At 70.4% G+C, this 111,637-nt stretch carries 117 protein-coding genes and 4 tRNA genes (2 of these 121 cut by a window edge); 22 read left to right on the plus strand and 99 right to left on the minus strand.

All coding sequences use genetic code 11. The features are described from left to right. A protein-coding gene (locus AB0D66_RS13415) for a methyltransferase domain-containing protein (protein ID WP_362301362.1) crosses the window boundary here: on the plus strand, positions 1-26 show its 3' end. It extends 1,171 nt beyond the left edge of the window; 26 of the gene's 1,197 nt are visible here — the last part of the coding sequence; the start codon falls outside the window, past its left edge; it ends in the stop codon at positions 24-26. A gap of 116 nt (positions 27-142) precedes the next feature. Here the strand turns inward: AB0D66_RS13415 and AB0D66_RS13420 are convergent, their stop codons facing one another. The 5 genes from AB0D66_RS13420 to tsaB all read right to left on the minus strand — a co-directional run bounded on the left by AB0D66_RS13420 (position 143) and on the right by tsaB (position 3,413). Next, positions 143-763, minus strand: coding sequence for a hypothetical protein (locus tag AB0D66_RS13420; RefSeq protein ID WP_362301365.1), 621 nt, complete (start codon positions 761-763; stop codon positions 143-145). A 65-nt stretch (positions 764-828) separates the two neighbouring features. Next, entirely contained in the window at positions 829-1,095 is a 267-nt protein-coding gene (locus AB0D66_RS13425) for a hypothetical protein (protein ID WP_362301368.1), read from the minus strand. After that, positions 1,092-2,234, minus strand: a complete 1,143-nt coding sequence (tsaD, locus tag AB0D66_RS13430) for a tRNA (adenosine(37)-N6)-threonylcarbamoyltransferase complex transferase subunit TsaD (RefSeq protein WP_362301371.1) — start codon at positions 2,232-2,234, stop codon at positions 1,092-1,094. The genes AB0D66_RS13425 and tsaD overlap by 4 nt, the downstream gene beginning before the upstream one ends. After that, complete coding sequence (gene rimI / locus AB0D66_RS13435) at positions 2,227-2,706, minus strand: ribosomal protein S18-alanine N-acetyltransferase (protein WP_362301586.1); 480 nt, start codon at positions 2,704-2,706, stop codon at positions 2,227-2,229. The genes tsaD and rimI overlap by 8 nt, the downstream gene beginning before the upstream one ends. 29 nt (positions 2,707-2,735) lie before the next feature. After that, positions 2,736-3,413 carry a tRNA (adenosine(37)-N6)-threonylcarbamoyltransferase complex dimerization subunit type 1 TsaB gene (tsaB, locus tag AB0D66_RS13440; RefSeq protein ID WP_362301374.1) on the minus strand — a complete coding sequence of 226 codons (678 nt, stop codon included), beginning with the start codon at positions 3,411-3,413 and terminating at the stop codon, positions 2,736-2,738. Positions 3,414-3,532: 119 nt separating this feature from the next. On the opposite strand from tsaB, the gene AB0D66_RS13445 reads away from it, so the two are divergent. Further along, complete coding sequence (locus tag AB0D66_RS13445) at positions 3,533-4,093, plus strand: hypothetical protein (RefSeq protein ID WP_362301377.1); 561 nt, start codon at positions 3,533-3,535, stop codon at positions 4,091-4,093. Positions 4,094-4,159: 66 nt separating this feature from the next. On the opposite strand, the gene AB0D66_RS13450 is transcribed toward AB0D66_RS13445, so the two are convergent. The 8 genes from AB0D66_RS13450 to AB0D66_RS13485 form a co-directional block, all read right to left on the minus strand. Continuing rightward, entirely contained in the window at positions 4,160-4,345 is a 186-nt protein-coding gene (locus AB0D66_RS13450) for a hypothetical protein (RefSeq protein ID WP_362301380.1), read from the minus strand. A 286-nt stretch (positions 4,346-4,631) separates the two neighbouring features. Continuing rightward, positions 4,632-5,099 (minus strand): tRNA (adenosine(37)-N6)-threonylcarbamoyltransferase complex ATPase subunit type 1 TsaE, encoded by a 468-nt coding sequence (gene tsaE / locus AB0D66_RS13455; RefSeq protein WP_362301589.1) that lies wholly within the window; start codon positions 5,097-5,099, stop codon positions 4,632-4,634. Positions 5,100-5,148: 49 nt separating this feature from the next. Further along, positions 5,149-6,339, minus strand: coding sequence for an alpha/beta hydrolase (locus AB0D66_RS13460; protein WP_362301383.1), 1,191 nt, complete (start codon positions 6,337-6,339; stop codon positions 5,149-5,151). Positions 6,340-6,359: 20 nt separating this feature from the next. Continuing rightward, positions 6,360-7,496, minus strand: a complete 1,137-nt coding sequence (gene alr / locus AB0D66_RS13465; RefSeq protein WP_362301386.1) for an alanine racemase — start codon at positions 7,494-7,496, stop codon at positions 6,360-6,362. A gap of 213 nt (positions 7,497-7,709) precedes the next feature. Beyond that, positions 7,710-9,101, minus strand: coding sequence for an NAD(P)H-hydrate dehydratase (locus tag AB0D66_RS13470; protein ID WP_362301389.1), 1,392 nt, complete (start codon positions 9,099-9,101; stop codon positions 7,710-7,712). 56 nt (positions 9,102-9,157) lie between these two features. Beyond that, positions 9,158-9,526 (minus strand): holo-ACP synthase, encoded by a 369-nt coding sequence (locus tag AB0D66_RS13475; protein WP_069921539.1) that lies wholly within the window; start codon positions 9,524-9,526, stop codon positions 9,158-9,160. A gap of 74 nt (positions 9,527-9,600) precedes the next feature. Beyond that, positions 9,601-11,448 carry a glutamine--fructose-6-phosphate transaminase (isomerizing) gene (gene glmS / locus AB0D66_RS13480; protein ID WP_362301393.1) on the minus strand — a complete coding sequence of 616 codons (1,848 nt, stop codon included), beginning with the start codon at positions 11,446-11,448 and terminating at the stop codon, positions 9,601-9,603. A gap of 111 nt (positions 11,449-11,559) precedes the next feature. Then, positions 11,560-12,327 carry a hypothetical protein gene (locus tag AB0D66_RS13485; RefSeq protein ID WP_362301396.1) on the minus strand — a complete coding sequence of 256 codons (768 nt, stop codon included), beginning with the start codon at positions 12,325-12,327 and terminating at the stop codon, positions 11,560-11,562. Positions 12,328-12,613: 286 nt separating this feature from the next. Here AB0D66_RS13485 and coaA point away from each other — a divergent pair, with 286 nt between their 5' ends. After that, a complete protein-coding gene (coaA, locus tag AB0D66_RS13490) occupies positions 12,614-13,591 on the plus strand; it encodes a type I pantothenate kinase (RefSeq protein ID WP_362301592.1) in 978 nt (325 codons plus the stop codon). A gap of 25 nt (positions 13,592-13,616) precedes the next feature. Then, a complete protein-coding gene (locus AB0D66_RS13495) occupies positions 13,617-14,579 on the plus strand; it encodes a DUF389 domain-containing protein (RefSeq protein ID WP_362301398.1) in 963 nt (320 codons plus the stop codon). A gap of 12 nt (positions 14,580-14,591) precedes the next feature. On the opposite strand, the gene glmM is transcribed toward AB0D66_RS13495, so the two are convergent. From glmM to rfbB, 45 genes are all read right to left on the minus strand, one after another. Then, positions 14,592-15,950, minus strand: a complete 1,359-nt coding sequence (gene glmM / locus AB0D66_RS13500) for a phosphoglucosamine mutase (protein WP_362301401.1) — start codon at positions 15,948-15,950, stop codon at positions 14,592-14,594. 136 nt (positions 15,951-16,086) lie between these two features. Beyond that, the gene (rpsI, locus tag AB0D66_RS13505) at positions 16,087-16,608 is read right to left on the minus strand and encodes a 30S ribosomal protein S9 (protein WP_361753958.1); all 522 of its coding nucleotides are present in this window, start codon (positions 16,606-16,608) and stop codon (positions 16,087-16,089) included. A gap of 42 nt (positions 16,609-16,650) precedes the next feature. Beyond that, a complete protein-coding gene (gene rplM / locus AB0D66_RS13510; RefSeq protein WP_136213237.1) occupies positions 16,651-17,094 on the minus strand; it encodes a 50S ribosomal protein L13 in 444 nt (147 codons plus the stop codon). Between the two features lie 232 nt (positions 17,095-17,326). Then, on the minus strand, positions 17,327-18,583 hold the full coding sequence (locus AB0D66_RS13515; protein ID WP_362301406.1) for a glycosyltransferase family 87 protein: 1,257 nt from the start codon (positions 18,581-18,583) through the stop codon (positions 17,327-17,329). 67 nt (positions 18,584-18,650) lie between these two features. Beyond that, positions 18,651-20,279, minus strand: coding sequence for an ATP-binding cassette domain-containing protein (locus tag AB0D66_RS13520; RefSeq protein WP_362301408.1), 1,629 nt, complete (start codon positions 20,277-20,279; stop codon positions 18,651-18,653). A 33-nt stretch (positions 20,280-20,312) separates the two neighbouring features. Then, positions 20,313-21,164 (minus strand): tRNA pseudouridine(38-40) synthase TruA, encoded by an 852-nt coding sequence (gene truA / locus AB0D66_RS13525; RefSeq protein ID WP_362301410.1) that lies wholly within the window; start codon positions 21,162-21,164, stop codon positions 20,313-20,315. A gap of 116 nt (positions 21,165-21,280) precedes the next feature. After that, positions 21,281-21,745 carry a 50S ribosomal protein L17 gene (rplQ, locus tag AB0D66_RS13530; RefSeq protein ID WP_069921530.1) on the minus strand — a complete coding sequence of 155 codons (465 nt, stop codon included), beginning with the start codon at positions 21,743-21,745 and terminating at the stop codon, positions 21,281-21,283. 104 nt (positions 21,746-21,849) lie between these two features. Further along, complete coding sequence (locus AB0D66_RS13535; RefSeq protein ID WP_008739666.1) at positions 21,850-22,872, minus strand: DNA-directed RNA polymerase subunit alpha; 1,023 nt, start codon at positions 22,870-22,872, stop codon at positions 21,850-21,852. A gap of 150 nt (positions 22,873-23,022) precedes the next feature. Next, complete coding sequence (gene rpsK / locus AB0D66_RS13540) at positions 23,023-23,427, minus strand: 30S ribosomal protein S11 (protein WP_003956432.1); 405 nt, start codon at positions 23,425-23,427, stop codon at positions 23,023-23,025. Between the two features lie 54 nt (positions 23,428-23,481). Next, the gene (rpsM, locus tag AB0D66_RS13545) at positions 23,482-23,862 is read right to left on the minus strand and encodes a 30S ribosomal protein S13 (protein ID WP_007265919.1); all 381 of its coding nucleotides are present in this window, start codon (positions 23,860-23,862) and stop codon (positions 23,482-23,484) included. Between the two features lie 198 nt (positions 23,863-24,060). Next, positions 24,061-24,174, minus strand: coding sequence for a 50S ribosomal protein L36 (rpmJ, locus tag AB0D66_RS13550; RefSeq protein WP_003956441.1), 114 nt, complete (start codon positions 24,172-24,174; stop codon positions 24,061-24,063). Positions 24,175-24,247: 73 nt separating this feature from the next. Then, positions 24,248-24,469, minus strand: coding sequence for a translation initiation factor IF-1 (gene infA / locus AB0D66_RS13555; protein WP_003956442.1), 222 nt, complete (start codon positions 24,467-24,469; stop codon positions 24,248-24,250). Between the two features lie 138 nt (positions 24,470-24,607). Then, positions 24,608-25,459 (minus strand): type I methionyl aminopeptidase, encoded by an 852-nt coding sequence (gene map, locus AB0D66_RS13560; RefSeq protein WP_069921528.1) that lies wholly within the window; start codon positions 25,457-25,459, stop codon positions 24,608-24,610. A 93-nt stretch (positions 25,460-25,552) separates the two neighbouring features. Then, the gene (locus tag AB0D66_RS13565) at positions 25,553-26,200 is read right to left on the minus strand and encodes an adenylate kinase (protein ID WP_362301417.1); all 648 of its coding nucleotides are present in this window, start codon (positions 26,198-26,200) and stop codon (positions 25,553-25,555) included. Further along, a complete protein-coding gene (secY, locus tag AB0D66_RS13570) occupies positions 26,200-27,513 on the minus strand; it encodes a preprotein translocase subunit SecY (protein ID WP_362301420.1) in 1,314 nt (437 codons plus the stop codon). The genes AB0D66_RS13565 and secY overlap by 1 nt, the downstream gene beginning before the upstream one ends. A gap of 187 nt (positions 27,514-27,700) precedes the next feature. Then, positions 27,701-28,156 carry a 50S ribosomal protein L15 gene (gene rplO / locus AB0D66_RS13575; RefSeq protein ID WP_053682613.1) on the minus strand — a complete coding sequence of 152 codons (456 nt, stop codon included), beginning with the start codon at positions 28,154-28,156 and terminating at the stop codon, positions 27,701-27,703. A 1-nt stretch (position 28,157) separates the two neighbouring features. Continuing rightward, positions 28,158-28,340, minus strand: coding sequence for a 50S ribosomal protein L30 (gene rpmD, locus AB0D66_RS13580; RefSeq protein WP_005313525.1), 183 nt, complete (start codon positions 28,338-28,340; stop codon positions 28,158-28,160). Beyond that, the gene (gene rpsE / locus AB0D66_RS13585) at positions 28,340-28,945 is read right to left on the minus strand and encodes a 30S ribosomal protein S5 (RefSeq protein ID WP_362055123.1); all 606 of its coding nucleotides are present in this window, start codon (positions 28,943-28,945) and stop codon (positions 28,340-28,342) included. Before rpsE ends, rpmD begins: the two co-directional genes overlap by 1 nt. Before the next feature lie 45 nt (positions 28,946-28,990). Further along, positions 28,991-29,374, minus strand: coding sequence for a 50S ribosomal protein L18 (rplR, locus tag AB0D66_RS13590; RefSeq protein ID WP_030026334.1), 384 nt, complete (start codon positions 29,372-29,374; stop codon positions 28,991-28,993). Positions 29,375-29,376: 2 nt separating this feature from the next. Then, positions 29,377-29,916: a 50S ribosomal protein L6 gene (gene rplF / locus AB0D66_RS13595; RefSeq protein ID WP_362301424.1), complete on the minus strand. Its 540-nt coding sequence runs from the start codon at positions 29,914-29,916 to the stop codon at positions 29,377-29,379. Positions 29,917-29,936: 20 nt separating this feature from the next. Further along, positions 29,937-30,335 carry a 30S ribosomal protein S8 gene (gene rpsH / locus AB0D66_RS13600; RefSeq protein ID WP_007265911.1) on the minus strand — a complete coding sequence of 133 codons (399 nt, stop codon included), beginning with the start codon at positions 30,333-30,335 and terminating at the stop codon, positions 29,937-29,939. Positions 30,336-30,557: 222 nt separating this feature from the next. Beyond that, entirely contained in the window at positions 30,558-30,743 is a 186-nt protein-coding gene (locus AB0D66_RS13605) for a type Z 30S ribosomal protein S14 (RefSeq protein WP_003956452.1), read from the minus strand. Between the two features lie 5 nt (positions 30,744-30,748). Further along, the gene (rplE, locus tag AB0D66_RS13610; protein WP_030154702.1) at positions 30,749-31,300 is read right to left on the minus strand and encodes a 50S ribosomal protein L5; all 552 of its coding nucleotides are present in this window, start codon (positions 31,298-31,300) and stop codon (positions 30,749-30,751) included. Next, positions 31,300-31,611 (minus strand): 50S ribosomal protein L24, encoded by a 312-nt coding sequence (gene rplX / locus AB0D66_RS13615; RefSeq protein WP_030008468.1) that lies wholly within the window; start codon positions 31,609-31,611, stop codon positions 31,300-31,302. The genes rplE and rplX overlap by 1 nt, the downstream gene beginning before the upstream one ends. A 2-nt stretch (positions 31,612-31,613) precedes the next feature. Next, entirely contained in the window at positions 31,614-31,982 is a 369-nt protein-coding gene (rplN, locus tag AB0D66_RS13620; RefSeq protein ID WP_008739701.1) for a 50S ribosomal protein L14, read from the minus strand. A 105-nt stretch (positions 31,983-32,087) separates the two neighbouring features. Beyond that, entirely contained in the window at positions 32,088-32,369 is a 282-nt protein-coding gene (rpsQ, locus tag AB0D66_RS13625) for a 30S ribosomal protein S17 (RefSeq protein WP_030008467.1), read from the minus strand. After that, positions 32,369-32,593 (minus strand): 50S ribosomal protein L29, encoded by a 225-nt coding sequence (gene rpmC, locus AB0D66_RS13630; RefSeq protein ID WP_008739703.1) that lies wholly within the window; start codon positions 32,591-32,593, stop codon positions 32,369-32,371. The genes rpsQ and rpmC overlap by 1 nt, the downstream gene beginning before the upstream one ends. Next, a complete protein-coding gene (gene rplP, locus AB0D66_RS13635) occupies positions 32,593-33,012 on the minus strand; it encodes a 50S ribosomal protein L16 (protein ID WP_008739704.1) in 420 nt (139 codons plus the stop codon). The genes rpmC and rplP overlap by 1 nt, the downstream gene beginning before the upstream one ends. 5 nt (positions 33,013-33,017) lie before the next feature. After that, positions 33,018-33,860 (minus strand): 30S ribosomal protein S3, encoded by an 843-nt coding sequence (rpsC, locus tag AB0D66_RS13640; RefSeq protein WP_008739710.1) that lies wholly within the window; start codon positions 33,858-33,860, stop codon positions 33,018-33,020. Next, positions 33,860-34,207: a 50S ribosomal protein L22 gene (gene rplV / locus AB0D66_RS13645; protein ID WP_037792011.1), complete on the minus strand. Its 348-nt coding sequence runs from the start codon at positions 34,205-34,207 to the stop codon at positions 33,860-33,862. The genes rpsC and rplV overlap by 1 nt, the downstream gene beginning before the upstream one ends. A gap of 43 nt (positions 34,208-34,250) precedes the next feature. Continuing rightward, positions 34,251-34,532 carry a 30S ribosomal protein S19 gene (gene rpsS, locus AB0D66_RS13650; protein WP_008739713.1) on the minus strand — a complete coding sequence of 94 codons (282 nt, stop codon included), beginning with the start codon at positions 34,530-34,532 and terminating at the stop codon, positions 34,251-34,253. A 12-nt stretch (positions 34,533-34,544) separates the two neighbouring features. Further along, positions 34,545-35,381, minus strand: coding sequence for a 50S ribosomal protein L2 (gene rplB, locus AB0D66_RS13655; protein ID WP_362301429.1), 837 nt, complete (start codon positions 35,379-35,381; stop codon positions 34,545-34,547). Positions 35,382-35,420: 39 nt separating this feature from the next. Further along, complete coding sequence (rplW, locus tag AB0D66_RS13660; RefSeq protein WP_037792012.1) at positions 35,421-35,744, minus strand: 50S ribosomal protein L23; 324 nt, start codon at positions 35,742-35,744, stop codon at positions 35,421-35,423. Further along, positions 35,744-36,394, minus strand: a complete 651-nt coding sequence (gene rplD / locus AB0D66_RS13665) for a 50S ribosomal protein L4 (protein WP_030008466.1) — start codon at positions 36,392-36,394, stop codon at positions 35,744-35,746. The genes rplW and rplD overlap by 1 nt, the downstream gene beginning before the upstream one ends. Positions 36,395-36,398: 4 nt before the next feature. Next, entirely contained in the window at positions 36,399-37,043 is a 645-nt protein-coding gene (gene rplC / locus AB0D66_RS13670; protein WP_069921521.1) for a 50S ribosomal protein L3, read from the minus strand. An 18-nt stretch (positions 37,044-37,061) separates the two neighbouring features. Continuing rightward, the gene (gene rpsJ, locus AB0D66_RS13675) at positions 37,062-37,370 is read right to left on the minus strand and encodes a 30S ribosomal protein S10 (protein WP_003948644.1); all 309 of its coding nucleotides are present in this window, start codon (positions 37,368-37,370) and stop codon (positions 37,062-37,064) included. A gap of 469 nt (positions 37,371-37,839) precedes the next feature. After that, on the minus strand, positions 37,840-38,961 hold the full coding sequence (locus tag AB0D66_RS13680) for a hypothetical protein (protein ID WP_362301434.1): 1,122 nt from the start codon (positions 38,959-38,961) through the stop codon (positions 37,840-37,842). Between the two features lie 99 nt (positions 38,962-39,060). Further along, positions 39,061-41,646, minus strand: a complete 2,586-nt coding sequence (locus AB0D66_RS13685; protein WP_362301437.1) for an N-acetylmuramoyl-L-alanine amidase — start codon at positions 41,644-41,646, stop codon at positions 39,061-39,063. 195 nt (positions 41,647-41,841) lie between these two features. Continuing rightward, complete coding sequence (locus AB0D66_RS13690; protein WP_362301440.1) at positions 41,842-43,674, minus strand: hypothetical protein; 1,833 nt, start codon at positions 43,672-43,674, stop codon at positions 41,842-41,844. A gap of 38 nt (positions 43,675-43,712) precedes the next feature. Then, entirely contained in the window at positions 43,713-44,615 is a 903-nt protein-coding gene (locus AB0D66_RS13695; protein ID WP_362301441.1) for a glycosyltransferase family 2 protein, read from the minus strand. Between the two features lie 6 nt (positions 44,616-44,621). Beyond that, complete coding sequence (locus tag AB0D66_RS13700) at positions 44,622-45,038, minus strand: DUF2304 domain-containing protein (RefSeq protein ID WP_362301443.1); 417 nt, start codon at positions 45,036-45,038, stop codon at positions 44,622-44,624. After that, entirely contained in the window at positions 45,035-45,724 is a 690-nt protein-coding gene (locus tag AB0D66_RS13705; protein ID WP_362301445.1) for a glycosyltransferase family 2 protein, read from the minus strand. Before AB0D66_RS13705 ends, AB0D66_RS13700 begins: the two co-directional genes overlap by 4 nt. A gap of 68 nt (positions 45,725-45,792) precedes the next feature. Further along, complete coding sequence (locus AB0D66_RS13710; RefSeq protein ID WP_362301448.1) at positions 45,793-47,124, minus strand: hypothetical protein; 1,332 nt, start codon at positions 47,122-47,124, stop codon at positions 45,793-45,795. Beyond that, positions 47,121-47,990, minus strand: a complete 870-nt coding sequence (gene rfbD / locus AB0D66_RS13715; RefSeq protein WP_362301596.1) for a dTDP-4-dehydrorhamnose reductase — start codon at positions 47,988-47,990, stop codon at positions 47,121-47,123. Before rfbD ends, AB0D66_RS13710 begins: the two co-directional genes overlap by 4 nt. Positions 47,991-48,037: 47 nt before the next feature. After that, positions 48,038-49,015: a dTDP-glucose 4,6-dehydratase gene (gene rfbB, locus AB0D66_RS13720; protein ID WP_362301451.1), complete on the minus strand. Its 978-nt coding sequence runs from the start codon at positions 49,013-49,015 to the stop codon at positions 48,038-48,040. 82 nt (positions 49,016-49,097) lie between these two features. Between rfbB and rfbA the strand changes: the two genes are divergently transcribed. Next, positions 49,098-49,973: a glucose-1-phosphate thymidylyltransferase RfbA gene (gene rfbA / locus AB0D66_RS13725; RefSeq protein WP_362301454.1), complete on the plus strand. Its 876-nt coding sequence runs from the start codon at positions 49,098-49,100 to the stop codon at positions 49,971-49,973. Further along, entirely contained in the window at positions 49,970-50,569 is a 600-nt protein-coding gene (rfbC, locus tag AB0D66_RS13730) for a dTDP-4-dehydrorhamnose 3,5-epimerase (protein ID WP_362301457.1), read from the plus strand. The genes rfbA and rfbC overlap by 4 nt, the downstream gene beginning before the upstream one ends. Positions 50,570-50,761: 192 nt before the next feature. Here the strand turns inward: rfbC and tuf are convergent, their stop codons facing one another. From tuf to rpsL, 4 genes are all read right to left on the minus strand, one after another. Further along, positions 50,762-51,955, minus strand: a complete 1,194-nt coding sequence (tuf, locus tag AB0D66_RS13735; RefSeq protein ID WP_362301459.1) for an elongation factor Tu — start codon at positions 51,953-51,955, stop codon at positions 50,762-50,764. A 149-nt stretch (positions 51,956-52,104) separates the two neighbouring features. Next, a complete protein-coding gene (gene fusA, locus AB0D66_RS13740) occupies positions 52,105-54,237 on the minus strand; it encodes an elongation factor G (RefSeq protein WP_362301462.1) in 2,133 nt (710 codons plus the stop codon). Between the two features lie 39 nt (positions 54,238-54,276). Continuing rightward, complete coding sequence (gene rpsG / locus AB0D66_RS13745; RefSeq protein ID WP_007265894.1) at positions 54,277-54,747, minus strand: 30S ribosomal protein S7; 471 nt, start codon at positions 54,745-54,747, stop codon at positions 54,277-54,279. A 2-nt stretch (positions 54,748-54,749) separates the two neighbouring features. Further along, positions 54,750-55,121, minus strand: a complete 372-nt coding sequence (gene rpsL, locus AB0D66_RS13750; protein ID WP_007265893.1) for a 30S ribosomal protein S12 — start codon at positions 55,119-55,121, stop codon at positions 54,750-54,752. 464 nt (positions 55,122-55,585) lie between these two features. Between rpsL and AB0D66_RS13755 the strand changes: the two genes are divergently transcribed. Further along, on the plus strand, positions 55,586-58,066 hold the full coding sequence (locus AB0D66_RS13755) for a YfhO family protein (RefSeq protein ID WP_362301465.1): 2,481 nt from the start codon (positions 55,586-55,588) through the stop codon (positions 58,064-58,066). Positions 58,067-58,177: 111 nt separating this feature from the next. On the opposite strand, the gene AB0D66_RS13760 is transcribed toward AB0D66_RS13755, so the two are convergent. The 11 genes from AB0D66_RS13760 to AB0D66_RS13810 all read right to left on the minus strand — a co-directional run bounded on the left by AB0D66_RS13760 (position 58,178) and on the right by AB0D66_RS13810 (position 72,414). Further along, a complete protein-coding gene (locus tag AB0D66_RS13760; protein ID WP_362301468.1) occupies positions 58,178-62,077 on the minus strand; it encodes a DNA-directed RNA polymerase subunit beta' in 3,900 nt (1,299 codons plus the stop codon). Between the two features lie 97 nt (positions 62,078-62,174). Beyond that, positions 62,175-65,657, minus strand: a complete 3,483-nt coding sequence (gene rpoB, locus AB0D66_RS13765) for a DNA-directed RNA polymerase subunit beta (RefSeq protein ID WP_362301471.1) — start codon at positions 65,655-65,657, stop codon at positions 62,175-62,177. 597 nt (positions 65,658-66,254) lie between these two features. Then, on the minus strand, positions 66,255-66,638 hold the full coding sequence (gene rplL, locus AB0D66_RS13770) for a 50S ribosomal protein L7/L12 (RefSeq protein ID WP_362301474.1): 384 nt from the start codon (positions 66,636-66,638) through the stop codon (positions 66,255-66,257). 110 nt (positions 66,639-66,748) lie between these two features. Next, complete coding sequence (gene rplJ, locus AB0D66_RS13775; RefSeq protein ID WP_355410197.1) at positions 66,749-67,279, minus strand: 50S ribosomal protein L10; 531 nt, start codon at positions 67,277-67,279, stop codon at positions 66,749-66,751. Positions 67,280-67,576: 297 nt separating this feature from the next. Then, positions 67,577-68,464, minus strand: a complete 888-nt coding sequence (locus AB0D66_RS13780; RefSeq protein ID WP_362301478.1) for a hypothetical protein — start codon at positions 68,462-68,464, stop codon at positions 67,577-67,579. A 49-nt stretch (positions 68,465-68,513) separates the two neighbouring features. Continuing rightward, on the minus strand, positions 68,514-69,380 hold the full coding sequence (locus AB0D66_RS13785) for an LppX_LprAFG lipoprotein (RefSeq protein ID WP_362301481.1): 867 nt from the start codon (positions 69,378-69,380) through the stop codon (positions 68,514-68,516). A gap of 157 nt (positions 69,381-69,537) precedes the next feature. Then, on the minus strand, positions 69,538-70,266 hold the full coding sequence (gene rplA / locus AB0D66_RS13790; RefSeq protein ID WP_327383773.1) for a 50S ribosomal protein L1: 729 nt from the start codon (positions 70,264-70,266) through the stop codon (positions 69,538-69,540). Between the two features lie 88 nt (positions 70,267-70,354). Continuing rightward, positions 70,355-70,789, minus strand: a complete 435-nt coding sequence (gene rplK, locus AB0D66_RS13795; RefSeq protein WP_069921505.1) for a 50S ribosomal protein L11 — start codon at positions 70,787-70,789, stop codon at positions 70,355-70,357. A 165-nt stretch (positions 70,790-70,954) separates the two neighbouring features. Next, on the minus strand, positions 70,955-71,869 hold the full coding sequence (nusG, locus tag AB0D66_RS13800; protein WP_362301486.1) for a transcription termination/antitermination protein NusG: 915 nt from the start codon (positions 71,867-71,869) through the stop codon (positions 70,955-70,957). 84 nt (positions 71,870-71,953) lie between these two features. After that, positions 71,954-72,235, minus strand: a complete 282-nt coding sequence (gene secE, locus AB0D66_RS13805; protein ID WP_030825982.1) for a preprotein translocase subunit SecE — start codon at positions 72,233-72,235, stop codon at positions 71,954-71,956. A gap of 106 nt (positions 72,236-72,341) precedes the next feature. Beyond that, positions 72,342-72,414 (minus strand) — tRNA-Trp (locus AB0D66_RS13810). Between the two features lie 204 nt (positions 72,415-72,618). Here AB0D66_RS13810 and AB0D66_RS13815 point away from each other — a divergent pair. After that, positions 72,619-73,845, plus strand: coding sequence for a pyridoxal phosphate-dependent aminotransferase (locus AB0D66_RS13815; RefSeq protein ID WP_362301490.1), 1,227 nt, complete (start codon positions 72,619-72,621; stop codon positions 73,843-73,845). Between the two features lie 180 nt (positions 73,846-74,025). Next, positions 74,026-75,045 carry an adenosine deaminase gene (locus tag AB0D66_RS13820; RefSeq protein WP_362301493.1) on the plus strand — a complete coding sequence of 340 codons (1,020 nt, stop codon included), beginning with the start codon at positions 74,026-74,028 and terminating at the stop codon, positions 75,043-75,045. Here AB0D66_RS13820 and AB0D66_RS13825 read toward each other — a convergent pair. The 10 genes from AB0D66_RS13825 to AB0D66_RS13870 all read right to left on the minus strand — a co-directional run bounded on the left by AB0D66_RS13825 (position 75,035) and on the right by AB0D66_RS13870 (position 81,364). Next, positions 75,035-75,451 (minus strand): hypothetical protein, encoded by a 417-nt coding sequence (locus tag AB0D66_RS13825; protein WP_362301496.1) that lies wholly within the window; start codon positions 75,449-75,451, stop codon positions 75,035-75,037. The genes AB0D66_RS13820 and AB0D66_RS13825 overlap by 11 nt on opposite strands. Before the next feature lie 16 nt (positions 75,452-75,467). Beyond that, complete coding sequence (locus AB0D66_RS13830) at positions 75,468-76,583, minus strand: UDP-N-acetylmuramate dehydrogenase (protein ID WP_362301599.1); 1,116 nt, start codon at positions 76,581-76,583, stop codon at positions 75,468-75,470. Beyond that, entirely contained in the window at positions 76,580-76,978 is a 399-nt protein-coding gene (locus AB0D66_RS13835) for a DUF3291 domain-containing protein (RefSeq protein WP_362301499.1), read from the minus strand. Before AB0D66_RS13835 ends, AB0D66_RS13830 begins: the two co-directional genes overlap by 4 nt. A gap of 97 nt (positions 76,979-77,075) precedes the next feature. Next, entirely contained in the window at positions 77,076-78,530 is a 1,455-nt protein-coding gene (locus tag AB0D66_RS13840; RefSeq protein ID WP_362301502.1) for a DHA2 family efflux MFS transporter permease subunit, read from the minus strand. Positions 78,531-78,607: 77 nt separating this feature from the next. Beyond that, positions 78,608-79,177, minus strand: a complete 570-nt coding sequence (locus AB0D66_RS13845) for a helix-turn-helix domain-containing protein (protein WP_362301505.1) — start codon at positions 79,175-79,177, stop codon at positions 78,608-78,610. Between the two features lie 699 nt (positions 79,178-79,876). Further along, on the minus strand, positions 79,877-80,305 hold the full coding sequence (locus AB0D66_RS13850; RefSeq protein ID WP_362301508.1) for a MaoC family dehydratase: 429 nt from the start codon (positions 80,303-80,305) through the stop codon (positions 79,877-79,879). A 1-nt stretch (position 80,306) separates the two neighbouring features. Further along, positions 80,307-80,759: a MaoC family dehydratase N-terminal domain-containing protein gene (locus AB0D66_RS13855; protein ID WP_215144055.1), complete on the minus strand. Its 453-nt coding sequence runs from the start codon at positions 80,757-80,759 to the stop codon at positions 80,307-80,309. A gap of 158 nt (positions 80,760-80,917) precedes the next feature. Continuing rightward, positions 80,918-81,082: a 50S ribosomal protein L33 gene (gene rpmG / locus AB0D66_RS13860; protein ID WP_003956487.1), complete on the minus strand. Its 165-nt coding sequence runs from the start codon at positions 81,080-81,082 to the stop codon at positions 80,918-80,920. 88 nt (positions 81,083-81,170) lie between these two features. Then, positions 81,171-81,243, minus strand: a tRNA-Met gene (locus AB0D66_RS13865). Between the two features lie 48 nt (positions 81,244-81,291). Beyond that, positions 81,292-81,364, minus strand: a tRNA-Thr gene (locus AB0D66_RS13870). A gap of 359 nt (positions 81,365-81,723) precedes the next feature. On the opposite strand from AB0D66_RS13870, the gene AB0D66_RS13875 reads away from it, so the two are divergent. Together AB0D66_RS13875 and AB0D66_RS13880 are read left to right on the plus strand one after the other, a co-directional pair. Next, positions 81,724-83,280, plus strand: a complete 1,557-nt coding sequence (locus tag AB0D66_RS13875; RefSeq protein ID WP_362301511.1) for an amidohydrolase family protein — start codon at positions 81,724-81,726, stop codon at positions 83,278-83,280. A gap of 53 nt (positions 83,281-83,333) precedes the next feature. Beyond that, positions 83,334-83,990 carry an SDR family oxidoreductase gene (locus tag AB0D66_RS13880; protein ID WP_362301514.1) on the plus strand — a complete coding sequence of 219 codons (657 nt, stop codon included), beginning with the start codon at positions 83,334-83,336 and terminating at the stop codon, positions 83,988-83,990. A 72-nt stretch (positions 83,991-84,062) separates the two neighbouring features. Here AB0D66_RS13880 and AB0D66_RS13885 read toward each other — a convergent pair whose 3' ends face one another. Both AB0D66_RS13885 and AB0D66_RS13890 read right to left on the minus strand, forming a co-directional pair. Further along, entirely contained in the window at positions 84,063-84,485 is a 423-nt protein-coding gene (locus AB0D66_RS13885) for a DUF3574 domain-containing protein (RefSeq protein WP_362301517.1), read from the minus strand. Positions 84,486-84,585: 100 nt separating this feature from the next. Continuing rightward, complete coding sequence (locus AB0D66_RS13890) at positions 84,586-84,795, minus strand: hypothetical protein (RefSeq protein WP_362301518.1); 210 nt, start codon at positions 84,793-84,795, stop codon at positions 84,586-84,588. A 297-nt stretch (positions 84,796-85,092) separates the two neighbouring features. Here AB0D66_RS13890 and AB0D66_RS13895 point away from each other — a divergent pair, with 297 nt between their 5' ends. Next, a complete protein-coding gene (locus tag AB0D66_RS13895; protein ID WP_362301520.1) occupies positions 85,093-85,842 on the plus strand; it encodes a hypothetical protein in 750 nt (249 codons plus the stop codon). A 242-nt stretch (positions 85,843-86,084) separates the two neighbouring features. On the opposite strand, the gene AB0D66_RS13900 is transcribed toward AB0D66_RS13895, so the two are convergent. Then, positions 86,085-86,166 (minus strand) — tRNA-Tyr (locus tag AB0D66_RS13900). A gap of 198 nt (positions 86,167-86,364) precedes the next feature. Here AB0D66_RS13900 and AB0D66_RS13905 point away from each other — a divergent pair. The 3 genes from AB0D66_RS13905 (at position 86,365) to AB0D66_RS13915 (ending at position 89,739) form a co-directional block, all read left to right on the plus strand. After that, entirely contained in the window at positions 86,365-86,853 is a 489-nt protein-coding gene (locus AB0D66_RS13905) for a YajQ family cyclic di-GMP-binding protein (protein ID WP_030009008.1), read from the plus strand. 204 nt (positions 86,854-87,057) lie between these two features. Further along, positions 87,058-88,494: a SulP family inorganic anion transporter gene (locus tag AB0D66_RS13910; protein ID WP_362301523.1), complete on the plus strand. Its 1,437-nt coding sequence runs from the start codon at positions 87,058-87,060 to the stop codon at positions 88,492-88,494. 9 nt (positions 88,495-88,503) lie between these two features. Next, positions 88,504-89,739 carry an APC family permease gene (locus tag AB0D66_RS13915; RefSeq protein ID WP_362301525.1) on the plus strand — a complete coding sequence of 412 codons (1,236 nt, stop codon included), beginning with the start codon at positions 88,504-88,506 and terminating at the stop codon, positions 89,737-89,739. On the opposite strand, the gene AB0D66_RS13920 is transcribed toward AB0D66_RS13915, so the two are convergent. From AB0D66_RS13920 to AB0D66_RS13980, 13 genes are all read right to left on the minus strand, one after another. Next, positions 89,723-90,247 carry an SMI1/KNR4 family protein gene (locus AB0D66_RS13920; RefSeq protein ID WP_362301528.1) on the minus strand — a complete coding sequence of 175 codons (525 nt, stop codon included), beginning with the start codon at positions 90,245-90,247 and terminating at the stop codon, positions 89,723-89,725. The two genes, AB0D66_RS13915 and AB0D66_RS13920, sit on opposite strands and share 17 nt — an antisense overlap. A gap of 66 nt (positions 90,248-90,313) precedes the next feature. Then, on the minus strand, positions 90,314-90,706 hold the full coding sequence (locus AB0D66_RS13925; RefSeq protein ID WP_362301531.1) for a YccF domain-containing protein: 393 nt from the start codon (positions 90,704-90,706) through the stop codon (positions 90,314-90,316). Next, complete coding sequence (gene htpX, locus AB0D66_RS13930; RefSeq protein ID WP_361754098.1) at positions 90,703-91,566, minus strand: zinc metalloprotease HtpX; 864 nt, start codon at positions 91,564-91,566, stop codon at positions 90,703-90,705. Before htpX ends, AB0D66_RS13925 begins: the two co-directional genes overlap by 4 nt. Before the next feature lie 254 nt (positions 91,567-91,820). Then, positions 91,821-93,368 (minus strand): NADH-quinone oxidoreductase subunit N, encoded by a 1,548-nt coding sequence (locus tag AB0D66_RS13935; RefSeq protein ID WP_362301535.1) that lies wholly within the window; start codon positions 93,366-93,368, stop codon positions 91,821-91,823. Then, positions 93,365-94,918 carry an NADH-quinone oxidoreductase subunit M gene (locus tag AB0D66_RS13940; RefSeq protein ID WP_361754104.1) on the minus strand — a complete coding sequence of 518 codons (1,554 nt, stop codon included), beginning with the start codon at positions 94,916-94,918 and terminating at the stop codon, positions 93,365-93,367. The genes AB0D66_RS13935 and AB0D66_RS13940 overlap by 4 nt, the downstream gene beginning before the upstream one ends. A gap of 38 nt (positions 94,919-94,956) precedes the next feature. Next, positions 94,957-96,957: an NADH-quinone oxidoreductase subunit L gene (locus tag AB0D66_RS13945; protein ID WP_362301538.1), complete on the minus strand. Its 2,001-nt coding sequence runs from the start codon at positions 96,955-96,957 to the stop codon at positions 94,957-94,959. Beyond that, on the minus strand, positions 96,954-97,301 hold the full coding sequence (nuoK, locus tag AB0D66_RS13950; RefSeq protein ID WP_069921485.1) for an NADH-quinone oxidoreductase subunit NuoK: 348 nt from the start codon (positions 97,299-97,301) through the stop codon (positions 96,954-96,956). The genes AB0D66_RS13945 and nuoK overlap by 4 nt, the downstream gene beginning before the upstream one ends. Continuing rightward, positions 97,301-97,891, minus strand: a complete 591-nt coding sequence (locus tag AB0D66_RS13955; RefSeq protein WP_362301543.1) for an NADH-quinone oxidoreductase subunit J — start codon at positions 97,889-97,891, stop codon at positions 97,301-97,303. The genes nuoK and AB0D66_RS13955 overlap by 1 nt, the downstream gene beginning before the upstream one ends. Continuing rightward, positions 97,888-98,496 carry an NADH-quinone oxidoreductase subunit I gene (locus tag AB0D66_RS13960; protein ID WP_362301545.1) on the minus strand — a complete coding sequence of 203 codons (609 nt, stop codon included), beginning with the start codon at positions 98,494-98,496 and terminating at the stop codon, positions 97,888-97,890. Before AB0D66_RS13960 ends, AB0D66_RS13955 begins: the two co-directional genes overlap by 4 nt. Then, the gene (locus AB0D66_RS13965) at positions 98,496-99,464 is read right to left on the minus strand and encodes a complex I subunit 1 family protein (protein ID WP_362301548.1); all 969 of its coding nucleotides are present in this window, start codon (positions 99,462-99,464) and stop codon (positions 98,496-98,498) included. The genes AB0D66_RS13960 and AB0D66_RS13965 overlap by 1 nt, the downstream gene beginning before the upstream one ends. Beyond that, positions 99,461-101,647 carry an NADH-quinone oxidoreductase subunit C gene (locus AB0D66_RS13970; RefSeq protein WP_362301550.1) on the minus strand — a complete coding sequence of 729 codons (2,187 nt, stop codon included), beginning with the start codon at positions 101,645-101,647 and terminating at the stop codon, positions 99,461-99,463. Before AB0D66_RS13970 ends, AB0D66_RS13965 begins: the two co-directional genes overlap by 4 nt. After that, positions 101,644-102,231 carry an NADH-quinone oxidoreductase subunit B family protein gene (locus tag AB0D66_RS13975; protein ID WP_362301553.1) on the minus strand — a complete coding sequence of 196 codons (588 nt, stop codon included), beginning with the start codon at positions 102,229-102,231 and terminating at the stop codon, positions 101,644-101,646. The genes AB0D66_RS13970 and AB0D66_RS13975 overlap by 4 nt, the downstream gene beginning before the upstream one ends. Continuing rightward, on the minus strand, positions 102,222-102,629 hold the full coding sequence (locus AB0D66_RS13980) for an NADH-quinone oxidoreductase subunit A (protein WP_069921479.1): 408 nt from the start codon (positions 102,627-102,629) through the stop codon (positions 102,222-102,224). The genes AB0D66_RS13975 and AB0D66_RS13980 overlap by 10 nt, the downstream gene beginning before the upstream one ends. Positions 102,630-102,776: 147 nt before the next feature. On the opposite strand from AB0D66_RS13980, the gene AB0D66_RS13985 reads away from it, so the two are divergent. The 7 genes from AB0D66_RS13985 to AB0D66_RS14015 form a co-directional block, all read left to right on the plus strand. After that, positions 102,777-103,952, plus strand: coding sequence for a sensor domain-containing protein (locus AB0D66_RS13985; protein WP_362301557.1), 1,176 nt, complete (start codon positions 102,777-102,779; stop codon positions 103,950-103,952). Positions 103,953-104,788: 836 nt separating this feature from the next. Then, the gene (locus AB0D66_RS13990) at positions 104,789-106,114 is read left to right on the plus strand and encodes a sensor domain-containing protein (protein WP_362301560.1); all 1,326 of its coding nucleotides are present in this window, start codon (positions 104,789-104,791) and stop codon (positions 106,112-106,114) included. A gap of 204 nt (positions 106,115-106,318) precedes the next feature. Next, positions 106,319-106,978 (plus strand): response regulator transcription factor, encoded by a 660-nt coding sequence (locus tag AB0D66_RS13995; protein ID WP_362301602.1) that lies wholly within the window; start codon positions 106,319-106,321, stop codon positions 106,976-106,978. A gap of 145 nt (positions 106,979-107,123) precedes the next feature. Then, on the plus strand, positions 107,124-109,070 hold the full coding sequence (locus AB0D66_RS14000; RefSeq protein WP_362301562.1) for a 2-oxoacid:acceptor oxidoreductase subunit alpha: 1,947 nt from the start codon (positions 107,124-107,126) through the stop codon (positions 109,068-109,070). Then, positions 109,063-110,130, plus strand: coding sequence for a 2-oxoacid:ferredoxin oxidoreductase subunit beta (locus AB0D66_RS14005; RefSeq protein ID WP_362301565.1), 1,068 nt, complete (start codon positions 109,063-109,065; stop codon positions 110,128-110,130). Before AB0D66_RS14000 ends, AB0D66_RS14005 begins: the two co-directional genes overlap by 8 nt. A 196-nt stretch (positions 110,131-110,326) precedes the next feature. Further along, on the plus strand, positions 110,327-111,271 hold the full coding sequence (gene rarD, locus AB0D66_RS14010; protein WP_362301567.1) for an EamA family transporter RarD: 945 nt from the start codon (positions 110,327-110,329) through the stop codon (positions 111,269-111,271). Positions 111,272-111,515: 244 nt separating this feature from the next. Continuing rightward, on the plus strand, positions 111,516-111,637 hold the beginning of the coding sequence (locus tag AB0D66_RS14015) for a M28 family metallopeptidase (RefSeq protein WP_362301570.1). Its footprint extends 1,195 nt past the window's final position; only the first 122 of its 1,317 coding nucleotides appear in the window; its start codon is at positions 111,516-111,518; its stop codon lies off the right edge, out of view.

Below are 111,637 nucleotides of genomic sequence, written 5' to 3' on the forward strand. Positions count from 1 at the left end.
CGCCTGCGGCGACGCCCGAGCGGTGAGGCGCGGCGGCGGGCCCGGCAAGGGCCCTGACGGCGTGAGTCACCCCGGCCGCCGACGAGCAGTCGGCGCCGCGGATCGGCAGAGCCGGGTGGCCCGCCCGCGCCCGGGTCCGGGGCTACGTCGCTCGGGCGCGGAAGGCCCGTACCGCCCAGCGGTGGTGGGCGGCGGCCTTTGCGAGGCCCAGCAGGCCGGTGACCCACAGGATCTGGCCGATGCCCATGAGGTACGCGATCTCGCCGTACGTCGTGCGCGCCGGGTCGGCCGAGGACGCGGCGGCGAAGGCCACCCACAGCCCGAACGCGCCCAGGGCGAACGAGGCGACCAGCCAGGTCAGGCTCAGCCCGGGGGCCCGGACCCGGGCGTCGGCGACCGGGTCCCGGTCCGACTCCACCCAGGCGTGCAGCAGTTGGCGCACCTGCCGGTCGCGCCGGGCTCCCCGGGCGCACCAGAACGCGGCCGGGACCAGCACGCCCGCGCCGAGGACGGCGAGGACGAGGCCGTGGACGTAGCCGAAGGGGTCGTGCTGCTCGAAGGCCATCCAGGCCATGGCGACGAAGCACCAGCCGAGGACGAAGACGGCCGCGACGGCCCACAGGCGCAGCAGCCGGCCCACGCCCAGGCTGCGGCGGCGCAGATCGCGCAGGAACCGTGCGCGGTCCTCCCGTACGGCGGCCTCGTCCAGCCAGTCGCGCAGGTGCGCGGGCGGCGGCGGGGGCGGCAGGTCACGGCGAGGCATGCGCATGACCATAGCCGCGCCGGGCGGCCCGGACCGGCCGCCGAGCCCGGTCCGGCAGGCAGTCCCTAGCCGGTCTCGACCGACTCGAAACGCCAGCGGTGCACGGCGCGCGTGATCAAGTCGGCGGCGGGCTCGGGCAGTTCGGGCAGGTCCGCCGAAATCCCCTCGGCCGCCTCCCACCAGGTGATCACCAGCACCCGGTCCTGCGGGGCCCGGAACACCTCGCGGCGCACCGGCTCCCGGGCGAGGACCTGGGCGCGGGCCCATTCCAGCAGCTCGTTGCCCCGGCCGTCGGCGGCCCGGGCCTCCCACATCAGCGCGACGGTGCTCATGAGTAGAGGTTGTCCTTGCTCAGCTCGTGCACGTGGTCGTGGTCATGCCCGTGGCCGTGTCCGTGCGCATGCCCGTGCCCGTGTCCCTGTCCCTGGGCACCCGGCACGTGCGGGTCCGTCACCGGCAGCGAGGAGTCCGCGGACAGGTCCCAGTCCGAGGGGGCCCGGTTCCGCTTGACCATCTCCGCGCCCAGCGCCGCCACCATGGCACCGTTGTCGGTGCACAGCTTGGGCCGCGGCACCCGCAGGACGATCCCCGCGTCGTCGCACCGCTCCTGCGCCAGCGAGCGCAGCCGCGAGTTGGCCGCCACCCCGCCGCCGATCATCAGGTGGTCGACGCCCTCGTCCTTGCAGGCCCGGATCGCCTTGCGCGTCAGCACGTCCACCACGGCTTCCTGGAAGGACGCCGCGACGTCGCGCACCGGCACCTCCTCGCCGGCGTGCCGCTTCGCCTCGATCCAGCGGGCGACGGCCGTCTTCAGGCCGGAGAAGGAGAAGTCGTACGGGGCGTCGCGCGGCCCGGTCAGCCCGCGCGGGAAGTTGATCGCCTTCGGGTCGCCCTCGCGCGCGAGCCGGTCGATGACCGGACCGCCGGGGAAGCCCAGCTGGAGCACGCGGGCGATCTTGTCGAAGGCCTCGCCGGCCGCGTCGTCGATGGTCGCGCCGAGCGGCCGCACGTCGGAGGTGATGTCGGGGGCCAGCAGCAGCGAGGAGTGCCCGCCCGACACCAGCAGCGCCATGGTCGGCTCCGGCAGCGGACCGTGTTCCAGCTGGTCCACGCAGATGTGCGAGGCCAGGTGGTTCACGCCGTAGAGCGGCTTGCCCAGCGCGTAGGCGTACGCCTTGGCCGCCGAGGTGCCCACCAGCAGCGCCCCCGCGAGGCCCGGCCCGGCCGTGACCGCGATGCCGTCGAGGTCGCGGGCGCTGACCCCGGCCTCCTTCAGGGCGCGTTCGATGGTGGGGACCATCGCCTCCAGGTGGGCCCGCGAGGCCACCTCGGGCACCACGCCGCCGAAGCGGGCGTGCTCGTCGACGCTCGACGCGATCGCGTCCGCGAGCAGGGTGGTGCCGCGGACGATGCCGACACCGGTCTCGTCGCAGGAGGTCTCGATGCCGAGGACGAGAGGTTCGTCAGCCATTGCTCTCACTGCTCTCAGTTCGTGCTTGTGCGGGGTCGGTCAGTCGCATGACGAGCGCGTCGACGTTGCCGGGCTGGTAGTAGCCCCGCCGGAAGCCGATGGGCTCGAAGCCGAAGCGCTCGTAGAGCTTCTGGGCGCGGGCGTTGTCCACGCGCACCTCCAGCAGCACCTCGGCGCATTCGAACGCGGTCGCGGCGCGCAGCAGGTCGGTCAGGAGCCGGGCGCCGAGCCCGGTCCCCCACTGGTCGCGGGCGGCCGCGATGGTCTGTACGTCGGCCAGGTCGCCGGCGGCGGCCAGCCCGGCGTAGCCCACCACTCGGCCCGCGCCGTCCTCCGCGACCACGTATCTGCGGGTGGCCTGCGGACCGCGGGCGTGGGCCAGTTCGGACCAGAACATCGCGGCGGACCAGGCGTCGTCGGGGAACAGCTCGTGCTCCAGCTCCAGCACCGGTTCGATGTCCCACCAGCGCATCTCGCGGAGCACGACGTCGGGGGCGGCCGTCACTTCGGGGTGACCACCTTGTAGTTCTTGGGCACCTGCGCGTCGGGCCGGCGCAGGTAGAGCGGGGCAGGCGGCACGCCCTCGGCGTTCTCGAACGCCGCTCCGGCCGCCAGGCGCTCGGCGGCCAGCGACACCAGCGCGGCGGCCGACTGGTGCTCGGGCCCGCGGGCGTCGGGGAAGACCTCGGGGTAGAGCAGCGCGCCCTGGCCCACCGCGGGGAGTCCGGCGACCTGCTCGGCGATGTCGGCCGGGCGGTCCACGGCAGGCTCGCCGGACCGGGTGCGCGGGTCCTCGTAGCGCGCCCAGTAGACCTCCTTGCGCCGCGCGTCGGTGGCGACGGTGAAGGGGCCCTCGATCCCGGCGGCCCCGGCGGCGTAGGCGAGCCCGTCGAGGGTGCACAGGCCGTACACGGGCACGCCCAGCACGGAGGCGAAGGTGGAGGCGGTGACGAGGCCGACGCGCAGCCCGGTGTAGGGGCCGGGGCCGACCCCGACGACGATGCCGGTGACGGCGTCGAGCTTCAGGCCGGCCTCGGCGAGCACCTTGTCCACGGAGGGCAGCAGCAGCTCCCCGTGGCGGCGGGCGTCGACCTGGTTCGACTCGGCGAGGACGGACTCGCCGTCGTGCAGGGCGACGGTGACGGCGGGCGTGGCGGTATCTACAGCGAGCAAGAGCACGCGAACAGCCTACGACTCCGGAACCCCCGGCCCTTGCGGCCGGTTGCGGAGCGGGCCTGCTGCTACCTTTCGATCAGGCATCGGCCGAGGCATCAGGCAGCGCGGAGAGGTGGAGCAAGGTGGCACGCAGCAGCTCGGGAATCGTGGCCGGGCTCACCGCCGCGGCACTCGCCGCGATCGGGTTCCTCGGCTACCAGGCGTCCGCGACGGCTCCCGAGCGGCCCGCGCAGGCGGCCGGTCCGCAGGAGCCGGCCCCCGCCCCCAGCCAGGCCGCGGGCAAGCAGGACCCGGCGAAGCCGCTGCCGGTCCCGGAGGGCTCGGGCTCCGGGGTGCGGGTCGTGTACTCCGTGGGCCACAAGCGCGTGTGGCTGGTGGGCGAGGCAGGTCAGGAGCCCCGGTCGTTCGCGGTGATGCCGAGCACGGTGCACCCGAAGGCGGGCAGCTACCTGGTGGGTTCGCGGTCGGGCTCGGTCACCGGCTCGGACGGGGTGCCGGTCGAGCACGTGGTGCGGTTCGCGACGACGGACGGCGTGGTGATCGGCTTCAGCGCCCGCGTGGACGGCTCGACACCGGAGCCCGACCCGAACCGCAAGACCGGCGGCATCCGCATGACGAAGGCCGACGGAGACGCGATGTGGGCCTTCGCGACGATCAACTCGAAGGTCGTCGTCGTTCCCTGACCCTCCGGGGGCGGACCACCCGTACGTGCGACGGGCGCCGCGCACCCCAGGTGCTCGCGGGTACCCCTAGGCCGCTTCGGATGCCGGAGCGGCCCGTTCGCGTACGACGTCCTGCGGCTCCTCCTCGTCCGTCACCCGCACGAGGGCGGGCGGCGTCGAGACGGCGCTGGCGGCCGCGCCCGCGGCCAGCAGCGCCCCCATGGACACCGCGGACGGCCGGGGCTCGCGGTGCGCTCCTGCTGGTGCCGACATGGCTGCCTCCTGGACCCGGGGACACCGAACTTAGGCATACCTAAGAAACTCTCGGTACCATGTCACCACGCGCGCCACCGCGGGCGCAATATCTTCCCGACGAGTTGTCGGAACGTTCGGGCGCAGGTTTCCCCGGAACGACCCCCGACGGGGTCCCGGCGCAGCTCCGGTCCGGATCCCGGCGAGGGCCCGGCAGGCTCCGGGACGGGTCCCGACGGAGCTCCGGTACGGGTCCCGACAGAGCTCCGGCACGGGTCCCGACGGAGCTCCGGTACGGGTCCCCGCGCTACTCCGAGAGGGCTCCGGCCAGCGCGTCCAGCCCGGCACCGGCGGCCCAGCGCGCCCCGATCCCGCGCACCGACACCTCCCGTACGTCGTCCAGGACCTCCTCGTGGCCCACCGCCCGGCCGATCACCACGTGCAGCCGGTCGTCGGAGAGCTCCTCGACCTTGCCGTCGCCCCACTCCACGACGACCACGGACTCGGGCAGAGAGACGTCGAGGTCCAGGTCCTCCATCTCGTCCAGCCCGCCGCCCAGCCGGTACGCGTCCACGTGCACCAGCGCGGGCCCGCCGGTCAGCGAGGGATGCACGCGGGCGATCACGAAGGTCGGCGAGGTCACGGCCCCGCGCACGCCCAGGCCCTCGCCGAGCCCGCGGGTCAGCGTGGTCTTGCCCGCGCCGAGCTCGCCGGTGAGCAGGACGAGGTCGCCCGGGCGCAGCAGGCCGGCGAGCCTGCGGCCCAGCTCCTGCATGGCGTCCGGGGAGCCGATGGTGATCCGCGCCTCGGATCCGGCGCCGGCCTCAGCTGCCGGTGCCTGGCTGCGCTGTGCTTCCAGCGGTACTTCTTCCATGCCCGCCAACGTTAGTCGCTGTGAGGGCGGGCACCGTCCCGGTGCGCGCCAGCAGCTCGGTCAGCAGCCGCGTCACCGTCTCGGGGCGCTCCAGCATCATCAGGTGCCCGGTGGACTCCAGGACCACCAGCTCCGCGCTCGGCAGCGCCTCCTTGACGGCCAGGCTGTGCCCGGCCGGGGTGATCATGTCCTTGTCCCCGGCGACGACGGTGACGGGGACGTCCGCGAAGTGCCGGAGGGCCGCGGTCTTGTCGTGGGTCTGGAAGGCCGGGTAGAACTCGGCGACCACGTCGATCGGGGTGGCCTCGATGAGCCGCTCGGCGAAGCGCGCGACGCCCGGGTCCACGTCCCGGGAGCCGAACGAGTACATCTTGATCATGCCCGCGAAGAGGTCGGCGGTGGCCCTGCGCCCCTTCTCCACCAGTTCCACCTGCGAGCCCAGCGCCTTGAGCACGCCCGGCAGGATCCTGCGCACGGCGCCCAGCCCGACGGCCGGCAGCCCGTACGTCACCTCCGAGAGGCGGCCGCTCGAGGTGCCGACCAGGGCGACGCCCGCCACGCGGTCGCGCACCAGCTCGGGGAACTGCTCCGCGAACGCCATGATGGTCATTCCGCCCATCGAGTGACCCACGAGGACCAGCGGGCCCTCGGGGGCGGCGGCGTCGATGACGGCCTTCAGGTCGCGGCCGAGCTGCTCGATGGTGACCGGCTCGCCGTCCGCCTGGGCCAGGCCGCGGGCGCTGCGGCCGTGGCTGCGCTGGTCCCAGTAGACGGTGCGGACCACTCCGCGCAGCGCGGCGCGCTGGAAGTGCCAGGAGTCCTGGGCGAGGCAGTAGCCGTGGCAGAAGACGACGGTCGCCCCCGGCGCGGGCTTGCGGCGCAGCCGGGACCGCGGCCGCTTGGACTCCTCGGGGAGCTCGTCGACCTCGTAGTAGAGCTCGGTGGCGTCCTCGGCCCGGCAGGTCCCCTGCGTCCCGCGCAGCGAGCCGTAGTCGCCGGTGGCGTCGAGGGCCAGCCGCGCCTTCCTGCGCATGCCGCGCCCCACCGTGATCCGTTCGACGGCGACACCGGCCGCCGCGCCCGCCGCTATCACGCCGATGGCAGCGCCGGCCCAGCCGGCCTTGCGCCAGTTCTCGCTCACGCCGCCGCCCTCACTCCGCCTCAGGCGCCCAGGTACACCCGGGGCACACGCCCTCCGATACGGGTGACGATCTCATACGCGATCGTGTCCGCCGCTCGAGCCCAGTCCTCGGCGGTCGGCTCGCCGCGCTCCGCGTCGCCGAAGATGACGGCCACGTCGCCGGCCTCCGCGGGGTCGCCGCCCAGGTCGACCACGAACTGGTCCATGGCGACGCGCCCGGCGACGCGCCGGACCTTGCCGCCGACGAGCACCGGGCCGCGCCCGGAGGCGTGCCGCGGGATGCCGTCGGCGTAACCGGCCGGGATCAGCGCGAGGGTGGTGTCGGCCTCGGTGAGGTAGTGGTGGCCGTAGCTCACGCCGTGCCCGGCCGGGACGTTCTTGACCAGCGCGAGGGACGCCTTGAGGGTCATCGCGGGCCGCAGGCCGAGCTGGGCCGGGGTGCCGAGCTCGGGCGCGGGCGAGACCCCGTAGACGGCCAGTCCGCAGCGCACCAGGTCGAAGTGGGACTCGGGCAGGGTGAGCGTGGCGGGCGAGTTGGCGATGTGCCGGACCTCGGGCTCCACGCCCTCCTTCTCCGCGTAGGCCAGCATGTCGCGGAAGGCGGTGAGCTGGAGCTGGATGGACGGGTGGCCGGGCTCGTCGGCGCAGGCGAAGTGCGACCAGAGGCCGGTGACCTTGACGGTCCCCTCGGCCTGCGCGGCGACGGCGGCCCCGACCAGTTCCGCCCAGTCGGCGGGCTGGCAGCCGTTGCGGCCGAGTCCGGTGTCGGCCTTGAGCTGGACGCGGGCGGTGCGGCCGGCGGCGCGGGCGGCCCGCCGGACCTCGTCCAGGGCCCACATCCCGCTGACCGACACGTCGATGCCGGCCTCGACGGCCGCCTGCCAGGGCCCGCCGGGGGTCCAGAGCCAGCACATGATCCGGCCTTCGACCCCGGCGGCGCGCAGCGCGAGCGCCTCGTCGGGGGTGGCGGTGCCGATCCAGCCGGCACCGGCCTCCTGGGCGGCCTTGGCGCAGGCCAGGGCGCCGTGCCCGTAGGCGTTCGCCTTGACGACGGCCATCAGCTCGGCACGGGGCGCCCGCTCGCGCAACGCGCGCACGTTCGCCCGTACGGCGTCCAGATCGATCTCGGCGTACACGCGCGCAGGTGTCTCGTTCATCCCGCACAGTCTCTCAGACCAGTCCGCTCGGACCTCTGCGGCCGTATGCACAAACCCAGCCCCGCCGGCGATTGACTTGCAGCCCCGCCGGCGTTTGAGGCGCGGGGTCCAGGGCGGAGCCCCGATCTTGCAGCCCCGCCGGCGATTGACTTGCAGCCCCGCCGGCGTTTGAGGCGCGGGGCCCCGGGGCCGGGCCCCCGGGAGCGGGTTCGGCTACGGGTGTGAGGCCTCGCGCCAGGCCCGCGGCAAGGCGGCGGCCACGTCGTGGGCCAGCAGCGGCCCGCCCGCGAGCCTGGCCGCCAGGCCGTGGAGGTACGCCGCCACCGACCCGGCGTCCGGCCCGGACAGCCCGGCCGCCAGCAGGGACCCGGCCAGCCCGGACAGCACGTCGCCGCTCCCCGCGGTGGCCAGCCACGGCGTTCCCGTCGGGTTCACCCGGACCGGCCCCCCGCCGGAGGCGACCAGCGTGGTCGAGCCCTTCAGCAGCACCGTCGACCCGTACCGCTCCGCCAGCTCCCGCACGGCCCCCAGCCGGCCCGCCTCCACCGACTCCCGCGGCGCGCCCAGCAGCGCCGCCGCCTCACCCGCGTGCGGGGTCAGCAGGGTCGGGGCCGTCCGGGCCCGCAGCACCTCCGGCTCCAGCCCCCGCAGCCCGTCCGCGTCGACCAGCACCGGCACGTCCTGCGCCAGCAGGTCCGCGACCTCGCCGCCGCGCCCCTCCCCCAGGCCCGGCCCGACCACCCACGCCTGCACCCGGCCCCGCCCGATCAGCGTCTCGGGGTACCGCGCGAGCACCGCCTCCGCCGCCGGCCCGACGTACCGCACCGCGCCCGCACCGCCGCGCAGCGCCCCCGCCACGGCCAGTACGGCCGCGCCCGGGTAGTGCGGGGACCCGGCGGCGATGCCCACCACGCCCCGCCGGTACTTGTCGCTCGCCGCCGTCGGCACCGGCAGCAGCCCCGCCACGTCCGCGTGCTGCAGGGCCTGCGCGTCCGCGCGTTCCGGCAGCTCCAGGCCGATGTCCACCAGGTGCACCACGCCCGCCCGCGAGGCCCCCGGGTCGATGAGCAGCCCCGGCTTGTACGCCCCGAAGGTCACCGTCACATCGGCCGTCACGGCCGGTCCCGCCACCTCCCCGGTGTCCGCGTCCACCCCGCTCGGCAGGTCCACGGCGACGACCGGCACCCCCGGCGGGATCCGCCCGGCCAGCGCCGCCGCGGCCGGCCGCAGCCCGCCGCGGCCGCCGATCCCCAGCAGGCCGTCCACCACGAGGTCGCAGCGCTGCGGGACGGCTTCCCCGACCCGGCCCCCGGCGGCCCGCAGCGCGGCGAGCCCGCCCGCGTGCACCCGCCCGGGGTCCATCGCCACCGCCGTCACCCCGGCTCCGCGCCGGGCGAGGCGCGCGCCGGCGTACAGGGCGTCGCCCCCGTTGTCGCCCGGCCCGACCAGCAGCACGATCCGCGACCCGTACACCCGTCCCAGCAGCCCCGCGCAGACGGCGGCCAGCCCGGCCGCCGCCCGCTGCATCAGGGCGCCCTCGGGCAGCTTGGCCATCAGCTCCCGCTCGGCGGCCCGTACGGTCTCCACGCTGTAAGCAGTACGCATGGCACCACCCTGCCCCACGAGGCCCCCCGAGCGCGGCGAGCCCGCGCAGCGGGGCGCTACCCCTCGGCGATCACCACGGCCGAGGCCACCCCGGCGTCGTGGCTCAGCGAGATGTGCCAGGACTTCACGCCCAGCTCCCGCGCCCGGGCCTCGACCGTGCCGGACACCCGCAGGCGGGGCTGCCCGGACTCCTCCACGTACACCTCGGCGTCCGTCCACAGCAGCCCGGCGGGCGCGCCGAGCGCCTTGGCCAGGGCCTCCTTGGCGGCGAACCGGGCGGCGAGCGAGGCGATACCGCGCCGCTCCCCGCTCGGCAGCGTCAACTCCGCGTCGCGAAAGAGCCGTCCGGCCATGTTCGGCGTCCGCTCCAGCGCCGCGCCGAACCGCTCGATCTCCGCGACGTCGATCCCCACGCCGATAATCACAACAGCCCCACTCGCCCGCTCACTCGACCGTCACACCGCGCCCCGTCATCGGCGACCGGCTCCGTTCGCCCCGCTCATTCCACCGTCACCGACTTCGCGAGGTTACGCGGCTGGTCCACCTCGTTCCCCCGCGCGGTCGCCAACTCGCACGCGAAGACCTGCAACGGCACCGTCGCCACCAGCGGCTGGAGCAGCGTCGGCGTGGCCGGGATCCGGATCAGGTGGTCGGCGTACGGTACGACCGCCTCGTCGCCCTCCTCCGCGATGACGATGGTCCGCGCCCCGCGCGCCCGGATCTCCTGGATGTTCGACACGATCTTGTCGTGCAGCACCGACCGCCCGCGCGGCGACGGCACGACCACCACCACCGGCAGGTCCTCCTCGATCAGCGCGATCGGCCCGTGCTTGAGCTCGCCCGCCGCGAAGCCCTCGGCGTGCATGTACGCCAGCTCCTTGAGCTTGAGCGCGCCCTCCAGGGCCACCGGGTAGCCCACGTGCCGGCCCAGGAAGAGCACGGTGTCCTTGTCGGCGAGGGACCGCGCGAGCGCCCGTACCGGCTCCATCGTCTCCAGTACGGTGTCCACCGCCGCGGCGATGTCGGACAGCTCCCGGATCACCGCCTGGATCTCGTCACCCCACTTGGTGCCGCGCACCTGCCCGAGGTACAGCGCCACGAGGTAGCAGGCCACGAGCTGCGTCAGGAAGGCCTTCGTGGAGGCGACCGCGACCTCGGGGCCCGCGTGCGTGTAGAGCACGGCGTCCGACTCCCGCGGGATGGTGGACCCGTTCGTATTGCAGATGGCCAGCACCTTGGCGCCCTGCTCGCGCGCGTGCCGCAGCGCCATCAGGGTGTCCATGGTCTCCCCGGACTGCGAGATCGCGACCACCAGCGTCCGCTGGTCCAGGATCGGGTCGCGGTAGCGGAACTCGCTCGCCAGCTCCGTCTCGCACGGGATGCGCGTCCAGTGCTCGATGGCCAGCTTCGCGATCATGCCCGCGTGGTACGCCGTGCCGCAGGCCACGATCACGACCTTGTCGACCTCCCTGAGCACCGAGGCCGGGATGCGCACCTCGTCCAGGGTCAGCGAACCGCTCGCGTCGATCCTGCCCAGGAGGGTGTCCGCGACGGCCTTCGGCTGCTCCGCGATCTCCTTGAGCATGAAGTAGTCGTAGCCCCCCTTCTCGGCGGCCGAGGCGTCCCAGTCCACGTGGTACGCCCGCACGGTCGCGGCCGAACCGTCGAAGTTGGTGACCGTGACCCCGTCCCGGCGCAGCTCGACGACCTGGTCCTGGCCCAGCTCGATCGCGGACCGGGTGTGGGCGATGAACGCGGCCACGTCGGAGGCGAGGAAGTTCTCCCCCTCCCCCACGCCCACCACCAGGGGCGAGTTCCGGCGCGCGCCCACGACCACCTCCGGCGCGTCGGCGTGCACGGCGACCAGGGTGAAGGCGCCCTCCAGCCGGCCGCACACCCGCCGCATCGCCGCCGCCAGGTCCCCGCCGGCCGCGTACTCCTCGGCGAGCAGGTGCGCCACCACCTCGGTGTCCGTCTCGGACTCCAGCCGGTGGCCGCGCTCGGCGAGTTCGGCGCGCAGCAGGGCGAAGTTCTCGATGATGCCGTTGTGGACGACCGCCACCCGGCCGGAGTTGTCCAGGTGGGGATGGGCATTGGCGTCGGTCGGCCCGCCGTGGGTGGCCCACCGGGTGTGCCCCAGGCCCGTGGACCCGGCCGGCAGCGGGTTGCCGACCAGCTCCTTCTCCAGGTTGACGAGCTTGCCCGCCTTCTTGACGGCGGTCAGCTCCCCGTCGGAGAGCACGGCGACCCCCGCAGAGTCGTAGCCGCGGTACTCCAGTCGCTTGAGTCCGGCGATGACCACATCGAGCGCCGACTGCGCTCCCACGTAACCCACAATTCCGCACATAGGCCGCAGCGTACGCCGAAGTTGAGCTCCTGCCCCGTACCTGAACAAGACGAAACCCCGCCCCGGCGAATGTGCCGGAGCGGGGTTGACGCCAGTACCGCGGAAGGGGCCTCAGCCGAGCTTCTTGACCTGCGCGTCGACGACGGCCTTCGGCTGCTCGGCGGTCCCGGTCATGCTGATGGCGGAGAAGGTCGTGAGGGCGTTGCCCTTGCGCACGACCACGAGCTCCATCGTGAGCTTCTCGCCGTCCGCGTCGCCCACCACCGTGTAGGCCAGCGCCTCGTCGCCGGCGGTGACGGAGGCGCCCGGAGCCACCTTCTGGATCTTGAGCGACTCGCCGTCCTGGGTGCCGGTGTAGCCGCCGGCGCAGGCCGTGCCGGCGGCCTTCAGCAGGCCGAAGGCCTCCTCGGCGCCCTTGCCGTCGTACGAGGAGAGGGTGACGGCGGTGGCGGTTCCGCCCAGGGCGTCCATCGCGGCCTTCAGCTTCTCCTCGGGGCTGGCGTCAGCCGCGGGCTCCTTGGGCTTGGCGACGGCCTTCGTGCGCGCGGTGCCGCCGGCGGAGCCGACCGGAGCCATGGACTGCGCCTTGACCAGCGGCAGGCACTCGGGCTTGTCGCTGGTGGCACCGGCCGCGGCGGCGGCCTCGGCCGGGGTGGCCGGCTTGACCACGTGCGCGGGCAGGTCGGCCTGGGCCACGAGCAGGCCGGCCAGCTCGGCGTCCGTCTTCGCCTTCGCGGCGGGCGCGGCGGAGGTGGCCGCGCCGGCGGACGGCTTGGCGTCCTCCTTCTTGCCCTCGGAGGACCCGCAGGCGGTGGCCAGCACGGCCAGGGACACCGCGGAGGCGGTCAGGACGGTACGACGGACGAAAGCGGTACGCACGAGAGAACTCCCCCTGAGACGATCAAGAAGCAGCAATCTACTGGCTCGTACGAACACCGGTTCGCCACGATGCGCCCCGGCCCCGGATCGTGACCGCCATGAGACCCGCAGGCTCTCGAATCGGTATCGACCGCGGGGGCAACCGGGGCGAAGCGGACCACTACGTGACCGACCACACCACCCATAACCGAGCCGGAGCCCCGACAATGGCGGTGTGATCACTTCGCCGCCACGAAGCAGCACGCCGGACAGCGCGACGGAGCGCACCGGCCCGGACGGGAACCCCGTGCGTCCCGCCCACCGCCGGGCCCCCGACGCCTCTCCGTACCTCGACCTCACCCGCGCCGAGTGGAGCGCCCTGCGCGAGCGGACCCCGCTGCCGCTCACCGCCGAGGAGGTCGAGCGGCTGCGGGGCCTGGGCGACGTCATCGACCTCGACGAGGTCCGCGACGTCTACCTGCCGCTGTCCCGCCTCCTGAACCTGTACGTGGGCGCCACCAGCAACCTGCGCGGCACCCTCAACACCTTCCTCGGCGACGCGGGCAACGGGCACGGCGCCCAGCAGGGCACCCCCTTCGTCATAGGGGTCGCCGGTTCGGTCGCCGTGGGCAAGTCCACCGTGGCCCGTCTGCTCCAGGCCCTGCTCGCGCGCTGGCCCGAGCACCCGCGCGTGGAGCTGGTCACCACCGACGGCTTCCTCTACCCGATGAAGGAGCTCCAGCGGCGCGGGCTCACCTCCCGCAAGGGCTTCCCCGAGTCCTACGACCGCCGTGCGCTCACCCGGTTCGTGGCCGACATCAAGGCCGGCAAGGACGAGGTCCGGGCCCCGGTCTACTCGCACCTGATCTACGACATCGTGCCCGGCGAGGAGCTCGTCGTACGCCGCCCGGACATCCTCATCGTCGAGGGCCTCAACGTGCTCCAGCCGGCCCTGCCCGGCAAGGACGGCCGGACCCGGGTGGGCCTCGCCGACTACTTCGACTTCAGCGTGTACGTGGACGCGCGCCCCGAGGACATCGAGCGCTGGTACCTCAACCGGTTCCGCAAGCTGCGCGAGACCGCCTTCCAGAACCCCTTCTCCTACTTCCGCAAGTACACCCAGGTCTCCGAGGAGGAGGCCATGGAGTACGCGCAGACGATGTGGCGGACCATCAACAGGCCCAACCTGCTGGAGAACGTGGCCCCCACCCGCGGCCGGGCCACCCTGGTCGTGCGCAAGGGGCCGGACCACAAGGTGCAGAAGCTGAGTCTCCGCAAGCTCTGACCCGCTCCCGGCTTAGGGTGTGGCCATGCTGCACCTGCGGATCATCAGCCCGTCCGACCGGACGGACGCGGTCGTGGCGGTCGTCGAGAAGACGGTCGGGACCACGCACCTGGTCGTGCTGCGGGGAGCCGCGCGCGACCCGGAGGGGGACCTCGTCCTGTGCGACGTGGCCCGCGAGGCCGGGGACGAGCTGATCCAGGAGCTCCGCGAGCTGGAGATCGACCGGCTCGGTGCCATCGCCGTCGAGAACATCGACCTGTCCCTGTCGCAGCGGGCCGACGAGGCCGAGGAGGAGGCCCCGGGCGAGGCGGCCGACGCGGTGCTGTGGGAGCAGCTGACCGAGGCCACCCACGAGGAGTCCACGCTCACCATCACCTACTGCGCGTTCATGATCCTCGCGACCATGATCGCGGCCTGTGGCGTGGTGCTCGACAACGCGATCCTGATCGTGGGCGCCATGGCGGTCGGCCCGGAGTTCGGCCCCCTGGCCGGGGTCTGCGTCGGCGTGGTCCAGCGCGGGCCGCGACTCGCCCTGCGGTCCCTGGGCGCGCTCCTCATCGGCTTCGCGGCGGCCATCGCGGCCACCACCCTGTTCACCCTGGGCATGGACGCGATCGGGCAGTTCGAGCCGGGGATGCTGGACCGGCCGCGCCCGAACACCGGCTTCATCTGGCAGCCGGACCCGTTCTCCTTCGTGGTCTCGCTGCTGGCGGGCGTGGCCGGGGTGCTGTCGCTGACCTCCGCGAAGTCGGGGGCGCTGGTCGGCGTGGCGATCTCGGTGACCACCGTCCCGGCCGCCGCGAACGCCGCCGTCGCGCTCGGCTACGGCGAGTTCGCCCAGATGTGGGGCTCGGCGGAGCAGCTGCTGCTGAACCTGGGCGGCATCATGCTGGCCGGGATCCTGACCCTGTACGGGCAGAAAGCACTGTGGCGGACCCAGCGGGGGCGCTGGGTCCGCCAGGCCAAGGGCTCCGCCACCGGCCTCTGAACGACAGGGGGCCTAGCCCAGCGCCGACTTCACGACGTCCGCGAGCCGGCCGGCGACCGAGCGGGCCTGCTCGATGTCGGCGGCTTCCACCATCACCCGTACGAGCGGCTCCGTACCGGACGGACGGAGCAGCACCCGTCCGGTGGCGCCCAGCTCGCGCTCGGCGTCGGCCACCGCCGCGGCCAGCTCGCCGGAGGTCGCGACGCGGGACTTGTCCACGTCGGGAACGTTGACCAGCACCTGCGGCAGGCGCTGCATGACGCCGGCCAGCTCGGCAAGCGACGTGCCGGTGGCCGCGACCCGCGCCGCCAGCAGCAGCCCGGTCAGCGTGCCGTCGCCGGTCGTCGCGTGGTCGAGGATGATCACGTGGCCGGACTGCTCGCCGCCCAGGGCGTAGCCGTGCTCCTTCATCGACTCCAGGACGTACCGGTCGCCGACACCGGTCTGCACGACCTGGATGCCCTCGGCCTCCATGGCCAGCTTGAAGCCCAGGTTGGACATCACGGTGCCGACCACGGTGTTGCCGCGCAGCTGCCCGGCCTCGCGCATGGCCAGCGCCAGCACGGCGAGGATCTGGTCGCCGTCGACCTCCGCGCCGGTGCCGTCCACGGCCAGGCAGCGGTCGGCGTCACCGTCGTGCGCGATGCCGAAGTCGGCGCCGTGCTCGACGACTGCGGCCTTGAGCAGGCCGAGGTGGGTGGATCCGCAGCCGTCGTTGATGTTCAGGCCGTCGGGCTCGGCGCCGATCGTGACGATCTCCGCGCCGGCCCGGGCGAAGGCCTCGGGCGACACGTACGCGGCCGCGCCGTGCGCCTCGTCCAAGACGATCTTCAGGCCGTCGAGGCGGTTGGGGAGCACCCCGATGAGGTGGGCGGTGTACTTCTCGAAGCCCTCGGTGTAGTCCGAGATCCGGCCGACGCCGGAGCCGGTGGGCCGGTCCCAGGGGGCGCCGGTGCGGTGCTCCTCGTAGACGGACTCGATGCGGTCCTCCAGCTCGTCGGCGAGCTTGTGGCCGCCCCGGGCGAAGAACTTGATGCCGTTGTCCGGCATCGCGTTGTGGCTGGCGGAGAGCATCACGCCGAGGTCGGCACCCAGCGCACCGGTGAGATACGCCACCGCCGGGGTGGGCAGCACACCGACGCGCAGGACGTCCACGCCCGCGCTCGCGAGGCCGGCCACGACGGCCGCCTCGAGGAATTCGCCCGAGGCCCGGGGGTCGCGCCCGACCACTGCGGTCGGCCGGTGGCCCGCGAAGGTACCCGCCTCACCCAGTACGTGGGCAGCCGCCACGGAGAGGCCGAGCGCGAGCTCCGCCGTCAGATCCGCGTTGGCAACGCCGCGTACACCGTCCGTCCCGAAGAGTCGTCCCACTGTTGTCCTCCCGAGTTTCTGCATCGCTTTGTGACCGCTTGTGACAGGTATTTGCCGCTTGTGGCGGTAAACGAACCGCCCCGGCAGCACGGAGAGTGCTGCCGGGGCGGTTTCGTTGCAGAACAGCAGGCGCAGATTAACGCTTGCTGTACTGCGGAGCCTTACGGGCCTTCTTGAGACCGGCCTTCTTGCGCTCGACCGCACGGTCGTCGCGGGAGAGGAAGCCGGCCTTCTTCAGCGCCGGGCGGTTGTTGTCCACGTCCGCCTCGTTCAGCGCACGGGCCACACCGAGGCGCAGGGCGCCGGCCTGGCCGGAGACGCCGCCACCCGCGATGCGGGCGATGATGTCGTAGCGGTTGTCCAGCTCGAGGAGCTTGAACGGCTCGTTCACTTCCTGCTGGTGCACCTTGTTGGGGAAGTAGTCCTCAAGGGTGCGACCGTTGATCTTCCACTTGCCGGTGCCCGGAACGATCCGGACGCGGGCGATGGCGTTCTTGCGACGGCCCAGGCCGGCGGCCGGCTGGGGGTCGCCGAAGCGACCGGCAAGGGACTCGGAGGTGTAGTCGCCCTCGACTACGGCCTCGGACTCGCTGGTGTACTCCTCGACGTTGCCCTCGAACTCGTCGACGGGGGTCGTCTCGGCGGTGGTCTCGGCCACGATGCTCCTCAGAATTTTCTACGTCTTAGGGGGTGGCCGGAACTACTGCGCGACCTGGGTGATCTCGAACGGCACCGGCTGCTGGGCAGCGTGGGGGTGCTGGTCGCCCGAGTAGACCTTCAGCTTCGAGAGCATCTGACGGCCCAGGGTGTTCTTGGGGAGCATGCCCTTGACGGCCTTCTCGACGGCCTTCTCCGGGTTGTTCGCCAGGAGGTCGTCGTAACGCACCGAACGCAGACCACCCGGGAAGCCGGAGTGGCGGTACGCCATCTTCTGGGACGCCTTGTTGCCGGACAGGTGAACCTTGTCGGCGTTGACGATGATGACGAAGTCGCCCATGTCCATGTGGGGGGCGTAAGTCGGCTTGTGCTTGCCCCGGAGGAGGGCAGCGGCCTGGGTCGCCAGACGGCCGAGGACAACGTCCTGGGCGTCGATAACGAGCCACTGGCGCGAGATGTCGCCGGGCTTGGGGCTGAACGTACGCACGCGTATGCCTTCGCTTCTTCAGTGGTGGTATCCCCAGGGGCGCAAGCCCCGCGGGAAGGGTCCTGACAGGTCACCACGGACGATCACGACAGCCCTCGTCCACATCGGGGACGCAACCCGTGTGAACCGCTGGTCATCGGCCCGGTGGACCGGCGTAAGGCCCTTTCACGTGAGAATGAGCAAGCCAATACGCATAACAAACCAGCAGGATACCCAAGCAGACCCGTATGGGTCAAAACGCGGTCCGCGATGCCGATTCTGCTGGCGTCGCGGCGCACTCCGGTTCGGTCCTGGGTGGGGACCCCGCAGTTGTTACCGGCACCAGAGTAACCCGGCCGGAGCGCAGTGCACGACGCGCCAGCAGAATCGCGAGCCCGCACAGGGTGGCGCAGTCCTTGAAGGCGCGCCGCTTGTGGGCCAGCTCGGAGGGCCACGGCACCAGCGCCACCTGGGGCGCCAGGGCCAGCCAGAACCAGGGCGAGCGGGGCATCGAGCCCGGCCGCACCGCCGAGGCCAGCAGCAGCGGCAGGACCACCAGCAGGTAGTGGTCGAAAGACGGCCGGGAGACCAGGAATGCGGCGAGCATCACCATGCAGGCCGTCTCCACGAGCCGCAGCGCTCCGCCGTCCGCCTCCTCCTCCGTACGCCGCCACCGCGTCCAGGCGGCCCACAGTCCGGCCCCGGCTCCGGCGAAGGCCACCAGCACCGCCAGCGGCTCCGGCACCCCCAGCCGCGGCAGCACGGCGATCGGCGAGGCGTCCCACGGCAGCGCGTAGGCGTCCTGCCCCTGGAGCAGGAACGGCAGGGTCTTGGTGAAGAACAGCGACGGGCTCGGCATCAGCAGCGCACCCGCCAGCGACAGCCCGAGCGGCACCAGCACGGCCGCGGCCAGCCCCCGCCACCGCCGGGCCAGCACGAACAGCAGCCCGACCGGCACCAGCATCGGCTTGCAGGCGATCGCCAGCCCCACCACCAGCCCGGCCGCCCCCCAGTGCCGCCGGTGCGCGAGCAGCAGCGCCACCGGCAGCGCGGCCGCCGAGATCGCCGTCCAGTTGCCGATCAGCACGAGGTTCACGTACGGCTTGTAGGCCAGGGCCAGCACCGGGAACCCGACGACCGCGAAGCGCGAGCGCAGCGGCACCGAGAACATCCGCAGCGCGGCCAGCCAGCCGATGCCCAGCAGTCCGGACATCGCCACCGGCAGGCTCCACCGCAGCACGTTCGTCGGCAGCAGCGCCTCCGGAACGGCCATGAGGACCGCGCTCGGCAGGTACAGGAAGCGCTTGTCCTCGTACGGGGACCCGCCGGCCAGCAGCGTCTGTGCGGCCTTGACCACGAAGGCGTTGTCGGAGCCCCAGTTCTCCCGCAGGCTCGTGGAGACGCAGACCCCCAGGACCACCGCGAGGGAGAGGAGCTGCCAGGGCCGGGACGCGGGCCGCAGCAGCCAGTCCACCAGCCGGTTCCCGGAGCTGTGGTTCTCCCACTTCATGAGCCAGATGCTAGGCCGCAGGCCCACAACGCCTCCCCCTCACTCCGACCGAGGGGGCGGTCTCCCCCTAGCGCTTGCGTTCGACTCTACGTTCGTCCCAGACGGGCTCCTGAGTCTCCCGCACCACACCGTCCGAACCGAATACCAGGTACCGGTCGAATGTGCGGGCGAACCAGCGGTCGTGCGTGACGCACAGCACAGTGCCGTCGTACGACTCCAGGCCGTCCTGCAGGGCCTCCGCGGACTCCAGGTCCAGGTTGTCCGTCGGCTCGTCCAGGAGCAGCGCCGTGGTCCCGGCCAGCTCCAGCAGCAGGATCTGGAAGCGGGCCTGCTGGCCGCCCGAGAGCTTCTCGAAGGGCTGCTCGCCCTGGCGCTCCAGCTCGTAGCGGCGCAGCGCCCCCATCGCCTGGCCCAGGGGCTTGGCCGCCTCCGTCCACAGGATGTCGACGAGGGTGCGGCCGAACAGCTCCGGGTGCGCGTGCGTCTGCGCGAAATGGCCGGGAACCACCCGTGCGCCCAGCTTCCAGGCGCCCGTGTGCTTGACGTCCTCGCCCGCCAGCAGGCGCAGGAAGTGCGACTTGCCCGAACCGTTCGAGCCGAGGACCGCGACCCGCTCCCCGTAGAAGACCTCCAGGGAGAACGGCTTCATCAGCCCCGTGAGCTCCAGGTTCTCCACGGTCAGCGCGCGCACGCCGGTCCGCCCGCCCTTGAGGCGCATCTTGATGTCCTGCTCGCGCGGCGGCTCCGGCGGCGGGCCGGCCTCCTCGAACTTCTGGAAGCGGGTCTGCATCGCCCGGTAGCGCGAGGCCATGTCGGGGCTGGACGCCGCCTGGTTGCGCAGCCGCAGCACCAGGGCCCTGAGCCGGGCGTGCTCCTCGTCCCAGCGCCGCTTGAGCTCCTCGAAGCGCGCGAAGCGCTCCTTGCGGGCCTCGTGGTACGTCGCGAAGCCGGAGCCGTGCACCCACACGTCGCTGCCCGTCGGGCTCGCCTCCAGGCTGATGATCTTCTCTGCTGCCTGGGTGAGCAGTTCCCGGTCGTGGCTGACGAAGAGCACCGTCTTGCGGGTGGCCTTCAGCTGCTCCTCCAGCCAGCGCTTGCCCGGGACGTCGAGGTAGTTGTCCGGCTCGTCGAGCAGCAGCACCTCGTCGGGCCCGCGCAGCAGCGCCTCCAGCACCAGCCGCTTCTGCTCACCGCCCGACAGCGTGCGCACCTCGCGGAACTGCGCCGAGTCGTACGGGATGGCCAGCGCGGCCATGGTGCAGACGTCCCACAGGGTCTCCGCCTCGTAGCCCTGCACGTCGGCCCAGTCGCTGAGCGCCTGCGCGTACGCCATCTGGGCGGCCTCGTCGTCGACCGTGAGGATCAGCTGCTCCGCGCGGTCCACGGCCTTCGCGGCCTCCCGGATCCGCGGCTGGGACACCGAGACCAGCAGGTCCCGCACGGTCGTCTCGTCCCGCACCGAGCCCACGAACTGCGACATCACGCCGAGCCCGCCGCTGATGGTGACCCCGCCGCCGTGCGGCTGGAGCTCCCCGGAGATCAGCTTGAGCAGGGTGGTCTTGCCCGCCCCGTTGGCCCCCACCAGGGCCGTCACCGACCCCTCCCCCACCCGGAAGGAGACGTCGGGGAGCAGGACCCGCCCGTCGGGAAGGTAGTACTCCAGGTGGCTGGCTTCGAGATGTCCCATGCCGCGCATTGTCCCGGTCCGGCCGTGATCCGCCCAAACGGATTAGCAGCAGCCGGCGCCCGGGAGGGTCCGCACGTTCCGGGCTTCCCTGCTGCGGGCCGCCAGCAGCTCGTCGGCCGGGTAGCCGACCTCCTCCAGGGTCAGCCCGTGCGGCTTGACCACGTGCACCGACGAGTCCCGTACGGCCGCCGCGAGCACCTTGCCGGGCCAGTCGGTGGGCCGGTGCCCGTCGCCGACGTGCAGCAGGGCGCCGACCAGCGAGCGGACCATGTTGTGGCAGAAGGCGTCGGCCCGCACGGTCGCGGTGACGATCCCGTCCTCGCCGCGCTCCCAGCCGAGCTGCTGGAGCGTGCGGATGGTCGTGGCGCCCTCGCGCTTCTTGCAGTAGGCGGCGAAGTCGTGCTCGCCGAGCAGCGGGGCGGAGGCCTCGTTCATGGCGTCGACGTCGAGGGGCCACTGGTGCCACAGCACGTGGCCGCGGCGCAGCGGGTCCACCCCGCCCTGGTGGTCGCCCACCCGGTAGGCGTAGCGGCGCCAGATGGCCGAGAAGCGCGCGTTGAAGCCCGCGGGGGCCTCGGCGACCTTCCACACCCGGACGTCGTGCGGCAGCCGCCCGGCGAGGCGGCGCAGCAGCTTGTCGTGGTGCTCGGCCCACACCTCTTCGGCCAGGTCGAACTGCGCGACCTGGCCGCGGGCGTGCACGCCCGCGTCGGTGCGTCCGGCGACGGTCAGCTCGACGGGCTCGCGCAGCCTCATCACGGTCTGCAGCGCGCTCTCCAGCTCGCCCTGCACGGTCCGCAGCACGCGCTGCTTCGCCCAGCCGGAAAAGTCCTTGCCGTCGTACGACAGGTCCAGCCGCACCCGGACGTGCCCGGGCTCCACCTCGTCACTCACGTGACCGATCCTCTCAGAAGCTCAAGAAGCTCAAGAAGCGTCAGGAAAGACAGAACGGGCCCGCCCCGGAAGGGGGCGGGCCCGTTCAGAGCCATTCAGCGTGATCCCGGAAGGGATCAGGCCTCCTTGGTCTCCTCGGCGGCGGGAGCCTCGGTGGCCTCCGCCTCCTTCACCGCGCGCTTGGTGGCGGCCTCGGCCTCACCAGTGGCCTGCTGGGCGACCGTCAGGGCCTCGACCAGCTCGATGACCGCCATCGGGGCGTTGTCGCCACGACGGTTGCCGATCTTGGTGATGCGCGTGTAACCACCGGGGCGGTTCTCGTAGCGCGGGGCGATCTCGGTGAACAGCGTGTGCACGATGCTCTTGTCCGTGATCGTCTGCAGCACCAGGCGACGGTTGTGGATGTCGCCCTTCTTGGCCTTGGTGACCAGACGCTCGGCGTAGGGACGCAGGCGACGGGCCTTGGCCTCGGTGGTGGTGATGCGGCCGTGCTCGAAGAGCGCCTTCGCGAGGTTCGCGAGGAGGTGCTTCTCGTGCGCGGCGGAGCCGCCCAGGCGGGCACCCTTTGCGGGACGCGGCATTGTTACTCCTTCAAATCTGCACCGGCCGTGTCAGGTACCGGAGTCAGTTCCCTCAAGCGGTCGCGAGAGGGGGTGTGGGGGGCGCGAGCCCCCCACAAGCTTTCTCAGTACTGCTCGGTCTCGACGAAACCGGCGTCCGCGTCGTCGTCGGCGCCGAAGGCGTCGGCGGCGGCGGTCGGGTCGAATCCGGGCGGGCTGTCCTTGAGCGCCAGGCCCATGCCGGCCAGCTTCGCCTTGACCTCGTCGATCGACTTCGCACCGAAGTTGCGGATGTCGAGCAGGTCGGCCTCGGAGCGGGCGACGAGCTCACCCACGGAGTGGATGCCCTCGCGCTTGAGGCAGTTGTACGAGCGGACCGTGAGCTCGAGCTCCTCGATCGGCAGCGCCAGGTCGGCGGCCAGGGCGGCGTCCGTCGGGGACGGGCCCATGTCGATGCCCTCGGCGTCGATGTTGAGCTCGCGGGCCAGACCGAACAGCTCGACCAGGGTCTTGCCGGCGGACGCCATGGCGTCGCGCGGGCGCATGGCCTGCTTGGTCTCGACGTCGACGATCAGCTTGTCGAAGTCGGTGCGCTGCTCGACTCGGGTCGCCTCGACCTTGTAGGTGACCTTGAGGACCGGGCTGTAGATGGAGTCGATCGGGATACGGCCGATCTCCTGGCCCAGCTGCTTGTTCTGGACGGCGGAGACATAGCCGCGACCGCGCTCGACGGTCAGCTCCATCTCCAGCTTGCCCTTGCCGTTGAGCGTGGCGAGGACCAGGTCCGGGTTGTGCACCTCGACACCGGCCGGGGGCGCGATGTCGGCAGCGGTGACCAGGCCGGGACCCTGCTTGCGCAGGTACATCACGACCGGCTCGTCGTGCTCCGAGGAGACGACCAGCTGCTTGATGTTGAGGATGATGTCGGTGACGTCTTCCTTGACGCCCGGCACGGTGGTGAACTCGTGCAGGACGCCGTCCACGCGGATGCTGGTGACAGCGGCACCCGGGATCGAGGACAGGAGCGTACGGCGCAGGGAGTTGCCGAGGGTGTAGCCGAAGCCCGGCTCCAGCGGCTCGATCACGAACCGCGAGCGGTACTCGTCGACGACCTCTTCGGTCAGCGAAGGACGCTGAGCGATAAGCATGTCTGTGTTCCTTCATTCGTGGACGCCCACTATTTGACGCCCGACGGGACGCCGTACCGGAGTACGGCTACTGCAAGGGTACGGGCGGCACGGCCCCCGAAGGGGACGTACCGCCCGGACACTCAAGAACGCACAGGTGCGTCCGCTGCGTCAGACGCGGCGGCGCTTCGGCGGGCGGCAGCCGTTGTGCGGGGTGGGGGTGACGTCCTGGATCGAGCCGACCTCGAGGCCGGTGGCCTGGAGGGAGCGGATCGCGGTCTCACGGCCGGAGCCGGGACCCTTGACGAAGACGTCGACCTTGCGCATGCCGTGCTCCTGCGCGCGGCGGGCGGCCGACTCGGCGGCCATCTGCGCGGCGAAGGGGGTGGACTTGCGCGAGCCCTTGAAGCCGACGTGGCCGGCGGAGGCCCAGGAGATCACGTTGCCCGAGGGGTCCGTGATCGAGACGATCGTGTTGTTGAACGTGCTCTTGATGTGGGCGTGCCCGTGAGCGACGTTCTTCTTTTCCTTGCGGCGCACCTTCTTGGCAGCGCCCTGACGACCCTTGGGGGGCATCTAAATCTCCTACGGGAGGTGGTCGGTCCTACAGCGCAAGACCGCTGAACAGGACTACTTCTTGCCCGGCTTCTTCTTACCGGCGATCGCGCGACGCGGGCCCTTGCGGGTACGCGCGTTCGTGCTGGTGCGCTGACCGTGCACCGGCAGGCCACGACGGTGGCGGATGCCCTGGTAGCACTGGATCTCGATCTTGCGGCGAATGTCGCCCTGGATCTCGCGGCGGAGGTCACCCTCGGTACGGAGGTTGGCGTCCACGTACTCGCGGATCTTGACGAGGTCCTCTTCGGCCAGGTCACGAACGCGGGTGTTCGGGTTCACGCCGGTGGAGGCGAGGATCTCCTTGGACCGGGTGCGCCCGATACCGAAGACGTAGGTGAGTGCGATCTCCACACGCTTTTCGCGCGGGATGTCAACACCGGAAACGCGTGCCACAAATGGCTCCTGTGTGTTCGGGGGTCTTCCGCAGAACCACTCCCGACCGCCGACCACCCGAAGTGGGTGATGGTACGTCCGGGTCCCCGGCCCCCGCCGGAGGTACCGCCGGCCCCTCTCAGGGCTGGGCGGGTTCTGCGTATGTACGTTTTCTTACGTCGCGCGAAGAACTGCGGAAGGCAGGTCGGTCGGCGTGCGTCAGCCCTGGCGCTGCTTGTGGCGCAGGTTGTCGCAGATGACCATGACCCGACCGTGACGGCGGATCACCTTGCACTTGTCGCAGATCTTCTTGACGCTCGGCTTGACCTTCATGTTGGTGAGGTTCTCCGGGTCAGTGCCACCACCCGCACCGGGACGGATGCCCAGGCAGGAGTGAGGACAAGATCTACTTGTATCGGTAGACGATCCGGCCACGCGTGAGGTCGTACGGAGACAGCTCCACGACGACCCGGTCATCCGGGAGGATGCGGATGTAGTGCATGCGCATCTTGCCGCTGATGTGCGCGAGGACCTTGTGACCGTTCTGCAGTTCCACCTTGAACATCGCGTTCGGGAGGGACTCGATCACGGTGCCCTCGATTTCGATGGCACCTTGCTTCTTGGCCACGCTTCGCCCTTCGAATCGGCTACCTTGATCAGCTCCGTGCGCCATGCAGGCATGGAAGTGCACGAGAGCCGACGAGTCAGTCTACGTCAGGGCTCCCAGAAAGACGAATCCGGAAAGTTTGCCCCAGAGTGTAGATCATTAACCGAGGGGGTCCGGGGCCGTGGTGACCCCGTACTCCGCCAGTTTGGCCTTGCCGCAGTCCGGGCTGGTCAGCACGATGGGGCCGGCCTCGGTCAGCGCGATGGAGTGCTCCCAGTGGGAGGACCACGTGCCGTCCGTGGTGATGACCGTCCAGTCGTCCGCCAGGACCTCGGTCTGGGCAGTGCCCAGGGAGACCATCGGCTCGATGGCCAGGCAGACGCCCGGTACGAGCTTGATCCCCTTGCCCCGCTTGCGCGAGACGTAGTTCAGCAGGTGGGGGTCCATGTGCATCTCGGACCCGATGCCGTGCCCGCCGTAGTCCTCGATGATCCCGAACTTGCCGAGGCTGTGCTCACCGGTGGACGGCCGCGGCTGGCGCTTGATGTAGGTCTCGATCGCCTTCGAGATGTCCACGAGCCGGTTGCCGAGCTTCATGGCGGCGATACCGGCCCACATGGACTCCTCGGTCACCCGGGAGAGCTCCACGAGCTCAGGGGCGTGCCCAGTGCCCACGAAGGCGGTGTAGGCCGCGTCGCCGTGCCAGCCGTCGACGATCGCGCCGGCGTCGATCGAGATGATGTCGCCGTCCTTGAGGACGGTCTTGTCGTCCGGGATGCCGTGGACGACGACCTCGTTCACCGAGGTGCAGATGGTCGCCGGGAAGCCTCCGTAGCCGAGGAAGTTCGACTTCGCACCGGCGTCCGCGATCACCTTGCGGGCCACCATGTCCAGATCCCGCGTCGTGGCGCCCGGAACGGCCGCCTCACGGGTCGCAGCGTGGATCGCGGCGACGACCAGCCCTGCCTCGCGCATCTTCGCGATCTGCTCGGGGGTCTTGATCTGGACCATGAAAAAAGCCTTCCAGCCTCGGTACGGGTCTTCTCAACAGTACGGCCGCGATGCCCTGGGGACACCGCGGCCGTACCTGCACACAAAGGGTGACTACTTGTTCAGCGCATCCATCGCGCGCTTCGTCACGTCCGCGACCTCACCGAGGGCCGGGATGGTCACGAGCAGGCCCTGGCCCTTGTAGTAGTCGATGATCGGCTCGGTCTGCGTGTGGTAGACCTCCAGCCGGTTGCGGACCGTGGCCTCGGAGTCGTCCCCGCGCTGGTACAGCTCGCCGCCGCACTTGTCGCAGACGCCCTCGGCCTTCGGCCGGGCGTACGCCACGTGGAACACGTGCGAGGAGTCGTTGCGGCAGATCCGGCGGCCGGCGATGCGCTTGACCACCTCGTCCTCCTCGACCTCCAGGTCGAGGACGGCGTCGAGCTTCATGCCCGCCGTCTTGAGCATCTCGTCGAGGGCCTCGGCCTGCGACACGTTGCGCGGGAAGCCGTCGAGCAGGAAGCCGTTCGCGGCGTCCGGCTGCTCCATGCGGTCCTTGGCCATGGCGATGGTGACCTCGTCGGGCACCAGGTCGCCGGCGTCCATGAACGCCTTCGCCTGCTTGCCCAGCGCGGTGCCCTGGCTGATGTTTGCCCGGAACAGGTCGCCCGTGGAGATGTGCGGGATCGACAGGTTCTTGGCAAGGAACGCGGCCTGCGTTCCCTTGCCCGCACCGGGCGGTCCGACGAGGACGATTCGCATCAGCGGAGGAACCCTTCGTAATTACGCTGCTGGAGCTGGCTCTCGATCTGCTTCACGGTTTCCAGACCCACACCCACGATGATCAGGATGCTCGTCCCGCCGAACGGGAAGTTCTGGTTCGCTCCGAAGCCGGCCAACGCCATCGTCGGCACAAGAGCGATGAGACCCAGGTACAGCGACCCCGGCCAAGTGATCCGGTTGAGCACGTAGCTCAGGTACTCGGCGGTAGGTCGACCGGCACGAATACCCGGGATGAACCCACCATACTTCTTCATGTTGTCTGCAACTTCCTCGGGGTTGAACGAGATCGCCACGTAGAAGAACGCGAAGAAGACGATCAGGAGGAAGTAGACGGCGATGTAGTACGGGTGGTCGCCCTTGACGAAGTGCTTCTGGATCCACGTCGCCCAGCCGGCGGTGGAACCGCTGAACTGCACGACCAGTGCAGGGATGTACAGCAGCGACGAGGCGAAGATGACGGGGATGATGCCCGCCTGGTTCACCTTGAGCGGGATGTACGTCGAGGTGCCGCCGTACGCGCGTCGGCCGATCATGCGCTTCGCGTACTGGACCGGGATCCGGCGCTGCGCCTGCTCGACGAAGACCACCAGACCGACCATCGCGAGGCCGACGAGCATCACGACGCCGAACTCGACCCAGCCGTCGGCGATCTTGCCCTGGAGCTTGATCTGCCAGAGGGCGCCGATGAAGCCGGCGGCGATCGAGATGAACATCAGGATCGACATGCCGTTGCCGATGCCGCGGTCGGTGATGAGCTCGCCGAGCCACATGACGACACAGGTACCGGCGGTCATGGTGATCACCATGACGACGGTGGTGAAGATCGAACGGTTGGGGACGATCTGACTGGCGACCTGGCAGCCCTGGAAGAGGGCACCGGTGCGGGCGGTGGCGACGAGGCCCGTGCCCTGCAGGATCGCGAGCGCGACCGTCAGATAGCGCGTGTACTGAGTGATCTTCGCCGTGCCGGACTGGCCCTCTTTCTTGAGGGTCTCCAGCTTCGGGATGACCACGGTCAGCAGCTGCAGGATGATGCTCGCCGTGATGTACGGCATGATGCCGAGCGCGAAGATCGTGATCTGCAGCAGCGCACCGCCGCTGAACATGTTGACGAGACCGAACAGCCCGTTGCTGCTGCCTGCCTGGTCGACACAGATCTGGACGTTCTTGTAGCTCACGCCGGGTACCGGGATGTGGGACCCGAGCCGGAACAGCACGATGATGCCGAGCGTGAAGAGCAGCTTCTTGCGCAGGTCGGGCGTCTTGAACGCCCGGGCGAACGCGGTGAGCACGGTGCCTCCTGCGACCCCCGCGCTACTGCGTCAGAGGTGACGGTCTGAGGGATCGACGAATACGACAAAGCAAAGGTGCACGCCACCTTACCGGCGAGTGCGCCTCCCGTGGAACGACCAACCGGGGATGCCCCATATGTGAGGCATCCCCGGTCGGGTTTCGAGCTATTTAGCCACTGGATTCGTCTTAGACGAGCTCGGTGACAGTGCCACCGGCGGCGGCAATCTTCTCCTTGGCGGAGCCGGAGACGGCGTCAACCGAAACCTGCAGCGCCACGGAGATCTCGCCCTGGCCCAGGACCTTGACGAGGCTGTTCTTGCGCACCGCGCCCTTGGCGACCAGGTCGGCCACCGTGACCTCTCCACCCTCGGGGTAGAGAGCGCCGAGCTTGTCCAGGTTCACGACCTGGAACTCGGTGCGGAACGGGTTCTTGAAGCCCTTGAGCTTCGGCAGACGCATGTGGAGGGGCATCTGCCCACCCTCGAAGCGCTGCGGGATCTGGTAACGGGCCTTCTGGCCCTTCGTACCACGACCGGCCGTCTTACCCTTCGACGCCTCACCACGACCGACACGGGTCTTCGCGGTCTTGGCACCGGGGGCGGGACGGAGGTTGTGGGCCTTCAGCGGGCTGTTCTCAGCCATGTTAGTCAACCTCCTCAACCGTCACGAGGTGGCGGACGGTGTGCACCATTCCGCGGAACTCGGGGCGGTCCTCCTTGACGACCACGTCGTTCAGGCGCTTGAGCCCGAGCGAACGCAGAGTGTCGCGGTGGTTCTGCTTGCTGCCGATGTACGACTTCGTCTGCGTGATCTTGAGGCGTGCCATTACGCAGCACCCGCCCCGGCACGTGCACGAAGCAGAGCCGCGGGAGCGACGTCCTCGAGGGGCAGACCACGGCGAGCCGCGATCTCCTCGGGACGCTGCAGGCCCTTGAGCGCGGCAACGGTCGCGTGCACGATGTTGATCGCGTTGGACGAGCCGAGCGACTTCGACAGGATGTCGTGAACGCCGGCGCACTCCAGAACGGCGCGCACCGGGCCACCGGCGATAACACCGGTACCGGGAGCAGCCGGCTTCAGGAGCACGACGCCCGCGGCACGCTCGCCCGTGATCGGGTGAGGGATGGTGCCCTGGATGCGCGGAACCTTGAAGAAGTTCTTCTTGGCTTCCTCGACGCCCTTGGCGATGGCCGCGGGAACTTCCTTGGCCTTGCCGTAACCGACACCTACGGTGCCGTCACCGTCGCCCACCACGACCAGCGCGGTGAAGCTGAAGCGGCGACCACCCTTGACAACCTTGGCGACGCGGTTGATCGCGACAACGCGCTCAACGTAAGCGGTCTTCTCGGCGGCAGGGCCACCGTCGCGACCCTTCCGGTCCCGCCGCTCGCCGCCACCGGCACCGCTTCCGCGGCGCTGGGGTCCAGCCATTGGATTACCTCTCTCTGTTACGTCCGTGAGTCCCGGAACCGGGGCTTAGAACTTCAGCCCGGCTTCGCGGGCGGCGTCAGCCAGAGCGGCAATGCGCCCGGCGTATCGGTTGCCACCGCGGTCGAACACGACGGTCTCGACACCCGCGGCCTTGGCACGCTCGGCGACGAGCGCGCCGACAGCCTGGGCCTGGGCGCTCTTGTCGCCTTCGCCACCGCGGATCGAAGCGTCCAGGGTCGACGCCGACGCCAGGGTGTGGCCCTGGAGGTCGTCGATGACCTGAGCAACGATGTTGCGGTTGGAACGCGTCACGACGAGGCGCGGACGCTCCGCCGTACCCGAGACGTTCTTGCGGATGCGGATGTGGCGGCGAGCCTTGGCAGCGCGCTTGTACGCGTCGCCCTTGGCGATCTTCACACCGTATGCCATGGCTACTTACCAGCCTTTCCGACCTTGCGGCGGATGACTTCGCCGGCGTACTTGACACCCTTGGCCTTGTACGGGTCGGGCTTCCGCAGCTTGCGGATGTTGGCGGCGACCTCGCCGACCTTCTGCTTGTCGATGCCCTCGACCGAGAACTTGGTCGGCGACTCGACCTTGAAGGAGATGCCCTCGGGCGCCTCCACCAGGATCGGGTGGCTGTAGCCGAGCTGGAACTCCAGGTTGGAGCCCTTCGCGGCCACGCGGTAACCGACACCGCTGATCTCGAGAGCCTTGACGTACCCCGTGGTCACACCGGTGATCATGTTCGCCACCAGCGTGCGGGACAGGCCGTGCAGGGCCTTGTTCTGACGCTCGTCGTTCGGGCGGGTGACGTTCAGAACGCCGTCCTCGTCCTTGACGATTGCGATGGGCGCCTTAACGGTGTGCTCGAGGGAACCCTTGGGGCCCTTCACAGCAACCGTCTGGCCATCGATGGTGACGTCCACACCGGCGGGAACCTGGATGGGGAGCTTGCCGATTCGCGACATTGCTTTTCCTCCGTTCCCGACTACCAGACGTAGGCGAGGACTTCCCCACCTACGCCCTTCTTGCCTGCCTGCTGGCCGGTCAGGAGACCGTGGGACGTGGAGATGATCGCCACGCCCAGGCCGCCGAGGACCTTCGGCAGGTTGGTGGACTTCGCGTACACGCGCAGACCGGGCTTCGAGATCCGCTTGATGCCCGCAATGGAGCGCTCGCGGTTCGGCCCGAACTTCAGCTCGAGGACGAGGTTCTTGCCGACCTCGGCGTCCTCGACCTTCCAGCCGGTGATGAAACCCTCCTGCTTGAGGATCTCTGCGATGTGCGACTTGATCTTGCTGTGCGGCATCACGACGGTGTCGTGGTACGCCGAGTTAGCGTTACGCAGACGCGTGAGCATGTCTGCGATCGGGTCAGTCATGGTCATGAAGTGGCCTTCGGCCTCTCTCGCCGGGGTTTCCTGTATGCGCCATCCCTCTCCCCACTCAGTGGCGGGACGGGTGCGGTGCGGGGACCTACGGCGTAGTAAGTCGTTATGGGCGGCGGACGCCCAACCACACAAGCCTAAGGCATGCGCGGCCGGGCACCCACCGTCCAGATGCTTACCGAGAGTGCCTGGTAACGCCCAAGTCCTTGCGGACGAGGGTGATTACCAGGAGCTCTTGGTCACGCCCGGCAGCTCGCCACGGTGAGCCATCTCACGAAGGCAGACGCGGCACAGGCCGAACTTGCGGTACACGGAGTGGGGACGACCGCAGCGCTGGCAGCGGGTGTACGCACGCACACCGAACTTGGGCTTGCGGGCAGCCTTCGCGATGAGAGCCTTCTTCGCCATCTCGCTTACGCCTCCTTGAAGGGGAAGCCGAGGTGACGAAGGAGCGCGCGGCCCTCAGCGTCGTTGGTCGCCGTGGTGACCACGGTGATGTCCATACCCCGGGTACGGTCGATCTTGTCCTGGTCGATCTCGTGGAACATGACCTGCTCCGTGAGACCGAAGGTGTAGTTGCCACGGCCGTCGAACTGCTTCGGCGACAGACCGCGGAAGTCACGGATACGCGGCAGCGCGAGCGACAGCGTACGGTCCAGGAACTCCCACATGCGGTCACCACGGAGGGTGACGTGGCAGCCGATCGGCTGACCCTCACGCAGCTTGAACTGCGCGATGGACTTGCGGGCCTTCGTGACGGCCGGCTTCTGACCGGTGATCGTCGTCAGGTCGCGGATGGCGCCGTCGATCAGCTTGGAGTCGCGGGCGGCGTCGCCCACACCCATGTTGACCACGATCTTCACGAGGCCGGGGATCTGCATGACGTTCTCGTAGGAGAACTCCTCACGCAGCTTGCCCGCGATGTCCTCGCGGTACTTCGTCTTGAGACGCGGAGTGGTAGCCATCAGATGTCCTCACCCGTCCGCTTGGCAACGCGGATCTTGTTGCCCTCGTCGTCGAAGCGGTAGCCGACGCGGGTGACGACCTTCTTGCCGTCCTTCTCCACAACCAGCTGAACGTTGCTGACGTGGACCGGGGCCTCGGTGATCACAATGCCACCGGCCTGGTTCTGCGCAGCCTTGGTGTGCTTCTTGACCCGGTTGACACCCTCGACGAGGACGCGGTTGTCGGCGGGGAAGGCGACGATGACCTTGCCCTGCTTGCCCTTGTCCTTACCGGTGATGACCTGAACCAGGTCGCCCTTCTTGATCTTCATGCTTACAGCACCTCCGGCGCGAGCGAGATGATCTTCATGAACTTCTTCTCGCGCAGCTCACGGCCCACCGGGCCGAAGATACGGGTGCCGCGAGGGTCGCCGTCGTTCTTCAGAATGACGGCGGCGTTCTCGTCAAAGCGGATGTACGAGCCGTCCTGGCGGCGACGCTCCTTGACGGTGCGAACGATGACCGCCTTGACGACGTCACCCTTCTTCACGTTGCCACCGGGGATCGCGTCCTTGACGGTGGCGACGATGACGTCACCGATGCCCGCGTAGCGGCGACCGGAACCACCGAGAACACGGATGCAAAGGATTTCCTTGGCACCAGTGTTGTCGGCGATACGCAGTCGCGACTCCTGCTGGATCACGTGTATCTCCTGTTTGTCTGCCGGTTCCCGGCGGGGGCTTCACTCCGGAGAGGTGGGCCCCCACCGAGCCTGGCGGAACGAACCTAAGGGAAACCCCTCAGGTGCTTACTTGGCCTTCTCGAGGATCTCGACGATGCGCCAGCGCTTGCTCGCCGACAGCGGACGCGTCTCCATGATGAGGACGCGGTCGCCGACGCCGGCAGCGTTCTGCTCGTCGTGCGCCTTGAGCTTGTTCGTACGGCGGATGACCTTGCCGTACAGGGCGTGCTTGACGCGGTCCTCGACGGCGACGACGACGGTCTTGTCCATCTTGTCGCTGACGACCAGACCCTCACGGGTCTTGCGGAAACCGCGCTCGGTCTTCTCAGTCACGTTGTTCTCGCTCATCAGGCGCTCTCCACCGTCTCGATACCGAGCTCACGCTCGTGCATCAGGGTGTAGATGCGAGCGATGTCCTTACGGACGGACTTGAGCCGGCCGTTGTTCTCCAGCTGACCCGTGGCCGCCTGGAAGCGGAGCTTGAACAGCTCCTCCTTGGCCTCGCGCAGCTTGCCAACGAGCTCCTCGTTGCCGAGCTCACGCAGCTCGGACGCCTTGGTTCCCGTCGCCATCACGACTCACCTGCCTCGCGCCGAACAATCCGGCACTTCATCGGAAGCTTGTGAGCAGCGCGGGTGAGCGCCTCACGAGCAATCTTCTCGTTCGGGTAGGACAGCTCGAACATGACCCGGCCCGGGTGCACGTTGGCGATCCACCACTCGGGAGAACCCTTACCGGAACCCATGCGGGTCTCGGCAGGCTTCTTCGTCAGCGGGCGGTCCGGGTAGATGTTGATCCAGACCTTGCCGCCACGCTTGATGTGGCGGGTCATCGCAATACGAGCCGCCTCGATCTGGCGGTTCGTCACGTACGCCGGGGTCAGCGCCTGGATGCCGTACTCACCGAACGTGACCTCAGTACCGCCCTTCGCCATGCCACTGCGCTTGGGGTGGTGCTGCTTGCGGTGCTTGACCCTACGAGGGATCAGCATGTCGGTCAGGCCTCCGTTCCGGTGCTCTCGGCCGGAGCGGCGGCAGGAGCGTCGGCCTTGGGGGCCTCGGCACCAGCAGCCTGCTGCGGCTTGCGGCCACCACGGCCGCCGCGCTCGCCACCACGGCCACCACGGCCGGCGGGACGGTCGCCTGCGCCCTGCGCGCCACGGGCCGGGCGGTTACCCGCACGGGCCGCAGCGTTCTCGGCGCGAACCTCGGCGATGTTCTTGACGTCGCCCTTGTAGATCCAGACCTTCACACCGATACGGCCGAAGGTGGTCTTGGCCTCGAAGAAGCCGTAGTCCACGTTCGCGCGGAGGGTGTGCAGCGGCACACGGCCTTCGCGGTAGAACTCGGAGCGGGACATCTCGGCGCCGCCGAGACGGCCGCCACACTGGATCTTGATGCCCTTGGCGCCGGCCTTCATCGTGCCCTGCATGCTCTTGCGCATGGCACGACGGAAGGAGACGCGGGAGGAGAGCTGCTCGGCAACGGCCTGGGCAACCAGCTGAGCGTCGAGCTCGGGGTTCTTGACCTCGAGGATGTTCAGCTGGACCTGCTTGCCCGTGAGCTTCTCGAGGTCACCGCGGATGCGGTCGGCCTCGGCGCCACGGCGGCCGATGACGATGCCCGGACGAGCGGTGTGGATGTCCACCCGCACGCGGTCACGGGTGCGCTCGATCTCAACCTTCGAGATGCCGGCGCGCTCCATGCCGGACGTCATCATCCGACGGATGGCGACGTCTTCCTTGACGTAGTCCTTGTACAGCTTGTCGGCGTACCAACGCGACTTGAAGTCGGTGGTGATGCCGAGCCGGAACCCGTGCGGGTTTACCTTCTGGCCCATTACCGGGAACCTTCCTTGCTGCTGACGACCACGGTGATGTGGCTGGTCCGCTTGCGGATCCGGTAGGCACGGCCCTGCGCACGCGGACGGAACCGCTTCAGGGTCGGGCCCTCGTCCACGAACGCCTCGCTGATGACCAGCGTGGAGGCGTCCGGGTGGTTGTAGTTGTGTGCGGCATTGGCAATGGCGCTGTCCAGCACCTTGCCAACCGGCACGCTCGCGGCCTGCGGGGCGAAACGCAGGACCGCCTGAGCCTCCGTGGCATCCATGCCACGGATAAGGTCCACCACTCGGCGGGCCTTCATGGGCGTGACGCGGATGTACCGCGCCTGGGCCCTGGCTTCCATGGTTGTCCCTTCGGTGTAAGTCATAGTCGTAACCACCCCGCCTTTAGCGGCGCTTCGACTTCCGGTCGTCCTTGACGTGGCCGCGGAAGGTGCGAGTCGGCGAGAACTCGCCGAGCTTGTGGCCGACCATCGACTCGGTGACGAACACCGGGACGTGGGTCTTGCCGTTGTGCACCGCGATGGTGTGACCCAGCATGCTGGGGATGATCATCGAGCGACGGGACCAGGTCTTGATGACGTTCTTGGTGCCGGCTTCGTTCTGGACGTCCACCTTCTTTACGAGGTGGTCGTCGACGAAGGGCCCCTTCTTGAGACTGCGCGGCATCTAAACCCGCTCCTAGCGCTTCTTGTTCGTCTTGCGGCGGCGGACGATGTACTTGCTCGAAGCCTTCTTCGGCGAGCGAGTACGACCCTCCTTCTGACCCCACGGGGAGACCGGGTGGCGACCACCACTGGTCTTGCCCTCACCACCACCGTGCGGGTGGTCAACCGGGTTCATCGCGACACCGCGGACGGACGGGCGAACGCCCTTCCAGCGCATGCGGCCGGCCTTGCCCCAGTTGATGTTCGACTGCTCGGCGTTGCCGACCTCGCCGACCGTGGCGCGGCAGCGCGCGTCGACGAGACGGATCTCGCCGGACGGCATGCGGAGGTGGGCCATGGTGCCCTCCTTCGCCAGCAGCTGCACGGAGGCACCAGCGGAGCGGGCGAACTTGGCGCCGCCACCGGGACGGAGCTCGATCGCGTGGATCGTGGTACCGACCGGGATGTTGCGCAGTGCCAGGTTGTTGCCGGGCTTGATGTCGGCCGTGGGGCCGTTCTCAATCCGGTCGCCCTGCTTCAGGCTCTTCGGCGCCAGGATGTAGCGCTTCTCGCCGTCGGCGTAGTGCAGCAGCGCGATGCGCGCCGTGCGGTTGGGGTCGTACTCGATGTGCGCGACCTTGGCCGGCACGCCGTCCTTGTCGTGACGACGGAAGTCGATCACGCGGTAGGCGCGCTTGTGACCGCCACCCTGGTGGCGAACAGTGATCCGACCGGTGTTGTTACGGCCGCCCTTGCTGTGCAGCGGGCGAACCAGCGACTTCTCCGGCGTGGACCGCGTGATCTCGACAAAGTCGGCGACGCTGGAGCCACGACGGCCCGGGGTCGTCGGCTTGTACTTGCGGATACCCATTTCTCAGTCCTCGTCCGATTCCGGACGACTAGACCTCCGTTAGGAGGCCTGGCCGCCGAAGATGTCGATTCGGTCGCCCTCAGCGAGGGTCACGATGGCGCGCTTGGTGTTCGCGCGCTTGCCGAAACCGGTCTTGGTGCGCTTGCGCTTACCCTGACGGTTGATCGTGTTGACCCCGGTGACCTTGACCGAGAAGACCGCCTCGACGGCCTGCTTGATCTGGGTCTTGTTGGCGCCAGGCGCGACGATGAACGTGTACTTGTTCTCGTCCAGCAGCGCGTAGCTCTTCTCCGAGACAACCGGCTTGATCAGCAGGTCGCGCGGGTCAGTGAAGGTCTTGCTGGTAACGGTCGCCTCAGACATCAGGCGTCGCTCCCTTCGGTCTCATCGGCCTTGGGGCCAGACACGAAGGACTCGAAAGCGGCCTGAGTGAAGACCACGTCGTCAGAGACGATCACGTCGTACGTGTTCAGCTGGCCCGGCTCCAGGATGTGGACCTGGGGCAGGTTGCGGGCGGACAGCCACGCGGCCTCGTCGGCACGCTCGACGACCAGGAGCAGGTTCTTGCGCTCCGAGATCTTGCCGAACAGCGTCTTGGCGGCCTTCGTGGAGGCGGCACCCTCGACCACGCCGGTGACGACGTGGATGCGGGAGTGACGCGCACGGTCCGAGAGGGCACCGCGGAGGGCGGCGGCCTTCATCTTCTTGGGGGTCCGCTGGGAGTAGTCACGCGGCTGCGGGCCGTGGACGACGCCACCGCCGACGAACTGCGGCGCACGGGTCGAACCCTGGCGCGCGCGGCCGGTGCCCTTCTGGCGGTACGGCTTGCGGCCACCACCACGGACTTCGCCACGACGCTTGGTCTTGTGCGTGCCCTGACGGGCAGCTGCCAGCTGGGCGACAACGACCTGGTGGATCAGCGGAACGCTGGTCTTCGCGTCGAAGATCTCCGCGGGGAGCTCGACGGTACCGGCCTTGTCGCCTGCCGGCGAAAGGATGTCAATGGTGCTCATTACCTCAAGCCCCCTTGGCCGCGGTACGGACCAGGACGAGGCCGCCGTTCGGACCGGGGACCGCGCCCTTGATGAGGAGCAGACCCTTCTCCGCGTCAACCGCGTGGATGGTCAGGTTCTGGGTGGTGACACGCTCGTTGCCCATGCGACCGGCCATGCGCATGCCCTTGAAGACACGCCCAGGGGTGGCGCAGCCACCGATCGAACCGGGGGAGCGGTGCTTGCGCTGCACACCGTGACCGGCGCCGAGGCCCCGGAAGTTGTGCCGCTTCATGACACCGGCGAAGCCCTTGCCCTTGCTGTTGCCCGTGACGTCAACCTTGACGCCGGACTCGAACACCTCAGCAGTGATCTCCTGGCCGAGCGTGTACTCGCTGGCGTCGGAGGTGCGGAGCTCCACCAGGTGGCGGCGGGGGGTCACGTCGGCCTTGGCGAAGTGGCCCTTGAGGGGCTTGTTCACCTTGCGCGGGTCGATCTCGCCGAAGGCGATCTGGACCGACTCGTAGCCGTCGATGTCGTTGGTACGGACCTGGGTCACGACGTTCGGGCCGGCCTTGACGACGGTGACGGGAACAACACGGTTGTTCTCGTCCCACACCTGCGTCATGCCGAGCTTCTCGCCCAGGATGCCCTTGATCTGCTTTGCCATCTCTCAGATCACCGGCCCTTAGAGCTTGATCTCGATGTCGACACCGGCCGGGAGGTCGAGTCGCATCAGGGAGTCAACGGTCTTCGGCGTCGGGTCGAGGATGTCGATCAGGCGCTTGTGCGTGCGCATCTCGAAGTGCTCGCGCGAGTCCTTGTACTTGTGCGGCGACTTGATGACGCAGTACACGTTCTTCTCAGTGGGCAGCGGCACCGGGCCCGCGACCGACGCACCAGTGCGCGTCACCGTCTCGACGATCTTCTTCGCCGAGGAGTCGATGACCTCGTGGTCGTAGGCCTTGAGCCGGATGCGGATCTTCTGTCCCGCCATGGCTACTCCGTAGTCCTGTCTGTATGTGGAACGCTCTGGCCCTCGGGCGGCTGCGGGACGGATCCCGCGGTTCTTCCTCCGACCCACGCGGTCGGGCGTGTCGCACTCCCTCTACAGAAAATTCCCATACGGAAATTCCCTCATCCAAGGGGGTGCGGTCCCTGAGACCGCGTGTCGGGGGAGAAACACCCACCGAGCGCCTGGTGGGCACCGTGCTGACACTTCCCAGAAGATTCCCGTACGTCCGCCCCCATTGCTGCCCCGGAAGGCAGATTAAGGACGACGAGTACTGTGGGACTCGCTTCCGGTCCTCCCGGCGGGAGGCGCGCAGCATCGGCACTCAGCCGAGCAACTTGAGTAGTCTGCCATACGAGGCACGTACCTGGCCAATCGGGCGGAAGACAATACCCCGCCACGCTGCGTGGTCAAACCACCGCACCCGTCGCGCCCGGCGGGGCATCTCCCCCGGTCAGGACCGGGACACGCTGCCGCAGCCTTCCTGGCTGGTGGCGTCGATGCCCTTGCTCCGGTCGTACGGGTCCTCGGGGGTCCCGGAGGGCGTCACTCCGGTCACCGGGTCCGCGTCGAAGGCCGGGTGCACGTAGCCGTCGTACACCTCGCACGCGCTGTTCGCGAGGTCGACGCGGTAGGACTCCAGCCAGAGCCGGCCGGCCGTGGCCTCCCACTTGCGCCGGTCGGCGATCGACAGGGTGATCTCGCGGCGCACGATGGTCCGCTCGACCTGGTCCGCGCCGGGCGCGGCCTTCACGAGCGGGTAGACGAAGGTGTAGTCGGCCCGCACCCTGGCCTGGCCGGACTGGGCGCCGGGTTCGACCCACATCCGGCCGCGCACCTTGACCACGTCGCCCACGAGCGCCAGCTCGGCCGGGTCGTAGCGGGTGAACAGGTTCAGCGGGTCCTGTTCCCGGTCCGGCTTCGCCAGGGACTTGTCCAGGAGCGCCGCGGTCTCGCCGTCCTTGGGGTCCAGCAGGGCCAGCGCGGCCTTCGGCCGCTCCCCCCGCAGGGTCGCGGGGTCGAGGTTGGCGGCGACCAGGAACTGCTTGGCCTTCTCCAGCGCGTCGGCGACCTCCTGCTCGGTCATCCCGCCCACGGCCTCGGCCGCGGGCAGCTCGATACCGGCGGCGCCGTCCGCCCACTGGAGGGCCGGGGAGCCGCGGAAAGGTTCCTGCAAGGTCGGACGGTCGGGGTCGACCGCCGGCGGCGCCTCGCTCGGGGGCGCGGTCTCCGCGGCCAGAGGGGGAGCGTTGCGCGCGTCCTCCCGGGCCCCCGAGGTGCCCGTGAGGCGGTCGATGAGCAGCTCCGGCCGTACGGCGATCAGCGCGACCCCCGCGATGACCACGACGGCCAAGGCGGCCTTGAGCCGCCGCCCCCGCCTCCCCCGGCCCTCGAGCTCCTGCCAGGCCGGGCCGGTGCGCCAGCCCGGCGGGTCCTGCTCGCGGCGCAGCCGCTCGGTCACCATCCGCTGCCGCGCGGACGGCTCCCCCGGCGCGTCCCCCGCCCCCTCGGCGGCCCCCTGCGCGAACCGGGCCCACTCCTCGTCGGAGACGCCCGGTCTTCCCTCGTCGTTCATTCCCATGTCCCCTGTCCCGTCCCCTGCCCCGGAATGCGGGAGAGGCCCCGCACCCTCTGGTGCGGAGCCTCTCACGTGCGGAAAGAGCAGTTCAGGCGGCTAGCTGAAATAGCCCGTGATGTCCGCGATGAGGTCCACCGACCCCGCGTTGTTGTAGAAGCTGACCTTCCCGTCCACGACCGGCACGACCACCAGGTTGGGGATCGTGAGACCGGCGGTGAAGTTCAGGTTCGAGGCGCTCGTACGGGTCGTACCGCTCGGGAACACCGACACGAAGCTCGCCTCGGTCGGGTTCGTCGCGGTCACGTTCAGCACCACGGCCTTCACCCCGCTCGCCGGGATGCCGCCGACGCCCGCCACCGGCAGCGTGACGACGCTGCCGCCGGCCACCGGGCCCTGGCGGACGCCCAGGCCCGCACGGGTGTCCATCAGACGCTTGGGGCCGAAGTTCGCCTGCACGGCGCCCGCGTCCCCGTCCGTGAAGTAGCCCGTGATGTCGGCGATGAGGTCGACCGTGCCCTGGTTGTTGAAGAAGCTGACCTTCCCGTCCACGACCGGCACGACCACCAGGTTGGGGATCGTCTGGCCCGGGGTGAAGTTCAGGTTCGAGGCGCTGGAGCGGGTCGTACCGCTCGGGTAGACGGACACGAAGCTCGGCTGCGTCGGGTTCGTCGCCGTCACGTTCAGCACCACGGCCTTGACGCCGGTGGCCGGGACGCCGTCGACGCCCGCGACGGGCAGGGTGACCACGCCGCCGGTACCGACCGGGCCCTTCGGGACGCCCAGGCCCTCACGGGTGTCCATCAGGCGCTTGGGGCCGAAGTTGGTCTGCGTGGCGCCCTCACCGCTCGAGGTGAAGTAGCCGGTGATGTCGGCGATGAGGTCGACGTTGCCCTGGTTGTTGTAGAAGCTGACGGTCCCGTTGATGACCGGCACGACCACCAGGTTGGGGATCGTCTTGCCCGGGGTGAAGTTCAGGTTCGACGCGCTGGAGCGGGTCGTACCGCCCGGGTACACCGACACGAAGCTCGGCTCCGTCGGGTTCGTCGCCGTCACGTTCAGCACGACCGCGGTGGGCGTGCCGCCGGTGGCGGCCGCCACCGGCAGGGTGACCACGCCGCCCGAGCCGACCGGGCCCTTGCGCACGCCGAGCCCCTCACGGGTGTCCATCAGGCGCTTCGGGGACATCGGGACGAACTTGGCGCCCGGTACGTTCGCCTCGACGGTGACCGGGAGGCTCGTGGAGACCTTGCCGTTCGCGGCGGTCGCCTTGACCCGGACCTCGTGGCGGCCGTCGGTCACCGCGGCCAGGGCCTTGCGGTCCGAAGCGCCGGCGACCGCGACGGACTCGCCGTCGACCAGCACCTCGAACTTGCTCAGCTGGCCGCTCGCGGTGCCGGTGGTCCAGTCGACCGTGAGGGCCGCGCCGCTGGGCAGGGTGGCGCCCGGCGTGGCCGCCGCCCCGTTCACCGAGGCGATCTTCAGCTGGGCCGCGGGGCCCGACGTCCGCAGGGAGTCCAGCTGCGGGTAGAGCTGGTTGCCCGGGCACTGGGTGTTGAAGCCGTCGCGGTGGCCCGAGACGGTCTTGAAGGTGTACTGCTGGCCCTGGACGAACTTGGTGCCGAAGAAGTTCGGCTGGGAGGCGCCGGCGGTCAGCGTCGTGGTGCCGTTCATGTCGCCGTCGTACTGGCCCAGCTTGTACGCCGCGACCTTGGAGATGCCTTCGAGCGCCGCGGCCGAGGCCCCGCCGTTCGTGTAGTCGCCGAGGACCGCGATGCTCGACGACTCCTGGTTCCAGCCGAAGGTGTGCGCGCCCAGGACGGGCTGGTCCACACCGCCCTGGCGGCCCTCGAAGAGGTTGCCGCACTTGTCGACGAGGAAGTTGTAGCCGAGGTCCCGCCAGCCGTTGGTCTTCACGTGGTAGACGTGCAGACCGCGCACGATGGCCGCGGACTCGGAGCACTCGTACGGCGCGGTGGACGCGGTGTGGTGGACGAAGAACGCCTTGACCTTCGCGCCCGGGAGGTAGACCGGGCCCTCGTTGTTCAGGGACTCGTCGGCGCCCCACTGCACGCGCGAGACCACGTCCGGCCGCGGGGCGGTCGACTCCGGCCCCGGCGTCGTCGGCGCCGGGTCCGCCGCGGGAAGGGCGAGGGCGGCCGGGCCGAGGCCCAGGGAGCCCTTCTTCCTGGCCTTCGCGGCGCCCGCACCCGGGTCCACCATGTTCAGTTCCATGCCGGCGGGCAGTTCGGCGGCGCCGCCGCCCACCCGCACCTCGGCCCCGTCGGAGGGACCGACCCAGACGGGCTCGGTCGCACCGCGCAGGCCCGGGCGCTTGCCGTCGAGGCCGGACTCGGCCTGCTCCAGCACCTTCCACTTCGACCACTTGCCGGTGGCGGCGTCCCGGGTGCGGGCCTCGATCTTGCCCTTCACCTCGGCCTCGGGGTCGGTCCAGGAGACGCCGAGGAGCCCGAAGGGCTCGGTGTCCTGCTGGGAGAGGACGGCCTCGCCCTTGCCCTTGGGCTTCAGCGCGAGCTTGTGCAGCTCCCCCTCGACCGGGCCCTTCTCGCGGGCGCCCGCGCTGTACGGCGACACCTCGCCGTCGCCGTCGACGCCGTTCGCGACGCCCTGGATGCCGAAGACCGCGACGACACCGAGCGCGGCGGCCAGAGCCGTACCGCGCACACGACCTAGTTTCAAGTTGTCCCCAACCCCTGTTGTGAGTCCGTCAGAAGACATGCCTGACCGGCCGGATGCTACTGGCCTCCGGTGACGGGTCGAACAGGGGGGTGGGTGTACGGGGAACGGAGGCGCGCCCGCGCACGAGGACCCCCGGTCCGCGGCGAACTGCGGTACGGGGGTCCTCGGTTGGGGCGGAGGCTACTGCTTCGCCTTCTGCTCCTGCTCTTCCTTCTTCAGCTCCGAGGCCGGCGCCTTGCGCCCGCACACGGTCTTCCAGTTCAGCGGCCCGATGCCGCCGCACCACAGCTCGCCGTCGTCGGGGTTCTGCCGCCAGTCGTTGGTGACGATGTCCGCGCAGTTCTTCTTGTTCGGCGCGAAGCGCGGGCAGCTGCCGTCCGCCTTCTTGATGGTGTGGGCCCGCCAGGCGTCGATGCCCATCGTCATGTTGTCGGACTGCGGCATGTACCGGTTGACCGACCAGGACGCGCCCATCGTGGCGAACAGCGCGATCGCGCACACCATGCCGGCCGCGAGCTGCGCGACCACCCGCCGGGGAACGACCCGGGCGGCCGGGGCGGCGCCGCTCGGCCGCAGGGTGCGCTCGGCCCAGCCGGAGCCCCGGTTGACCACGGCCATCATGCCGAGGACGGCCAGGATCATCAGGCAGTACATGATGATCCAGGTGGTGCGCGGGTAGAGCTGAACGGCCTTGTCGTGCGCCATGTGCGAGGCGAACCAGAAGCGGGCCAGCCAGGCGCCGGCCAGGGTGGCGGCGGCGGTCAGCACCATGGTGTTGCGCAGCGCCAGACCGACGCCCAGGCCCACGGCGAACAGCAGCAGCAGGGCGAAGCCGCTCTGGCCCGCCATCTCTCCGGCCGCCGGCCAGGTCTGGTACTCCAGCTTCCCGGACCGGTCGGACACCCAGCCCAGCACGTAGGCCGGGTCGACGTACACCGCCAGGAAGGCGTAGCGGTCCGGGGTCTGGGAACCGAGCCGGGCCATCTGGTAGATCAGCGGGGCGCCGACGACACCGGCCGTCAGCAGCGTGACGCCGACGAACGCGCCGGCCCGCTTGACCGCCGTCTTGCCGGCGCGCCAGGGGAAGAGGCACAGCGCGAGCACGAACACCCCGGGCGCGGCCCAGACGTACCAGCCGGAGTACCAGAGGAAGACCACGCCGAAGACCAGGCCGAGGACCGCGCCGCGCAGCAGCGACCGGCGCAGCGGGCGCTCGCCGGAGCGGCGCATCTCGCGCAGGCAGTAGCCGAGCAGCGGCAGCAGGACGAGCATGCTGCCGTGGCTGTAGGGGCGGATCGGGTCCATGAAGAGGAGGGCCGAGGGCACGGCGATGAGCAGCGCCCAGAACGGCCGGAGCAGCAGCCGCCAGGCCAGGTACGTCATCGGGCCCGCGATCGCGGTGAAGAAGATCTGGAAGTCCTTCAGCGCGAACCCGGTGCCGCCGGGCACGTCGTAGCGGATCTTCGCCCAGACGGCCATCAGGCCGGGGAACAGGGGCGGGTAGATGCCCGACATGCTCTCGCCGTGCAGGAACGAGTTCGCCATGGCGATCAGGGCGCTCGGGTCGCCCTCCTGGCCGCCGAGCCCCCAGGGCGTGCCGCGCAGGGCGACGACCACGCCGCCGGCCAGCACGCCGGTGGCGAGCCCGGCCAGCGCGGCGCACACCAGGCGCTTGGCCGCCTGGTGGCGCAGGAGCGAGCCGCGGTAGGCGGTGTACAGCAGCACCGCGAGCAGCGGCAGGCCGAGGACGGCCGCGTACTGCTGGAGCTTGGCGAGGCCGCTGACCTGGCCGACCCGGATCAGCGGGTTCACGCTGATGTGCGTGCTCAGCAGCGTGAACCCGAGGGCGGCCACGAGGCTGACGACGGCCTCGGCCAGCGGCAGCACCCACCGCCGGGAGAGCCACGCCCGGCTCCGTGAGGAGGACAGACGGCTCTTTCCTTCCGCTGTCGGGGCGGGGCGGGGCGCCGGAGCGCCGGCCTCACCGACCTCCTCGGGGGCCAGGTGCGTCATCTCAGTCCGTTTCGTGGTGTGCGGTACCGGCTGTCGGCTCAGTTCTGGCCGGAGGTGAAGGCGTGCTTCGCCAGGGTGCGGGCGCCCTCCCGGTGCCCGCGGCGCAGGGCGCCGGGGAGCATGGTGAGCGCGTGCAGGCGGGAGGCGCTGTGGAAGCGCGCCGCCCGGGCGGCCTTGGGCCAGCCGCGGGCGTCCATGCGCGCGGCGACCGCGGCGAAGTACCGCTCGGCCTCGGCGAACCGGGTGCCGGAGAAGGCCTGCACCGAGGACTCGCTGACCGCGTGGCGGCGGTACTGGAAGACGGTGGTCGACTGGTCGATCACCATCTCCTCACCGGCCTCCAGCAGGTCGACCACCAGCGCCAGGTCCTGGATCACCGAGTAGTCGTCGCGGAAGTTGACCTTGCGCAGCGCCTCTCCGCGCCAGGCGATGGAGGGGAAGTACAGCCAGTTCCCGCGCAGCACGCTGGCGGCCAGCTCCTCCCCGCCCATCAGGCGGCGGCCCTTCACCTGCGGCGCGTACAGCCGCTTCTTGGTGTTGTCGGCCAGGCCGCCCTGCATGACCCGGCCCGAGCCGTCGATGACCTCGACGCCGGGCTGGACCATGCCGACGCCCGCGTGGGCGCCGACGATCCCGCGGACGGTCTCCAGGTAGTGCGGGTGCAGGATGTCGTCGCAGCCCATGATGACCACGTAGTCGGCCTCGGAGAGCTCCGCGCACTTCTGGAAGTTCTTGGTGATGCCGAGGTTCTGCTCGTTGCGGGTGTAGTGGACCCGCTCGTCGCCGAGCTGCTCGAACCAGCCGGGTACGTCCGGCTCCTTGCCGTCGTCGATGACGACGAGCCGGAAGTCCCGGTCGGTCTGCGCCAGGACGCTGCGCACCGCGTCCTGCATCAGCTGCACGTCCCCGTAGTAGGGGAGCATGAAGTCGAAGGTCACCATGGAGCGTCAGGCCTTCACGGAGTCGGAGTCGGCGTCGGCGGCCGCGCCGGAACCCGCGGCGGGCTCCTGCCCGAGGCGCTCGTCGTTGTGCCGGACGCCTTCGTTGATGGCCACGGTCCGCGCCAGGTCGGTGATCTTCTTCTCCAGCGACCGGAAGCGCAGGAAGGTGTTGAGCGTGAGGAAGCCCATCGCGAGCACCATCACGTAGAGCACCAGGTCGGTGCCTCGGCCGACGCCGAGCTGCTGGGCGAGCCAGGTGACGTCCGTCGGGCGGAGCACCGCGTAGACGTTGACGACCACGAACACGGAGAACGCTATGCGCTTCCACGCCCGGTTCTTCGCCTGGCCCCAGGTCCGGATGAACATGAGTGCCATGGACACCGAGCCGAGGATCAGCAGCAGCTGGATCCAGAAGTACTTCATCGACGCCCACGCTCCCGCAGCGAAATGTCAAAAAGGATGTTGACGCCGTTGATCAGGGACTGACCCTTGGCGCGTGAGTAATCGGTGTAGAGGATGTCCACCGGGACCTCGGTGACCCGCAGGTCGGAGCCGGCCAGGAAGCCGACGAGCTCGGACGCGTGCGCCATGCCGTTCATGGTGATGTTCAGCTGCTCGGCGGCTGCACGGCTCAGGACGCGCAGACCGTTGTGCGCGTCGGTGAGCTTGAGCTTGCGGGCGGTGGGGCTGACCGCGGCGGCCGTACGCAGCACCACCTGCTTGATCCACGGCACTTGGCCGTTCTGCTCGATGAAGCGGGAGCCGAGCACGACGTCGGCCTCGTCGCGGCGCAGCACCGCGACCATCGTCTCGACGTCCTTGGTCTGGTGCTGGCCGTCGGCGTCGAAGGTGGCGAAGTAGCGGGCGCCGGGCTGGGCGAGCGCGTACGTGAGGCCGGTCTGCAGGGCCGCGCCCTGGCCGAGGTTGACCGGGTGGCGCACCAGGTGTGCGCCGGTGGTGGCTATGTGACGGGCCGAGTCGTCGGTGCTGCCGTCGTCGACGACGACGATGTTGGGGAACGTCTTGCGGGCCCCCTCGACCACGTCGGCGATCACCTGGCCCTCGTTATAGGCCGGTATGACCAGCCAGACATCGTCGTAATCGGACACGGTAGCTCCAGCGGAACGGGGCACAAACGAGTGCTCGGTGATCGGTGTGACGTCGTGGGCAGGCATGGTCATTTCCCGACCGCGCCCACGCCCAGGCGGCCGGTGTCGGCCTTCTGCCCGGGCCCTTCGGTGGCTGCAGCAGCCGCTCCGGGGAAGCTCAGCCTCAGCGCTGCCAGCATAGCGAGCACGGTGGCGAGGGAGCCCACGGCGTAGGCAACGATCACGCGCACGGCCACGTCCCCCGGGATCAGGGTGATGCCCACCAGGACCGCGGTCCCGAGGGCCCAGCAGAGCAGTTGCAGGTTGTGCCGTTTGAATACCATGAGCGCCTGTCCGAGGACCATCGCGAACATGTACGCCACGGTGCCCGCGGACATCAGGAAGAAGTCGAAGCAGCCCAGCCTCGGCTTGGCGCCGAACAGCACCTCGATCAGCCACGGGCCGAGCGCGGTGGCGGGCACCCCGCCGAGCAGGCCGAGCCCGCCGACGACCATCGCGATCCGGCGCAGCATCGCCCAGAACGCGACCCGGTCCCCGGCGGTGAAGGCCGCGGTGAGGCCGCTCAGCAGCGAGGCCTGGAGCGAGCCGAAGACGAAGAGCGGCACCCGCGCCAGGACCAGCGCGCTCAGCAGGGCGGCGATCAGCACGCTGTCGGTCGGGGCCAGCAGTTTGGTGCTCAGGACCGCCGCGTTGACCACGGCCTGCGACAGCAGGGTCGCGCAGATCAGCAGGCCCAGGCCGTTGCACAGCTCGCGCCAGGCGATCGGCTCGCCGGGGCCGACCGCGCGCAGCAGCGCAGGCAGGGTGACGAGCGTCGCGATGACGGGCGCGATGGCGAGGACCAGGCTGAAGGCGAGCGCGGAGTTCAGTCCGAGCAGCGCGCAGCCGAAGGCGAGCACGATCCGCAGGCCGCCGTCGACGGCGAGCTGCGTGCCGTACGCGGCGAAGCGGCCGAGGCCGGCCAGCACTCCTCGGGTGAGGTAGCAGACGGCCATGCCCGCGAAGGCCCCGCCGAGCGCCGCGACCAGGGCGCGGTCGCCCTGGAAGAGCAGGTCGGCGATCGGGCCGGCGCCGAGGCCGAGGACGAGCAGGGTCGTGCCGAGCATCCCCGCGGTCAGCAGGGTGGCGCGGCGCAGCACCGGGGTGGTGCCCTGGCCCAGGACCACGCGGGCGGAGACGATCCGGGTGAGCTCCTGCTCGATGGGGAAGAACACGCCGATGCCGATGGACATCACGATCGTCCACAGCACCGAGACGTTCGCCATGTCCTGTTCGGACAGGCTGTGGCCGGCCACGCCCAGGTGGACGTAGGAGGCCGCGCCGAGCACGACGGTGCCGCCGGCCACCGCGACGGTGCCCGGCGGCAGCGCCGCGGTCAGCTTGTTCAGCAGGGTTCTCATCCCGCCCGGCCGCCTTGGGCCTGCGTGGCCAGTGCGGCGAAGACCGGGGTGCCGAGCGCTTCGGCGAGCTGCTCGCGCCAGTCGGCGAGGGGCGCCAGGCCCGCTTCGGCCCAGCGGTCGTGTGCGAGCACGCTGAAGGCCGGGCGGGCGGCCGGGCGCACGAACGCCGCCGAGGTGGTCGGACGGATCCGCTCCGGGTCCAGCCCGCCGAGCCGGTAGGCCTCGCGGGCCAGGCCCAGCCAGGTCGTCCGGCCGCTCGCGGTGCCGTGGTAGACGCCGCCGGGGGCGCGGCCCTCCAGCGCGGCCTGCCCCAGCTCGACGAGCCGGCGGGCGAGCGCGTACGACCAGGTGGGCTGGCCGTGCTGGTCGTCGACGACGTCCAGGGTGTCCCGCTGGGCGGCCAGCTTCAGCATGGTGGCGACGAAGTTGGGCCCGTGCTCGCCGTACAGCCAGGCGGTGCGCACGACGTAGCCGTCCTGCGGCAGCAGTTCGGCGACGGCCTGCTCGCCGACCAGCTTGGTCCGCCCGTAGGCGTTGACCGGACCGGTCTCGGCGTCCTCCGGGTACGGCTGCGAGGCGTCGCCGGGCAGCACGTAGTCGGTGGAGACGTGGAGCAGGCGGGCGCCGGCCGCGGCGCAGGCCTCGGCGAGGACCCGTACGCCGGTGCCGTTGACGGCGGTGGCGGCCTCCTCGGCCGTCTCCGCTCCGTCCACGTCGGTCCAGGCGGCACAGTTGACGACCACGGCGGCGCCCTCGACGGCGGACCGGACGGCGGCCGGGTCGGTGATGTCGAGGTCGGCCCGGCCGAGGCCGACGGCCTCGATGCCGGCGTCCTTCAGGACGGCCAGGAGGTCCTGGCCGAGCATCCCGGCGGCGCCGGTGACGAGCCAGCGCGTGGCCACGGGGCTGGCGGTCACTTCTGCAGCGCTGCCTTCACCTTGAGCGGCTCCCACCAGGCGCGGTTCTCGCGGTACCACTCGATCGTGGCCTTGATGCCGTCCTCGAAGGTGACCTGCGGGGCGTAGCCCAGCTCGGCGCCGATCTTGCTGATGTCGATGGAGTAGCGGAGGTCGTGGCCCTTGCGGTCCTCGACCTGCTCGACCATCTCCCAGCCGAGGCCCGCCGCCTCGAGCAGGACGCCGGTGAGCTCCTTGTTGGTGAGCTCGGTGCCGCCGCCGATGTTGTAGACCTCGCCGGCGCGGCCCTTGCGCATGGCCAGGTCGATGCCGCGGCAGTGGTCGGAGACGTGCAGCCAGTCGCGGACGTTGCCGCCGTTGCCGTACAGCGGGACCTTCTTGCCGTCCATCAGGTTGGAGACGAACAGCGGGATGACCTTCTCCGGGAACTGGTAGTGCCCGTAGTTGTTGGAGCAGCGGGTGACCACCACGTCCATGCCGTGCGTGCGGTGGTAGGCCAGCGCGAGCAGGTCGGACGACGCCTTGGAGGCGGAGTACGGGGAGTTCGGCACCAGCGGCCACTCCTCGGTCCAGGAGCCCTCGCTGATCGAGCCGTAGACCTCGTCGGTGGAGATGTGGACGAAGCGGCCGACGCCGTGCTTGCGGGCGGCGTCCAGCAGGACCTGGGTGCCCACCACGTTGGTCATCACGAAGGGGCCCGCACCCGCGATGGAGCGGTCCACGTGGGACTCGGCGGCGAAGTGCACGACGACGTCGTGGCCGGCCATCACCTGGTCGACGGCCTCGGCGTCGCAGATGTCGCCCTTGACGAAGGTGTATCCGGGGTGGTCCGCGACCGGCGCCAGATTCTCTTCGACTCCGGAGTAGGTCAGCTTGTCGAAGACCGTGATCCGGGCCGAGGCATCTGCACCGAGCTGCTGGCGGACGAATTCTGAACCGATGAAGCCGGCGCCGCCGGTCACGAGGATGCGCATAATACGAAGAGTCTAGCCGCCCGCCGAACGTCACATGCCCTGGGCTCGGCTCCCCCACGCCCTCTCGCATAGGGTTCTCCCCATGCGTGGAATCCTCTTGGCCGGTGGTACCGGATCCCGACTCTGGCCGCTGACCCGGGCAGTCTCGAAGCAGTTGCTGCCCGTCTTCGACAAGCCGATGATCTACTACCCCCTCTCCACCCTGGTGATGGCGGGCATCAGCGAGATCCTGATCATCACCACTCCGGAAGACCGCGACCAGTTCGAGCGGCTGCTCGGCGACGGTTCGCAGTTCGGCCTGCGGCTGGAGTACGCCGTCCAGGAGCGTCCGGAGGGCATCGCCCAGGCCTTCGTCCTCGGCGCCGACTTCATCGGTGACGAGTCCGTCGCGCTCATCCTCGGCGACAACATCTTCCACGGCAGCGGCCTCGGCACGCGCCTGGCCCAGCACACCGGCGCCAAGGGCGGCCGGGTGTTCGCGTACCCGGTGGCGGACCCGACGGCGTACGGCGTCGTGGAGTTCGACGAGAAGGGCCAGGCCATCTCCATCGAGGAGAAGCCGGTCAAGCCCAAGTCCCGCTACGCGGTGCCGGGCCTGTACTTCTACGACAACCAGGTCGTCGAGATCGCCCGCGGCCTGAAGCCCAGCGCCCGCGGCGAGCTGGAGATCACGGCCGTCAACGACGCCTACCTCCAGGCCGGTGAGCTGAACGTCACCATCCTCGACCGCGGTACGGCGTGGCTGGACACCGGCACCTTCGTCTCGATGGTCCAGGCCTCCGAGTTCGTCCGCGTGATCGAGGAGCGCCAGGGCTTCAAGATCGGCTGCATCGAGGAGGCGGCCTGGCGGGCCGGCCTGATCGACTCCGCGCAGCTGCGCGCGCTCGCCGAGCCCCTCACCAAGAGCGGTTACGGCGACTACCTGCTGACCCTGCTCGACGAGGAGGCCGCGCGATGAAGTTCCGCGAGCTCTCCATCGAGGGCGCCTTCGAGGTCACCCCGCAGCTGCACGGCGACCCGCGCGGCCTGTTCACCGAGTGGTACCGCTTCGACCGGCTCGCCGAGGTCGTCGGCCACCCGCTGAACCTGGCGCAGGCGAACCTCTCGGTCTCCGCCACGGGCGTGGTCCGCGGCATCCACTTCGCCGACGTGCCGCGCGGCCAGGCCAAGTACGTGACCTGCGTGCGCGGCGCCGTGCTCGACGTCATCGTCGACCTCCGGGTGGGCTCCCCCACCTTCGGCCGCTGGGAAGGCGTCCGCCTCGACGACGTGGACCGCCGCGCGGTCTACATCCCCGAGGGCCTGGGCCACGGCTTCTGCGCACTGAGCGACGACGCCACGCTCTCGTACCTCTGCTCGGAGACGTACAACCCGACCGGCGAGCACTCGGTTCACCCGCTCGACGCCGACCTCGGCATCGAGTGGCCGGCCGACGTCCCGCAGCTGTCCGCCCGTGACGAGGCCGCTCCCTCGCTGGCCGAGGCCATCGCCTCCGGGCTGCTGCCCGACTACGCGGCCTGCAAGGAGTTCACCGAGTCGCTGCACGTGAGCTGACCGGCTCCGCTCCGCCCGCCCGTACGAGAGAGGGCCGCACCCCGACCGGGGGTGCGGCCCTCTTGCGTTGTCCACGGCCGTCGGGGAAGCCGGGGAACGCCGAAGGGCCCCGTCCCTCCGCCGGAGCGGTGGGACGGGGCCCTCCAGTGCAACTTGGTGCTCGGTGACCGAGCTACCAGGTCAGAACACGAATTACTTCGTGATCTTGGTGACCTGGCCGGCGCCCACGGTACGACCACCCTCACGGATGGCGAACTTCAGGCCCTCCTCCATGGCGACCGGCTGGATCAGCGCGACCGTCATCTCGGTGTTGTCGCCCGGCATGACCATCTCCGTGCCGGCCGGCAGGGTGACGACACCCGTGACGTCCGTGGTACGGAAGTAGAACTGCGGACGGTAGTTGTTGAAGAAGGGGGTGTGACGGCCACCCTCGTCCTTCGACAGGATGTAGGCCTGGGCCTCGAACTCGGTGTGCGGGGTGACCGAACCGGGCTTGATGATGACCTGGCCGCGCTCGACGTCCTCGCGCTTGATGCCACGGAGGAGCAGACCGACGTTCTCGCCCGCCTGGCCCTCGTCGAGGAGCTTGCGGAACATCTCGATACCGGTGACGGTGGTGGTGGTCTTCTCTTCCTTGATACCGATGATGTCGACGGTCTCGTTGACCTTCAGGACACCACGCTCGATACGGCCGGTGACGACCGTACCGCGACCGGTGATCGTGAAGACGTCCTCGACGGGCATGAGGAACGGCATCTCGGTGTCACGCGGCGGGGTCGGGATGGCCTCGTCGACGGCGTCCATGAGGCCGATGAGCTTGTCGCCCCACTCCTTGTCGCCCTCGAGCGCCTTCAGCGCGGAGACGCGGACGACCGGCAGGTCGTCGCCCGGGAAGTCGTACTCGGAGAGCAGCTCACGGACCTCGAGCTCGACGAGCTCCAGGATCTCCTCGTCGTCCACCATGTCGGCCTTGTTCAGGGCGACGACGATGTACGGAACGCCGACCTGGCGGGCCAGGAGCACGTGCTCCTTGGTCTGCGGCATCGGGCCGTCGGTGGCGGCGACCACGAGGATCGCGCCGTCCATCTGCGCGGCACCGGTGATCATGTTCTTGATGTAGTCCGCGTGACCCGGGCAGTCGACGTGGGCGTAGTGACGCGCCTCGGTCTGGTACTCGACGTGCGCGATCGAGATGGTGATACCGCGCTGGCGCTCCTCAGGAGCCTTGTCGATCTGATCGAAGGCCGAAGCCGCGTTCAGGTCCGGGTACTTGTCGTGCAGCACCTTGGTAATGGCGGCCGTGAGGGTCGTCTTACCGTGGTCAATGTGACCGATGGTGCCGATGTTGACGTGCGGCTTAGTCCGCTCGAACTTCGCCTTCGCCACGGGGGTCCTCCTGAGAGTGGTTCTGTACGCCTTACAGATCGGCGCCAGGTGATCTTTGCTGGATAGCCGGTTCCCCCGGGGCAACGGGAGGGGTGCTCCTGTTGCCCCAGAGGCTCCGGTGGCAAGCCTAAAGCGTGAACTCGGAAGAGTTACTCGCCCTTGGCCTTCGCGATGATCTCCTCGGCGACGTTCCGGGGAACCTCGGCGTAGGAGTCGAACTGCATCGAGTAGCTGGCGCGACCCGAGGTCTTGCTGCGGAGGTCTCCGACGTAGCCGAACATCTCCGAAAGCGGCACGAGGCCCTTCACGACGCGAGCGCCGTGACGCTCCTCCATGGCCTGGATCTGGCCACGGCGGGAGTTGATGTCGCCGATGACGTCACCCATGTAGTCCTCGGGCGTGGTGACCTCTACGGCCATCATCGGCTCGAGGAGCACGGGAGAAGCCTTGCGCGCGGCCTCCTTGAAGGCCTGCGAACCGGCGATCTTGAAGGCGAGCTCGGAGGAGTCGACCTCGTGGTAGCCACCGTCGAGAAGCGTGACGCGAACGCCCGTCATCTCGTAGCCGGCCAGGATGCCGAACTGCATGGCCTCCTGCGCACCGGCGTCGACCGAAGGGATGTACTCCTTCGGGACGCGTCCACCGGTGACCTTGTTCACGAACTCGTACGCCGGACCGTCGGTCTCGGTGATGGGCTCGATCGCGATCTGCACCTTGGCGAACTGACCGGTACCACCGGTCTGCTTCTTGTGGGTGTAGTCGTGGCGCTCGACGGCCTTGCGGATCGTCTCGCGGTACGCGACCTGCGGCTTGCCGACGTTGGCCTCGACCTTGAACTCGCGCTTCATACGGTCGACCAGCACCTCGAGGTGCAGCTCGCCCATACCGCCGAGGATGGTCTGGCCCGTCTCCTCGTCCGAGTGAACGTGGAAGGAGGGGTCCTCCTCCGCGAGACGCTGGATGGCGACACCCAGCTTCTCCTGGTCACCCTTGGACTTGGGCTCGATGGCGACCTGGATGACCGGAGCCGGGAAGTCCATGGACTCCAGGATCACGGGCTGCTTGTCGTCGCACAGCGTCTCACCGGTGGTGGTCTGCTTCAGGCCCATCACGGCGACGATGTCGCCGGCGCCCACCGAGTCGATCTCCTCACGCTTGTTCGCGTGCATGCGGTAGATCTTGCCGATGCGCTCCTTCTTGCCCTTGACGGAGTTCAGCACCGCAGTGCCGGCCTCCAGGCGGCCCGAGTAAACCCGGACGAAGGTGAGCTTGCCGAGGTGCGGGTCGCTCATGATCTTGAACGCGAGCGCGGCGAGGGGCTCCTCGTCGGACGGCTTGCGCTTCACGACCACCTCGGCGTCGCGGACGTCGTGGCCCTCGATGGCCTCGATGTCCAGCGGCGACGGCAGGTAGCGGACGACGGCGTCGAGCAGGGGCTGGACGCCCTTGTTCTTGAACGCCGTGCCACAGAACACCGCGGTGATCGTGGGCTCGCCCTTGCCCTTGCCGGAGCCGAGGATGATGCGACGGACGGCGGCGTGCAGCTGCTCCACGGACGGCTCGTCGCCGTTCAGGAAGAGCTCCATGATCTCGTCGTCGTTCTCGGCGACGGTCTCGACGAGCTTCCCGCGCCACTCTTCAGCGGCCTCGGTGTGCGTGTCGGGGATGTCGACGATGTCGTACATCTCGCCCTTGGTCGCCTCGGCGGACCAGACGAACGCCTTCATGGTGACCAGGTCGACGACACCCTGGAAGTCGGCCTCGGCACCGATCGGGAGCTGCATGACGATCGGAACCGCGCCAAGGCGGTCCTTGATCATGTCGACGCAGCGGTGGAACTCGGCGCCGGTGCGGTCCAGCTTGTTGACGAAGCAGATGCGCGGGACGCCGTAGCGGTCCGCCTGACGCCAAACGGTCTCGGACTGCGGCTCCACACCGGCGACACCGTCGAACACGGTGACAGCGCCGTCGAGGACGCGGAGCGAACGCTCCACCTCGACGGTGAAGTCCACGTGACCCGGGGTGTCGATGATGTTGATGGTGTGGTCGACGTCCTCGAGCGGCCAGTGGCAGGTCGTCGCGGCGGACGTGATCGTGATGCCGCGCTCCTGCTCCTGCTCCATCCAGTCCATCGTGGCAGCGCCGTCGTGGACTTCACCGATCTTGTAAGACACACCGGTGTAGAACAGGATGCGCTCGGTGGTGGTCGTCTTGCCCGCGTCGATGTGGGCCATGATGCCGATGTTGCGCACCTTGGCCAGGTCAAGCGAAGTGGTAGCCATATCGGCTCAGTCTTCTCTCGGTCTCGATGTGGGTTGGGACTACCAGCGGTAGTGCGCGAAGGCCTTGTTGGACTCGGCCATCTTGTGCGTGTCCTCGCGCTTCTTGACGGCAGCGCCAAGACCGTTGGAGGCGTCGAGCAGCTCGTTCATGAGGCGCTCGGTCATGGTCTTCTCACGACGGGCGCGGGAGTAACCCACGAGCCAGCGGAGGGCCAGGGTCGACTGGCGACCCGGCTTGACCTCGACGGGGACCTGGTAGGTCGCGCCACCGACACGGCGGGACTTGACCTCGAGGGACGGCTTGACGTTCTCCAGCGCGCGCTTCAGCGTGATGACCGGGTCGTTGCCGGTCTTCTCGCGGAGGCCTTCCATGGCGCCGTAGACGATGCGCTCGGCGGTGGAGCGCTTGCCGTTCAGGAGGATCTTGTTGATGAGCGACGTCACCAGAGGAGATGCGTAGACCGGGTCGATGATGACCGGGCGCTTCGGGGCGGGGCCCTTACGAGGCATTCTTACTTCTCCTTCTTGGCGCCGTAGCGGCTGCGGGCCTGCTTGCGGTTCTTGACAGCCTGGGTGTCAAGCGCACCGCGGATGATCTTGTAACGAACACCCGGCAGGTCCTTCACACGGCCACCACGCACGAGCACGATCGAGTGCTCCTGCAGGTTGTGTCCCTCACCCGGAATGTAAGCGGTGACCTCGATGCCAGAGGTCAGACGCACACGCGCGACCTTACGCAGCGCCGAGTTCGGCTTCTTCGGGGTGGTCGTGAACACACGCGTGCAGACGCCGCGACGCTGGGGCGAAGCCTCGAGCGCGGGGGTCTTTGTCTTCTCGACCTTGTCCTGCCGGCCCTTACGGACCAGCTGCTGGATCGTAGGCACTACTTCTCCGGTTTCTGTGTGCCGTGTAGTGAAGCTAACCTGGAACTTTGCCGACCCACGCGGTCGGGTGTGTCGGATCCGGCGGACCTCCGCGCAAGCACGGAAACGCATGGATCGCGGTGGCCGATACGGGCTCTCCTGCGGTTGATGGACACGCACGGGAGCCCAGGCACACCCCAGGCACAAGGTCTGAGCGTACCTACCGCATCCCATCCGGTCAAAACAAAAGCCCGGGCGGGCGACCCCGCGGATCCCCACACCCCATGCGCCGCACGGGCGACACCCCCGCGCGGCCCCGCCGATTCGCGGATGTGGCAGGAGCGTGGTAGGGACGCCCAGGCCGGCGCCCGTACGAGCGTATGCGCGAGCGGCCGGCCCGCGGCCGACGTCGGCCGCACCCCGCCCCGGCGAACTAAACTTCCGAGGATTCAGCCCAAACGGCACGACCACCAGGGAGCGGGACATTGGGGACGGTCACCTCGGAGCCGGCGACGCAGGACAGCCCGCCCCCCGACGGCGGCCACGACCCCTCCCCGCCCCGCCGCCGGCATCCGCGCCTGGCACGCCTGTACGGGCCGCTGCTCGCCTTCCTCGTCACCTCGGGCGCCTTCTGCGCGGCCTGGGCCGCCCGCGGCACCTTCCCCTTCGGCAACACCGGCCGGGCCTTGAACGACCAGGCCAACCAGTACGTGCCGTTCCACCGCGCCCTGTGGGACCTGGCCCACGGACAGGCCGCCGGCGACCTGCTCTTCACCTGGCGCGGCGGCTTCGGACAGCAGTTCCTGTCCGACTACCACACCTACCTCGGCAACCCCTTCTCGTGGCTGGCCGTCCTGGTCCCCCGCGCCCACGTCGACCTCGCCGTCTTCGCGGTCACCCCGATCACGATGGGCACCGCCGCCGCCCTGATGACGGTGTACCTCGGCAAGCTGCACCCCGGTCCCTGGTGGCAGCGCGGCGTCCTCGGCGCCTGCTACGGCCTGTGCGGCTGGGCCCTCAGCGACGCCTCGTACATCCCCATGTGGCTGTGGGGCCTGGTCGCCCTCCCGATGCTCGGCATCGCCGTGGAGTGGTGCCTGGAGGGCCGCCGCTGGCCGGGCGCGGCCCTGCTGGTCGCGCTCGCCTGGTACGGGAACTTCTACACGGCGATGATGGCGACGATGGCCGCCTGCGTGCTGCTCGCCATCCGCCTGATCACCCTCGACATGACCGGCGCGCAGCGCCTGCGCGCCCTGTGGCGGGCCGCCACGGCCGCCGCGACCGGGATCCTGCTCACGCTCCCGCTGCTCCTGCCGTCCTTCCTGTCCAGCGGCTCGGCGCAGCCCACCCGGGCGGCCGCCTTCGACCCGGTCCGGATCGAGGTCTTCCTGGCGGGCATGCTCCCGGCCACCCACCTGTGGGGCGGCCGGCCGCGCCTGTACGTGGCCTCGCTCGGCCTGATCCTGGCCGCCACCTTCCTCTTCAACAGCGCCATCGCGAAGAAGACCCGCCTGGTGTGGGCGGCCGCGGCCCTGCTCGTCCTCCTCTCGTTCCAGTTCCCGCCCACCCAGTACGTGTGGCACGGGCTGGCGGTGCCGAACGGCAACCCGTACCGCGAGGCCTTCGTCTTCAGCGGGATGGTGGTCGTTCTGGCCTGGCTGGCCCTGGCCCACCGGCCGCGCCCGCTGCACCTGGCCCTGGCCGCCGCGCTGCTGGTCGCCGCCACCTTCCTGCTCCGGCACACGAACGACTTCGGCGGCTGGACCTGGCCGGCCGTGCTCGGCGGCGGGGCCGTCTCCCTGCTGGCCCTGGTCCTGCTCGCGCTGAGCGGGAGGCGCCGCTTCCTGCTCCCGGTGGCCGCCGTGCTGATGGTCGGCGTCGTCTTCGCCGAATCCACCGTGGCCGCGGCCAACGCGGACGCCCGCCGGGCCCGCGAGCGCTGGGCGAAGCCGACGGCGACCTCCAGCAAGTCGATCAGCGAGCACTTCGCCGCCGTCCGGGGCGTGGACGGCTGGCCCGCATACCGGACCGACTCCGGCGGGCCGCAGACCTCGTACAACGACGCCCTCGCGCTCCGCGCCGAGGGGCCGCAGTACTACAGCAGCTACCTCCCCGAGGCCACCTACCGGGCGCTGGAGCCCCTCGGCTACGGCTACAAGAACGACGGCCGGACCTTCTTCGGCGCCGACAACCCGGTCCTCGACGCGATCTTCTCGATCGGCGCCCGGGTCCGCCCGGGCACCGCCCCGGACAGCTGGACCGCCGCCACGTTCCCGGCGCCGCCCCTGGTCACGGTGCGCAGCGCCCCGTACACCTCCCCCAACCCGGCGGACAGCGTCTACGCCCGCCAGGAGAACGTCCTGGGCGCCACCGTCTACCAGGTCCCCCCGGTCACCCGCGGGGGCAGCGCCACCGAGCAGACGTACGCTGCCACCTGCGCCCCCGGCTCCGAGGCCTACTGGTACTCCCCCGCCCTCTACGGCACCCTCGCCTCCGGCGGCACGCAAAGGCCCCTCGAGGACCTGGTGACGGGTGTCGTGCCCCTCGGCCAGGTGCCCGCCTCGGGCCGGGTGGAGGTCACCGTGGACACCCGCACCCAGGGCGCCACGGCCGGCGAGCACCCCGTCGGCTGCCTGGACCGCGCGGCCCTGGACCGGCAGGTCGCCCACCTGAAGGCCACCGGCGCCACCCGGGTCACCACGGGCGGCCACACCCTCGAGGCCACCCTCCCCCGGGGCTCCACCGGCACCGCGGTCCTCGCGGTGACGGCCGTCCCCGGCTGGCAGTGCTCGGCCCCGGTCCAGAACTTCCACGGCCTGCTCGCCCTGCCCCTCACCCCCGGCCAGAACAAGCTCTCCTGCACCTTCACCCCCAAGGGCCTCACCCCAGGCCTGGCAGGCGGCACCCTCGCCCTCCTCCTCCTGGCCGCCACCACAGCCACCACCCTGCGCCGCCGCCGCACCTGAGGGCCCCGCCCCGGCGGCCGCCGCGCCCGAGCCCCCTCTCCGCCCCGGCGGAAACGAGAAAACCCCCCGCCGCTCCTCTCGGAGCGGCGGGGGGTTTTCTCTTACGAACCTTTAGCCGTTGTACGGGCCGTAGTCGTAGTCCTCCAGCGGGACAGCCTGGCCGGAGCCGGTGCCGAAGGGCGAGTAGTCGATGTCGTCGTAGCCGACGGCCGAGTACATCGCGGCCTTGGCCTCCTCGGTGGGCTCCACCCGGATGTTGCGGTAGCGGGCGAGGCCCGTACCGGCCGGGATGAGCTTACCGATGATGACGTTCTCCTTGAGGCCGATGAGGCTGTCGGACTTGGCGTTGATCGCCGCATCCGTCAGGACTCGGGTCGTCTCCTGGAAGGAGGCGGCCGACAGCCAGGATTCCGTCGCCAGCGAGGCCTTGGTGATACCCATCAGCTGCGGACGGCCGGAGGCGGGGTGACCGCCCTCGGTGACCACACGACGGTTCTCGGTCTCGAACTTCGACCGCTCGACCAGCTCGCCCGGCAGGAGCTCCGCGTCGCCGGACTCGATGATCGTCACGCGGCGCAGCATCTGCCGGATGATGATCTCGATGTGCTTGTCGTGGATCGACACGCCCTGCGAGTTGTAGACCTTCTGGACTTCGCCGACCAGGTGGACCTGGACGGCACGCTGGCCGAGGATGCGCAGCACGTCGTGCGGGTTGGTGGCACCCATGGTGAGCTTCTGGCCCACCTCGACGTGCTCGCCCTCGGACACGATGACCTTGGCGCGCTTCGAGATCGGGAAGGCCGTCTCGTCACTGCCGTCGTCCGGAGTGATGACGATCTTCTTCGTCTTCTCGGTCTCCTCGATCCGCACGCGGCCGGCGGCCTCGGAGATCGGGGCGACACCCTTCGGGGTACGGGCCTCGAAGAGCTCGACGACACGCGGCAGACCCTGCGTGATGTCGTCACCGGCCACACCACCGGTGTGGAAGGTACGCATCGTCAGCTGGGTACCGGGCTCACCGATGGACTGGGCGGCGATGATGCCGACCGCCTCACCGATGTCGACCAGCTTGCCGGTGGCGAGCGAGCGTCCGTAGCAGAAGGCACAGGTGCCGACCGCGGACTCACAGGTCAGGACCGAGCGGGTCTTAACCTCCTCGACGCCGTTGGCGACCAGGGCGTCGATGAGCACGTCACCGAGGTCGACGTTGGCCGGCGCGATGACCTTGCCGTCGATGACGACGTCCTCGGCCAGCATGCGGGCGTAGATCGAGGTCTCGACGTCGTCGGCCTTGCGCAGCACGCCGTCCTCGCCGCGGACGGCGATCTTCAGCTTCAGGCCGCGCTCGGTGCCGCAGTCCTCCTCGCGGATGATCACGTCCTGCGAGACGTCCACCAGACGACGGGTCAGGTAACCCGAGTCGGCGGTACGCAGGGCGGTGTCCGCCAGACCCTTACGGGCACCGTGCGTGGAGATGAAGTACTCCAGAACGGTGAGGCCCTCACGGAAGGACGCCTTGATCGGACGCGGGATGGTCTCGTTCTTCGCGTTCGACACCAGACCACGCATACCGGCGATCTGTCGCATCTGCATCATGTTTCCTCGGGCACCCGAGTCAACCATCATGAAGATGGGGTTCGTCTTGGGGAAGTTCGCGTTCATCGCCTCGGCAACCTCGTTGGTCGCCTTGGTCCAGATCGCGATGAGCTCCTGCGTGCGCTCGTCCTTGGTGATCAGACCGCGCTCGTACTGCTTCTGGACCTTCTCGTCCATCGCCTCGTAGCCCGCGACGATGGCCTTCTTGGCCTCGGGCACGACGACGTCGGAGATGGCCACGGTGACGCCCGAACGGGTCGCCCAGTGGAAGCCGGCCGCCTTCAGGTTGTCGAGCGTCGCCGCCACGATGACCTTGGGGTAGCGCTCCGCCAGGTCGTTGACGATCTCGGAGAGCTGCTTCTTGCCCACCGAGTAGTCGACGAACGGGTAGTCCTCGGGCAGCAGCTCGTTGAAGAGCGCGCGGCCCAGGGAGGTGCGCAGACGGAAGCTGTCGCCCGGCTGGAACTCCTGCTCGCCCTCTTCGGCGACCGGCGGCACCCAGCCGCGCGGCGGGATGGTGCCCACCGGGAAGCGGATGTCGACGGACGACTGCAGCGCGAGCTCGCCGGCGTCGAACGCCATGATCGCCTCGGCCGTGGAGCCGAACGCGCGGCCCTCGCCCTTGGTGTCACGGAGCTCACCGTCGGTGGTCAGGAAGAACAGACCGAGGACCATGTCCTGGGTCGGCATCGTGACCGGACGGCCGTCGGCCGGCTTCAGGATGTTGTTCGAGGACAGCATCAGGATGCGGGCCTCGGCCTGCGCCTCCGCGGAGAGCGGCAGGTGCACGGCCATCTGGTCGCCGTCGAAGTCCGCGTTGAACGCGGTGCAGACGAGCGGGTGGATCTGGATGGCCTTGCCTTCGACCAGCTGGGGCTCGAAGGCCTGGATGCCGAGGCGGTGCAGCGTGGGCGCACGGTTCAGCAGGACCGGGTGCTCGGCGATGACCTCTTCGAGCACGTCGTACACGACCGTGCGGCCGCGCTCGACCATGCGCTTGGCCGACTTGATGTTCTGCGCGTGGTTCAGGTCGACCAGGCGCTTCATCACGAACGGCTTGAAGAGCTCCAGCGCCATGGCCTTGGGCAGGCCGCACTGGTGCAGCTTCAGCTGCGGACCGACGACGATCACGGAACGCGCGGAGTAGTCCACGCGCTTGCCGAGGAGGTTCTGACGGAATCGACCCTGCTTGCCCTTCAGCATGTCGCTGAGGGACTTCAGGGGACGGTTGCCGGGACCGGTCACCGGACGACCACGACGACCGTTGTCGAAGAGGGCGTCCACGGCCTCCTGGAGCATGCGCTTCTCGTTGTTCACGATGATCTCGGGGGCACCGAGGTCGAGAAGGCGCTTCAGACGGTTGTTGCGGTTGATCACGCGGCGGTACAGGTCGTTCAGGTCGGAGGTCGCGAAGCGGCCACCGTCCAGCTGCACCATCGGACGCAGGTCCGGCGGGATCACCGGCACGCAGTCCAGCACCATGCCCTTGGGGCTGTTGCTGGTCTGCAGGAACGCGGAGACGACCTTGAGGCGCTTGAGCGCACGGGTCTTCTTCTGGCCCTTGCCGGTACGGATGATCTCGCGGAGGCGCTCGGCCTCCTCCTCGAGGTCGAAGGACTCCAGGCGCTTCTGCAGCGCCGCGGCACCCATCGAACCGTCGAAGTACGTACCGAAGCGGTCGCGCAGCTCGCGGTAGAGCAGCTCGTCGCCCTCGAGGTCCTGGACCTTGAGGTTCTTGAAGCGGGTCCACACCTCGTCGAGGCGGTCGATCTCGCGCTGGGCGCGGTCACGGAGCTGCTTCATCTCGCGCTCGGCGCCTTCGCGCACCTTGCGGCGCACGTCGGCCTTGGCGCCCTCGGCCTCGAGCTCGGCCAGGTCGGTCTCGAGCTTCTTGGCACGGCCTTCGAGGTCCGCGTCGCGGCGGTTCTCGATCTGCTGGCGCTCGACGGAGACGTGGGCCTCCAGCGACGGGAGGTCGCGGGTGCGGCGCTCGTCGTCCACGAACGTGATCATGTACGCGGCGAAGTAGATGACCTTCTCGAGGTCCTTCGGCGCGAGGTCCAGCAGGTAGCCCAGGCGCGACGGGACGCCCTTGAAGTACCAGATGTGGGTGACGGGAGCGGCAAGCTCGATGTGGCCCATCCGCTCACGGCGCACCTTGGCGCGCGTGACCTCGACGCCACAGCGTTCACAGATGATGCCCTTGAAGCGGACACGCTTGTACTTGCCGCAGTAGCACTCCCAGTCCCGGGTCGGACCGAAGATCTTCTCGCAGAAGAGTCCGTCCTTCTCGGGCTTGAGGGTGCGGTAGTTGATGGTCTCCGGCTTCTTGACCTCGCCGTGCGACCAGGTTCGGATGTCGTCCGCGGTGGCAAGGCCGATCCGCAGCTCGTCGAAGAAGTTGACGTCGAGCACTGTGCGTCAATCCCTCTTTCGGGGTCGAGTCTCAATCATGGTCTGAACGGTCCCGGGGATGACGGGGGGCTCTTGAGCGAGCCCCCCGTCAGGCCCGTCAGACCTCTTCGACGCTGCTCGGCTCGCGCCGGGACAGGTCGATACCGAGCTCCTCCGCCGCGCGGAAGACGTCCTCGTCGGTGTCGCGCATCTCGATGGACATGCCGTCCGAGGACAGCACCTCCACGTTGAGGCAGAGCGACTGCATTTCCTTGATGAGCACCTTGAAGGACTCGGGAATGCCCGGCTCGGGGATGTTCTCGCCCTTGACGATGGCCTCGTAGACCTTCACGCGGCCGGTGACGTCGTCGGACTTGATGGTCAGCAGCTCCTGGAGGGCGTAAGCGGCGCCATAAGCCTCGAGCGCCCACACCTCCATCTCACCGAAGCGCTGGCCACCGAACTGCGCCTTACCACCCAGCGGCTGCTGCGTGATCATCGAGTACGGACCGGTCGACCGCGCGTGGAGCTTGTCGTCGACCAGGTGGTGGAGCTTGAGGATGTACATGTACCCGACCGAGATCGGGTCCGGGAACGGCTCGCCGGAGCGGCCGTCGAACAGACGCGCCTTGCCGGTCGGGAGCACCATGCGCTCGCCGTCGCGGTTCGGGATGGTGTGCTGCAGCAGGCCGGCCAGCTCGTCCTCGCGGGCACCGTCGAACACCGGGGTGGCGACGTTGGTACCGGGAGCGACCTGGTCGGCGCCGATCGCCTGGAGGCGCTGCGCCCACTCGTCCGCCAGACCGGAGACGTCCCAGCCGCGGCTGGCGAGCCAGCCGAGGTGGATCTCCAGGACCTGCCCCGGGTTCATTCGGGACGGGACACCCAGCGGGTTCAGGATGATGTCGACCGGAGTTCCGTCCTCGAGGAACGGCATGTCCTCGATCGGAAGGATCTTCGAGATAACACCCTTGTTGCCGTGGCGGCCGGCGAGCTTGTCACCGTCGGTGATCTTGCGCTTCTGGGCGACGTAGACGCGGACCAGCTGGTTCACGCCCGGAGGAAGCTCGTCGCCCTCCTCGCGGTCGAAGACGCGGACGCCGATGACCTTGCCGATCTCGCCGTGGGGGACCTTGAGCGAGGTGTCACGCACCTCGCGGGCCTTCTCACCGAAGATCGCGCGGAGCAGGCGCTCCTCCGGGGTCAGCTCGGTCTCGCCCTTGGGCGTGACCTTGCCGACCAGGATGTCGCCGGCGACGACGTCCGCACCGATGCGGATGATGCCGCGCTCGTCGAGGTCCGCCAGGACCTCCTCGGAGACGTTCGGGATGTCCCGGGTGATCTCCTCGGGGCCCAGCTTGGTGTCGCGGGCGTCGACCTCGTGCTCCTCGATGTGGATCGAGGAGAGGACGTCGTCCTGCACGAGGCGCTGCGACAGGATGATCGCGTCCTCGTAGTTGTGGCCTTCCCACGGCATGAACGCCACGAGCAGGTTCTTGCCGAGGGCCATTTCGCCCTCTTCGGTCGCAGGACCGTCGGCGAGGACCTGCGCCTCGATGATCCGGTCACCCTCGTTGACGATGACCTTCTGGTTGACCGAGGTGCCCTGGTTCGAGCGGGAGAACTTGGAGACGCGGTACGTGGTGTACGTGCCGTCGTCGTTGGCGACGGTGATGTAGTCGGCCGAGACCTCCTGGACGACACCGTCCTTCTCCGCCTTGATCGAGTCACCGGCGTCGACCGCACAGCGGTACTCCATGCCGGTACCGACGAGCGGCGCCTCCGCCTTGATGAGCGGAACGGCCTGGCGCATCATGTTCGCGCCCATGAGGGCGCGGTTGGCGTCGTCGTGCTCGAGGAAGGGGATCATCGCGGTCGCGACGGACACCATCTGGCGCGGGGAGACGTCCATGTAGTCGACGTCGTCGCCGGCGATGTAGTCGATCTCGCCGCCACGACGGCGGACCAGCACGCGGTTCTCGGTGAAGCGCATCTCGTCGTTCAGGCGGGCGTTCGCCTGGGCGATGACGAAGCGGTCTTCCTCGTCGGCCGTGAGGTAGTCGACCTCGTCGGTGACGACACCCTCGACGACCTTGCGGTACGGGGTCTCGATGAAACCGAACGGGTTGATCCGGCCGTAGGAGGCCAGCGAGCCGATCAGACCGATGTTCGGGCCTTCAGGGGTCTCGATGGGGCACATGCGGCCGTAGTGCGACGGGTGGACGTCACGGACCTCGAAGCCGGCCCGCTCACGGGACAGACCACCCGGGCCGAGGGCGTTGAGACGACGCTTGTGCGTCAGGCCCGACAGCGGGTTGTTCTGGTCCATGAACTGCGACAGCTGGCTGGTGCCGAAGAACTCCTTGATGGAGGCGACGACCGGCCGGATGTTGATCAGGGTCTGCGGCGTGATCGCCTCGACGTCCTGGGTCGTCATGCGCTCGCGCACGACGCGCTCCATACGGGCGAGACCCGTACGGACCTGGTTCTGGATGAGCTCGCCGACGTTGCGGATACGACGGTTGCCGAAGTGGTCGATGTCGTCGGTCTCGACGACGATCTCCCGGCCCGACTCGCCGACCGTCTCGGTCTCACCGGCGTGCAGCTTCACCAGGTACTTGATGGTGGCGATGATGTCGTCGGTGGTGAGCACACCGGCGTCCAGCGGCTCGTCGGCGCCGAGCTTCTTGTTCACCTTGTAGCGGCCGACCTTCGCGAGGTCGTAGCGCTTCGGGTTGAAGTAGAGGTTCTCGAGCAGCGTCTGAGCGGCCTCGCGGGTCGGCGGTTCGCCCGGGCGCAGCTTGCGGTAGATGTCGAGCAGCGCGTCGTCCTGACCCTGGGTGTGGTCCTTCTCCAGGGTGGCGCGCATGGACTCGTACTCGCCGAACTCCTCGAGGATCTGCTCGGTGGTCCAGCCGAGAGCCTTCAGGAGGACGGTGACGGACTGCTTGCGCTTGCGGTCGATGCGGACACCGACCATGTCGCGCTTGTCGACCTCCATCTCCAGCCAGGCACCCCGGGACGGGATGATCTTGGCGGAGAAGATGTCCTTGTCGGACGTCTTGTCGATGGAGGAGTCGAAGTAGACACCAGGGGAGCGGACAAGCTGCGACACGACGACACGCTCGGTGCCGTTGATGACGAAGGTGCCCTTGTTGGTCATGAGCGGGAAGTCGCCCATGAAGACCGTCTGAGACTTGATCTCTCCGGTCTCGTTGTTCGTGAACTCGGCCGTGACGAACAGCGGAGCCGCGTACGTGAAGTCGCGCTCCTTGCACTCGTCGACAGAGTTCTTCGCCGGCTCGAAACGGTGGTCGCGGAAGGTCAGCGACATCGACCCGGAGAAGTCCTCGATCGGCGAGATCTCCTCGAAGATCTCTTCCAGACCGGACTTGGTGGGGACGTCCTGTCCACTCTCAAGCGCCGACTCGACGCGAGACTTCCAGGCAGCGTTGCCGAGCAGCCAGTCAAAGCTCTCGGTCTGCAGCGCCAGGAGGTTCGGAACCTCGAGGGGCTCCTTGATCTTTGCAAAGGAGATGCGCAGCGGGGCGGTGCTGGCACCGTTGTTCGTATTGGTCGAGGCGTTGCGCGAGGCGGCCAAGAGGGGGTCCTTCCGAGGGCTCGGACTCACTACGCGCGTACCGGTCCCAGCTGACACAGAAGACAGACCCCTCCCGAACTGGCCAAAAGACCAGGTCAGGGCGTATCAATCAAGTGTGCTCGAGCGTGGGCATGCCCCTGGCGACGGGCAGGGGGCAGCTAACAGGCAGCGCAAAGGGTCAGTGTAGCCACTTGGCTCACTGATGTCCAGACCAGGTTTCCGGAAACCGGCAACAGGCCTTCCCCACGTCTCTTCACAACAACAACACTGCGGTCCAACGCCACGGCTCTCGTACACAGAGCGCGTATGAGTACTGCCCTCTTCGTAGCCGATCCATACCTCGGATCTCGGATCGGGTCGGATCACATGGGATCGAGCCGATTCGAGCTGGCGACGGGACTGAGAATTGCGCGCCGCGTCCCGTTCGTCAAGGCCCCCTGCTCCGAGCGGATCATCTCCGGACCCTGCTTCGAGGCAACGAAGATCACCCTACTCCCCAACGAGACCAGGGCAAGTCAGGCACTGCCGGTACGCCAAAGGGCGACCACCCTTACGGGTGATCGCCCTTGGTTGGGGCCCTGGAGGGCCCCAGAGGTGTTACTTGACCTCGACAGCCGCGCCGGCGCCCTTGAGGGCCTCGGCGGCCTTCTCGGCAGCGTCCTTGGCGACCTTCTCGAGGACCGGCTTCGGGGCGCCGTCCACGAGGTCCTTGGCCTCCTTCAGACCCAGGGAGGTCAGCTCACGCACGACCTTGATGACCTGGATCTTCTTGTCGCCGGCACCGGTGAGGATGACGTCGAACTCGTCCTTCTCCTCAGCGGCCTCGACCGGGGCGCCCGGGGCACCCGGGGCGGCAACGGCGACGGCCGCGGCGGCGGTGACGTCGAACTTCTCCTCGAAGGCCTTCACGAACTCGGAGAGCTCGATGAGGGTCATCTCCTCGAACTGGGCGAGGAGGTCGTCCTGAGAGAGCTTCGCCATGATGGGCGATCCTTCCACTAATTCGGCAGGTGCCGGATGTATATAGAGGCGGGCGTAACGGCCCGCTACGACCCACGCACTAGGCGGCGTGGATCAGTGCGCGAGCCGAATTACTCGGCACCGCCCTGCTCGGCGAGCTTGACGCGAAGCGCTTCCGCAGTGCGGACGAACTTCGACGGCAGCGCCTGGAAGAGCGAGGCAGCCTGAGACTGCTTGCCCTTGAACGCGCCGGCCAGCTTGCTGAGCAGAACCTCGCGGGACTCGAGGTCCGCAAGCTTCTTGATCTCATCGGCGGAGAGCGCCTTGCCATCAAGGACACCCGCCTTGATGATGAGATTCGGGTTGTCCTTGGCGAAGTCACGCAGGCTCTTCGCCGACTCCACCGGGTCACCGGTGATGAAGGCGACCGCGGTCGGACCAGCGAAGTGCTCGTCCAGCGCGGTGATCCCGGCCTGGTTGGCCGCAATCTTGGTCAGCGTGTTCTTCACCACGGCGTACTGGGCGTTCTCACCGAGCGAACGACGCAGCGTCTTGAGCTGCGCGACGGTGAGACCCCGGTACTCGGTCAGCACGGCGGCGTTCGAGCTCTGGAACGCGTCCGTGAGCTCGGCTACCGCGGCAGCCTTGTCGGGCCTTGCCATAGAGCGTCGGCCTCCTTCCGGGTGATGAGGACCGCTCAGAAGGGGCTGAACAAAACGAAACGCCCCGGCGCAAGCGCACGGGGCGTAAGCTCGACCGAATCACTCCGGGAGCTTCTCCACGAACACCTGCGCAGGACGTCCGCGTCAACGGATCCTTCGGCCACCGCGCCCTTGCGGGCACGGCAACGACCAGCGGTCTTTGGCTTCTGGGGAAGCGTACGTGAAGCGGTCGACCCAAGGCAAATCGCCCCTGGGGGCAGCCCCCGGGAGGGCTCTCGATCGCCTCGGGGCAGCGCCTCAGGAGCGCTTCAGGCCGCCCAGTCCGGCGTCCTTGAGCGTCTGGTCGGCCTCGTCCAGCTTCCGCCGGCTGTCCTGGAGGCTCTCGTCGATGCCCTTCATGACCTCGTCGAAGTCGGCCACCTGGTCCGCGGGCGGTGGGACGACCGGCAGGGCCGTTCCGTAGCCGGAGAACTTCGCCGAGACCTTCGTGGTCCCGTTGTCGATCGTCCGCGCCGTGTCGACGCGGACGGGGAAGCCGTCCTTGCCGATCCACAGGTCCACTTCCAGGCTCGTGACGTCCTTCACCGCCTCGCGGAGGTACTGGCGGTTCGCCTCCTCCATCACCCTGGTGCTCTCGTCCGCCTTGAGCAGGTCCGCGTTGGTGAAGCTGCCCTTGAAGTGCTGGGCCTCGACGCCGTCGGGCTGCTCCGTGCCGACCAGCGCGAGCTTCTCCTGGCCCAGGAGAAGCGCGAGGTACTCGGCGGGGTCGTCGTTGAGCCGGTAGCGGGGCTTGCCGTCCTTGTTCAGGTTCATCTTCATCCAGGACTTGCCGTTCACCGGCTTGTCGCTGTGGGTGTAGATGTCATCGCCGATCAGGATCTGGTCGCCCGCGCCCTCGGGCTGGTCGTAGATCCCCGTGGCGGCCGGGTACCAGCCCTTCGTCCCGGTGATCCGGTCCGTCTTGCCGTCGCCGCCGGTGATGGACATGTCCATCGTGGCGAACTTGGCCGGCACGGTCTTCAGGTACGAGGCCTTCACCACCTCCGCGGGCGTCGGCGCCTTCGCCCCCGTGGCCTTCTCGTCACCCGCGCCGGCCGTGCCGCCCCCGCAGGCCGTGAGGCCGCCGGCGAGCAGTGCGGCCGACACCGCGGCGGCGCCGGCCCGGGTCAAGGCAGCCTTGTTCATTCGTTCTCCCCCATGTGCATGTCCTCGTGGTGCGGTGGTGCTGCGCCGGTCAGGCGCCTTCGCCCGATTCCTTCAGCATCTCGGCCAGGTCGATGACCTGGTCGGCCGGCGGGGCGGCGATCTCGACGGGCTTGTTGACGTCCAGGAACTTGATGGTGACGTCCATCGGGCCGGAGTTGCCGGTGCCCCGGGTGCGGACCTGCTTGGCCTGGTCGGCCTCGTCGATCCAGATGTCCATGGTCATGCTCTTGATGCCCTCGGCCTCGAGCGCCTTGATGTTCTTCTCCTGGCGCTCCTTCGCCTCAGGGGCGGAGGAGGCACTGGCGGCCCGGAGCTCGTCGAGCGTGACGGTGCCGCTGAGGTGCGTGGTCTTCTGGCCGTCGACGGTCTCCTCGCCGACCTTCTTGAGGTCCTTGGAGGTGCCCAGGCTGTCGGCGGTGTCGGCCGGGTTCTGGCCCTGCTGGGCCGAGCCGAGCGAGTCCAGCTGCTTGGCCTGGTCCGGGGCCAGGGTCTTGATGTCGAACTTGAGGTACTTGCCCTCGGAGCCCATGTACATGACGCCGTCGATCAGGCGGATGTCCACCTTCTCCCCCGGCTTCTCCGGCGATTCCATCGACATCGCCATGGCCGTGGTGGGCTTGAGGCGCATGGAGACCTCACCGGAGATCTTCTCCCCCGCGGCTTCGCCGACCATGCTGTAGCGCAGGGAGGTGATGTCCTGCGACTTCTGCTTCGTCTTCTGCAGGAACGCGGCCGGGGCGACCTCGGCCGGCTTCTCCGCGGCCTTGGACGGGGTCGAGGCCGTCGAGGCCGCCGCGCCGGCGTCCTTCTTGCCCTCCTCGCACGCCGTGGCGCCGCCTGCGAGCAGGACGGCGGCCAGGACGGCTCCGACGGTCTTCTTGCGGTACACGTTCATTCGTTTCCCCCTGGTGTGACGGTCTTGTCAGGAGCGACAGTACGTCGGACGACTGACAGTAATCGCACAGGGTTCGCACGGCATGCGAAAAACGGGCCCCCCGCCACCCTGTACAGGGGGCGAGGGGCCCGTTCAGCCACTCAGTGAGCCGTCAGGCTCAGACAGCAGCCGGGTCTTCCTCGACGAGGAGGTTCCGGGTGCGGTTCGGGTCCAGCTGGATGCCGGGGCCCATGGTGGTGCTCAGGGCGGCCTTCTTGATGTAGCGGCCCTTGGCGGCGGACGGCTTCAGACGCAGGATCTCGTCCAGAGCGGCGCCGTAGTTCTCGACCAGCTTGTCATCGGAGAAGGAGACCTTGCCGATGATGAAGTGCAGGTTCGAGTGCTTGTCGACGCGGAACTCGATCTTGCCACCCTTGATCTCGGTGACAGCCTTGGCGACGTCCATGGTGACGGTGCCGGTCTTCGGGTTCGGCATCAGGCCACGCGGACCGAGCACGCGGCCGAGGCGGCCGACCTTGCCCATGAGGTCCGGGGTGGCGACAACCGCGTCGAACTCGTTCAGGCGGTTGCCCTTGGCGATCTCGTTGATCAGCTCGTCGTCGCCGACGATGTCGGCGCCGGCGGCTTCCGCGGCCGCAGCACGGTCACCGGTCGCGAAGACCAGGACCCGGGCGGTCTTGCCGGTGCCGTGCGGGAGGTTCACGGTGCCGCGGACCATCTGGTCGGCCTTGCGCGGGTCGACACCCAGGCGGAAGGCGATCTCGACGGTGCCGTCGAACTTGGTCGTGGAGGTCTCCTTGGCGAGACGGACGGCCTCGAGCGGGGCGTACAGCTTCTCCCGGTCGACCTTGGCGTCCGCAGCGCGGAGAGTCTTGCTGCGCTTCACTTCTGCTCCTGTGTTGTTTCTTCAGGCGTGGAGTCGTGGTGCGGACCAGCGCTTGGTCCTACCACTGGTGGTACTTGAGGGGGCTGGATCAGCCTTCGACGGTGATGCCCATCGAGCGCGCGGTACCGGAAATGATCTTCACGGCGGCGTCGATGTCGTTGGCGTTCAGGTCGGGCATCTTCAGCTCGGCGATCTCCTTGACCTGGGCGGCCGTGAGCTTGGCGACCTTGGTCTTGTGGGGCTCGCCGGAGCCCTTCTCCACGCCCGCGTGCTTCAGGATGAGGCGCGCGGCCGGCGGAGTCTTGGTGATGAAGGTGAAGGAGCGGTCCTCGTAGACCGTGATCTCCACCGGCACGACCATGCCACGCTGCGACTCGGTCGCGGCGTTGTAGGCCTTGCAGAACTCCATGATGTTGACGCCGTGCTGACCGAGCGCGGGGCCGACCGGCGGAGCCGGGTTGGCCGCACCGGCCTTGATCTGGAGCTTGATAAGCCCCGTGACCTTCTTCTTCTTGGGAGGCATTGCTCTCTCCGGGTCCTAGTGAGAGTTTTCAGCCGCCGATCCGGTCATCCGGATGGAGGCATACCGCACCACGATAACGGGTATCGGTGCGGGGCTAAAAACCGAGCAGGTCAGACCGCCCTTTACGGGGCGATCTGACCTGTCCGGAAGCTTTCGCGCAGAAGATCAGTTCTTCTGGATCTGGTCGAAGCTGAGCTCGACCGGGGTCTCGCGGCCGAAGATCTCGACGAGGCCCTTGACCTTCTTCGAGTCCGGGTTGATCTCGTTGATCGTCGCCTGGAGCGTGGCGAACGGACCGTCGGTGACGGTGACCGAGTCGCCGACCTCGAAGTCGAGCACCTCGATCGTGCGCTTGACGGCGGGCGCGGGCAGGCCGGCCTCTTCCGCGGCGGCCTTGGCGGCCTTCTCCTGCGCCTCCGGGGCGAGCATCTTGACGATCTCGTCCAGGGTCAGCGGGTACGGGTCGTACGCGTTGCCGACGAAGCCGGTGACGCCAGGCGTGTTGCGGACGACGCCCCAGGACTCGTTCGTCAGATCCATGCGGACGAGAACGTAGCCGGGCAGCTTGTTCTGCCGGACGTTCTTGCGCTCGCCGTTCTTGATCTGGACGATCTCTTCCTCGGGCACCTCGGCCTGGTAGATGAACTCCTCGACGTTCAGCGAGACGGCGCGCTGCTCCAGGTTGGCCTTCACGCGCTTCTCGTAGCCGGCGTAGGTGTGGATCACGTACCACTCGCCGGGCAGGAGGCGCAGCTCGTCGCGCAGGGCCTGGATCGGGTCGACGGGCTCGGCCTCGGCAGCCTCTTCGGCTTCCTCGCCGGCCTCGGCCTCGACCTCGGCGTCGCCCTCTTCGTCAGCGTCGTCGGCAGCCGCCTCGACCTCGGCGTCGTCCTCGATCTCGACGTCGGCGTCGACCTCGTCCTGGACGTGCAGCGCGGCCTCTTCGGCGGCGCCGCCCGCCTCGACGTCGGCGAGCTCGGCCTCGTCGGGGTCCACAGCGTCTGCCGCCTCGACGATGTCGAGCTCGTCCTCGACGGACTCGACGGAGTCGTGGCTCGCGTTCAGGTTCGGGTCAGACACGGTGGCTGCTTCTTCCTGGATACAAAAGGTGGTGGAACATGCGAAAACGGGCGGCACCCATCAAGGCGCCGCCCTCCGCGGGGATCAGCCGAAGACGAACTTGATGGCTTCCTGGAACCCATAGTCAATCACGGTCACCAGACCGATCATGATGACCACGAAGACAATCACCACGGTGGTGTACGTCGTGAGCTGGTTGCGAGTGGGCCATACGACCTTGCGGAGTTCCGCGACAATCTGGCGGTAGAACAGCGCGAGCCGGCCCAGAGGGCCCTTCTTGCCGCGCTTGCCGCCCTTGCGGGCCTTCTTCTCGCGGGTCTCGTCCTCGGCGTCAGGCATGTCGATGGAGCCCAGGGCGTCCGTCACGTCTCTCACCTGAATCCGGGTCGTGGCCGTACCGCGCCCGGTTGCGCCGCACGGCGTTGCATCGAAGTACGTACCTGCGCACACACATCCGAGAAGGAGTGTGGAGCAGGGCCGGAGGGACTCGAACCCCCAACCGCTGGTTTTGGAGACCAGTGCTCTACCAATTGAGCTACGACCCTTTGCGTCCCCCAACCTACCGCATCCGAGCGAGTGCACGGAGTGCTCACGCTTTGGGCGGTCGGCGAGGTCCAACGACAGGTGAGTGTACGTGAACCGCGCCCTGACGTCGAACAGGATCCCTTCGACCTGCCCCGGCGGCGTCCCGCGGTCCGGTGACTGAAACGTTGTGCGGCACCCGTTTGCCGTCTGGGACGATTGCTCGCATGACCTCTGCAACGCCTTCCTCCGAGCGCCGGGTGTCCGCCCGTATCGGCGCCATTTCCGAGTCCGCCACCCTCGCCGTGGACGCCAAGGCCAAGGCCCTCAAGGCCGCCGGCCGCCCGGTGATCGGCTTCGGCGCGGGCGAGCCCGACTTCCCGACCCCGGACTACATCGTCGAGGCCGCGGTCGAGGCCTGCCGCAACCCCAAGTACCACCGCTACACGCCGGCCGGCGGTCTGCCCGAGCTCAAGGCCGCGATCGCCGCCAAGACGCTGCGCGACTCCGGCTACGAGGTCGACGCGTCGCAGGTGCTGGTGACCAACGGCGGCAAGCAGGCGATCTACGAGGCCTTCGCGGCCATCCTGGACCCGGGCGACGAGGTCATCGTCCCGGCTCCGTACTGGACCACCTACCCGGAGTCCATCCGTCTCGCCGGCGGGGTCCCGGTCGAGGTCGTCGCCGACGAGACCACCGGTTACCGCGTCTCCGTCGAGCAGCTGGAGGCCGCGCGCACCGAGCGCACCAAGGTCGTCCTGTTCGTCTCCCCGTCCAACCCGACGGGCGCCGTCTACACCGAGGCCGACGCCGAGGCGATCGGCCGCTGGGCCGCCGAGAAGGGCCTGTGGGTCCTGACCGACGAGATCTACGAGCACCTGGTCTACGGCGACGCGAAGTTCGTCTCGCTCCCGGCGATCGTCCCCGAGCTGGCCGACCGCTGCATCGTCGTCAACGGCGTCGCGAAGACGTACGCGATGACCGGCTGGCGGGTGGGCTGGATCATCGGCCCGAAGGACGTGGTCAAGGCCGCGACGAACCTGCAGTCGCACGCCACCTCCAACGTCTCCAACGTGGCCCAGGTCGCGGCGCTGGCCGCCGTCTCCGGCAACCTGGACGCGGTCCACGAGATGCGCACCGCCTTCGACCGCCGCCGCCAGACGATCGTGCGGATGCTGAACGAGATCGACGGCGTCGTCTGCCCGACCCCCGAGGGCGCGTTCTACGTGTACCCGTCGGTCAAGGAGCTCCTCGGCAAGGAGATCCGCGGCAAGCGCCCGCAGACCTCCGTCGAGCTCGCCGCCCTGATCCTGGACGAGGTCGAGGTCGCGGTCGTCCCCGGCGAGGCCTTCGGCACCCCGGGCTACCTGCGCCTGTCCTACGCCCTGGGCGACGAGGACCTGGTGGAGGGCATCTCCCGGGTCCAGAAGCTCCTCTCCGAGGCCAAGGCCTAGAGCGGCCCGCGGCACGGTCCGGAGCGGCGCGACCCGGCCGGGTCGCGCCGCTCCGGCGTTCCCGCCCGGCCGCGTCCGGCCCCCGCCGGCGTTCGAGGCGCCCCCGCTCACGCGTACGGGCAAGCCCCCGATCGGTAAAACCCCCTCCCGCCGGGCGCAGCGGTACGGCAGGATCACCAGATGGAGCACGCACGCGATCTCACGCTTCTGCCGAAGGCACACCTCCACCTGCACTTCACCGGCTCGATGCGCCCGTCGACCCTGCTGGAGCTCGCCGACAAGTACGGCGTCCGGCTCCCGGACGCCCTGACCGCCGGTGAGCCACCGAAGCTCCGCGCCACCGACGAGCGCGGCTGGTTCCGCTTCCAGCGGCTCTACGACGCCGCCCGCTCCTGCCTGCGCGAGCCCGACGACATCCGCCGGCTGGTCCGCGAGGCCGCGGAGGAGGACGTACGGGACGGCAGCGGCTGGCTGGAGATCCAGGTGGATCCCACCTCCTACGCCCCCCTCCTCGGCGGGATGATCCCGGCCGTCGAGATCATCCTCGACGCCGTGGACACCGCCTCCCGCGACACCGGCCTCGGGATGCGCGTCCTCATCGCCGCGAACCGGATGAAGCACCCCCTCGACGCCCGCACCCTGGCCCGTCTCGCCGTCCGCTACGCCGACCGCGGAATCGTCGGCTTCGGCCTGTCCAACGACGAGCGCCGCGGCATGGCCCGCGACTTCGACCGGGCGTTCGCCATCGCCCGCGAGGGCGGCCTGCTGGCCGCCCCGCACGGCGGCGAGCTCACCGGCCCGGCCTCCGTGCGCGACTGCCTCGACGATCTGCACGCCTCCCGCATCGGGCACGGCGTGCGGGCCGCCGAGGACCCGCGCCTGCTCAAGCGGCTCGCGGACCGGCAGGTCACCTGCGAGGTCTGCCCGGCCTCCAACGTCGCCCTGGGGGTCTACGAGCGCCCCGAGGACGTCCCGCTGCGCACCCTCTTCGAGGCCGGGGTGCCGATGGCGCTGGGCGCCGACGACCCGCTGCTGTTCGGATCCCGGCTCGCCGCCCAGTACGAGATCGCCCGCCGCCACCACGCCTTCACGGACGCGGAGCTCGCCGAGCTGGCCCGCCAGTCGGTGCGCGGCAGCGCGGCGCCGGCCGACGTGCAGGAGAAGCTGCTCGCGGGGATCGACCACTGGCTCACCGGGTGAGCCGCAGGTCCCCCTCGTAGCAGTCGGCCCGCACCCGGTGCCCGCCCTGGAAGCCGATCTCCAGATGGGTGCGGCCCTGTGCGGGCACGGCGAACTCGGCGACCGAGGCGACGGTCTCGCCGACGTGCCGCAGGAAGGGGTGGTCGCCGAGGTCCTCGCCGACCTCGATGCGGCCCCACTCCCCCATGTCGTACGGCTCGTGCGGCGCGGCCGACTCGACGATCAGGCACTGGTCGGAGCCGGTGGTGATGCGGATGGAGTCGCCGACGCTGTCGATCAGCCAGACGTCGAGGGGAGCCTCGGAGCGCTCGCCGTCGCTGATGTGCCAGGACGCGACGACTCTGCTGAGCGTGCGCCCCACGAGGCGGGTGGGGTCCGTACCGGCCCCGTGCCGGGGACAGAGCATGGGCGGCCGGGGCTCCTCAGATGCTGACGCCGACCGTCACCGGCTCGTTGACCAGGGTGACGCCGAAGGCCGCGTGGACGCCCGCGACGACCTCGCGGGCCAGGGTGAGGAGGTCCTCGGTGGTGGCCTCGCCGCGGTTGGTGAGGGCGAGGGTGTGCTTGGTGGAGATGCGTGCGGGGCCGGTGCCGTAGCCCTTGGTGAAGCCGGCCTTGTCGATCAGCCAGGCCGCGCTGGTCTTCGTACGGCCGTCGCCGGCGGGGTAGGCGGGCGGGGCGGTGTCGGGGCCGAGGCGGTCCTGGACGCGGGCGAGGAAGGCGGCGTAGGCCTCGTCGGTCAGGATCGGGTTGTGGAAGAAGGAGCCGGCCGACCAGGTGTCGTGGTCGGCGGGGTCGAGGACCATGCCCTTGCCGGCGCGCAGCCGCAGCACGGTGTCGCGGGCGGTGGCGGCGGGGACCCGGTCGCCGGCCTCCACGCCGAGGGCGCGGGCGGTCTCGGGGTACTTGATCGGCGCGGAGAGCCCGCCGGCGTCCTCCAGGGCGAAGCGCACGCGCAGGACCACGTACCGCTCGGGCTGGTGCTTGAAGAGGCTGTCGCGGTACGAGAACGCGCACTCGGCGGCGGACAGCGTGACCGTCTCGCCGCGGGTGCGGTCGTAGGCGACGACCTCGGTGATGGTGTCGCAGACCTCCTGGCCGTACGCCCCGACGTTCTGGATCGGGGTGGCGCCGGCGCAGCCGGGGATGCCGGCGAGGCACTCGATTCCGGCGAGGCCGGCTTCGACGGCTCGGGCGACGGCGTCGCTCCAGTTCTCGCCGGCGGCGAGCTCCAGGGTGGTGCCGGTGAGGGTGAAGCCGGTGGTCGCGATGCGCAGGGCGGTGCCGTCGAATCCCTGGTCGCCGATGACCAGGTTGCTGCCGCCGCCGATGACGAGGAGCGGGGTTCCGCTCTCGTCCGCGGCTCGGACGGCGGCGACCACCTCGGCGTCGGTGGTCGCGGTGACCAGCCGGGCGGCGGGGCCGCCGAGGCGGAAGGTGGTCAGCGGGGCGAGGGGGGCGTCGTGGAGTTCCTGCACGTGGACAAGAGTACGGTCCGTGCCCCTCGCGTCCCGGCGGGGCCACGGACCGTGACTCAGTAGGCGGTGCCCTGCTCGGCCAGACGGCGCTCCGCCTCGGCCCAGGCGATGGGGAGCCCGTCCGCCCGTACGGTCCAGAAGGTGAAGGCCGACTCCTTCATGAACCCGGCGGCGGCCCGGGAGCTGGAGCGGTGCGGCTCGCTGCGCGCGAACCGGTAGAGCGCGTCGCGGTCCTCCCAGGCGGAGAGGGTGAGGAAGGTCCGGCTGAGGACGCGGGCCCGCAGGGCCACCCCGTGCGCGCCGGGGGCCTTGCGGATCTGGCCGATGATGCCGGGGGCCTTGAGGAAGAACCGGACGGCTCCGGTGAGGGTGGCGGTCTCGAAGCGGGAGGCCATGACGTAGACCTCGGCGTCGGGGGCCGCCTGGACGGGGGTCGACCAGGGGATGTCGGGCATGACGGGCACTCCTTCTGGGTCTGGGTCGGGGTCTGGGGCGGGTGGCCGCACGGCTTCGGGGGCCGGACGGCTGCGGGCCCGGCGGCGGGACGCGGTGTCAGCGGGCTGCGGGGACCTTCGCCGTGCCGGGCGCGGAAGGCACGTCGGCGGCGGGGGTGCGGGAGGGCTTCGGCCGGCCCGGGAGCAGCAGGGCGAAGGCGGCGGCCAGGGCGACCGCGACGGCGCCGATCCACAGGGCGGGGATGGTGCCGTCGGTGAAGGCCTGCGGGGACTCGTAACCGCCCTGGGCGGCGAAGACCGAGGCGAGGACGGCGACGCCGAGGGCTCCGCCGACCTCGCGCAGGGCGGTGTTGGTGCCGGAGGCCTTGCCCTGGTCGGCGGGGGTCACGGTGGACATCAGCACGTTGGAGGCGGGGGCGAAGTACAGCCCCATGCCGATGCCGCTGATGATCAGCGCCGGGAGCTGGGCGGCGTACGAGACGTCCGCGGTCAGGATCGCGGCGAACCAGCCCAGGCCCAGGGCCTGGAGGGCGAGCCCGACGGCGATGACGGGGCGTCCGCCGATGCGGTCGGAGAGGATGCCCGAGATCGGCGCGACGATCATCGGCATGCCGGTCCAGGGCAGCATCCGCAGGCCGGCCTCGGTGGGCGAGTAGCCGGCGACGCCCTGGAGGAACTGGCTGAGCAGGAAGATCGAGCCGAACATGCCCAGGAACATCAGCAGGCTGGCCGCGTTGATCCCCAGGAAGCCCCGGTTCCGGAAGAGCCGCATGGGCAGCATCGGGTTAGCGCTGCGGATGCCGTGGTGGACGAAGCCGCCGACGAGCGCGGTTCCGGCGATCAGGCCGGTGAGCACGGGGGCGCTGGTCCAGCCCTCGGCGTTGGCGTTGACCAGGGCGTAGACGATGCCGAAGAGGCCGCCGCTGATGAGCAGGGTGCCGGGGATGTCCAGGCGGGAGTCGGGGGCGGTGGACTCGGCGAGGCGCAGGCGGGCGAGCGGGATCAGGGCCAGGCCTATCGGCACGTTCAGCCAGAAGATCCACTGCCAGGAGATGTGCTCGGTGAGGCTGCCGCCGATGAGGGGGCCGCTGGCGACGGCGAGGCCGGTGACGGCTCCGTAGATCCCGAGGGCCATGCCGCGGCGGGCTGCCGGGACGGCGGCGGTGAGCAGGGTCAGGGTGAGCGGCATCATGATCGCGGCGCCGACGCCCTGGACGGCGCGGGCGGCGATGAGCGCGTCGATGCCGGGCGAGAGGGCGGCCGCGGCGGAGGCTCCGGTGAAGATCGCGAGGCCTATGACGAACAGCCGGCGGCGCCCGAAGCGGTCCCCGAGGGCGGCGCCGAACATCAGGAGGACGGCGAAGGTGAGGGTGTAGGCGTTCACCGTCCACTCGAGGTCCTCCAGCCGGCCGCCGAGGTCCTCGCGGATGGCGGGCAGGGCCGTGGTGACGACGAGGTTGTCGAGGGCGGCCATGAAGCTGGCGACGCCGGTCAGTACGAGGGCCCAGACGGCGGGCCCTCGGAGCTTGGTGTTCGTGCCTTGCGTGTTCACGATTCCCCCTGCGGTTGTTAGTTATTGCTGACTAACTTTCGTGCGCATGAGTGACCCGCCGAAACAGTCGGCGCACCTCACACCTCCAGGCGCCCCTTGGCGCGGGCCGAGGGATACAGCCCCTCCCAGACGCGGTGCTCGGGCGGGAAGCCCATGGCCGCGAGGGTGTTGATCAGCATCCCGTACGCCATGAAGGTCGTGGTCTCGCCCGGGTCCCCGCCGAACGGCACGCGGACCGTGTCCCAGAGCTCCATCCAGCCCTTGCGGACGAGCTCCCCGAGCTCGCGGTCCCCGGCCGCCTCGGCGGCGGCGACGGTGACGTACATCTGCAGCTGCATCTGGAGCTTGTCGGGATCCTCGGAGATGAGCCGGGTGTAGGCGTTCGCCATGGCCTGCGTGGCCTCTTCTCCCTGCAGCCCCTCGCCGGCGGCGGCCATCACCTCGCGGGTCTCCCACAGGCAGCGCTCCGCGGCGGCGAGGAAGATGGCCAGCTTGTTCGGGAAGAGCCGGAAGAGGTACGGCTGGGAGACCCCCACCCGCTTGGCGATCGCCTCGGTGGAGGTCCCGTAGTAGCCCCCGCGGGCGAACTCGTGCATGGCCGCCCGAACGACGCTCTCGCGCCGCTCCTCCGCGCTCATTCTTGGCATGCTTTTCAAGTTAGTGCTCAATCACTAACTACGCAAGGGGGGATCGTTCGCGGGTCCCGAGCCGGGGGGGCGGGGGCGCGGGGGCTCGCGCGGGCGGGGGCGGGGGCTAGGGGCGGGGGCGGGGGGTCGGGGCGGGGCGGGGCGGGGCGCGCGCAGGGGCGGGGGCTCGGGGTCGGGGGCTCAGGGGCCGGGGCTCAGGCGCGGCGGGGGCTAGGGGCGGGGCGCGTGCAGGCACGGGGGCTTGGGGCGGGGCTCAGGCGGGGGCGGAGGCGGGGGCGGGGGCTTGGGCGCAGGCGGGGCTCAGGCTCAGGCCGGGGCTCGGCCGGGGCTCGGCGCCGCCGGCCGGGGCGGGGCTCAGGGGACCAGGCCTCAGGCGCGGGCGGGGGCGGGGGCGCGGGCGGGGCTCAGGCCGGGGCGCGGCCGGGGCTCGGGGCCGCCGGCCGGGGCGGGGCTCAGGGGCCGGGCCTCAGGCGCGGGCCGGGGCGCGGGCGGGGCTCAGGCTCAGGCCCGGGGCGCGGCCGGGGTCGGGGCGGGGCTCAGGGCCGGGGCTCAGGCGCAGGTGGGGGCTAGGGCGCAGGCGGGGGCTTGGGGCGGGGGCGCGGGCGGGGCCCAGGCCGGGGCCCGGCCGGGGCTCGGGGCCGCCGGCCGGGGCGGGGCTCCCCCGTTGCCGAGAGCCTCGCCGCCCCCGTCCCGCACCCGTCAGGCGAGTGCGACCACCGCGCGGGACATGCCCAGCACCTTCTGGCCGGCGCTCATGGCCGTCAGGTCGACGCGGACGCGGTTGTCCTCCAGCTTGGCCGCGACCTTGGCGGTGACCTCGATCAGGCCGCCCCGGTCGTCGTTCGGGACCACGACGGGCTTGGTGAAGCGCACGCCGTACTCGACCACCGCGCCCGGGTCGCCGACCCAGTCGGTGACCACGCGGATCGCCTCGGCCATGGTGAACATGCCGTGCGCGATCACGTCCGGCAGCCCGACCTCCTTGGCGAACTTCTCGTTCCAGTGGATCGGGTTGAAGTCGCCCGAGGCGCCTGCGTACCGCACCAGCGTGGCGCGCGTCACGGGGAAGGAGGCCGCGGGCAGCTCGGTGCCGACCTCGACGTCCGCGTACTGGATCTGCGCTGCCATGTCAGGCCTCCTCGGGGGCGCGGGAGACGAGCTTGGTCCACGCCGTCACCACGTGCTCGCCGGTCTCGTCGTGGACCTCGCCGCGGATGTCGATGATGTCGTTGCCCGCGAGGGACTTCACTGCCTCGATGGTCGAGGTCACGGAGAGCCGGTCACCGGCCCGCACGGGGCGCGAGTACGCGAACTTCTGGTCGCCGTGCACGACGCGGCTGTAGTCCAGCCCCAGCTGCGGATCCTCGACGACCTGGCCGGCCGCCGCGAAAGTGATCGCGAACACAAAAGTCGGCGGGGCGATCACATCGGGGTAGCCGTACCCCTTGGCGGCTTCGGGGTCGGTGTACACGGGATTGGCGTCACCCACGGCGACCGCGAATTCGCGGATCTTCTCCCGGCCGACCTCGTACGGATCGGTAGGGGGGTAACTCCGCCCCACGAAGGACTGGTCGAGAGCCATGACTCACTACCTCCTGGTGAAGGGACACGAAAGACACAAAGACGGTGTGGCTTCAGGCACCCGCCCGCCCGCCGATGCGTGCGGAAACGACACGAGGCCGCCCCCCAAAGAAGGGGACGACCTCATGATGGTGCCTGTTATTCGAGACTTCGCTGGGGTCAGCGGGTCTCGCGGTGCGCGGTGTGCGAGTTGCAACGCGGGCAGTGCTTCTTCATCTCAAGACGGTCCGGGTTGTTACGCCGGTTCTTCTTGGTGATGTAGTTCCGCTCCTTGCACTCCACGCAGGCCAGCGTGATCTTCGGGCGGACGTCGGTGGCAGCCACGTGAGTGCTCCTTGACGGACTATGGGACGGATGAACGCATAAAAGAGTAGCCGATCGGGAGACCGACCCCGCAATCGGCTACTGTGTGTAGCGGCGACCGGACTTGAACCGGTGACACAGCGATTATGAGCCGCTTGCTCTACCGACTGAGCTACGCCGCTTTGATGTGATCAGTTCCCCACCCGAGGGTGGGGGACCTCTCTCACCAGAGCCCCAATGCGGAATCGAACCGCAGACCTTCTCCTTACCATGGAGACGCTCTACCGACTGAGCTATTGGGGCGAGCGATGAAGACATTACACGGTTGCCCGCCGATCGCCCAAATCCTTTGCGGGGACCGGGCTCCGAGGGGGTCCGGATGCCTTTCTCGATCAGCCCGAAGGGGGCTCACAGGCCACTTCGGGCCCGGAATGTGTGCGGGCTCACACTTCGTCACCCGCGTACGGGGCCCGCTCGCGGCCGGCCGGCTCCGCCGGAGCGTGCGCCCGTGCGCTGCGGCGCACGGGCACCACACCGGTACGACTATTGCGCTCTTCCGCGAAGCGGGGTGCGCCGCGCCCTAGGCTCTGAGCACGCTGCGTGATCTTGGGCCGCGGGCCGCGGCCACGGCCCAGGACCGCCCGAGCCACCGCAGGAGCGCGATGTCCGACAGCCAGCCGCAGCAGCCGTTCCAGTCCCCCCGCAGCGGCCGCGGCGAGGGCGGAGGACACGGACCCGCACACGGCCCCTCCCAGAGCCCCTCCCGCGGGCGGAGCCACCTCCCCGACGACGACCGGGACCGGGACCGGGACCAGAGTGGCGGCCGGGTAGAGAGCGACGGCCGGGGCCAGAGCGGCGGCCGGGGCCAGAGCCAGAGCCCGGGCCGGAACCCCGGCCCGGGCCTCGACGACGGCCGGCACCACAGCCGCTCCCAAAGCCGCTTCCAGGGCCCTTCCGCGGACCCTGCCCACGCCCATGGCCGCGCCCACTCCCCCGACCGCGGCCACGCGCCCGCCGCCGAGGCCACCACCCTGCTGCTCGCCGGGGCCCGCCTCACCGACGGCCGGACCGTGGACGTCCGGCTCAGCGGCGGCCGGATCCAGGCCGTCGGCACCGCGGGCAGCCTCCCCGCTCCCGCCCTGTCCCGGGTGGACCTCGGCGGGTACCTGCTGCTGCCCGCCCCCGCCGAGCCCCACGCCCACGGGGACACCGCCCTGACCGCCGACGGCGAGGGGCCCGTCTCGTACACCCCCGACGAGGTCCAGCGCCGGGCCACCGAGGCCGCCCTGCTTCAGCTCGGCCACGGTGCGACCGCCGTGCGCTCGCACGTCCGGATCGGCGACGTGCACGGCCTCGGCCCCATGGAGGCGGTGCTCCAGGCCCGCCGCTCGCTGCGCGGGCTCACCGACCTGACCACCGTCGCCGTACCCCGGCTGCTGACCGGGGTGGCCGGCGCCGACGGGCTGGCGATGCTCCGGGACGCGGTCAAGATGGGCGCCTCCGTGATCGGCGGCTGCCCCGACCTGGACCCCGACCCGACCGGCTTCCTCGAAGCGGTGCTGGAACTCGCCGACGAGCACGGCTGCCCCGTGGACCTGCACACGGACGGTGACGACCCCGGCCGTTTGGCCCGGCTCGCCGCGATGGCCGGCGGGCTGCGCCCCGGGGTGAGCATCGGCCCCTGCGGAGGCCTCTCCCGGCTCCCGCTGGACGTGGCGGCCCGCGCCGCCGACCAGCTGGCCGCGGCCGGGGTACGGGTGACCTGCCTCCCCCAGGGCGACTGCGCGGCCCTGGAACGCCGCGGCCTGCGCACCGCCCCCGTACGCCTGCTGCGGGCCGCCGGGGTCCGGGTCACGGCCGGCAGCGGGGCACTGCGGGACGCCGGAAACCCGGTCGGCCGCGGCGACCCGCTGGAGGCGGCCTACCTGCTGGCCTCCCAGGGCGGCCTGCGGCCGGGCGAGGCCTACGACGCGGTCAGCGCCGCCGCCCGGGAGGCCATGGGCCTGCCGGAGGTGCGGGTGGAGGCCGGTTTCCCGGCGGAGCTGCTCGCCGTGCGCGGGGACCGGATCGCAGGCGTGCTGTCCCTCGCGTACAGCCGGATCGTGATCCACCGGGGACGGGTGGTAGCCCGTACGAGTGCGGTGCGGGAGTACTGCGACTCGGCCGTCGCCGTGGCCCTGGACCTGCCCCGGCAGGGCCGTACGGAGCCCGGCCCGTGAACTCCGCCGGGCGTTCGCGGGCGCCGCGGCCCGGCTCGTCGTACGGTCGGGACATGCGCATCGTCATCGCGGGTGGACACGGTCAGATCGCGCTGCGGCTGGAGCGACTGCTCGCCGCGCGCGGGTACGAGGTCGCGGGGATCATCCGCGACCCGGCGCAGGGCGACGACCTCAGGGAGGCGGGCGCCGAACCCGTGCTGTGCGATCTGGAGTCCGCCTCGGTGGAACACGTGGCGGGGATCCTGCACGGTGCGCAGGTGGCGGTGTTCGCCGCCGGAGCGGGTCCGGGCAGCGGGATCGGGCGCAAGGACACCGTGGACCGGGGCGCGGCGGTGCTGTTCGCCGACGCGGCCGAACGGGCCGGTGTACGGCGCTTCCTGATGGTCTCTTCGATGGGCGCGGACGCCCGGCACGAGGGGGACGAGGTCTTCGACGCCTACCTCCGGGCGAAGGGCGAGGCCGACGACCACGTCCGCACCCGGCTGGGCCTCGAGTGGACGGTCCTGCGGCCCGGCTCGCTGGTCGAGGACGCGGGGACGGGCCTGGTCCGCCTGGAGGTGCGGACGGGCCGCGGGTCCGTCCCGCGCGACGACGTGGCGGCGGTGCTCGCCGAACTGGTGGAGACGCCGGCGACGGCCGGCCTGACCCTGGAGCTGGTCTCCGGTTCGACCCCGGTCGCGGTGGCGGTCAAGGACGTTGCGGGCAACTGACGCTGAGCCGTCGTCGGCTGCCCGCCCGCCGTTCCGCGCCCGCGCGCCGTTCGCGCCCGCGCTGCGGTCCGCTCAGAACTCGGCGGTCAGCTTGTCGTCGGACCGTCCGACGGAGTCCTGCTGGTACTGGTCCTCGTAGGCCTGGCGGATCCGCTCGATGCGCCCGCTGCGCTCGCCGGCCTCCTTCTCGGGGTACAGCAGCACCACCTCGTACGAGGTCTCGCGGACAGCCTTGCCGTCCTGCCCGCGCCACTGCCCGTACCCCTCGTGCACGGTCAGCCCCTCGGGGAAGGCGGGGGTGATCTCGCGGTCCAGGAACCGCATGAATTCCTTCTCCTCGACGGGGCCGCGGCCGTCCGACCGCTCGCTCCCGAAATAGAGCCGGGTCTCCTGGTAGGGCTCCCCCACGTCCGTGTGGAGCGCCGCCCCGACCAGGGCCGGAAGCCCGGCGCCGAGCAGGGCGATGAGCACCCCGCCGCCTACTTTCCCCCGCATGTCAGATGTCCATTTCACTCAAGGTGAACGAACGGAGGACCCCGACGATGCGGCCGACGGGGGGGGGCCCGCACGTCGAACGGTCGGACCCCTGGCGGGGCTAGGCGTCACTCCGCTCCGTCACGAAGCGGTGGGCGGCAATCCCGAACGTGGCCGTCGCGATGAACGTCCCCCCTGCCACGCCGAGGGTGAGGTGGGCTCCGGCGCCCGTCACGTGGAACAGCACCGCCGCCCCACCCGCCACGCCGGCACTGGCCAGCAGGATGATGGCCAGCCACATGCCGCGCTGCGCCGCGCTGTTTACCGACATCTGCCCCTCCTCCCCCGAGCACGTACGTGCCGGGTTCGCCCTGATCCCTACGGCCTGTTGCGGCCGACTCCGACAGTGACAGGAGAGAAATCGCAGGTCAAAAGGCATGAAGAACGGTCCCGCAGGAGAGAGGTGCTGTTCTTGATGGACAGACAGCACACCTGCGGAGTAGACATGGGGCCGTCTCGATGGAGGCACCGGGCGCCCGCGCAGGAGGGGGAAGGACTACCGGGTACCCCCGTGAACTCCCTGTGGACCCCCGGACTCCCTGTCTCTCCTCCAAGAAGGTAAACAATCTTGCCGAACCCCCTTTACGCGGCAGCTCTGGCCAGCCTGAGGAAGGCGGTTGACGGCGCGTCCAGGAAGGGGAACGTCGCCTTCCCCATCGAGTTCGTCAAGGCGGACGACCCTGCGGACACGCCCCCCTTGGCCCGCCTGGTGCAGGGCGGCCGCGGCGGCGAGGTCCGCCTCAGGCTCTACCTCTGCCTGACGATGATGGCGACGGCGAAACCCCACAACATCCGGCGCCCTCCCACGTCGCAGACCTGGGCCAAGACGCTCGCGCTGCCCGCGGCCACCGGCCCTCGCCGCGTCACGGACAACATGAACTGGCTGGCCGCCAACAAGTTCATCGAGATCGGCCCCCGCAACGGCTACGCCCCACCGCCGATCACCCTGCTCTCGCTGGACGACGCGAGCCGGCCGTACGAGCGCGCCAGCCTCGGCAGCCGCTACGTCGGAATCCCCATCGACTTCTGGACCCGCGGATGGATCCTGACCCTCTCGCCCACGGCGACCGCGACCCTGTTCATGCTCCTGGAGTCGCAGGGCGGCCACGGCGCGGCCCGCTACATCCCGTCAGACAGGCGTGAGCTGTACGGGGTCTCCCACAACACGTGGACCAAGGCCCGCAAGGAGCTGGAACACCACGGCTTCCTCACCGTGGGACGAGTCCCCCAGGGCAGCGACTTCGACTACCGCCGGCTGCGCAACACCTACCGGATCGACGAAGACCGCTTCTCGGCCCCACCCGGGTCGCCCGCGTAAGCAGTGAGCGGCGGCGCCACCCGGTGCCGCCCGCTCCTGGCGAGACGCCCGGCGGGGCACCCGATCAAGGGCGAAACGCGCCCTATGACCCTCGCCACACGCGCTGCCCGCCGGCCTCGAAGCGGGGTCGACCACGCCTCGTCCAACGGCGGAGCGGCCACCGACCTGGAGGCGCTTCCCCAGGCGTACGAAAGAACCCCCGTCCACTGCGTTTCCGCAGATGAACGGGGGTTCCACTCGCGTGGCGGCGCCAGGGTTCGAACCTGGGTAGGCTGAGCCGGCAGATTTACAGTCTGCTCCCTTTGGCCACTCGGGCACACCGCCATGATCGCTGCCATTTTTCCGCCTTTCGGCGGCGCTCCCTGGCAACGACGTAAACGATACCTGATGACCGGGGGTGCTTCGCCACCGGATTGATCAGCGCCGGGGGTGGGTGCGGTGGCTAGGCTTTGCCGCGCGGGCCGGGGATGTACGGCCGTGCCCTTCGGGGCGATCACCACCGACTTCAAGGAGCCACTGCACATGGCCGACTCCAGTTTCGACATCGTCTCGAAGGTCGAGCGGCAGGAGGTCGACAACGCCCTCAACCAGGCCGCCAAGGAACTGTCGCAGCGCTACGACTTCAAGGGCACCGGCGCCACGATCGCCTGGTCCGGCGAAAAGATCCTGATGGAGGCGAACTCCGAGGAGCGGGTCAAGGCCGTCCTCGACGTGTTCGAGACCAAGCTGGTCAAGCGCGGAATCTCGCTCAAGGCGCTGGACGCCGGCGAGCCGCAGCTGTCCGGCAAGGAGTACAAGATCTTCGCCACGATCGAGGAGGGCATCTCCCAGGAGAACGCCAAGAAGGTCGCGAAGATCATCCGGGACGAGGGTCCCAAGGGCGTCAAGGCCCAGGTCCAGGGCGAGGAGCTGCGCGTCAGCTCCAAGAGCCGTGACGACCTCCAGGAGGTCCAGGCACTGCTCAAGGGCAAGGACCTCGACTTCGCGATCCAGTTCGTGAACTACCGCTGATCCAGGTCTCCGACCTGCCCGCACGCCGGCCCGGCGGTCCTCACGGACCGCCGGGCCGCGGCGGTTGCGCGGAGTGTGTGCGGGGGCGTGTGTGCGGGGCGTGTGCGGCGCATGCGCCACCGCGGGCTTCTGTGGGTACTTGGGCGGGGTGGGTGCGCCCCACAGGCTGGTGGCATCCATCACCGCTTGGCAGGGGGTTCTCGCATGCCTGGGGCCGGCACGTTTCGCGAAGACTTCGGGGCGTCCGTCGTCGTCGCGCTGGTCGCACTGCCCCTCTGTGTGGGGGTGGCCGTCGCATCGGGGGCACCCGCCGAGCTGGGGATCGTCACCGGGGTGGTCGGCGGGCTGGTCACCGGCTGGTTCAGGGGCAGTTCGCTCCAGGTGAGCGGGCCCGCGGCCGGGCTCACCGTGCTGGTCTACGAGGCGGTGCAGGCGTACGGCCTGCCCGCGCTCGGCGTGCTGGTGCTGGCGGCCGGAGTGCTGCAGCTGGGCATGGGGGTGCTGCGGCTCGGGCGGTGGTTCCGGGCGATCTCCGTCGCCGTCGTGCACGGGATGCTGGCGGGGATCGGGCTGGTGCTGATCTCCGGACAGCTCTACGCCCTGGGCGGGGTGGAGGCCCCGGGGCAGACCCTGGCCAAGCTGGGCGGGGTGCACGCACTGGGGGCGCAGGCCGACTGGGCCGCCGTGGCGCTCGGCGCCGGGACCATCGCCGTCATGGCGCTCTGGCGCCGGATGCCGGCGCGGCTGCGCCTGGTGCCCGGGGCGCTGGTGGGAGTCGCGGCCGCCACCGCCGCGGCCTTCCTGCTGCGGCTGCCCGTGGACCGGGTGCGGGTCACGGGGGTACTGGACGCCGTCTCCCCGCCCGGCTGGGGCGGCTTCGGCGTGCTGGCGTCCGTCGGGGCGGCCGGGACCGTGATCGCACTGGCGCTGATCGCCTCCGCCGAGACCCTCTTCAGCGCCGCGGCCGTGGACCGGATGCACGACGGCCCCCGGACCGACTACGACCGCGAGCTCGTCGCCCAGGGCGTGGGCAACACCGTCTGCGGGCTGCTCGGGGCACTGCCGATGACCGCCGTCATCGTCCGCAGCTCCGCCAATGTGGAGGCCGGGGCCCGCACCCGCGCCTCCCGGATCATGCACGGCGGCTGGCTGCTGCTCTTCGCCGTGGCCTTCCCGCAGGCCTTGGAGGCCGTGCCCCTGGCCGCGCTCGCCGGGGTGCTCCTGCACGCCGGATGGAAGCTGCTGCCGGCCCGGGCGGTGGCCGGGCTGTGGCGCACGCACCGGGGCGAGGCGGTGGTCCTGCTGGTCACCGCCGCCGCGATCGTGGTCACCAACCTCTTCGAGGGCGTACTGATCGGCCTGGGGCTCGCCATCGCCAAGGCCGCCTGGGAGACCTCCCACGTGCACATCGAGGAGGTCTGGGAGGACGGCGAGCTGTGCGTGCGGGTCGTGGGCAACGCGAGCTTCCTGCGGCTGCCGAAACTGCTCGACGCCCTGGACGCGCTGCCGCACGGCAAGCCCGTACGGCTCGACCTGAGCGGACTGCGCCACCTCGACCACGCCTGCCTGACCGCGCTGGAGGGATGGGAGCGCCAGCGGGTGCCGGCGCCCGGCCGGGAAGGCGTCATCCGGCCCGGATAGCCTCCGCGCGTGGACAACGAGTTGAAGCGCACGCTGGGGCTGTCCGACGCCGTCGTCGTCGGACTCGGCGCGATGGTCGGCGCCGGCATCTTCGCCGCCCTCGCCCCGGCGGCCCGGGCGGCCGGCGGGGCGCTCCTCGCCGCTCTCGCGCTGGCGGCCCTGGCGGCCTACTGCAACGCGCACTCCTCGGCGCGGCTCGCCGCCCGGTACCCGGCCTCCGGCGGCACGTACGTCTACGGGCGCGAGCGGCTCGGGCCCTTCTGGGGGTATCTGGCCGGGTGGGGGTTCGTCGTCGGCAAGACGGCCTCCTGCGCGGCGATGGCGCTGACGGTCGGCGCGTACGTCTGGCCCGGGCAGCAGCGCGCCGTGGCCGTCGCGGCGGTGGTGGCGCTGACCGCCGCGAACTACGGGGGCGTGCAGAAGTCCGCCCGGATCGCCCGGCTGATCGTGGCGACGGTACTGGCTGTACTGGCCGCGGTGGTCGTGGCGTGCCTGTCCTCGGATGACGCGGACGCCGGGCGGCTGGGCACCGCGGACTGGGGTGCCGCCGGGCTGTTGCAGGGGGCGGGCCTGCTGTTCTTCGCCTTCGCGGGCTATGCCCGGATCACCACCCTGGGCGAGGAGGTGCGCGACCCGGAGCGGACGATCCCGCGGGCGGTGCCGCTGGCGCTCGGCATCGCGCTGCTGGTCTACGCCCTGGTGGCGGTGGCGGCCCTGTCGGTGCTCGGCGCCGACGGGCTGGCGGGGGCGGCGGCCCCGCTCGCCGACGCGGTCCGGGCGGCCGGCTGGCCCGGACTGGCCCCGGTCGTCCGGGTGGGCGCGGCCCTGGCCGCGCTGGGCTCGCTGCTCGCCCTCGTGCTCGGGGTCTCGCGGACCGCACTGGCGATGGCCCGGGACGGCCATCTCCCGCGCTCCCTGGCCGCCGTACATCCCCGGCGCCTGGTTCCGCACCATGCGGAGCTCGCCGTGGGTGCGGTGGTGGCGGTGCTCGCGGCCACCACCGATCTGCGGGGCGCGATCGGCTTCTCCTCCTTCGGAGTGCTGGCCTACTACGCGATCGCGAACGCCTCCGCGTGGACTCTCGGTTCAGGTGTCAAGGGACGGGCCGTGGCAGCGGTCGGGCTGTCCGGCTGTGTGGTGCTGGCCTGCTCGCTGCCCCTCGCGTCGGCGGTCGCGGGGGCGGGGGTGCTGGCGCTGGGCGCGCTGGCCTACGGGGTGCGCGGGCGGATCAGATCCGGGATCTGAACTCGGTCCAGGCGACCAGCTCCAGGTCCACCTCCTCGCCCAGGGCGGACTCCTCGCAGAACCAGGCGGTGCCGTCCAGCCAGCCGCGGAGCCAGCCCGCGAGGCTCGGCGTGTCGACGTACCAGGCGAGGTCCGGCTCCCCGGGGTTCGGGTCGAACAGCAGGACCTGGGCTTTCTCGGAGCGGCAGTCCACGCAGGCGTACATGCCGCAGCCGAAGTCGGCTATCGGCAGCACGCCCTCCGGCCAGCGCCATCCTGATCCGCGCTGCGCCTCGTACGTCCGGACCGCCTGGCTCAGCGGCAGCAGTCCTTGCTCGGGGCCGAATCCGCCGTCGCCGACGCGGGTGTGGAGTGCGGCGAGCAGCGGCGGCAGGGCGAAGCCGAGTATGACCTCGGCCCGGGCGATCTCCTCGCCGCCCAGCGGCGCGGACAGGGTCCTTCCATGGCCGCGCGCGGAGGTGCGTACGCGGTCTGCGACTTGCTCCAGCAACTGCTCGGTCTCGTTCATGCGTTCATGGTGACGCACCCCGCCGACAGTCCGCTCGACCTGTGGATAACTCCGTCGGCTACGAGGTCACCGGGAGGCGAACGGGGCGTCCGTCGGGACGATTTCGCGGCCCAGCGGGAGCAACGAGAGCGGCACCATCTTGAAGTTGGCGATGCCGAAGGGGATGCCGATGATCGTGATGCACAGCGCGAGGCCGGTGAAGATGTGGCCGAGGGCCAGCCACCAGCCCGCGAGGACCAGCCACAGGACGTTGCCGATGGCGGATCCCGCCCCCGAGTCACGGCGGTCGACCGTGGTGTAGCCGAACGGCCAGAGGGCGTACACCGCGATACGGAAGGCGGCGATGCCGAAGGGGATGCCGATGATGGTGATGCAGAGCAGCACGCCGGCGAGGCAGTAGCCGAGGAACAGCCAGATGCCGCTGAGGATGAGCCATATGACGTTCAGGATTGTCTTCACTGCCTACGGCCTGCCATCTGTTCGAGCCGGGCGATGCGCTCGGCCATCGGAGGGTGTGTGGAGAACATCTTAGAAAGCCCCTGACCCGGACGGAACGGGTTCGCGATCATCATGTGGCTGGCGGTCTCCAGCCGGGGCTCCGGGGGCAGCGGGAGCTGCTTGGTGCCCGCGTCGAGCTTGCGCAGGGCGCTGGCCAGGGCGAGCGGGTCGCCGGTGAGCTGGGCGCCCGAGGCGTCGGCCTCGTACTCGCGCGAGCGGCTGATGGCCAGCTGGATCACGGAGGCGGCCAGGGGGCCGAGGATCATGATGAGCAGCATCCCGAAGAGGCCCGGCCCCTCGTCGTCGCTCGATCGACCGACCGGTATCAGCCAGGCGAAGTTCACGAGGAACATGATCACCGAGGCGAGTGCGCCGGCGACCGACGAGATCAGGATGTCGCGGTTGTAGACGTGGCTGAGCTCGTGGCCGATGACCCCGCGCAGTTCGCGCTCGTCGAGGATGCGCAGGATGCCCTCGGTGCAGCAGACCGCCGCGTTGCGCGGGTTGCGGCCGGTGGCGAAGGCGTTGGGCGCCTCGGTGGGTGAGATGTAGAGGCGGGGCATGGGCTGGCGGGCGGAGGTGGAGAGCTCGCGCACCATGCGGTAGAGCTCCGGGGCCTCGAACTCGCTGACGGGGCGGGCGCGCATCGCGCGTAGAGCCAGCTTGTCGCTGTTCCAGTACGCGTACGCGTTCGTCCCGAGGGCGATGACGACGGCGACGATCAGGCCGCCCCGGCCGAAGAAGCTCCCGATGAGGATGATGAGTGCCGACAGGCCGCCGAGGAGTACGGCGGTCTTCAGCCCGTTGTGCCGGCGGTGCACGGTACGCCCTCCTAGTGGTGCGGCAGGGGGACCCGAAGCGAGGGTCTACGGTCCAGTGGACCCTCCCTTCCTGGTCAACGCGAGGTGGACGCGTCTGGTTCCCAGGGCACACGGGGCCGCCGCCCCTGCGGCCGGGGCGGCGGGGCGGCGGCGGGCGCTGCTCCGAACGGGTTACGGGTGCGGGCGCACGGCGTACGGGATCCGCGTACGGCCCGTCTCCGCGCGGCGACGGGCGGGGCGGGGCCGGGCGGGGCTCACTGCGCGAAGAGGCTGCCCGTCGCGACGCGCAGGACCAGCTGCGGGGCGCCCGAGAGGACCACCGCCGTGACGGCGGTGACGGCGATGGCCGCCGTGACCGGCCAGGGGGCCTTCGTGACGGTCCGGGCCTCCGTGCCTTCGGCGCCCTCGGCGGCCTCCGGCGCGCGGAAGAGCAGCGCGGTCCACCGCAGGTAGTAGTAGAGCGCGATGACGACGTTGACGGCCATGACCACGGCCAGCCAGCCCAGGCCCGCGTCGACCGCGGACCGGAAGACGGTGACCTTGGCGAAGAGGCCGATGATGCCCGGCGGCAGACCGGCCAGGCAGAGCAGGAAGAAGGCCAGCGAGAGCGCGGCCGCCGGGCGCTCCGCGTAGAGCCCCCGGTAGTCGCTGATCCGGTGCAGCGGCTTCGTACGGGCCACCAGGGCGGCCACGGCGAAGGCGCCCAGGTTCACGGCGGCGTACATGAGGGCGTAGGCGACCGTGGAGCCGATCTGGTCGCGCTCGGAGTACGCGGCCGCGGCGATCGGGACCAGCAGGTAGCCGGCCTGGCCCACCGAGGACCAGGCGAGCAGCCGTACGGCGCTGTTCGGGCGGTCGGCGGACTGGCGCAGGGCGGCGGCGTTGCCGAGGGTCATGGTGAGGGCGGCCAGGACGGCCAGTGCCGGGCCCCAGATGTCGGAGTACGCGGGGAAGGCGATCACCGTGACGAGGATGAGGCCGGTGAATCCGACGGCCTTGCCGATCACCGAGAGGTATCCGGCGATGGGCAGCGGGGCGCCCACATAGGTGTCCGGGACCCAGAAGTGGAAGGGGACGGCCGCCGTCTTGAAGGCGAAGCCGACGAGGGTGAGCGCGACGCCGGCCATGGCGAGGGTGTCGAGCTGTCCGGGGACGTCCTCGAGGCGGTCGGCGACCTGGGTGAGGTGCATGGAGCCGGTGGCGGCGTAGACGAAGCTGACGCCCATCAGCGACACGGCGGTGGCGGTGACCGAGGAGAGGAAGAACTTGAGCGCGGCCTCGGAGGAGAGCCGGTCGCCGCGTCGCATGCCGACGAGGGCGAAGGCGGGCAGCGAGGCCACCTCGAGGGCGACGATCAGGGTCGCGAGGTCGCGGGAGGCGGGCAGCAGGGCCGCGCCGGCGGCGGAGGAGAGCAGCAGGAACCAGTACTCGCCGGCGGGCAGGCGGGTGTCGCGGACGGCGGTGACCGACAGCAGGGCGGTGACCAGGGCGCCGGCCAGGACCAGGAACTGCACGACGAGCGTGAAGTGGTCGGCGGTGTAGCTGCAGGCGGCCGGGTCGCTGAGGAGGCAGAAGGTGCTGCGGTCGCCGGCGCGCAGCGGCAGCAGGGAGGCGGTCGCGGCGGCGAGGCCGGCGACGGAGATCCAGCCGAGGGCGGGCTTCGCGCGTTCGGGTACGAAGAGGTCGGCGACGAGGACGGCCAGGCCGACGGCGGCGGTGATCACGACCGGTGCGATGGCGAGCCAGTCGACGGACTGGACCAGGCTGGGGGTGTCGGCGGCCAGGACCGTGAGGGCCGTCATGCGTTGCCTCCTGCGAGGAGCTTCTGGACGGCCGGGTCGGTGAGGCCGAGGAGGACCGCGGGCCACAGGCCGGCGAGGACGGTGAGGGCGGCGAGCGGGGTCCAGGCGGCGAACTCGTAGCGCTGGATGTCCGCCACGGCGAGCTCCGGGCCGGCCTTCGGGTCGCCCATGCAGACGCGTCGTACGACGATCAGCAGGTAGGCGGCGGTGAGCAGGGTGCCGAACGCGCCGAGGGCCGTGTAGGTGAGGAAGGCGGGGCGGGAGAGCCCCTCGGCGGGGTCGAACGCGCCGAAGAGGGCGAGCATCTCGCCCCAGAACCCGGCCAGGCCGGGGAGGCCGAGGGAGGCGACGGCGGCGAAGGCGAGGAGGGCGCCGAGGCGGGGGGCGCGGCCGTAGAGGGCGGCGCCGGTGGCCCCGGCGAGGGTGTCGAGGTCGGCGGTGCCGTAGCGGTCCTTGAGGGCGCCGACCAGGAAGAAGAGCAGGCCGGTGATCAGGCCGTGGGCGATGTTGGCGAAGAGCGCGCCGTTGACGCCGGTGGGGGTCATGGACGCGATGCCGAGGAGGACGAATCCCATGTGGCCGACGGAGGAGTAGGCGATGAGGCGCTTGAGGTCGCCCTTGCTCCCCTTGCGCGCGAGCGCGAGGCAGGCGAGGGATCCGTAGACGATGCCGATGGCGGCGAGCGCGCCCAGGTAGGGGGCGAAGGTGGCCATGCCGTCGGGGGTGACGGGGAGCAGGATGCGGACGAACCCGTACGTGCCCATCTTGAGCAGGACGCCGGCCAGCAGGACGGAGCCGACGGTGGGGGCGGCGGTGTGGGCGTCCGGGAGCCAGCTGTGCAGGGGCCACATCGGGGTCTTCACGGCGAGGCCGATGCCGATGGCCAGGACGGCCAGGAGCTGGGTGGTGTGGGTCAGTTCGCGGCCGTTGTCAGTGGCGAGTGCCACCATGTCGAAGGTGCCGCTCTTCAGTCCGATGAGCAGCAGGCCGAGCAGCATGACGACGGAGCCGAGGAGGGTGTAGAGGATGAACTTCCAGGCGGCGGCCTGCCGCTGAGCACCGCCCCAGCGGGCGATGAGGAAGTACATCGGGATGAGGACCATCTCGAAGGCGAGGAAGAAGAGCAGCAGGTCGAGGACGGCGAAGGTCGCGAGGGTGCCGGACTCGAGAACGAGCAGCAGGGCGACGAAGGCCTTCGGGGAGGGCCCTTCGGGGAGCTTGAAGTAGCTGTAGAGCGCGCACAGGAAGAACAGCAGCGCGGTCATCAGGAGGAGGGGGAGCGAGATGCCGTCGATGCCGAGGTGGATCCGGACGTTCAGCGCCTGGATCCAGCTGATGTCCGTCGTCGCCTGGAAGCGGGACGGGGCGTCGTGGTCGAAGCCCAGGGTGAGGGCGATCGCCGCGGCGAGGATGACGCCGGTCACGGTCACGCCGTGGCGGAGCACGGCCTGTTCGGGGCTGCGGCCCTTGAGCCCGGGCGGGGGCGGCAGGAGCGCCGCGGCCGCGCCGAGGAGCGGTGCGGCCACGATGAACGCCAGAAGGAACTGCATCACGGACGGGCTGATATCAATCACGGCTGACTCACGGCTCACGATCCGGCGTTGACGTTGGCGAGGACGGCGGTGGCGATCGCCAGGACCACGGCGCCGGCGAGCAGGGCGCTCAGGTAGCTCTGCACGTTGCCGGTCTGGGCGCGGCGGACGAGGCTGCCGAGCAGCCGGGTGCTGCCGCCCGCGCCGCGGACGTAGGTGTCCACGACCTCGCGGTCCAGGAAGCGGACCAGGCCGGCGGCCGCGCGGACGGGGCGGACGAACAGCCGGTCGTAGACGGCGTCGAGGTGGAAGCCGTCCGCCGCGTGGCGGTGCAGGGGGCCGAGGAACGCCTTGCCCGGGTCGGGGGCGGAGCCGGCCGGGACGGCGGGGTGGTCGTGGGTGACCTCGGCGACCTCGGGGGTCTCGGCGGCGGATTCCGCGGCGGCGACGGAGGCGGACGGGCCGGCTCCGTATCCGGCGGCGACGGCCTTGGCCGTGGCGCGCTGCCAGAGGGCGTAGGTGAGCAGCCCGCCGACGACGGCGGCGCCGGTGCCGAGGAGCGAGGTGGTCAGGGTCGGGGTGAGTTCCCTGCCGTCGAACCAGTCGGCGAGGGGGCCCGCCGCGAGGCCGAAGGCGGTGGACGGGATCGCCAGCAGCCACAGCACCCCGGTCATGGCGACGGGCTCCTTGCCGTGGTCGGGGGCGGCGGCGCCCCGGCCGCGGAAGGCCATCAGCCACAGCCGGGTGGCGTAGGCGGCGGTGAGCAGGGCGGTCAGCAGGCCGGCGGTCAGGACCAGCCAGCCGGCGGCGCCGGGGGCGAACTCCGAGTGGCCGGTGGCGGTGTGCTCGGCGGCCACGAGGACGGCTTCCTTGGAGAAGAAGCCGGCGAACGGCGGGATCGCGGCGAGCGCGAGCAGCGCGATCGTCATCGTCCAGAAGGCGTCGGGGATGCGCTTGGCCAGGCCGTCCATCCGGGACATGGCGGCCAGGGAGTTCGTACCGGCGGCGTGGATGATCACGCCCGCGCCGAGGAACAGGAGCGCCTTGAAGGCGCCGTGGGACAGGAGGTGGAAGACGGCGGCGCCGCGGTCGCCGACGGCCAGGGCCCCGGTCATGTAGCCGAGCTGGCCGACCGTGGAGTAGGCGAGCACCCGCTTGATGTCGTCCTGGGCCAGGGCGGCGAGGGCGGAGCCGACCATCGTGACGGCCGCCATGGCGGCCATGACCACCAGCGCGGCGCGGGAGGCCGCGAAGACGGGAAGGAGACGGGCGATGAAGTAGACGCCGGCGGCGACCATCGTCGCGGCGTGGATCAGCGCGGAGACCGGGGTGGGGCCCGCCATGGCGTCCGGGAGCCAGGTGTGCAGCGGGAACTGCGCGGACTTGCCCGCGACTCCGGCGAGCAGCAGCAGGGCGATCAGCGTCGGGTGGTCGAGCCCGCCCGCGGCGACGGTGCCGAGGATCTTGGTGATCCGGAAGGAGCCGGCGTCGGTGGCGAGCGCGAACAGGCCGATCAGGAAGGGGACGTCACCGAGCTTGGTGACGAGGAAGGCCTTCAGGGAAGCGGAGCGGGCCGCCTCGGTCTCCCAGTAGTGGCCGACGAGGAAGTACGAGCAGATGCCCATGACCTCCCAGCCGACCAGCAGCACCATCAGGTCGCCGGAGTAGACGACGAGCAGCATGGCGGAGGTGAACAGTGAGACCAGAGCGGCATACGACGGGTAGCGCGGGTCGTCGCGGAGGTACGCCGTCGAGTAGAGCTGTACGCAGGTGGCGACGACTCCGACGAGCACGGCGACCAGCACGGCGAAGCCGTCCAGGTGCAGCGAGAGCTCGATCGGCACCGACCCGGTCGGGGTCAGTTCGGTCGCGGTGTCGATCGCCTTGCCCCCGCCGTGGCGGACGGCGACGAGCACGGCCAGTACGGCGGCGCCCAGCGTCGGCAGGATCGCGAGCGGCCGGACGAAGCCGGGAGCGGTGCGGCCGAAGAGCAGTCCCGCGACCGCGCCCAGGAAGGGCAGGACGGGGACCAGGACGGCGAGGGTCGTGGTGCTCACGCGGTGACCTCGCTCTGATCGTTCAGGGTGGGCTCGTGGCCCTCGGCGGTGTCGCGGAGCCGGTCCACGTCCGAGGTGCCCCGGTTGCGGTACACCATCAGCACGATCGCGAGACCGATGCCGATCTCGGCTGCGGCGATGGCGATGGTGAAGAGGGTGAGCGCCTGGCCGGCGTGCAGGGTGTCGCGCAGCCAGACGTCGAAGGCCACCAGGTTGAGGTTGACGGCGTTGAGCATCAGCTCGACGGACATCAGGACCAGGATGGCGTTGCGGCGGGCGAGTACTCCGTACAGGCCCGTGCAGAAGAGCAGCGCCGCGAGGACGGCGGGGTAGGCGAGGTGCATCAGTGCTGCCCCTTGTCACTGGCGACGCCGTCTTCGGCGGGAGTGTTCCTGCGTGACAGCACGATGGCGCCGATCAGGGCGGCGAGGAGGAGGACGGAGAGCGCCTCGAAGGGCAGCACCCAGTGCTGGAAGAGCATCTCGCCGGAGACCTTCGTGGAGCCCTGGACCGGGCCGTCGAGGTCGATCCAGGTCGTGCGGAAGGCGTCGACGACGACCCAGACGAGGGAGACGGCGGCGACGACGGCGACGGCGAGGGCGATCCAGCGGTTGCCCGAGTCGGCGTCCGGGGAGCGGCCGATGGGGGCCTTGGTGAGCATCAGCCCGAAGAGGAGGAGGACGACCACGGAGCCGAGGTAGATCAGGACCTGGACCCAGGCGATGAACTCGGCGGTCAGCAGCAGGTACTCGACGGCGATGCCGCCGAGCGCGACGACCAGCCAGAGGGCGGCGTGCACGAGCTGCTTGGTGGTGACCGTGACGAGGGCCGCGCCGAGGGTGGCGAGGCCGACGAGGACGAAGGCGATCTCGACGCCGGTCGGGGAGAGGAAGCCCTGGCCTCCGGCTGCGGCGAGAGTGACGGCGGGGCTCACGCGTCTCCCTCCGGGGTGGTCGGCGGCTGGGTGGCGGCGGCTTCGGCTTCGGCAGCAGCGGCGGTTTCGGCGGCGGCTGCCGCTGCGGCGGCCTCGGCCTTCTCCACGGCCTTGCGCGCGGCGGCGATCTCCTTGGGTTCCTCGGCGGCCGGGTCCAGGGCGGGCGGAGCCGGGACGGTCCACATCCACTCGCGGAGCTTGTCGCGCTCGTGGGTCAGCTCGTGGATGTCGGTCTCCGCGTACTCGAACTCCGGCGACCAGAAGAGGGCGTCGAAGGGGCACACCTCGATGCAGATGCCGCAGTACATACAGAGGGAGAAGTCGATGGCGAAGCGGTCGAGGACGTTGCGGCTGCGCTCGCGGCCGCCGGGGGTGGCGGCCGGGACCGTCTCCTTGTGGGAGTCGATGTAAATGCACCAGTCGGGGCATTCGCGGGCGCAGAGCATGCAGACCGTGCAGTTCTCCTCGAACAGTCCGATGACCCCGCGGCTGCGCGGCGGCAGCTGGGGCTGGACCTCGGGGTACTGGGCGGTGTGCGAGCGCTTCGTCATCGTGCGCAGGGTGACCGCGAGGCCCTTGGCGAGACCGGATCCGGGGATGGGCATTACTGGATCGCCACCTTCACGATGCCGGTGAGCGCGATCTGGGCGAGCGCGAGCGGGATGAGCGTGGTCCAGGCGAGCTTCTGGAGCTGGTCCTCGCGCAGGCGGGGGTACGTCACGCGGAGCCAGATCACGACGAAGGCGAGGATCGCGGTCTTGAGCAGGGTCCAGACCCAGCCGAGGCCCTCGGCGCCGAAGGGGCCCTGCCAGCCGCCGAGGAAGAGGACGGTGGTGAGGGCGCACAGGACGACGATGCCGGCGTACTCGGCGAGGAGGAACAGGGCGAAGCGCAGGCCGGTGTACTCGGTGTACGCGCCGAAGATGATCTCGGAGTCGGCGACGGGCATGTCGAAGGGGGGCCGCTGGAGTTCGGCGAGGCCGGCGGTGAAGAAGACGAGCGCGCCGACGATCTGCCAGGGCAGCCACCACCACTCGAAGCTCTCGACGATGCCGGGGAGGGAGACCGTCCCGGCGGCCATGGCCACGGACGCGGCGGCCAGCAGCATGGGGAGCTCGTAGGCGAGCAGCTGGGCGGCGGTTCGGAGGCCGCCGAGCAGGGAGAACTTGTTCGCGGAGGCCCAGCCGGCCATGAGGGAGCCGAGGACTCCGACGCCCATGACGGCCAGCACGAAGAACACGCCGGCGTCGATGACCTGGCCGACGGCGCCCTCGCCCGGGCCGATCGGGATCGCGAGGAGGACGAGGAGGTACGGGAGCAGGGCGACGGCGGGGGCGAGCTGGAAGATCCGGCGGTCGGCGTTGGCCGGGACGATGTCTTCCTTCTGCGCGAACTTCACGCCGTCGGCGACGAGCTGGGCCCAGCCGTGGAAGCCGCCGGCGTACATCGGGCCGAGGCGGCCCTGCATGTGCGCCATCACCTTGTGCTCGGTCTGCCCGACGACGAGCGGGAGCACGAGGAACACGGCGAAGACGATGATCAGCCGCAGGGCGACGTCGAGGACCTCGTTCACGCGTCTCCCTCCGGGGTGGTCGGCGGCTGCTCGGCGGCGGCCCGCGGCTCCGGCTGAACGCCGGGCTTCGCGGACCTGGGGTCGGGCTCCGCGCCCGGGCCGGGCTCCGCCTGCGGGGCGGGCTTCGCCTGCGGGGCGGGCTCTGCCTGCGGGGCAGGCTCGGGCTGCGGGTCGGGCCCGGGCTCTGCCTGCGCGGCAGGCTCACGCTGCGGGGCAGGCTCGCGCTGCGGGGCAGGCTCGCGCTGCGGGGCGGGCTCCGCCTGCCGGGGCCCGGTCGAGGCCTCGGCGGCGGGCTGCACCTGGGGCGCGGCATCGGGCTCGGGCTTCGCCTGCGGCGTGGGCTCAGGCTCGGGGGCCGGCTTGGCCTGGGGCGCGGCATCGGGCTCGGGCTTCGCCTGCGGCGTGGGCTCAGGCTCGGGGGCCGGCTTGGCCTGCGATCCAAGCTCGGGGTTCGCCTGCGGCGTGGGCTCCGCCTGCGCGGGCTCGGCGTCTGCCTGCGGCTCGGGCTGGGCCGTCGTGGGCTCAGGGTGCGCCTGGGGCGCGGGATCGGCCTGCGGCGCGGGCTCCGGCTTCGCCGCAGGCGCGGTGTCAGCCTGCGGCGCGGGTGTGGATTCGGGGGCGGGCTTCGCCTGCGGCACGGCAGCAGGATCGGCCTGCGGAGCGGGCGCGGCCTCGGAGGCGGGATCTGCCTGCGGGGCGTCGTCGGGCTCCGGCTTGGCCTGCGAGCCGGCCTCGGGGGCGGGCTTCGCCTGGGCGTCGGCCGGCGGCGCGGACTTTGCCGCGGGCGCGGCCTTGGGCTCGGGCTTTGCCTGGGGAGCGGCATCGGGCTCGGGCTTTGCCTGGCGGGCAGCGGTGGGCTCGGGGTTCGTGAAGGCCGGCTTGGGGTCGTGCCACGGGGCGTCGGGGCTGCTGGGGGCCGGGCGGGTGGGGGTCTTGGACTCCCGGGCCGGGCTGGTCTGGCTGGCCTGGCTGGCCTGGCTGGCCTGGCTGGCCTGGCTGGCCGAGCCTTCCGAAGCCGAGCGGGTTCGGCGCGGCGGACGGGGCGGGGTCTGCGCGTCCGGGGTGGCCGGGGCAGCCGAGCCAGTCGGAGTCGCCGGTGCGGCCGAGGTCGCCGGGGCGTCCGCACTCGCCGGGGGAGCCGAGCCAGCCGCGGCAGCCGGCGTCGACGGGGCATCCGCAGTCGCCGGGGCGTCGGCAGTTGCCGGGGCAGCTGGGCCCGCCGGGGTAGCCGGGGCGTCCGGAGTCGCCGGGTCCGCCGGCGTCACCGAGGCCGCCGGAGTCGCCGGGGCGGCTGGGCCCGCCGGGGTAGCCGGGGCGTCCGGAGTCGCCGGGTCCGCCGGCGTCGCCGAGGCAGACGGCGTCGCAGGGGCAGACGGCGTCGCCGGGGTAGTCGCGTTTGCCTCGGGGGTGGGCTGGTTGGTGGTGCCTTCCGCGGTTGGGCGGGTGCGGCGCGGGGTGTCCGTGGCCGGGGTGGCTTGGGTGGCCGAGCCGTCGGTGGTCGAGCGGGTGCGGCGGGGTGGCGCGCCCTCGCGCGCGGGGCGGGCGGCGGCGCCCGCCGCGCCTGCGGCGCGCGGGGTGCGGGCCGGGCGGGCGGGGGCCGGCGGGAGCTGGCCCTTCATCGGGCCCCAGTCGTTGGGGTCCGGGACGCCCGGCGGAAGCATCTGGCGGCGCTTGGGCGCGTCCGGGTCGTGGCCCTCGCCCGGCTCCTTGGCCCCGGGCCAGGCCTTGGCGACGCGCGCGGCCAGGACGAAGTCCTTGCGCAGCGGGTGTCCTTCGAAGTTCTCCGGAAGGAGCAGGTGGACGAGGTGCGGGTGGTCGGTGAAGACGATCCCGAACATCTCGAACGTCTCGCGCTCGTGCCACTCGGCTCCCGCGTAGACGGCGACCGCCGAGGGGAGGGAGGGAGCGGTGTGCGGGACCGTCGTGCGCAGCAGGAGGCGGCGTACCCGGTGGTTCTCCAGGGAGACGACGTGCGCGCAGACCTGGAATCCGGTGCCCGGCTCGTCGACCGCGCTCAGCCAGTCGAAGTAGGTGCAGCCCAGCTTGTCCCGGGCGATCTCCAGGGCGGAGATCCAGGAGCCGACCGGTACGTCGACCGTCAGGACCTCGTACGCGGACGAGCCCACGGCCTCTTCGCCGAAGACCGTCGCCGCCGCGTCGGGAAGGGAGTCGTAGAGGTTCACGCGCCGCTCCCGGGGGCCGGCGGGGGCGTGACCAGGCCGCTGGTGAGCTGTCCTACGGAGGGGCCGGCCGCATAGCGCTCCGCGAGCGACTCCCGAGCGATCTTCTCCTGGAGCTTGAGGATTCCCTGGAGCAGCGCCTCCGGGCGGGGCGGGCAGCCGGGTACGTAGACGTCGACCGGGATGATCTGGTCGACCCCCTTCGTGACCGAGTACGAGTCCCAGTAGGGGCCGCCGCAGTTGGAGCAGGCACCGAAGGAGATGACGTACTTCGGCTCCGGCATCTGCTCGTAGAGCCGCTTCACGGCGGGCGCCATCTTGTCCGTGACCGTGCCCGAGACGATCATCAGGTCGGCCTGGCGGGGCCCCGGCGCGAAGGGGATCACGCCGAGCCGGATGAAGTCGTGCCGGGCCATCGAGGCGGCGATGAACTCGATCGCGCAGCAGGCCAGACCGAAGTTGAAGACCCACAGGCTGTACCGGCGGCCCCAGTTCAGGACCACCTTCATCGGTTCCGGGGCCAGGCGGGAGAGGACTCCCAGGCGCTTGGGCTCCGGGAGCAGCTCCGGCTGAGGTGTCACGTCCATTCGAGGACGCCCTTCTTGTACGCATAGAGCAGGCCGACGGCCAGGAAGCCCAGGAAGATGAACATCTCGACCAGGGTCGTGGCGCCGTAACCGGCGGCGGCGAACACCGTCGCCCACGGGAACAGGAAGATCGAGTCGACGGCGAAGATGACGTAGAGGAACGCGTAGACGTAGTAGCGGACCTGGGTGTGCGCCCAGCCCTCGCCGACCGGGTCCACACCGCATTCGTACGTCAGCAGCTTCTCGGGGGTCGGGACCACGGGCCGCAGCAGGCGGCCGGCGCCGAACGCCACGGCCACGAAGAGCACACCGAGGAGGGCCAGCAGACCGACGACCGAATAACTCCGGAAGTAGTCCGCCGCGAGCACGGTTACGGTCGATACCGTCGGTTCGGGCACGTCCGTTCCTCGCTCCTCGGTCACTGTCGATGATCTGGTACAGGCGGGAGTCTAGGGCCTGCCTCACACAGGGTGGGGTTATCCCCCGTTCACAGCCCCCCGGCCACCCCATGGCGTCCGCGGACGGCCCTTGGCAGGCTGTGCCGCATGACCACGAGCCATGACAGCCCCGACAACGACCGGCCGCCCCCCGTCCGCGCCGTCTTCAGCGCCGTGACGTGGAAGGAGATCGCCCATCTGGTGAGCAACCTGCCACTGGCGGTGGTCGGTTTCGTCTACGCGGTTGTCATGGTCGCCGGGACGGGCGGTCTGTCCGTGACCGCGATCGGTCTTCCGCTGCTCGCATGTGGTCTCTGGGTGTCTCGTCAGTTGGGACGGTTGGACCGGGCACGGGCCCGGGTGCTCCTGGGCGTACGGGTGGACGAGCCGACGCCGATTCCCGGCCCGCGGCGGGCGGGCGGGTTCTTCCCCTGGCTGTGGACGAGCATCAAGGACCCGGTCGGCTGGCGGACGGTGCTGTACCAGCTGGTCCGGTTCCCCTGGGGAGTGCTCACCTTCACGGTAGCCCTGACCGGGCTGTTCGTGCTGTGGCCGGTGCTGCCGTATCTGGTGCGGTTGCTCGCGAACGCGGACCGGGCGATGGTGCGGGGGCTGTTGTCGCCCTCCGACGACCTGGAACGGCGGATCGCGGAGCTGGAGTCGGACCGCGGCGTGGTCGTCGACACGGCGGCGGCCGACCTGCGGCGCATCGAGCGGGACCTGCACGACGGGGCGCAGGCGCGGCTGGTGGCGCTGGCCATGGGGCTGGGCCTGGCGAAGGAGAAGCTGCTGGAGGACCCGGAGGGCGCGGCGGCGATGGTCGACGAGGCCCACGGGGAGGTGAAGCTGGCCCTCCAGGAGCTGCGGGACCTCGCGCGCGGGATCCATCCGGCGGTGCTGACCGACCGGGGGCTGGACGCGGCGCTGTCGTCGGTGGCGGCGCGGTGCGTGGTGCCGGTGAAGGTGGCGGTGGATCTACCGGCGCGGCCGGCGGCCGCGATCGAGGGGATCGCCTACTTCGTGGTGTCGGAGCTGCTGCAGAACGTCAGCAAGCACGCGGGGGCCGCTGCGCGGGGCGCGAGCGTGGAGGTGTGGCGGGCCGGGGAGCGGCTGCTGATCCGGGTGTCGGACGACGGGCGCGGGGGCGCGGATGCGTCTCGGGGGTCCGGGATGGCGGGGCTCGCGGAGCGGTTGGGGGCTGTGGACGGGGTGTTCGTCGTGGACTCGCCGGTGGGGGTGGGGACTGTGGTCACGGCGGAGTTGCCGTGGCGGGGGCGGGGGTAGTTGGCGGGTTGGCTGGTTGCCGACTTGTTGGGTTGCGGGGCCTTCGTCCGGGTGGGCGGGGGTCCCGTTTTGCGTTGCGCTTGGGTGGGGGTGGGGGTGGGGGTGGTCGGGTGCGGCGCCGCTGCGGGGGGGGCGCCCCCCGCCCCCCCCCCCCCCCGCCCGGGGGGGGGGGAGATCCCCCCCCCCCCCCCAACCCCCCCCACCGGCCGGGGACCGGGGGCCCCCGGGGGGGGGGGCGGCGCCCCCGCCCCCGCCCCCCCGCCCCCCGGGGGCGGCGCCGCTGCTGGGGCTCCGCCCCAGGCCCCGCGCCTCAAGCGCCGGCGGGGCTGCAAGAGCCCCGGCTCCGACAGACCGGCCTCAGCGGACGTGGAACGGTGCCGCGCCGTGTCGGGGCTCCGCCCCAGGCCCCGCGCCTCAAACGCCGGCGGGGCTGGAATCGCCCGGGCTCCGACAGACCGACCTCAGCGGACGTGAGCCGGTGCCGCGCCGTGTCGGGGCTCCGCCCCAGGCCCCGCGCCTCAAACGCCGGCGGGGCTGCAAGAGCCCCGGCTCCGACAGACCGACCTCAGCGGACGTGAGCCGGTGCCGCGCCGTGTCGGGGCTCCGCCCCGCGCCCCGCGCCTCAAACGCCGGCGGGGCTGGAACGGCCCCGCCGGGGTTCGAGGGCGGGGCTGTGTGGTCCGACCCGGGCTTCGGGGTGGGGCTGGAGGGTTTGGGCGGGGTTCGGGGGGTGGGGTTAACCCCCCGGTGGGGACGCCGACGGGCCGGATGGAAGGGCGGGGGGCGGGGCGGGAGGGTGGAGGGGTAGGGCTGAGACGGGAAGGGTGGGGTCGGAGATGGATGACGGTATGGGCGCGGGCGGGGGGGTCCGGGCCGTGGTGCGGGCTCCTGTGGCCGGGAGGACCTGGCGGGAGCTGGGGTACCTGCTGATCGGGCTGCCGCTGAGCGTCCTGTACTTCTCGCTCGCCATCACCGGCCTGAGCCTCGGCGCCGGCCTGCTCGTCACCTTCCTCGGGGTCCCGGTGCTCGCCGGGATGCTCGCGATGTGCCGCGGGTTCGGTCATCTGGAGCGGGCGCGGGTGCGTGGCCTGCTCGGGGCCGACGTCGCCGATCCGGCGCCGATCCGGGCCCCCAAGCGCGGGGCCATGTCCGCGATGGGGGCGCTGCTCAAGAGCGGGAGCGCCTGGCGGCACGTGCTGTACTCCGTGATCCACTTCCCGTGGGCGGTCTTCGGCTTCTGCATGGCGCTGGTGTTCTGGACGACGGGGTGGTCCCTGCTGCTGTATCCGCTCTGGTTCTGGGTCTTCCCCGCCTACACCGACCAGCCCGGGCTCCAGCTCTTCCAGAACGGGGACTACTCCTTCTACCTCGACTCCCCCGCCGAGATCGTCCTCACCTTCCTGGTCGGGGCGGCCTTCACCCTCGCCACGCCGTGGGTGCTCCGGGCGCTGACCGCCGTCGACCGGGTGATGGTGGGCGGGCTGCTGGGGCCGTCCCGGCTGGCCGGCCGGGTGACCGAGCTGGAGTCCGACCGCGGGGTGGTCGTGGACACCGCCGCCGCCGACCTGCGGCGCATCGAGCGGGACCTGCACGACGGGGCGCAGGCCCGGCTGGCGGCCCTCGCGATGGACCTGGGGCTGGCGAAGGAGAAGGTGACCGAGGACCCGGTGGCCGCCGCCCGGATGGTGGACGAGGCCCACGGAGAGGTGAAGATCGCCCTGCAGGAGCTGCGGGACCTGGCGCGCGGGATCCATCCGGCGGTGCTGACCGACCGGGGGCTGGACGCGGCGCTGTCGTCGGTGGCGGCGCGGTGCGCCGTTCCGGTGAAGGTGGCGGTGGATCTGCCGGCCCGTCCGACGGCGGCGATCGAGGGGATCGCGTACTTCACGGTCTCGGAGCTGCTGCAGAACGTCAGCAGGCACGCGCGGGCCAGGGTCGCCGCCGTGGAGGTGTGGAAGTCCGGGCAGCGGCTGCTGGTCCAGGTCTCCGACGACGGCCGGGGCGGGGCGGCCATGGGCGACCGGGCCGCCGGCGCCGCCGGCGGCGGGACCGGACTGGCCGGGCTGGCCGAGCGGCTGGACGCCGTGGACGGGATCCTCGTCGTGGACTCCCCCGAGGGCGTGGGGACGACGGTGACCGCCGAGCTTCCCTGGCGGGTCTGAGGACCCCCCTGGCAGACGCACCCCAGGTCCGGGCCCATCGGCCCGGACTTCTGCGTTCCACCTCCCCGCGCGGGCTGAAACTCCCCCGCGCGCCCACTCGTTGTCCCGGCCCAGCCTGGATCCGGCCTCGAGGCTGGGATGCTTGGCTGGGTCAGGGAGTGCGGGATGAGTGGACGCGGGAGCTGCTGAATCGTGGAAGACAGGGTGCGGGTGGTCATCGCCGAGGATTCGGTGCTGCTGCGTGAGGGCCTGACCCGGCTGCTGACCGACCGGGGGCATGACGTCGTGGCGGGCGTCGGGGACGCGGAGGCCCTGCTCAAGACCGTGTCGGAGCTCGCCGCGCAGGACGAGCTGCCGGACGTGGTGGTGGCCGACGTGCGGATGCCGCCGACGCACACCGACGAGGGCGTGCGGGCCGCCGTACGGCTGCGCCGCGAGTACCCCGGGGTCGGGGTGCTGGTGCTGTCCCAGTACGTGGAGGAGCAGTACGCCACCGAACTGCTGGCCGGTTCCAGCACCGGGGTGGGGTACCTGCTCAAGGACCGGGTGGCCGAGGTGCGCGAGTTCCTGGACGCGGTGGTGCGGGTGGCCCGGGGCGGCACCGCCCTGGACCCCGAGGTCGTCGCCCAGCTGCTCGGGCGCAGCCGGAAGCAGGACGTGCTGGCGGGGCTGACGCCGCGCGAGCGCGAGGTACTGGGCCTGATGGCCGAAGGACGCACGAATTCCGCCGTGGCGAAGCAGCTGGTCGTGAGCGACGGAGCGGTGGAGAAGCACGTCAGCAACATCTTCATGAAGTTGGGCCTGTCGCCGAGTGACGGGGATCACCGGCGTGTACTGGCCGTTCTCACCTATCTGAAATCTTGATCGACTGACACTCTGTCAGATACGGCATACCGGTCGGGCCGTCTCGAAGGGCGGTCCAACGGTCCAGAATGTGGCCGCCCCGGAAGAGCTGACCGTCGTAGGGTTGGTTCTGGGGGTGCCCACGCCTCGAAGGAGGTCCAGTTCAGTGACCAGCCAGGTCAGTAGCCCAGCCGACGAGCAGGCCGACGGGGCTGGGGGTGCGGTTGTCGCAGGGCAGCGCACCCCGGCGAGCCCGGGCGGCAAGGAAGTACGCCGTCTTGACCGTGTGATCATCCGCTTCGCGGGTGACTCCGGTGACGGTATGCAACTCACCGGTGACCGGTTCACCTCGGAGACGGCGTCGTTCGGGAACGACCTCTCGACCCTCCCGAACTTCCCCGCCGAGATCCGCGCCCCCGCCGGAACCCTGCCGGGCGTGTCCTCCTTCCAGCTGCACTTCGCCGACCACGACATCCTCACGCCCGGGGACGCCCCTAACGTGCTGGTCGCGATGAACCCGGCGGCCCTGAAGGCGAACATCGCCGACGTGCCGCGCGGCGCGGAGATCATCGTCAACACGGACGAGTTCACCAAGCGCCCGATGGCCAAGGTCGGCTACCAGACCTCCCCCCTCGAGGACGGCTCACTGGCCGCCTACAACCTCCACCCCGTCCCGCTGACCACCCTCACGGTCGAGGCGCTGAAGGACTTCGGGCTCTCCCGCAAGGAGGCCGAGCGCAGCAAGAACATGTTCGCGCTGGGCCTGCTGTCCTGGATGTACCACCGGCCGACGGAGGGTACGGAGAGCTTCCTGCGGCAGAAGTTCGCGAAGAAGCCGCACATCGCCGAGGCGAACGTGGCCGCGTTCCGCGCGGGCTGGAACTTCGGGGAGACGACGGAGGACTTCGCGGTCTCCTACGAGGTCGCCCCGGCCACCCGGGCCTTCCCGACCGGCACCTACCGCAACATCTCGGGGAACCTGGCCCTGTCCTACGGCCTGATCGCCGCGAGCCGGCAGGCGGACCTGCCGCTCTACCTGGGCTCCTACCCGATCACCCCGGCCTCGGACATCCTGCACGAGCTGAGCCGGCACAAGAACTTCGGCGTGCGCACCTTCCAGGCCGAGGACGAGATCGCGGGCATCGGCGCGGCCCTGGGTGCCGCGTTCGGCGGGGCCCTGGGCGTGACCACCACCTCCGGACCCGGGGTCGCCCTGAAGTCCGAGGCGATCGGGCTGGCCGTCTCCCTCGAGCTGCCGCTGCTGATCGTGGACATCCAGCGCGGCGGCCCCTCCACCGGCCTGCCGACCAAGACGGAGCAGGCCGACCTGCTCCAGGCCATGTACGGGCGCAACGGCGAGGCCCCGGTGCCGATCGTCGCCCCGCGCACCCCGGCGGACTGCTTCGACGCCGCCCTGGACGCGGCCCGGATCGCGCTGACCTACCGGACCCCGGTCTTCCTGCTCTCGGACGGCTACCTCGCCAACGGGTCCGAGCCCTGGCGGATCCCCGACATCGCCGACCTGCCCGACCTCACGACCCAGTTCGCCGCCGGCCCCAACCACGTGCTGGCGGACGGCACCGAGGTGTTCTGGCCCTACAAGCGCGACCCCGAGACCCTGGCCCGCCCCTGGGCGGTCCCCGGCACGCCCGGTCTCGAGCACCGCATCGGCGGCATCGAGAAGCAGGACGGCACCGGCAACATCTCGTACGACCCCGCCAACCACGACCTGATGGTCCGCACCCGCCAGGCCAAGGTCGACGGCATCCTGGTCCCCGACCTGGAGGTCGACGACCCCGACCGGGCCCGCACCCTCGTCCTGGGCTGGGGCTCCACCTACGGGCCGATCACGGCCGCGGTCCGGCGCCTGCGCACGGCCGGCCACCCGGTCGCCCAGGCCCACCTGCGCCACCTCAACCCCTTCCCGAGGAATCTCGGAGAGGTCCTGAAGCGTTACCAGAAGGTAGTGGTGCCGGAGATGAACCTCGGGCAGCTCGCCACCCTGATCCGGGCGAAATACCTGGTGGACGCCCAGTCGTACAACCAGGTCAACGGAATGCCGTTCAAGGCGGAGCAGCTCGCGAAGGTTCTTGAGGAGGCCATCAATGACTGAGGTGACCGACGCCCCGACCCTGCTGTCGCTGGTTCCGAAGGCCGAGGCCGCGCAGTCGGCGAAGGACTTCAAGTCGGACCAGGAGGTCCGCTGGTGCCCCGGCTGCGGCGACTACGCCGTCCTCGCGGCCGTGCAGGGCTTCATGCCCGATCTCGGCCTCGCGAAGGAGAACATCGTCTTCGTCTCCGGCATCGGCTGCTCCTCCCGCTTCCCGTACTACATGAACACGTACGGGATGCACTCCATCCACGGCCGCGCCCCGGCCATCGCCACGGGTCTGGCCACCTCCCGCCGCGACCTGTCGGTCTGGGTCGTCACCGGCGACGGGGACGCCCTCTCCATCGGCGGGAACCACCTCATCCACGCCCTGCGGCGCAACGTCAACCTCAAGATCCTGCTGTTCAACAACCGGATCTACGGTCTGACGAAGGGGCAGTACTCCCCCACCTCCGAGGTCGGCAAGATCACCAAGTCGACCCCGATGGGCTCGCTGGACGCGCCCTTCAACCCGGTGTCCCTGGCCATCGGGGCGGAGGCCTCCTTCGTGGCGCGGACGGTGGACTCCGACCGCAAGCACCTCACCGAGGTGCTGCGCGCGGCCGCCGACCACCAGGGCACGGCGCTGGTGGAGATCTACCAGAACTGCAACATCTTCAACGACGGCGCCTTCGAGGTCCTGAAGGACAAGGACCAGGCGCAGGAGGCCGTGATCCGGCTGGAGCACGGGCAGCCGATCCGGTTCGGCACCGACGGCCGCAAGGGCGTCGTCCGGGATCCGGTCACCGGTGACCTCCAGGTGGTCACGGTCACCCCCGAGAACGAGGCGCGGATCGTGGTCCACGACGCGTACGGGGCCAGCCCGACCACCGCGTTCGCGCTGTCACGGCTGGCCGACCCCGACACCCTCCACCAGACCCCCATCGGGGTGTTCCGGAGCGTCGAGCGGCCCGTCTACGACACCCTGATGTCCGAGCAGCTCGACACGGCCGTCGACCGCAAGGGCAAGGGGGACCTGGCCGGCCTGCTGGCCGGCAGCGACACGTGGACGGTCGTGGGCTGACCCGCCCCCGTACGGCGCGCGCCCGAGCGGAGCCCGGTCCTCTGAGGAGGTCCGGGCTCCGCCGCGTTCCCCGGCGCTCCCGGGGGTTCCTGGGGGTTCCTCCAGATGTCATGAGTATCTCGTGTGAACGGGCATGACATCCGGGTCGTACGGCGCTACCGTCGAGAGGTTGGCTGAAAGTCGTACAGGAGGCCCCGTGAAGGCAGAGACCGACCAGCGCGCGGGGTTGTTCTACGGATTCGGCGCGTATGGGATGTGGGGGCTCGTCCCGCTCTTCTGGCCGCTGCTCCAGCCCTCCGGCGCCATCGAGATCCTGGCCCACCGCATGGTGTGGTCGCTGGCCGTGGTCGGCCTGGCGCTGCTCGCGCTGCGCCGCTGGGGCTGGATACGGCAGCTGCTGCGCGAGCCCCGCAAGCTCGCGCTGACCACGCTCGCCGCCTCGGTGATCACGGTGAACTGGGGCCTGTACATCTGGTCGGTCAACAACGGCCACGTGGTCGAGGCGAGCCTCGGCTACTTCATCAATCCGCTGGTCAGCATCGCGATGGGCGTGCTGGTGCTCGGCGAGCGGCTGCGCCGGGCTCAGTGGGTGGCGGTCGGCATCAGCTTCGCCGCGGTCCTCGTGCTCGCCATCGGCTACGGGCGCCCGCCGTGGATCTCGCTGGTCCTGGCCTGCTCCTTCGCCACGTACGGGCTGATCAAGAAGAAGCTCAACATGGGCGGCCTGGAGTCGCTGACCGCCGAGACGGCCGTGCTGTTCCTGCCCGCCCTCGGCTATCTGCTCTGGCTCGGCGCGCAGGGCCAGTCCACCTTCGCCTCGCAGGGCGCCGGACACTCGCTCCTGCTGGCCTCGACCGGGCTCGTCACCGCGATCCCGCTGGTGTTCTTCGGGGCGGCGGCGATCCGGGTACCGCTGTCCACCCTGGGACTGCTCCAGTACCTGGCTCCGGTGTTCCAGTTCGGGCTCGGCGTCCTCTACTTCCACGAGGCGATGCCGCCCGAGCGGTGGGCCGGATTCTCCCTGGTGTGGGCCGCGCTCGCGCTCCTGACCTGGGACGCGCTGGGCCGCGCCCGCCGCTCGCGGGCCGCGCTCGCAGCCGCGATGCCGCCCGTCTCCGCGCCGGCCCGCGAGCCCGCCTGACGATCGCCCAAGGGCCCGCGCAGGGCCCGTACGGAGCCCGCACCACCGGGCACCCGGCCCCCACGATCCCCGTTACGGAACCCCCGTAGCGGGGATCGTCCGTTTTCCGAACCACCCTGACCGAATTGTGGTCTTGACGGACCGTCACGCTCTCACTGACCATCGGGCTCGCACAGACGCACTATCGCTCACCCGCTCTATCCCATAGTTCCGTCACATCCCCGCGGAATCCCGGAGCCCCCACATGAGCCTGTCCGTCTCCCGGCGCCTCGCCGCCGTGACCGCGTTCGCGGTCGCCGGCCTGTTCGCCGCCACCACTCCCGCCGCGCTGGCCGCCCCGACGGCGGTCGCCGCGGCGCCGACGCC

The sequence above is a fragment of the Streptomyces sp. NPDC048270 genome (assembly GCF_040652335.1).
GTDB lineage: Bacteria > Actinomycetota > Actinomycetes > Streptomycetales > Streptomycetaceae > Streptomyces.

Bases quoted from the DNA above. Each gene is read 5' to 3' on its own strand.
- AB0D66_RS13420 (WP_362301365.1), bottom strand. From the start codon at position 763: ATGCCTCGCCGTGACCTGCCGCCCCCGCCGCCGCCCGCGCACCTGCGC.
- AB0D66_RS13425 (WP_362301368.1), bottom strand. From the start codon at position 1,095: ATGAGCACCGTCGCGCTGATGTGGGAGGCCCGGGCCGCCGACGGCCGG.
- tsaD (WP_362301371.1), bottom strand. From the start codon at position 2,234: ATGGCTGACGAACCTCTCGTCCTCGGCATCGAGACCTCCTGCGACGAG.
- rimI (WP_362301586.1), bottom strand. From the start codon at position 2,706: ATGCGCTGGTGGGACATCGAACCGGTGCTGGAGCTGGAGCACGAGCTG.
- AB0D66_RS13450 (WP_362301380.1), bottom strand. From the start codon at position 4,345: ATGTCGGCACCAGCAGGAGCGCACCGCGAGCCCCGGCCGTCCGCGGTG.
- tsaE (WP_362301589.1), bottom strand. From the start codon at position 5,099: ATGCAGGAGCTGGGCCGCAGGCTCGCCGGCCTGCTGCGCCCGGGCGAC.
- alr (WP_362301386.1), bottom strand. From the start codon at position 7,496: ATGAACGAGACACCTGCGCGCGTGTACGCCGAGATCGATCTGGACGCC.
- AB0D66_RS13470 (WP_362301389.1), bottom strand. From the start codon at position 9,101: ATGCGTACTGCTTACAGCGTGGAGACCGTACGGGCCGCCGAGCGGGAG.
- glmS (WP_362301393.1), bottom strand. From the start codon at position 11,448: ATGTGCGGAATTGTGGGTTACGTGGGAGCGCAGTCGGCGCTCGATGTG.
- AB0D66_RS13495 (WP_362301398.1), top strand. From the start codon at position 13,617: ATGCTGCACCTGCGGATCATCAGCCCGTCCGACCGGACGGACGCGGTC.
- AB0D66_RS13515 (WP_362301406.1), bottom strand. From the start codon at position 18,583: ATGAAGTGGGAGAACCACAGCTCCGGGAACCGGCTGGTGGACTGGCTG.
- AB0D66_RS13520 (WP_362301408.1), bottom strand. From the start codon at position 20,279: ATGCGCGGCATGGGACATCTCGAAGCCAGCCACCTGGAGTACTACCTT.
- rplQ (WP_069921530.1), bottom strand. From the start codon at position 21,745: ATGCCGCGTCCCGCAAAGGGTGCCCGCCTGGGCGGCTCCGCCGCGCAC.
- AB0D66_RS13535 (WP_008739666.1), bottom strand. From the start codon at position 22,872: ATGCTTATCGCTCAGCGTCCTTCGCTGACCGAAGAGGTCGTCGACGAG.
- rpsK (WP_003956432.1), bottom strand. From the start codon at position 23,427: ATGCCCCCCAAGGGTCGTCAGGGCGCTGCCAAGAAGGTGCGCCGCAAG.
- rpmJ (WP_003956441.1), bottom strand. From the start codon at position 24,174: ATGAAGGTCAAGCCGAGCGTCAAGAAGATCTGCGACAAGTGCAAGGTG.
- map (WP_069921528.1), bottom strand. From the start codon at position 25,459: ATGGTCCAGATCAAGACCCCCGAGCAGATCGCGAAGATGCGCGAGGCA.
- AB0D66_RS13565 (WP_362301417.1), bottom strand. From the start codon at position 26,200: ATGCGAATCGTCCTCGTCGGACCGCCCGGTGCGGGCAAGGGAACGCAG.
- rplO (WP_053682613.1), bottom strand. From the start codon at position 28,156: ATGGCTGAGAACAGCCCGCTGAAGGCCCACAACCTCCGTCCCGCCCCC.
- rpmD (WP_005313525.1), bottom strand. From the start codon at position 28,340: ATGGCACGCCTCAAGATCACGCAGACGAAGTCGTACATCGGCAGCAAG.
- rpsE (WP_362055123.1), bottom strand. From the start codon at position 28,945: ATGGCTGGACCCCAGCGCCGCGGAAGCGGTGCCGGTGGCGGCGAGCGG.
- rplR (WP_030026334.1), bottom strand. From the start codon at position 29,374: ATGGCATACGGTGTGAAGATCGCCAAGGGCGACGCGTACAAGCGCGCT.
- rplF (WP_362301424.1), bottom strand. From the start codon at position 29,916: ATGTCGCGAATCGGCAAGCTCCCCATCCAGGTTCCCGCCGGTGTGGAC.
- rpsH (WP_007265911.1), bottom strand. From the start codon at position 30,335: ATGACCATGACTGACCCGATCGCAGACATGCTCACGCGTCTGCGTAAC.
- AB0D66_RS13605 (WP_003956452.1), bottom strand. From the start codon at position 30,743: ATGGCGAAGAAGGCTCTCATCGCGAAGGCTGCCCGCAAGCCCAAGTTC.
- rplE (WP_030154702.1), bottom strand. From the start codon at position 31,300: ATGGCTACCACTCCGCGTCTCAAGACGAAGTACCGCGAGGACATCGCG.
- rplX (WP_030008468.1), bottom strand. From the start codon at position 31,611: ATGAAGATCAAGAAGGGCGACCTGGTTCAGGTCATCACCGGTAAGGAC.
- rpsQ (WP_030008467.1), bottom strand. From the start codon at position 32,369: ATGAGCGAGAACAACGTGACTGAGAAGACCGAGCGCGGTTTCCGCAAG.
- rpmC (WP_008739703.1), bottom strand. From the start codon at position 32,593: ATGGCGACGGGAACCAAGGCGTCCGAGCTGCGTGAGCTCGGCAACGAG.
- rplP (WP_008739704.1), bottom strand. From the start codon at position 33,012: ATGCTGATCCCTCGTAGGGTCAAGCACCGCAAGCAGCACCACCCCAAG.
- rpsC (WP_008739710.1), bottom strand. From the start codon at position 33,860: ATGGGCCAGAAGGTAAACCCGCACGGGTTCCGGCTCGGCATCACCACC.
- rplV (WP_037792011.1), bottom strand. From the start codon at position 34,207: ATGGAAGCCAGGGCCCAGGCGCGGTACATCCGCGTCACGCCCATGAAG.
- rpsS (WP_008739713.1), bottom strand. From the start codon at position 34,532: ATGCCGCGCAGTCTCAAGAAGGGGCCCTTCGTCGACGACCACCTCGTA.
- rplB (WP_362301429.1), bottom strand. From the start codon at position 35,381: ATGGGTATCCGCAAGTACAAGCCGACGACCCCGGGCCGTCGTGGCTCC.
- rplW (WP_037792012.1), bottom strand. From the start codon at position 35,744: ATGTCTGAGGCGACCGTTACCAGCAAGACCTTCACTGACCCGCGCGAC.
- rplD (WP_030008466.1), bottom strand. From the start codon at position 36,394: ATGAGCACCATTGACATCCTTTCGCCGGCAGGCGACAAGGCCGGTACC.
- rplC (WP_069921521.1), bottom strand. From the start codon at position 37,043: ATGGCAAAGCAGATCAAGGGCATCCTGGGCGAGAAGCTCGGCATGACG.
- rpsJ (WP_003948644.1), bottom strand. From the start codon at position 37,370: ATGGCGGGACAGAAGATCCGCATCCGGCTCAAGGCCTACGACCACGAG.
- AB0D66_RS13680 (WP_362301434.1), bottom strand. From the start codon at position 38,961: ATGAACGACGAGGGAAGACCGGGCGTCTCCGACGAGGAGTGGGCCCGG.
- AB0D66_RS13690 (WP_362301440.1), bottom strand. From the start codon at position 43,674: ATGACGCACCTGGCCCCCGAGGAGGTCGGTGAGGCCGGCGCTCCGGCG.
- AB0D66_RS13695 (WP_362301441.1), bottom strand. From the start codon at position 44,615: ATGGTGACCTTCGACTTCATGCTCCCCTACTACGGGGACGTGCAGCTG.
- AB0D66_RS13700 (WP_362301443.1), bottom strand. From the start codon at position 45,038: ATGAAGTACTTCTGGATCCAGCTGCTGCTGATCCTCGGCTCGGTGTCC.
- AB0D66_RS13710 (WP_362301448.1), bottom strand. From the start codon at position 47,124: ATGAGAACCCTGCTGAACAAGCTGACCGCGGCGCTGCCGCCGGGCACC.
- rfbD (WP_362301596.1), bottom strand. From the start codon at position 47,990: ATGCTCGGCCAGGACCTCCTGGCCGTCCTGAAGGACGCCGGCATCGAG.
- rfbB (WP_362301451.1), bottom strand. From the start codon at position 49,015: ATGCGCATCCTCGTGACCGGCGGCGCCGGCTTCATCGGTTCAGAATTC.
- rfbA (WP_362301454.1), top strand. From the start codon at position 49,098: ATGCGTGGAATCCTCTTGGCCGGTGGTACCGGATCCCGACTCTGGCCG.
- rfbC (WP_362301457.1), top strand. From the start codon at position 49,970: ATGAAGTTCCGCGAGCTCTCCATCGAGGGCGCCTTCGAGGTCACCCCG.
- fusA (WP_362301462.1), bottom strand. From the start codon at position 54,237: ATGGCTACCACTTCGCTTGACCTGGCCAAGGTGCGCAACATCGGCATC.
- rpsG (WP_007265894.1), bottom strand. From the start codon at position 54,747: ATGCCTCGTAAGGGCCCCGCCCCGAAGCGCCCGGTCATCATCGACCCG.
- rplL (WP_362301474.1), bottom strand. From the start codon at position 66,638: ATGGCGAAGCTCTCTCAGGACGACCTCCTCGCCCAGTTCGAGGAGATG.
- rplJ (WP_355410197.1), bottom strand. From the start codon at position 67,279: ATGGCAAGGCCCGACAAGGCTGCCGCGGTAGCCGAGCTCACGGACGCG.
- AB0D66_RS13780 (WP_362301478.1), bottom strand. From the start codon at position 68,464: ATGAACAAGGCTGCCTTGACCCGGGCCGGCGCCGCCGCGGTGTCGGCC.
- AB0D66_RS13785 (WP_362301481.1), bottom strand. From the start codon at position 69,380: ATGAACGTGTACCGCAAGAAGACCGTCGGAGCCGTCCTGGCCGCCGTC.
- rplK (WP_069921505.1), bottom strand. From the start codon at position 70,789: ATGCCTCCCAAGAAGAAGAAGGTCACGGGGCTTATCAAGCTCCAGATC.
- AB0D66_RS13815 (WP_362301490.1), top strand. From the start codon at position 72,619: ATGACCTCTGCAACGCCTTCCTCCGAGCGCCGGGTGTCCGCCCGTATC.
- AB0D66_RS13820 (WP_362301493.1), top strand. From the start codon at position 74,026: ATGGAGCACGCACGCGATCTCACGCTTCTGCCGAAGGCACACCTCCAC.
- AB0D66_RS13825 (WP_362301496.1), bottom strand. From the start codon at position 75,451: ATGCTCTGTCCCCGGCACGGGGCCGGTACGGACCCCACCCGCCTCGTG.
- AB0D66_RS13835 (WP_362301499.1), bottom strand. From the start codon at position 76,978: ATGCCCGACATCCCCTGGTCGACCCCCGTCCAGGCGGCCCCCGACGCC.
- AB0D66_RS13845 (WP_362301505.1), bottom strand. From the start codon at position 79,177: ATGCCAAGAATGAGCGCGGAGGAGCGGCGCGAGAGCGTCGTTCGGGCG.
- AB0D66_RS13850 (WP_362301508.1), bottom strand. From the start codon at position 80,305: ATGGCAGCGCAGATCCAGTACGCGGACGTCGAGGTCGGCACCGAGCTG.
- AB0D66_RS13855 (WP_215144055.1), bottom strand. From the start codon at position 80,759: ATGGCTCTCGACCAGTCCTTCGTGGGGCGGAGTTACCCCCCTACCGAT.
- AB0D66_RS13875 (WP_362301511.1), top strand. From the start codon at position 81,724: ATGTCCGACAGCCAGCCGCAGCAGCCGTTCCAGTCCCCCCGCAGCGGC.
- AB0D66_RS13880 (WP_362301514.1), top strand. From the start codon at position 83,334: ATGCGCATCGTCATCGCGGGTGGACACGGTCAGATCGCGCTGCGGCTG.
- AB0D66_RS13885 (WP_362301517.1), bottom strand. From the start codon at position 84,485: ATGCGGGGGAAAGTAGGCGGCGGGGTGCTCATCGCCCTGCTCGGCGCC.
- AB0D66_RS13890 (WP_362301518.1), bottom strand. From the start codon at position 84,795: ATGTCGGTAAACAGCGCGGCGCAGCGCGGCATGTGGCTGGCCATCATC.
- AB0D66_RS13905 (WP_030009008.1), top strand. From the start codon at position 86,365: ATGGCCGACTCCAGTTTCGACATCGTCTCGAAGGTCGAGCGGCAGGAG.
- AB0D66_RS13910 (WP_362301523.1), top strand. From the start codon at position 87,058: ATGCCTGGGGCCGGCACGTTTCGCGAAGACTTCGGGGCGTCCGTCGTC.
- AB0D66_RS13920 (WP_362301528.1), bottom strand. From the start codon at position 90,247: ATGAACGAGACCGAGCAGTTGCTGGAGCAAGTCGCAGACCGCGTACGC.
- AB0D66_RS13935 (WP_362301535.1), bottom strand. From the start codon at position 93,368: ATGACGGCCCTCACGGTCCTGGCCGCCGACACCCCCAGCCTGGTCCAG.
- AB0D66_RS13940 (WP_361754104.1), bottom strand. From the start codon at position 94,918: ATGCAGTTCCTTCTGGCGTTCATCGTGGCCGCACCGCTCCTCGGCGCG.
- nuoK (WP_069921485.1), bottom strand. From the start codon at position 97,301: ATGCACCTCGCCTACCCCGCCGTCCTCGCGGCGCTGCTCTTCTGCACG.
- AB0D66_RS13960 (WP_362301545.1), bottom strand. From the start codon at position 98,496: ATGCCCATCCCCGGATCCGGTCTCGCCAAGGGCCTCGCGGTCACCCTG.
- AB0D66_RS13975 (WP_362301553.1), bottom strand. From the start codon at position 102,231: ATGGACGTGACACCTCAGCCGGAGCTGCTCCCGGAGCCCAAGCGCCTG.
- AB0D66_RS13985 (WP_362301557.1), top strand. From the start codon at position 102,777: ATGACCACGAGCCATGACAGCCCCGACAACGACCGGCCGCCCCCCGTC.
- AB0D66_RS13990 (WP_362301560.1), top strand. From the start codon at position 104,789: ATGGATGACGGTATGGGCGCGGGCGGGGGGGTCCGGGCCGTGGTGCGG.
- AB0D66_RS14005 (WP_362301565.1), top strand. From the start codon at position 109,063: ATGACTGAGGTGACCGACGCCCCGACCCTGCTGTCGCTGGTTCCGAAG.